At 63.5% G+C, this 113,003-nt stretch carries 99 protein-coding genes, 2 tRNA genes and 1 pseudogene (1 of these 102 cut by a window edge); 45 read left to right on the forward strand and 57 right to left on the reverse strand.

Translation table 11 applies throughout. The features are described 5' to 3' along the window. Positions 1-815, reverse strand: the 5' portion of a protein-coding gene (argS, locus tag ACFQ2F_RS10440) for an arginine--tRNA ligase (RefSeq protein ID WP_379089578.1). The gene continues 943 nt to the left of window position 1, outside the view; 815 of the gene's 1,758 nt are visible here — the first part of the coding sequence; its start codon is at positions 813-815; its stop codon lies off the left edge, out of view. Positions 816-848: 33 nt separating this feature from the next. Beyond that, the gene (locus ACFQ2F_RS10445; protein WP_379090677.1) at positions 849-2,051 is read right to left on the reverse strand and encodes a deoxyguanosinetriphosphate triphosphohydrolase; all 1,203 of its coding nucleotides are present in this window, start codon (positions 2,049-2,051) and stop codon (positions 849-851) included. Positions 2,052-2,206: 155 nt separating this feature from the next. Between ACFQ2F_RS10445 and erpA the strand changes: the two genes are divergently transcribed. Both erpA and xth read left to right on the forward strand, forming a co-directional pair. Further along, positions 2,207-2,539 (forward strand): iron-sulfur cluster insertion protein ErpA, encoded by a 333-nt coding sequence (gene erpA, locus ACFQ2F_RS10450; protein ID WP_379089581.1) that lies wholly within the window; start codon positions 2,207-2,209, stop codon positions 2,537-2,539. A 254-nt stretch (positions 2,540-2,793) separates the two neighbouring features. Then, complete coding sequence (gene xth / locus ACFQ2F_RS10455; RefSeq protein ID WP_379089584.1) at positions 2,794-3,576, forward strand: exodeoxyribonuclease III; 783 nt, start codon at positions 2,794-2,796, stop codon at positions 3,574-3,576. A 28-nt stretch (positions 3,577-3,604) separates the two neighbouring features. Here the strand turns inward: xth and ACFQ2F_RS10460 are convergent, their stop codons facing one another. The 6 genes from ACFQ2F_RS10460 to ACFQ2F_RS10485 form a co-directional block, all read right to left on the reverse strand. Next, complete coding sequence (locus ACFQ2F_RS10460; protein WP_379089586.1) at positions 3,605-4,777, reverse strand: tetratricopeptide repeat protein; 1,173 nt, start codon at positions 4,775-4,777, stop codon at positions 3,605-3,607. Beyond that, the gene (gene ilvD, locus ACFQ2F_RS10465; RefSeq protein WP_379089588.1) at positions 4,770-6,494 is read right to left on the reverse strand and encodes a dihydroxy-acid dehydratase; all 1,725 of its coding nucleotides are present in this window, start codon (positions 6,492-6,494) and stop codon (positions 4,770-4,772) included. The genes ACFQ2F_RS10460 and ilvD overlap by 8 nt, the downstream gene beginning before the upstream one ends. Positions 6,495-6,799: 305 nt before the next feature. Beyond that, a complete protein-coding gene (locus ACFQ2F_RS10470) occupies positions 6,800-9,529 on the reverse strand; it encodes a valine--tRNA ligase (RefSeq protein ID WP_379090679.1) in 2,730 nt (909 codons plus the stop codon). Between the two features lie 230 nt (positions 9,530-9,759). Continuing rightward, the gene (locus tag ACFQ2F_RS10475; RefSeq protein WP_379089590.1) at positions 9,760-10,791 is read right to left on the reverse strand and encodes a DUF2497 domain-containing protein; all 1,032 of its coding nucleotides are present in this window, start codon (positions 10,789-10,791) and stop codon (positions 9,760-9,762) included. A 145-nt stretch (positions 10,792-10,936) separates the two neighbouring features. After that, complete coding sequence (locus ACFQ2F_RS10480) at positions 10,937-12,397, reverse strand: TolC family outer membrane protein (protein ID WP_379089593.1); 1,461 nt, start codon at positions 12,395-12,397, stop codon at positions 10,937-10,939. Between the two features lie 165 nt (positions 12,398-12,562). Next, positions 12,563-13,240 (reverse strand): protein-L-isoaspartate O-methyltransferase family protein, encoded by a 678-nt coding sequence (locus ACFQ2F_RS10485; protein WP_379089595.1) that lies wholly within the window; start codon positions 13,238-13,240, stop codon positions 12,563-12,565. 184 nt (positions 13,241-13,424) lie between these two features. On the opposite strand from ACFQ2F_RS10485, the gene ACFQ2F_RS10490 reads away from it, so the two are divergent. Together ACFQ2F_RS10490 and ACFQ2F_RS10495 are read left to right on the forward strand one after the other, a co-directional pair. Then, positions 13,425-13,498: transfer RNA gene (locus ACFQ2F_RS10490), tRNA-Cys, on the forward strand. A gap of 323 nt (positions 13,499-13,821) precedes the next feature. After that, the gene (locus ACFQ2F_RS10495) at positions 13,822-14,514 is read left to right on the forward strand and encodes a sulfotransferase family 2 domain-containing protein (RefSeq protein ID WP_379089597.1); all 693 of its coding nucleotides are present in this window, start codon (positions 13,822-13,824) and stop codon (positions 14,512-14,514) included. A 168-nt stretch (positions 14,515-14,682) separates the two neighbouring features. Here the strand turns inward: ACFQ2F_RS10495 and ACFQ2F_RS10500 are convergent. Then, positions 14,683-14,904 (reverse strand): annotated as a pseudogene (locus tag ACFQ2F_RS10500) (hypothetical protein); the annotation flags it as partial. Between the two features lie 209 nt (positions 14,905-15,113). Between ACFQ2F_RS10500 and ACFQ2F_RS10505 the strand changes: the two are divergent. Continuing rightward, a tRNA-Asn gene (locus ACFQ2F_RS10505) sits at positions 15,114-15,189 on the forward strand. Between the two features lie 44 nt (positions 15,190-15,233). On the opposite strand, the gene msrB is transcribed toward ACFQ2F_RS10505, so the two are convergent. Then, complete coding sequence (gene msrB, locus ACFQ2F_RS10510) at positions 15,234-15,722, reverse strand: peptide-methionine (R)-S-oxide reductase MsrB (protein WP_379089600.1); 489 nt, start codon at positions 15,720-15,722, stop codon at positions 15,234-15,236. A 192-nt stretch (positions 15,723-15,914) separates the two neighbouring features. On the opposite strand from msrB, the gene ACFQ2F_RS10515 reads away from it, so the two are divergent. Continuing rightward, the gene (locus ACFQ2F_RS10515) at positions 15,915-16,841 is read left to right on the forward strand and encodes a lipid kinase (protein ID WP_379089602.1); all 927 of its coding nucleotides are present in this window, start codon (positions 15,915-15,917) and stop codon (positions 16,839-16,841) included. Positions 16,842-16,901: 60 nt separating this feature from the next. Here ACFQ2F_RS10515 and ACFQ2F_RS10520 read toward each other — a convergent pair whose 3' ends face one another. Both ACFQ2F_RS10520 and ACFQ2F_RS10525 read right to left on the reverse strand, forming a co-directional pair. Beyond that, the gene (locus ACFQ2F_RS10520) at positions 16,902-17,306 is read right to left on the reverse strand and encodes a DUF3597 domain-containing protein (RefSeq protein WP_379089604.1); all 405 of its coding nucleotides are present in this window, start codon (positions 17,304-17,306) and stop codon (positions 16,902-16,904) included. 184 nt (positions 17,307-17,490) lie between these two features. Then, on the reverse strand, positions 17,491-18,858 hold the full coding sequence (locus ACFQ2F_RS10525) for an HWE histidine kinase domain-containing protein (RefSeq protein ID WP_379089606.1): 1,368 nt from the start codon (positions 18,856-18,858) through the stop codon (positions 17,491-17,493). Between the two features lie 623 nt (positions 18,859-19,481). On the opposite strand from ACFQ2F_RS10525, the gene ACFQ2F_RS10530 reads away from it, so the two are divergent. Together ACFQ2F_RS10530 and ACFQ2F_RS10535 are read left to right on the forward strand one after the other, a co-directional pair. Next, positions 19,482-19,679 carry a CsbD family protein gene (locus ACFQ2F_RS10530; protein WP_379089608.1) on the forward strand — a complete coding sequence of 66 codons (198 nt, stop codon included), beginning with the start codon at positions 19,482-19,484 and terminating at the stop codon, positions 19,677-19,679. Positions 19,680-19,870: 191 nt separating this feature from the next. After that, positions 19,871-20,026: a DUF3309 family protein gene (locus ACFQ2F_RS10535; protein ID WP_069094004.1), complete on the forward strand. Its 156-nt coding sequence runs from the start codon at positions 19,871-19,873 to the stop codon at positions 20,024-20,026. Positions 20,027-20,151: 125 nt separating this feature from the next. Here ACFQ2F_RS10535 and ACFQ2F_RS10540 read toward each other — a convergent pair whose 3' ends face one another. After that, positions 20,152-20,961, reverse strand: coding sequence for a response regulator (locus ACFQ2F_RS10540; RefSeq protein WP_379089613.1), 810 nt, complete (start codon positions 20,959-20,961; stop codon positions 20,152-20,154). 306 nt (positions 20,962-21,267) lie between these two features. On the opposite strand from ACFQ2F_RS10540, the gene ACFQ2F_RS10545 reads away from it, so the two are divergent. Continuing rightward, a complete protein-coding gene (locus ACFQ2F_RS10545; RefSeq protein ID WP_379089615.1) occupies positions 21,268-21,495 on the forward strand; it encodes a NepR family anti-sigma factor in 228 nt (75 codons plus the stop codon). A 44-nt stretch (positions 21,496-21,539) separates the two neighbouring features. Next, on the forward strand, positions 21,540-22,046 hold the full coding sequence (locus ACFQ2F_RS10550) for a sigma-70 family RNA polymerase sigma factor (protein WP_379090681.1): 507 nt from the start codon (positions 21,540-21,542) through the stop codon (positions 22,044-22,046). Positions 22,047-22,154: 108 nt separating this feature from the next. Here the strand turns inward: ACFQ2F_RS10550 and ACFQ2F_RS10555 are convergent, their stop codons facing one another. Then, a complete protein-coding gene (locus tag ACFQ2F_RS10555; RefSeq protein WP_379089617.1) occupies positions 22,155-22,316 on the reverse strand; it encodes a DUF1328 domain-containing protein in 162 nt (53 codons plus the stop codon). Between the two features lie 118 nt (positions 22,317-22,434). On the opposite strand from ACFQ2F_RS10555, the gene ACFQ2F_RS10560 reads away from it, so the two are divergent. The 3 genes from ACFQ2F_RS10560 (at position 22,435) to ACFQ2F_RS10570 (ending at position 23,633) form a co-directional block, all read left to right on the forward strand. Then, positions 22,435-22,683: a hypothetical protein gene (locus tag ACFQ2F_RS10560; RefSeq protein WP_379089619.1), complete on the forward strand. Its 249-nt coding sequence runs from the start codon at positions 22,435-22,437 to the stop codon at positions 22,681-22,683. 191 nt (positions 22,684-22,874) lie between these two features. Beyond that, positions 22,875-23,042: a hypothetical protein gene (locus tag ACFQ2F_RS10565; protein ID WP_379089621.1), complete on the forward strand. Its 168-nt coding sequence runs from the start codon at positions 22,875-22,877 to the stop codon at positions 23,040-23,042. Between the two features lie 78 nt (positions 23,043-23,120). Then, positions 23,121-23,633 carry a hypothetical protein gene (locus ACFQ2F_RS10570; protein WP_379089623.1) on the forward strand — a complete coding sequence of 171 codons (513 nt, stop codon included), beginning with the start codon at positions 23,121-23,123 and terminating at the stop codon, positions 23,631-23,633. 3 nt (positions 23,634-23,636) lie between these two features. On the opposite strand, the gene pabB is transcribed toward ACFQ2F_RS10570, so the two are convergent. The 6 genes from pabB to ACFQ2F_RS10600 form a co-directional block, all read right to left on the reverse strand. Further along, the gene (pabB, locus tag ACFQ2F_RS10575; protein WP_379089625.1) at positions 23,637-25,481 is read right to left on the reverse strand and encodes an aminodeoxychorismate synthase component I; all 1,845 of its coding nucleotides are present in this window, start codon (positions 25,479-25,481) and stop codon (positions 23,637-23,639) included. 106 nt (positions 25,482-25,587) lie between these two features. Then, positions 25,588-26,391 carry a formylmethanofuran dehydrogenase subunit C gene (locus ACFQ2F_RS10580; protein ID WP_379089627.1) on the reverse strand — a complete coding sequence of 268 codons (804 nt, stop codon included), beginning with the start codon at positions 26,389-26,391 and terminating at the stop codon, positions 25,588-25,590. Then, positions 26,388-27,296 carry a formylmethanofuran--tetrahydromethanopterin N-formyltransferase gene (fhcD, locus tag ACFQ2F_RS10585; protein ID WP_379089629.1) on the reverse strand — a complete coding sequence of 303 codons (909 nt, stop codon included), beginning with the start codon at positions 27,294-27,296 and terminating at the stop codon, positions 26,388-26,390. Before fhcD ends, ACFQ2F_RS10580 begins: the two co-directional genes overlap by 4 nt. Next, complete coding sequence (locus tag ACFQ2F_RS10590; RefSeq protein WP_379089631.1) at positions 27,293-28,930, reverse strand: formylmethanofuran dehydrogenase subunit A; 1,638 nt, start codon at positions 28,928-28,930, stop codon at positions 27,293-27,295. The genes fhcD and ACFQ2F_RS10590 overlap by 4 nt, the downstream gene beginning before the upstream one ends. Further along, positions 28,930-30,033 (reverse strand): hypothetical protein, encoded by a 1,104-nt coding sequence (locus ACFQ2F_RS10595; RefSeq protein ID WP_379089633.1) that lies wholly within the window; start codon positions 30,031-30,033, stop codon positions 28,930-28,932. Before ACFQ2F_RS10595 ends, ACFQ2F_RS10590 begins: the two co-directional genes overlap by 1 nt. 120 nt (positions 30,034-30,153) lie before the next feature. Beyond that, on the reverse strand, positions 30,154-30,534 hold the full coding sequence (locus tag ACFQ2F_RS10600) for a 4a-hydroxytetrahydrobiopterin dehydratase (RefSeq protein WP_379089634.1): 381 nt from the start codon (positions 30,532-30,534) through the stop codon (positions 30,154-30,156). Between the two features lie 123 nt (positions 30,535-30,657). Between ACFQ2F_RS10600 and ACFQ2F_RS10605 the strand changes: the two genes are divergently transcribed. From ACFQ2F_RS10605 to fae, 8 genes are all read left to right on the forward strand, one after another. Further along, positions 30,658-31,041 (forward strand): nuclear transport factor 2 family protein, encoded by a 384-nt coding sequence (locus ACFQ2F_RS10605; protein WP_379089637.1) that lies wholly within the window; start codon positions 30,658-30,660, stop codon positions 31,039-31,041. A 126-nt stretch (positions 31,042-31,167) separates the two neighbouring features. Beyond that, a complete protein-coding gene (locus ACFQ2F_RS10610; RefSeq protein ID WP_379089638.1) occupies positions 31,168-32,097 on the forward strand; it encodes a GHMP family kinase ATP-binding protein in 930 nt (309 codons plus the stop codon). Positions 32,098-32,230: 133 nt separating this feature from the next. Further along, positions 32,231-33,127, forward strand: coding sequence for an NAD(P)-dependent methylenetetrahydromethanopterin dehydrogenase (locus ACFQ2F_RS10615; RefSeq protein WP_379089640.1), 897 nt, complete (start codon positions 32,231-32,233; stop codon positions 33,125-33,127). Continuing rightward, a complete protein-coding gene (locus ACFQ2F_RS10620) occupies positions 33,105-34,250 on the forward strand; it encodes an ATP-grasp domain-containing protein (protein ID WP_379089642.1) in 1,146 nt (381 codons plus the stop codon). Before ACFQ2F_RS10615 ends, ACFQ2F_RS10620 begins: the two co-directional genes overlap by 23 nt. Continuing rightward, positions 34,247-35,227 carry a methenyltetrahydromethanopterin cyclohydrolase gene (mch, locus tag ACFQ2F_RS10625; RefSeq protein ID WP_379089644.1) on the forward strand — a complete coding sequence of 327 codons (981 nt, stop codon included), beginning with the start codon at positions 34,247-34,249 and terminating at the stop codon, positions 35,225-35,227. Before ACFQ2F_RS10620 ends, mch begins: the two co-directional genes overlap by 4 nt. A gap of 15 nt (positions 35,228-35,242) precedes the next feature. Further along, positions 35,243-36,223, forward strand: coding sequence for a RimK family alpha-L-glutamate ligase (locus ACFQ2F_RS10630; protein ID WP_379089645.1), 981 nt, complete (start codon positions 35,243-35,245; stop codon positions 36,221-36,223). Beyond that, positions 36,220-37,080, forward strand: coding sequence for a triphosphoribosyl-dephospho-CoA synthase (locus tag ACFQ2F_RS10635; RefSeq protein ID WP_379089647.1), 861 nt, complete (start codon positions 36,220-36,222; stop codon positions 37,078-37,080). Before ACFQ2F_RS10630 ends, ACFQ2F_RS10635 begins: the two co-directional genes overlap by 4 nt. Before the next feature lie 192 nt (positions 37,081-37,272). Further along, positions 37,273-37,782, forward strand: coding sequence for a formaldehyde-activating enzyme (gene fae / locus ACFQ2F_RS10640; protein WP_379089648.1), 510 nt, complete (start codon positions 37,273-37,275; stop codon positions 37,780-37,782). A 158-nt stretch (positions 37,783-37,940) separates the two neighbouring features. On the opposite strand, the gene ACFQ2F_RS10645 is transcribed toward fae, so the two are convergent. Then, entirely contained in the window at positions 37,941-38,627 is a 687-nt protein-coding gene (locus tag ACFQ2F_RS10645) for a HisA/HisF-related TIM barrel protein (protein WP_379089650.1), read from the reverse strand. A 91-nt stretch (positions 38,628-38,718) separates the two neighbouring features. Here ACFQ2F_RS10645 and ACFQ2F_RS10650 point away from each other — a divergent pair, with 91 nt between their 5' ends. Both ACFQ2F_RS10650 and ACFQ2F_RS10655 read left to right on the forward strand, forming a co-directional pair. After that, complete coding sequence (locus ACFQ2F_RS10650; RefSeq protein WP_379089652.1) at positions 38,719-39,783, forward strand: hydantoinase/oxoprolinase family protein; 1,065 nt, start codon at positions 38,719-38,721, stop codon at positions 39,781-39,783. A 23-nt stretch (positions 39,784-39,806) separates the two neighbouring features. Next, positions 39,807-40,163: a hypothetical protein gene (locus ACFQ2F_RS10655; protein WP_379089654.1), complete on the forward strand. Its 357-nt coding sequence runs from the start codon at positions 39,807-39,809 to the stop codon at positions 40,161-40,163. A gap of 305 nt (positions 40,164-40,468) precedes the next feature. Here the strand turns inward: ACFQ2F_RS10655 and ACFQ2F_RS10660 are convergent, their stop codons facing one another. The 7 genes from ACFQ2F_RS10660 to ACFQ2F_RS10690 all read right to left on the reverse strand — a co-directional run bounded on the left by ACFQ2F_RS10660 (position 40,469) and on the right by ACFQ2F_RS10690 (position 47,831). Then, a complete protein-coding gene (locus ACFQ2F_RS10660) occupies positions 40,469-41,038 on the reverse strand; it encodes a DUF447 domain-containing protein (RefSeq protein WP_379089656.1) in 570 nt (189 codons plus the stop codon). 14 nt (positions 41,039-41,052) lie between these two features. Continuing rightward, on the reverse strand, positions 41,053-42,609 hold the full coding sequence (locus tag ACFQ2F_RS10665) for a DUF6513 domain-containing protein (RefSeq protein ID WP_379089658.1): 1,557 nt from the start codon (positions 42,607-42,609) through the stop codon (positions 41,053-41,055). Positions 42,610-42,661: 52 nt separating this feature from the next. Next, the gene (locus ACFQ2F_RS10670; protein WP_379089660.1) at positions 42,662-43,333 is read right to left on the reverse strand and encodes an amino acid kinase family protein; all 672 of its coding nucleotides are present in this window, start codon (positions 43,331-43,333) and stop codon (positions 42,662-42,664) included. Then, positions 43,330-43,752, reverse strand: a complete 423-nt coding sequence (locus ACFQ2F_RS10675) for a dihydroneopterin aldolase (RefSeq protein WP_379089662.1) — start codon at positions 43,750-43,752, stop codon at positions 43,330-43,332. The genes ACFQ2F_RS10670 and ACFQ2F_RS10675 overlap by 4 nt, the downstream gene beginning before the upstream one ends. A gap of 56 nt (positions 43,753-43,808) precedes the next feature. Then, positions 43,809-44,558 (reverse strand): (5-formylfuran-3-yl)methyl phosphate synthase, encoded by a 750-nt coding sequence (locus tag ACFQ2F_RS10680; RefSeq protein WP_379089663.1) that lies wholly within the window; start codon positions 44,556-44,558, stop codon positions 43,809-43,811. Between the two features lie 14 nt (positions 44,559-44,572). Further along, positions 44,573-46,258, reverse strand: coding sequence for a tetratricopeptide repeat protein (locus ACFQ2F_RS10685; protein WP_379089665.1), 1,686 nt, complete (start codon positions 46,256-46,258; stop codon positions 44,573-44,575). A gap of 64 nt (positions 46,259-46,322) precedes the next feature. Further along, positions 46,323-47,831 (reverse strand): NAD(P)H-hydrate dehydratase, encoded by a 1,509-nt coding sequence (locus ACFQ2F_RS10690; protein WP_379089667.1) that lies wholly within the window; start codon positions 47,829-47,831, stop codon positions 46,323-46,325. 234 nt (positions 47,832-48,065) lie between these two features. Here ACFQ2F_RS10690 and ACFQ2F_RS10695 point away from each other — a divergent pair, with 234 nt between their 5' ends. Then, positions 48,066-48,404, forward strand: a complete 339-nt coding sequence (locus ACFQ2F_RS10695) for a P-II family nitrogen regulator (protein WP_069094026.1) — start codon at positions 48,066-48,068, stop codon at positions 48,402-48,404. 137 nt (positions 48,405-48,541) lie between these two features. After that, positions 48,542-49,951 carry a type I glutamate--ammonia ligase gene (gene glnA, locus ACFQ2F_RS10700; RefSeq protein ID WP_379089669.1) on the forward strand — a complete coding sequence of 470 codons (1,410 nt, stop codon included), beginning with the start codon at positions 48,542-48,544 and terminating at the stop codon, positions 49,949-49,951. 180 nt (positions 49,952-50,131) lie between these two features. Here glnA and ACFQ2F_RS10705 read toward each other — a convergent pair whose 3' ends face one another. Further along, on the reverse strand, positions 50,132-50,428 hold the full coding sequence (locus tag ACFQ2F_RS10705; RefSeq protein WP_379089671.1) for a hypothetical protein: 297 nt from the start codon (positions 50,426-50,428) through the stop codon (positions 50,132-50,134). 260 nt (positions 50,429-50,688) lie between these two features. After that, complete coding sequence (locus ACFQ2F_RS10710) at positions 50,689-51,243, reverse strand: thioredoxin family protein (protein WP_379089673.1); 555 nt, start codon at positions 51,241-51,243, stop codon at positions 50,689-50,691. Between the two features lie 91 nt (positions 51,244-51,334). Between ACFQ2F_RS10710 and ACFQ2F_RS10715 the strand changes: the two genes are divergently transcribed. The 3 genes from ACFQ2F_RS10715 to ACFQ2F_RS10725 all read left to right on the forward strand — a co-directional run bounded on the left by ACFQ2F_RS10715 (position 51,335) and on the right by ACFQ2F_RS10725 (position 57,402). Continuing rightward, positions 51,335-53,350, forward strand: a complete 2,016-nt coding sequence (locus ACFQ2F_RS10715) for a PhoX family protein (protein WP_379089675.1) — start codon at positions 51,335-51,337, stop codon at positions 53,348-53,350. 160 nt (positions 53,351-53,510) lie between these two features. Continuing rightward, positions 53,511-55,592: a DNA topoisomerase IV subunit B gene (parE, locus tag ACFQ2F_RS10720; protein WP_379089677.1), complete on the forward strand. Its 2,082-nt coding sequence runs from the start codon at positions 53,511-53,513 to the stop codon at positions 55,590-55,592. A 256-nt stretch (positions 55,593-55,848) separates the two neighbouring features. Further along, positions 55,849-57,402: a DEAD/DEAH box helicase gene (locus ACFQ2F_RS10725; protein WP_379089679.1), complete on the forward strand. Its 1,554-nt coding sequence runs from the start codon at positions 55,849-55,851 to the stop codon at positions 57,400-57,402. A 218-nt stretch (positions 57,403-57,620) separates the two neighbouring features. Here ACFQ2F_RS10725 and ACFQ2F_RS10730 read toward each other — a convergent pair whose 3' ends face one another. The 7 genes from ACFQ2F_RS10730 to ACFQ2F_RS10760 form a co-directional block, all read right to left on the reverse strand. Then, entirely contained in the window at positions 57,621-57,995 is a 375-nt protein-coding gene (locus tag ACFQ2F_RS10730; RefSeq protein ID WP_379089680.1) for a HesB/IscA family protein, read from the reverse strand. A gap of 75 nt (positions 57,996-58,070) precedes the next feature. Next, on the reverse strand, positions 58,071-58,559 hold the full coding sequence (locus ACFQ2F_RS10735) for an SUF system Fe-S cluster assembly protein (protein WP_379089682.1): 489 nt from the start codon (positions 58,557-58,559) through the stop codon (positions 58,071-58,073). 41 nt (positions 58,560-58,600) lie between these two features. Continuing rightward, positions 58,601-59,869, reverse strand: a complete 1,269-nt coding sequence (locus ACFQ2F_RS10740; protein WP_379089685.1) for a cysteine desulfurase — start codon at positions 59,867-59,869, stop codon at positions 58,601-58,603. Between the two features lie 10 nt (positions 59,870-59,879). After that, the gene (sufD, locus tag ACFQ2F_RS10745; RefSeq protein WP_379089690.1) at positions 59,880-61,277 is read right to left on the reverse strand and encodes a Fe-S cluster assembly protein SufD; all 1,398 of its coding nucleotides are present in this window, start codon (positions 61,275-61,277) and stop codon (positions 59,880-59,882) included. 36 nt (positions 61,278-61,313) lie between these two features. Continuing rightward, positions 61,314-62,063 carry a Fe-S cluster assembly ATPase SufC gene (gene sufC / locus ACFQ2F_RS10750; RefSeq protein WP_379089692.1) on the reverse strand — a complete coding sequence of 250 codons (750 nt, stop codon included), beginning with the start codon at positions 62,061-62,063 and terminating at the stop codon, positions 61,314-61,316. Between the two features lie 126 nt (positions 62,064-62,189). After that, entirely contained in the window at positions 62,190-63,680 is a 1,491-nt protein-coding gene (sufB, locus tag ACFQ2F_RS10755; RefSeq protein WP_379089694.1) for a Fe-S cluster assembly protein SufB, read from the reverse strand. Between the two features lie 78 nt (positions 63,681-63,758). Beyond that, positions 63,759-64,901 (reverse strand): cysteine desulfurase family protein, encoded by a 1,143-nt coding sequence (locus ACFQ2F_RS10760; RefSeq protein ID WP_379089696.1) that lies wholly within the window; start codon positions 64,899-64,901, stop codon positions 63,759-63,761. Between the two features lie 306 nt (positions 64,902-65,207). On the opposite strand from ACFQ2F_RS10760, the gene ACFQ2F_RS10765 reads away from it, so the two are divergent. Further along, complete coding sequence (locus ACFQ2F_RS10765; RefSeq protein ID WP_379089698.1) at positions 65,208-65,870, forward strand: alpha/beta hydrolase; 663 nt, start codon at positions 65,208-65,210, stop codon at positions 65,868-65,870. Between the two features lie 23 nt (positions 65,871-65,893). On the opposite strand, the gene ACFQ2F_RS10770 is transcribed toward ACFQ2F_RS10765, so the two are convergent. Next, positions 65,894-67,033: an anhydro-N-acetylmuramic acid kinase gene (locus ACFQ2F_RS10770; RefSeq protein WP_379089699.1), complete on the reverse strand. Its 1,140-nt coding sequence runs from the start codon at positions 67,031-67,033 to the stop codon at positions 65,894-65,896. 157 nt (positions 67,034-67,190) lie between these two features. Between ACFQ2F_RS10770 and tyrS the strand changes: the two genes are divergently transcribed. Next, complete coding sequence (gene tyrS, locus ACFQ2F_RS10775) at positions 67,191-68,444, forward strand: tyrosine--tRNA ligase (protein ID WP_379089701.1); 1,254 nt, start codon at positions 67,191-67,193, stop codon at positions 68,442-68,444. A gap of 13 nt (positions 68,445-68,457) precedes the next feature. Here the strand turns inward: tyrS and ACFQ2F_RS10780 are convergent, their stop codons facing one another. Continuing rightward, positions 68,458-72,009, reverse strand: a complete 3,552-nt coding sequence (locus tag ACFQ2F_RS10780) for a YhdP family protein (RefSeq protein WP_379089702.1) — start codon at positions 72,007-72,009, stop codon at positions 68,458-68,460. Between the two features lie 479 nt (positions 72,010-72,488). Between ACFQ2F_RS10780 and ACFQ2F_RS10785 the strand changes: the two genes are divergently transcribed. Beyond that, positions 72,489-73,163: a bactofilin family protein gene (locus ACFQ2F_RS10785; RefSeq protein WP_379089704.1), complete on the forward strand. Its 675-nt coding sequence runs from the start codon at positions 72,489-72,491 to the stop codon at positions 73,161-73,163. Positions 73,164-73,261: 98 nt separating this feature from the next. On the opposite strand, the gene prfB is transcribed toward ACFQ2F_RS10785, so the two are convergent. From prfB to ACFQ2F_RS10800, 3 genes are all read right to left on the reverse strand, one after another. Beyond that, a protein-coding gene (gene prfB, locus ACFQ2F_RS10790; RefSeq protein ID WP_379089706.1) for a peptide chain release factor 2 occupies positions 73,262-74,378 on the reverse strand; the annotation gives its coding sequence in 2 pieces (ribosomal slippage) (positions 73,262-74,308 and positions 74,310-74,378; 1,116 coding nt in all). Between the two features lie 129 nt (positions 74,379-74,507). Continuing rightward, complete coding sequence (locus tag ACFQ2F_RS10795) at positions 74,508-77,018, reverse strand: penicillin-binding protein 1A (RefSeq protein WP_379089708.1); 2,511 nt, start codon at positions 77,016-77,018, stop codon at positions 74,508-74,510. A 281-nt stretch (positions 77,019-77,299) separates the two neighbouring features. Then, positions 77,300-78,550, reverse strand: coding sequence for an N-acetylmuramoyl-L-alanine amidase (locus ACFQ2F_RS10800; RefSeq protein ID WP_379089710.1), 1,251 nt, complete (start codon positions 78,548-78,550; stop codon positions 77,300-77,302). A 627-nt stretch (positions 78,551-79,177) separates the two neighbouring features. Here ACFQ2F_RS10800 and ACFQ2F_RS10805 point away from each other — a divergent pair. Further along, positions 79,178-82,078 carry an Rne/Rng family ribonuclease gene (locus tag ACFQ2F_RS10805; protein ID WP_379089712.1) on the forward strand — a complete coding sequence of 967 codons (2,901 nt, stop codon included), beginning with the start codon at positions 79,178-79,180 and terminating at the stop codon, positions 82,076-82,078. A gap of 82 nt (positions 82,079-82,160) precedes the next feature. Here ACFQ2F_RS10805 and ACFQ2F_RS10810 read toward each other — a convergent pair whose 3' ends face one another. Further along, on the reverse strand, positions 82,161-83,279 hold the full coding sequence (locus tag ACFQ2F_RS10810) for an aminotransferase class I/II-fold pyridoxal phosphate-dependent enzyme (protein WP_379090684.1): 1,119 nt from the start codon (positions 83,277-83,279) through the stop codon (positions 82,161-82,163). 261 nt (positions 83,280-83,540) lie between these two features. Between ACFQ2F_RS10810 and ACFQ2F_RS10815 the strand changes: the two genes are divergently transcribed. The 6 genes from ACFQ2F_RS10815 to aat all read left to right on the forward strand — a co-directional run bounded on the left by ACFQ2F_RS10815 (position 83,541) and on the right by aat (position 89,063). Further along, a complete protein-coding gene (locus tag ACFQ2F_RS10815; RefSeq protein ID WP_379089714.1) occupies positions 83,541-84,968 on the forward strand; it encodes a M48 family metalloprotease in 1,428 nt (475 codons plus the stop codon). Positions 84,969-84,997: 29 nt separating this feature from the next. Continuing rightward, a complete protein-coding gene (locus ACFQ2F_RS10820) occupies positions 84,998-85,834 on the forward strand; it encodes a DsbA family protein (protein WP_379089715.1) in 837 nt (278 codons plus the stop codon). Between the two features lie 217 nt (positions 85,835-86,051). Next, positions 86,052-86,504, forward strand: coding sequence for a type II 3-dehydroquinate dehydratase (aroQ, locus tag ACFQ2F_RS10825; RefSeq protein WP_379090686.1), 453 nt, complete (start codon positions 86,052-86,054; stop codon positions 86,502-86,504). Next, positions 86,504-86,992, forward strand: coding sequence for an acetyl-CoA carboxylase biotin carboxyl carrier protein (accB, locus tag ACFQ2F_RS10830; protein ID WP_379089716.1), 489 nt, complete (start codon positions 86,504-86,506; stop codon positions 86,990-86,992). The genes aroQ and accB overlap by 1 nt, the downstream gene beginning before the upstream one ends. Positions 86,993-87,001: 9 nt before the next feature. After that, a complete protein-coding gene (gene accC / locus ACFQ2F_RS10835) occupies positions 87,002-88,345 on the forward strand; it encodes an acetyl-CoA carboxylase biotin carboxylase subunit (protein ID WP_379089718.1) in 1,344 nt (447 codons plus the stop codon). 22 nt (positions 88,346-88,367) lie between these two features. Further along, the gene (gene aat, locus ACFQ2F_RS10840) at positions 88,368-89,063 is read left to right on the forward strand and encodes a leucyl/phenylalanyl-tRNA--protein transferase (protein ID WP_379089720.1); all 696 of its coding nucleotides are present in this window, start codon (positions 88,368-88,370) and stop codon (positions 89,061-89,063) included. Here aat and ACFQ2F_RS10845 read toward each other — a convergent pair. Both ACFQ2F_RS10845 and ACFQ2F_RS10850 read right to left on the reverse strand, forming a co-directional pair. Next, entirely contained in the window at positions 88,973-89,416 is a 444-nt protein-coding gene (locus tag ACFQ2F_RS10845; protein ID WP_379089722.1) for a DUF2155 domain-containing protein, read from the reverse strand. The two genes, aat and ACFQ2F_RS10845, sit on opposite strands and share 91 nt — an antisense overlap. 115 nt (positions 89,417-89,531) lie before the next feature. Then, complete coding sequence (locus tag ACFQ2F_RS10850; protein WP_379089724.1) at positions 89,532-89,915, reverse strand: NADH:ubiquinone oxidoreductase subunit NDUFA12; 384 nt, start codon at positions 89,913-89,915, stop codon at positions 89,532-89,534. Positions 89,916-90,226: 311 nt separating this feature from the next. Between ACFQ2F_RS10850 and ACFQ2F_RS10855 the strand changes: the two genes are divergently transcribed. Beyond that, on the forward strand, positions 90,227-93,934 hold the full coding sequence (locus tag ACFQ2F_RS10855; protein WP_379089728.1) for a vitamin B12-dependent ribonucleotide reductase: 3,708 nt from the start codon (positions 90,227-90,229) through the stop codon (positions 93,932-93,934). Here ACFQ2F_RS10855 and ACFQ2F_RS10860 read toward each other — a convergent pair. After that, a complete protein-coding gene (locus ACFQ2F_RS10860; protein ID WP_379089730.1) occupies positions 93,894-94,703 on the reverse strand; it encodes a hypothetical protein in 810 nt (269 codons plus the stop codon). The genes ACFQ2F_RS10855 and ACFQ2F_RS10860 overlap by 41 nt on opposite strands. A gap of 237 nt (positions 94,704-94,940) precedes the next feature. On the opposite strand from ACFQ2F_RS10860, the gene ACFQ2F_RS10865 reads away from it, so the two are divergent. Beyond that, positions 94,941-95,381, forward strand: a complete 441-nt coding sequence (locus ACFQ2F_RS10865) for a BLUF domain-containing protein (protein WP_379089732.1) — start codon at positions 94,941-94,943, stop codon at positions 95,379-95,381. A 9-nt stretch (positions 95,382-95,390) separates the two neighbouring features. Here ACFQ2F_RS10865 and ACFQ2F_RS10870 read toward each other — a convergent pair whose 3' ends face one another. Further along, positions 95,391-96,167, reverse strand: coding sequence for a competence/damage-inducible protein A (locus ACFQ2F_RS10870; RefSeq protein ID WP_379089735.1), 777 nt, complete (start codon positions 96,165-96,167; stop codon positions 95,391-95,393). A 93-nt stretch (positions 96,168-96,260) separates the two neighbouring features. Between ACFQ2F_RS10870 and sfsA the strand changes: the two genes are divergently transcribed. The 3 genes from sfsA (at position 96,261) to radC (ending at position 98,640) form a co-directional block, all read left to right on the forward strand. After that, positions 96,261-97,034 (forward strand): DNA/RNA nuclease SfsA, encoded by a 774-nt coding sequence (sfsA, locus tag ACFQ2F_RS10875; protein ID WP_379089737.1) that lies wholly within the window; start codon positions 96,261-96,263, stop codon positions 97,032-97,034. An 81-nt stretch (positions 97,035-97,115) separates the two neighbouring features. Then, positions 97,116-97,934, forward strand: coding sequence for a type I methionyl aminopeptidase (map, locus tag ACFQ2F_RS10880; protein WP_379089739.1), 819 nt, complete (start codon positions 97,116-97,118; stop codon positions 97,932-97,934). Between the two features lie 10 nt (positions 97,935-97,944). Next, on the forward strand, positions 97,945-98,640 hold the full coding sequence (radC, locus tag ACFQ2F_RS10885) for a RadC family protein (RefSeq protein WP_379089741.1): 696 nt from the start codon (positions 97,945-97,947) through the stop codon (positions 98,638-98,640). A gap of 69 nt (positions 98,641-98,709) precedes the next feature. Here radC and ACFQ2F_RS10890 read toward each other — a convergent pair whose 3' ends face one another. The 6 genes from ACFQ2F_RS10890 to ACFQ2F_RS10915 all read right to left on the reverse strand — a co-directional run bounded on the left by ACFQ2F_RS10890 (position 98,710) and on the right by ACFQ2F_RS10915 (position 102,865). Then, positions 98,710-99,459, reverse strand: coding sequence for an SDR family NAD(P)-dependent oxidoreductase (locus ACFQ2F_RS10890; protein ID WP_379089743.1), 750 nt, complete (start codon positions 99,457-99,459; stop codon positions 98,710-98,712). Positions 99,460-99,587: 128 nt separating this feature from the next. Further along, positions 99,588-99,884 (reverse strand): ArsR/SmtB family transcription factor, encoded by a 297-nt coding sequence (locus tag ACFQ2F_RS10895; RefSeq protein ID WP_379089746.1) that lies wholly within the window; start codon positions 99,882-99,884, stop codon positions 99,588-99,590. A gap of 93 nt (positions 99,885-99,977) precedes the next feature. Further along, complete coding sequence (locus tag ACFQ2F_RS10900; protein ID WP_379089748.1) at positions 99,978-100,487, reverse strand: hypothetical protein; 510 nt, start codon at positions 100,485-100,487, stop codon at positions 99,978-99,980. A gap of 128 nt (positions 100,488-100,615) precedes the next feature. Then, positions 100,616-101,254, reverse strand: a complete 639-nt coding sequence (locus tag ACFQ2F_RS10905) for a DsbA family protein (RefSeq protein ID WP_379089750.1) — start codon at positions 101,252-101,254, stop codon at positions 100,616-100,618. Between the two features lie 34 nt (positions 101,255-101,288). After that, positions 101,289-102,527 carry a beta-ketoacyl-[acyl-carrier-protein] synthase family protein gene (locus ACFQ2F_RS10910; protein WP_379089752.1) on the reverse strand — a complete coding sequence of 413 codons (1,239 nt, stop codon included), beginning with the start codon at positions 102,525-102,527 and terminating at the stop codon, positions 101,289-101,291. 68 nt (positions 102,528-102,595) lie between these two features. Further along, positions 102,596-102,865: an acyl carrier protein gene (locus tag ACFQ2F_RS10915; protein ID WP_379089754.1), complete on the reverse strand. Its 270-nt coding sequence runs from the start codon at positions 102,863-102,865 to the stop codon at positions 102,596-102,598. Between the two features lie 516 nt (positions 102,866-103,381). Between ACFQ2F_RS10915 and ACFQ2F_RS10920 the strand changes: the two genes are divergently transcribed. Continuing rightward, the gene (locus ACFQ2F_RS10920) at positions 103,382-105,022 is read left to right on the forward strand and encodes a long-chain-fatty-acid--CoA ligase (protein ID WP_379089756.1); all 1,641 of its coding nucleotides are present in this window, start codon (positions 103,382-103,384) and stop codon (positions 105,020-105,022) included. Between the two features lie 31 nt (positions 105,023-105,053). Here the strand turns inward: ACFQ2F_RS10920 and ACFQ2F_RS10925 are convergent, their stop codons facing one another. From ACFQ2F_RS10925 to ACFQ2F_RS10940, 4 genes are all read right to left on the reverse strand, one after another. Beyond that, positions 105,054-106,220: a DUF2147 domain-containing protein gene (locus ACFQ2F_RS10925; protein WP_379089758.1), complete on the reverse strand. Its 1,167-nt coding sequence runs from the start codon at positions 106,218-106,220 to the stop codon at positions 105,054-105,056. A gap of 133 nt (positions 106,221-106,353) precedes the next feature. Then, positions 106,354-107,781 (reverse strand): acetyl-CoA C-acetyltransferase, encoded by a 1,428-nt coding sequence (locus ACFQ2F_RS10930; RefSeq protein WP_379089760.1) that lies wholly within the window; start codon positions 107,779-107,781, stop codon positions 106,354-106,356. Positions 107,782-107,791: 10 nt separating this feature from the next. Continuing rightward, positions 107,792-109,798 carry a 3-hydroxyacyl-CoA dehydrogenase NAD-binding domain-containing protein gene (locus ACFQ2F_RS10935; protein WP_379089762.1) on the reverse strand — a complete coding sequence of 669 codons (2,007 nt, stop codon included), beginning with the start codon at positions 109,796-109,798 and terminating at the stop codon, positions 107,792-107,794. Positions 109,799-109,800: 2 nt separating this feature from the next. Then, on the reverse strand, positions 109,801-112,308 hold the full coding sequence (locus tag ACFQ2F_RS10940; RefSeq protein ID WP_379089764.1) for an acyl-CoA dehydrogenase: 2,508 nt from the start codon (positions 112,306-112,308) through the stop codon (positions 109,801-109,803). Positions 112,309-112,682: 374 nt separating this feature from the next. On the opposite strand from ACFQ2F_RS10940, the gene ACFQ2F_RS10945 reads away from it, so the two are divergent. Further along, the gene (locus ACFQ2F_RS10945; protein ID WP_379089766.1) at positions 112,683-112,925 is read left to right on the forward strand and encodes a CDGSH iron-sulfur domain-containing protein; all 243 of its coding nucleotides are present in this window, start codon (positions 112,683-112,685) and stop codon (positions 112,923-112,925) included. Positions 112,926-113,003 lie beyond the last annotated feature (78 nt).

Consider the following 113,003-nt stretch of genomic DNA (forward strand, 5'->3'; position numbering starts at 1 on the left):
AGGTTCTCACCTTCGAGCATGGAGCGCTCGGAGAAAAACACGTCGTGGCTGATACCTAGCTGGGCGAGATCATCCTTGATGAGAGCCAGCATGGCGTCGACGGCTTCGAGCTTGACCGTCGGAAGCCAGTCCGATTCGTCGGCTTTCAACAGCTTATCCCCATATTTCGCCGCCAGAGCAGCGCCGAGGGGCTTGAGATAGTCGCCCGGATACAGGCCTTCAGGGATTTCGCCGATGTCTTCGCCGAGCGCCTCGCGGTAGCGCAGGTAAGCGGACCGGCCGAGCACGTCGATCTGGGCGCCCGCGTCGTTGACGTAGTATTCGCACGTCACGTCGTGGCCGGTGAACGAAAGCAGGTTGGCGAGCGCATCGCCGAACACCGCGCCCCGGCAATGGCCAACATGCATGGGGCCGGTCGGGTTGGCGGAGACGTACTCAACGTTGACCATCTGGCCGGCGCCTGTGTCGCTCGCTCCGAACGCCTCCCCTTCCTTCAGGACGGCGCGCACCACGCGCGGCCAGAAGCTCTGCTTCAGGGTGAGGTTGAGGAAGCCTGGTCCGGCGATCTCGACGCTCTCCACATCCTCATGGGCTTCGATCAACGGCAGAAGCTTCTCGGCCAGATCCCGCGGCTTCGCCTTGGCGGGCTTCGCCAGCACCATGGCGGCATTGGTGGCGAGGTCGCCATGACCCGCCTCGCGGGGCGGCTCCATGGTGATAGCGCCAAGCTTGGCGTCGGCGGGCACAATGCCGTTGTCCTGAAGCTTGGCGACGGCGTTCAGGACCGCGTCGTGAAAGGGAGCAAAGACATCCATGGTCGAAAATCCGAAAAGTGAAGCGGCGCGCCCCTAGCGCAAGTCTGGGGTCACGTCAAACAGCCGGGCATGCTCGGCGAGCGCATAGCGGTCGGTCATGCCGGCGATGAAATCGCAGATATGGCGGGCATAGGCGGGCGAGCCGCGATCCGGCGCCTGGTCGCTCCAGTTGGGCGGCAAGGCGCTGGCGTCGTCGTTATAGCGCTGGAAGAGATCGGCGACCACCTGCTCGGCTCGTCGCATGATCGCCATGACGCGGTCGTGGCGATAGACGCGCTCGGTGAGGAAATGCCGAAGCGTATCGAGCTCGGCGGTCATCTCTTCTGAGAAGGCAGCGGTCGGACGGCCGGCGAAGCGGATGGCGTCGGCATCTTTCGGTACCAGCGCTTCGAGCCGCTTGCAGGTCTCGATGCGCGCATCGTTGATCATCCGGGTGATCAGTCTGCGGTTCAGCTCGTTCAGGAGCCGCGGGGTCTCGAGGCCCGGATAGCGCCATTGCAGCTCATCGAGGATCACGCCGACCAGGGGCACCTCCCCCAGCTCCTCGAATGCGAAGCAGCCGAAGCGGTAGCCGTCATCCACGTCGTGATTGTTGTAGGCGATGTCGTCGGCAAGGCTGGCGAGTTGGGATTCCAGATAGGCGTAGGTGCCGAGCTCCAGATCATGCTTGGCGTTGTAATTGAGGACCGGTGCGGGCACCTCGTCCTCTTCCGCCTCCGGCCCCTCCAGCGGACCGTTATGCTTCACCAGCCCTTCGAGGGTCTCCCAGGTGAGGTTCAGCCCGTCGAAGCCGGCATACTTCTGCTCAAGCTCGGTGACGACGCGCAGGCTCTGCGCGTTGTGATCGAAGCCCCCCGCCCCTTGCATGGCCCGGTCGAGCGCCCGCTCTCCGGCATGGCCGAAGGGCGAATGGCCGAGGTCGTGGGCCAGCGCGACCGCCTCCGTCAAATCCTCATCCAGGGCGAGGCTGCGGGCCATGGAGCGGGCGATCTGGGCCACCTCCAAGCTGTGGGTCAGCCTTGTGCGGTAGTGATCGCCCTCGTGATAGATGAAGACCTGGGTCTTGTGGGTGAGCCGCCGGAAGGCTGTCGCATGGACGATCCGGTCCCGGTCTCGCTGAAACGGCGAGCGCGTCGCGCTTTTCGGCTCCGGCTCGTAGCGCCCGCGACTTTTCGCCGGATCTACAGCGAAGGCTGCGCGACCAAAAGCCTGGGTCACAGCGCCCGGATCTTGGATTTTCAGGTGGTCAGTCAGCGTCTCGAACGGCCCGTCAGCGATTGACAAGCCGGGCCGTACCCCTATCTCTCTGGTATGGTATTGAGGCGACAGGCTTTCAGCCTTTCGCACGACTGCACTTGAACTCTCTCAATCGCGGACAGACCTACCTTAGGATGACTGAAGCGTCCATCACCATAAGCGACAGCGCCGTTCAGCGGATCAACGAGATCCTGAAGGCGGAATCCCAAGACACCGTGCTCCGGGTCACCGTCGAGGGCGGCGGCTGCTCGGGCTTCCAGTACCGGTTCGACCTCGTGAAGGAACGCGAGGACGACGATATCGATATCGGGCGCGACGGCGCGCGGGTGATCATCGATCCCATGTCGGTGCCCTTCGTGGAGGGGAGCGAGATCGACTTCGTGGACGATCTGATCGGCGCCCATTTCAAGGTCAACAATCCCAACGCCACCGCGTCCTGCGGCTGCGGCACCAGCTTCTCGCTTTAGACGCTGGCTGCGGTGCAGCCCGGCTCGACGCATTCTGCCGTCATCCCTGCGCAAGCAGGGATCCAGTAACCCCTGTCTTCCACGATATTGAGCGCCGGGGTTACTGGATTGCCCGGTCAAGCCGGGCAATGACAAGTGAGAGTAAGGCGAAGCCGATTCCGGCCATCCACGTCTTGCCTGACGTCCAGAAAATCGTGGATGCCCGGCACAAGGCCGGGCCATGACGTCCTGCTTAATGGTAGGACAATCGTCCCATGAAAATCGCGACCTGGAACATCAACGGCATCAAGGCCCGGATCGACACGCTGCTGACCTGGCTGAAGGACGCCTCCCCCGACATCGCCTGCCTGCAGGAGATCAAATGCGTGGACGAGGCCTTCCCTTCCGAGCTGTTCGAGGAGCTCGGCTATAACGTCGCCGTGCATGGCCAGAAGGGCTTCAACGGCGTCGCCCTGCTCTCAAAGCTTCCCTTCGACGAGGCGACGCCCCGGCTTGCCGGCGACGATGAGGACGAGCAGGCCCGCTATCTGGAGGCCGTCGTCTCGGTGCCCTCTGGCGTGGTGCGGATCGCCAATCTCTATCTGCCCAACGGCAATCCGGCGGACGGGCCGAAATACGATTACAAGCTCGCCTGGATGGACCGGCTGAAGGCGCGCGCGGCGGAGCTCCTCACCTATGAGGAGCCGATGGTCATGGCGGGCGACTACAATGTCATCCCCATGCCCGACGACGTCTACAATCCGGCGGCCTGGGTGGACGATGCGCTGTTCAAACCGGAGACACGCGCGCGCTTTCGCAGCCTGCTCAATCTCGGCCTGACGGACGCTTTCCGCGCCTGCCACGACGAGGCGCATCAATATACGTTCTGGGATTATCAGGCCGGCGCCTGGCAGAAGAACCGCGGTTTGCGGATCGATCATCTGCTGCTGTCGCCCCAGGCCGCAGACCTATTGCGGTCCTGCGAGATCGATACCGCGCCCCGCGGCTGGGAGAAGCCGTCGGATCACGTGCCGATCTGGATCGAGCTTTCGGTCTAAAGGTTCGGTTCGCTTGGAGCGGCTTGCCCTATTGGAGGCCGGCCCCGACGCTACCGCTGAAGCCCATGGAAACGCCCATGGCGTTCGCTCCGCCGGTCATGTCCGACGGCATGACGGGCGCTGCCGCTTCGGCAGAAACCGGCATGCTGTTCTCATCGGCTTCCGCATTCAGCCCCTGGAGGCTGATGATCGGCTCGCCGATCCCTTCGGGCGCGACAATGGCATCGCCGGAAATCGTCTGAGCAGACAGGGCGGGATCCTCTTCGAGGTCCGAGCCGCCGCCTACGCCGCCCAGGATGAAGCCTCCGATGCGCGATCCGATTGAGCGATCCTCGGCCATCTCTTCGTGCTGCTCGTGCGCGGGCACGATGGCGACCCGGGGGCCACCCCAGCGCGGGGTCGTCGCTTCGACCGCCTGGCGTGTCTCGTCGTCGATATCGCTGAAGGCCTCAGCGTAGAGATCCTTGATCCACTCCGGCTCGGTGCCGGAGGTGACGGCGTTGTGGTGCGCGAGCGCGATCAGGGCCAGGCCGCGCACATAGCGGCTGCTCCCCTTCTCGCTCCGCCACAGCATCTCGCCCAGCATTGCCTGGGATTCAGGATGCTGCTTGCGGGCCGCCATGGCGAGCCAGTTGGCGCCGAGGCGCAGATTGCGCTTCACGCCGTTGCCGGCGAGGTAAAGCTGAGCGAGCTCGTACTGGGCTTCGGCATCGCCGAAATAGCTGGCCGCATGACCGAACAGATCGGCGGCGCGCTTCGGATTGGCCTGCAGCCCGATCTGCGGAATGCCTGCGAGCTGATAGCGGCCGAGGGCCACGAAGGCGTCGGCGACGTATTTCGCCACCGGGCTCCGAGGCCGGATCTCGGCATAGGTGTCGGCGATCTGCCGGTAATAGGTGAAGGCCTGGGCATCGTCCTTCGGCACGGGACCGCCCTTGGCGTAAAGCTCGGCCAGGCGAAGCTGCGCGCCCAGCACGCCGCGATCGGCGGCGAAGCGAAGCGCCGGCAGGCCCTTTTCGATGGCGCCCGACTGAACGGCGGACACGCCTTCGCGATAGGCGGCGGTGGCAGAGGAAAACACGCCGGCCGCCACGGCATCGGCCGTGTTGCTCCGCTGGGCGGGAGTCTCCGCCGGCGCCGGGTTCAGCCAGAAGGCAAGGACGCCGGCCGCGGCTGTGACCAGAGCCACTCGGCTAGACATCTGCATAGCAGTTCACTTCCGCTTTGCCGCCGGGATGGGTCACCGCGCCGTCACGGGCGGGCCCCACCTGCTCGGCATATTTCCAGATCGCACCGGACCCGAATTTGGGCGCCGGCTCTTTCCAGTCCTTCTTGCGTTCTTCGAGTTCGGCCTCGGAGAGCTCGTGGTCGAGAATCCCCTTCTCCGCGTCGAGAGTGATCATGTCGCCATCGCGGATCAGGGCGATGGGGCCACAGACCGCCGCTTCTGGGCCGACATGGCCCACGCAGAAGCCACGGGTGGCACCGGAGAAGCGTCCGTCGGTGATCAGCGCGACCTTGTCGCCCATGCCCTGGCCGTAGAGCGCTGCCGTGGTGGCGAGCATCTCGCGCATGCCGGGGCCGCCCTTGGGGCCTTCGTAGCGGATGACGAGAACTTCGCCCTCTTTGTATTCCTTCTTGCTGACGGCCGCGAAGGCGTCCTCCTCGCAGTCGAAGCAGCGGGCGGGGCCGCGGAATTTCTGATTGGCCAGGCCGGCGACCTTCACGATGCCGCCTTCGGGCGCGAGGCTGCCGCGCAGCTCGACAACGCCACCGGTCTTGGAGATCGGCTTGTTGGCCGGGTAGACGACGTCCTGATCCGGATTCCACTCAACGCGGGCCATGTTCTCGTCGATGGTGCGGCCGGTGACGGTCAGGCAGTCGCCATGCATGAAGCCGTGCTCCAGCAGGGTCTTCATGACGAGCGGGATGCCGCCAGCCTCGAACAGATCCTTGGCGACGTAGCGGCCGCCCGGCTTCAGATCGGCGATGTAAGGCGTCTTGCGGAAGATCTCGGCGACGTCGAACAGGTCGAACTCGATGCCGCATTCATTGGCGATGGCCGGCAGATGCAGCGCCGCGTTGGTAGAGCCGCCGGAGGCCGCAACGACCGCCGCAGCGTTCTCAAGCGCCTTGCGGGTCACGATGTCCCGGGGGCGGATATTCATGGCGATGAGATCCATCACCTTGGCGCCAGCCGTGTGGCAGAAGCTGTCGCGCATGGCGTAAGGCGCAGGCGCGCCGGCCGAGTACGGCAGCGCCAGACCGATGGCCTCGGAGACCATGGCCATGGTGTTGGCGGTGAACTGGGCGCCGCAGGCGCCGGCGGACGGACATGCGACCTCTTCCAGCGCCTGCAGATCCTCGTCGGACATGTTGCCGACGGAGTGCTGACCGACCGCCTCGAAGACGTCCTGAACCGTGACGGGTTTGCCCTTGAAGGTGCCGGGCAGGATCGAGCCGCCATAGATGAAGATGGACGGCACGTTGAGGCGGACCATGGCCATCATCATGCCGGGCAGAGACTTGTCGCAGCCGGCCATGCCGACCAGCGCGTCATAGCAATGGCCGCGCATGGTGAGCTCAACAGAATCGGCGATCACCTCGCGGGACGGCAGCGAGGATTTCATGCCCTGGTGGCCCATGGCGATGCCGTCGGTGACGGTGATGGTGCAGAATTCGCGCGGGGTCCCTTGGGCGGACGAGACGCCCTGCTTCACGGCCTGAGCCTGGCGCATCAGCGAGATGTTGCACGGGGCGGCTTCGTTCCAGCAGGTCGCCACGCCCACGAAGGGCTGATGGATCTGCTTACCCGACAGACCCATGGCGTAATAATAGGAACGATGCGGAGCCCGGCTGGGCCCCTCCGTCACATGCCGGCTCGGCAGGCGCGACTTATCGAAGGTTTTAGCGTCCATTCCTCGGCGTCCGATGGGAGCGTCCCCAATGATCCCGAAAAGATGGCGGCAGAAGGGCCTGCCATCATTTTCCCCAACCTCACTCAACTGGCCTCAAGACCCGGTTTTTGAACCGGGCGAGCCGCCTTCCAGGCACCCCAATACACCTGGTACGGCTTCTTTCCTGTTAAGGTCAGCGGGTATCAATGTTTTATGGCGCAAAGGAGGCGTAAATGCCTCACTTTGTTGCGCATTTGGCACAGTCTAACAAGATTCCGGCAAGTGCTCGGAAAGGCGCCAAACAGGTGCCTAAAGCGCGGTCGGGCCTAAAGGACGGTCTGGAGCCGGTCGAGGGCCTGATTCAGGCGGGCAACGGTGGCTTCCGCATCGGATTTCCGCTCGCGCTGCTCCTCGACCACGTGCTCCGGGGCACGGGAGACGAACTTCTCGTTGGCGAGCTTGGCGTCGAGCTGGCCGATTTCCTTGGAGACCTTCTCGATCTCCTTCTTGAGCCGGGCCGATTCCGCCTCGACATCGATGACGCCAGCAAGCGGCAGGGCGAGAATCGCCTCGTCCAGCACGATCTGGAGCGCGCCCTTGGGCGCCTCGCCGGTCTCGATGCTCTCAAGGCGGGCCAGCCGCTTCAAGGTCTCGTCGTGCCGGGCGAGCCGGGCTTCCGATTCGGCGCCTGCACCGGAGACGATGAGCGGCACGCGGGCGCCCGCCGGGACATTCATCTCGGCGCGAACGGAGCGGACTTCCGTGACAAAGCGGATGACCCAGTCGATTTCCGCATCGGCGTCAGCATTCTCGAGCCCCTCATGCTTCGGCCAGGGGCTCAGCATGAGGACCTGCTCCCTGCCCTCGGCGTCTGCCGCCATCTTGGCCCAGAGCTCTTCGGTGACGAAGGGCATGAAGGGGTGCAGCAGCTTCAGGGCGCGGTCGAGCACGAAGCCGGCCATGGCGCGGGTCTCGCGCTTGGCATCCTCGTCGTCGCCCATGAGGACCGGCTTGATCAGTTCCAGATACCAATCGCAGAAGATGTGCCACAGGAAGTGGTAGATGGCGCCGGCGGCGTCGTTGAAGCGGAAATTCTCCAGCGACTCGGTGACCTTGGCCGCGGCGCGTTCACTCTCTCCCGCAATCCAGCGATTGACGGTGAGCTCGGCACTCTTCGGATCGAAGCCTTCGACGGGCGCGCATTCGTTCATTTGGGCGAAGCGCGCGGCGTTCCAAAGCTTGGTGGCGAAGTTCCGATAGCCCTCGACCCGGGCGGTGGAGAGTTTGATGTCCCGGCCCTGGGCCTCCATGGCCGCGAGTGTGAACCGCAACGCGTCTGCGCCATATTGCTCAATCAAATCAAGGGGATCGATGACATTCCCCTTGGATTTCGACATCTTCTGGCCCTTCTCGTCGCGGACCAGGGCGTGGATGTAGACCCGGTGGAACGGGACCTCCTCCATGAAGTGGAGGCCCAGCATCATCATGCGGGCGATCCAGAAGAAGATGATGTCGAAGCCGGTGACCAGGACGGACGTCGGGTAGTAGCGCTTCAGCGCATCGGTCTCGTCTGGCCAGCCCAGGGTCGAGAACGGCCAGAGCCCGGAGGAGAACCACGTGTCGAGGACGTCTTCGTCCTGGGACACCGCGGTCGCCTCGCCATAATGGGCTTTCGCCTTCTCTTTCGCTTCCGCCTCGTCGGTGGCGACGAAGACCGTGCCGTCGGGTCCGTACCAGGCAGGGATCTGATGGCCCCACCAGAGCTGGCGGGAGATGCACCAGGGCTGGATGTTCTCCATCCAGTGGAAATAGGTGTTCTCCCAGTTCTTCGGGGTGAATCCGGTCTGGCCGTTGCGGACGGCCGCGATGGCAGGTTTCGCTAGCGTCTTGGCGTCGACATACCACTGGTCGGTCAGGAAGGGCTCGATGACGACGCCGGAGCGGTCGCCGTGGGGAACGGCGTGTCGGTTGTCTTCGATGTCCGCCAAGAGTCCCCGCTCGTCCATCATGGCGACGACGGCTTTCCGCGCTGCGAAGCGGTCCTGGCCGTGCAATTCCTGAGTCGTCTGAATCAGTTCCGGACTCTCGCTGACATCGCGGGTGAAGTCCTCGTTGCCCTCAAGAACCATGTTTCCCTCGACATCGAGGATGCTGATCATGGGCAGATCGTGACGCTTGCCGACCTCAAAGTCGTTGAAGTCGTGGGCGGGGGTGATCTTCACCGCGCCGGAGCCCTTCTCGGGATCAGAATACTCGTCCGCGACGATGGGAATGCGGCGGCCGACCAGAGGCAGGATGACGTTCTTGCCGATCAGATCGGTGTAGCGCTCGTCCTCCGGGTGAACGGCGACGGCCGTGTCGCCCAGCATGGTCTCAGGCCGGGTCGTGGCGACGACGATGTAGGTGGACGGGTCCTCGGCATCGAACGTGACGCCTTCCAGCGGATAGCGGAAATGCCAGAGATGGCCGTTGATCTCGACCTGCTCGACCTCGAGATCGGAGATGGCGGTGAGGAGCTTGGGATCCCAATTGACCAGGCGCTTGTCCTTGTAGATCAGCCCGGCCTCGTACAGCTCGACGAAGACCTTGCGAACGGCCTCCGACAGGCCGTCATCCATGGTGAAACGCTCGCGGGTCCAGTCGCAGGAGCAGCCGAGGCGCTTCAGCTGGGACAGGATCTTGCCGCCGGACTCTTCCTTCCATTGCCAGACGCGCTCGACGAACTTCTCGCGTCCCAGGCTGCGGCGGTCCGGCTCCTGATGCTCCATGAGCTGGCGCTCGACGACCATCTGGGTGGCGATGCCCGCATGGTCCATGCCGGGCTGCCAGAGCACGTCCTTGCCCCGCATGCGCTCGAACCTGACCAGGATGTCCTGAAGCGTGTTGTTCAGGGCGTGGCCCATATGGAGAGAGCCAGTGACGTTGGGCGGTGGAATGACGATGGAATAGGCTTGGCCGCCATCGCTCCCAGCTCCGGCCGAGAAGGCGTCCGCCTCTTCCCAGGCACGGAAGATCGCCTCTTCGAGGGAAGCGGGCTGGTAGGTCTTGTCGAGCATGGCGCCGGAAACTCTCGTGTCAGTCGCCGGCGCCATCGGCCGCCAGCTGGTTCGCTTTCAAATTGGGAGGTCTGAATAGAGCGGAAGGGAGCGCAAGCACAAGGGGGGCGACAAAATGGGCTGCGGCACTGCAGATGCAGTGTCACCCAGACGCACAAGCGTGCTGGCTGCTTTAGGTGTGCCTGGCTGGAGGGCGCGTTAGCGGGCCGGGCCTCGCGCCCGGCCGATCGCTAGTTTCGGTGCGGCTCAGCTTCGGGCTTGGCTTCCGCCTGTAGCTCCTCGTGGAGCGCTTCCTGAAGCAGCCGGTCCATATTCTGGTCGAGCCACTCGCGAAGCATCGGCCGAAGCATGGCCTTCACCGTCTCTTCCAGAGGACCGCCGGCGGCGACATAGCCGAAATCGGCCGTATCGCGATGCTGGCCGGCGCCGTTGCGGCGCTCCGCGGCATGGGCGCCAAGGAAGGCGGCGGCGTTCTCGGCGATGGTCTCGTCATCCTCAGGATCGACGTAGACTTCCTCGGACTCCAGATCGGTGTCGTCATCCTCGGCAGCCGCTTCCTGAAGGGCCGACTCAAGAGACGGCTCATGTGAAGCTTCTTCCGCCGGGAACGGCGTCTCGCTCGGGCCAGTGGCTTCTTCGGGCTGCTCCGGTACGGCGGCTTGCGGCGCGTCCGTCTGCGGCTCTTCGACTGGCGCCTCTTGGCCCTTCTCTTGGTCGGCGCGGGCCTGATCGCCCTTCAGGGCGGCGATGGCGGCTTCGAGCGCGGATGTCTCGCGCACTATGGCCTCGCCGGTGTCGGCCGGCTCTTCCTCTTCCTGGAAGGGGAAGCTCACATCTTCCGCCAGCTCAAGAGGCTCGTCTTCCGCCGCCGGCTCTTCGGCAGCAGGCTGTTCGGGAGACGGAAACTCCTGTGCAGCAGATTCTTGGGGCTGTTCGGGCTCGCTGGCGCTCAGATCGCCAAGCTCGAGGATCTCGTCCTCTTCGGCGGAAGCGCCCTCTTCCGGCTCCATCATGATGGTGAGCTCTTCGACGGGCTCGTCAGCGGAATCGGCATCGGCGGCGGGTGTACTTTCCGGCGCAGCCTCAGCCGTCTGATCTTCCGCCATCCCAGGCTGGGCCTGCGCGGCAGGAGCGTTGTCCTGATCCGCCTCGGCAGCCATCGCGTCCGGGGCGTCGTTGTTCTCTTCTTCGGAGATAATGCGCCGGATGGACGCCAGAATCTCCTCCATGGTGGGTTCTGGAGCCCGGTCGGTACTGCTCATAACTCAAACCTCTTGCCGCAATTCAAAACTCGCCTCGCCCACAAGCGAGACTGCTCTACCCCCAAGCGTGCGGAGCTTAACATAGGCTTAACGTACAAGTCTCGGATTGGTTGGCAGACCCTTGGCTCCGCCTATGGTTAACGGCCTATTCGTCAGGCAGAGGCGGCGACGGAGGCCGCAGGCCGAACCACTTGTTCTTCACCGTATCATAGTGCTCGAAGGGGTCGTAATAGGGCACGTTAAGGGCGAGAGTTTGAGCATCCATGCGCCCGACAGCGGCATAGAGCGAATACTCGGCCACCACGCGGTCGCGAATGGCCGTCACCAGGTTGATCTGGGATTCCAGATATTCGAGCTGGGCATTCAAAACATCGAGGGTCGTGCGCTGACCGACCTGGGCCTCCTCGCGCACGCCGGCGAGCGCGATTCTGTTGGCGCGGACGGCGGATTCGGCGGAGCGGATCGTGGCGCTCGTCGACTGGAGCACGCCCCAGGACGAGATCACATCGGCATGGACGGCGAGCCGCGCCTCCTCGACCAGCTTCTTCAGCCGGTGATTGTCTTCCTTAGCCTGACGGATGCGGGCCGCAACGCCGCCGCCCTGATAGAGCGGAACGGTGACCCGGCCGGTGACCGTGGTCGCCTCCTGCTCGTCCAGCTGGGACGAGGTGTCGTAATCCTTCTGATAGCCCGCCTCCAGGCTGACCTGGGGCAGAAGCTCGCCGGTGATCTGGTTGACCACGTAGAGGGAGGCCTCTTCCAGATAGACGGCGTTTAGGATCTGCGGATTTTCGCCGTCCCCCAGGGTCTTGGCCTGGCTCAGGGTGCGCGGCAGCAGATGCATGATCGAGGTCGGCTTGGCGAGGCTGCGCGGCGGATGGCCGATGATCTGCTCGTATGTGGCGCGGCTCGACTTCAGATTGGCCTGGGCAACGCTCAGGGTGGAGAGCGCGTCGGCCCGGCGGGCCTCGGCCTGGGCCACGTCGGTGCGGGTCACCTCGCCGACATCGAACCGGTCGCGGGTCTGCTTCAGCTGCTCCGTGAGCACGTTGACGTTGTTCTCGCGCAGGCGGATGACCGCCTCGTCGCGCACCACATCGACATAGGCGATCGTGGCCTGGAGCAGCACCTGCTGCTCGGCATAGCGCAAGGCTTCGCGCGCCGCCTGAATGCCGGACTTGGCCTGGCGGATGGCGTTGACGTTCTGGAAGCCGGCGAAAATGGTCTGGCTGAGGGTCACGCCCATGCTGAAGGGCCGCGTCACCCCGTCTGTGGAAAACGTGGTGAAGTCGACGCCCGTCCCCGTGCCGTCGGAAATGCCCGTCCCGACGCCGGTCGGCCCGTTGCTGTTCTGATTGATGTAGCTCTTGGACGCGTTGCCGAGGATCTGGGGCCGCAGGTTCGATTTCGCGATCGGCAAATTCTCGTCGGACGAGCGCAAGGCCGCGCGCTCGGCGTTCAGCGTCGGATTGACGAGATAAGCGTTGGCCAGCGCCTGCTGTAGGGACTCGGCATAGGCCGGCCCACTCGTCAGCAGCGCACCGCCTAGCGCGACCGCCAGCGGCCCAGCCTGCCTAAGAGCAGCGTAGGCTTTAGAAATACGCAAACCAATTCCCTGCATATGAGACGGCCCCTTGCCTCATGCCGTGTCCCAATATAGGGGAGCGCGGCGCAATTAGACATACTCTGACTCGTTCAGAAGTCCAAATTTCCGAAAAACATCAGCACCCTGTGTGAAGGGAGCAACAGCGATGCATGTATGGGTTGAACTCTAGAAGTCGAACACGGCTTCGCGTGCGAATCCCGGCAGCGGCTTGGCGCCGGCGGAGAATTGCGGCAGCGCCGCCAGCTCTCCATCGGTCTTCACAAAGAGGAAGACCGTCCCCTGCACACCATTCGACACGACCCCGACTATTCGTCCCCCTTCTTTCACCTGCTCTTCCAAGGCAGTTGGAATGGACGGTACGCTACCATCCAGAAGTATCAGGTCATAGGGGCCCTCTGACGCAGCACCATCGGTGAGCGGCCCGTGCACAACTCGCGCATTGGTTACGTCTAATGCCTTGAGATTGCTCGTCGCCTGGGCGGCGAGCGCATCGTCCGATTCCAGGCCGACGACCTCGCCTGCGAGCGCCGAAACCACGGCAACCGAATAACCGCTGACGCAGCCGACGACCAGCACGCGCTCGGTCTCGTCAGGCTCGGATGTTTGGATCATGCGCGCCAGCACCATAGGCGGCACCAGATAGCGCGGCATCTCGTCGGATCCGGAATCGACGGGCACGGCCCCATCCATATAGGCCAACGCCTGGCTGGCCTTGCCAACGAAGCGCTCCCTGGGGAGGCTCTCCATGGCGGCGATCAACCGGCGGTCGTTCACGCCGGAGGGCCTAAGCTGGGATTCCACCATCGTCTCGCGGGCCGCCTCGAAATCGATCCCCCGAGACATCGCGGAGCCTGCGGGCTCCTTCGCATGATTGATTCGATTTTCTTGCGGCATGGGACGGACTTTAGCGGCGGGCTTACGATTTGGCGATGATTTTGCGCTAGGGAAGCGAAGGCTTGTTGACGCAATCAAACGCGACACTTAGTAACGCCGTGCAGGGCGATCCCATCGCTCTTTCCATATCTGAGGCCACGTGGCGGAGTGGTGACGCAACGGACTGCAAATCCGTGTACCCCGGTTCGATTCCGGGCGTGGCCTCCATTTCCTTTTCAAGGGGTTAGCACCTTTCAGAGTGTGCCGAGCGGGTCCGTGTCTTACGCCCCGTTTTAGAGGTAACGTTCCCCCTTCCCCACCTTTTCGAGTTTGGCCATGGCGGCAATCGCCAGCTCGTCAGCGCGCGCCGGATAGCGATTAGAGTCCCCTCCGACGAATGCGGCCCGCAGTAGACAAAGCGTAAGCCCGGCGAGAAAGGCTCGCCTCACTAGCAGTCTCGATTGTATGGATATGGGCGCGAGCGCTCCCTATGGTGTCCCAATCACCATGAGCGCTCCGCTGGGGGTTAATTCGCGATTGCTGAGGGCGTTATGCAGAAAAGCTTCTTCCTGCACATTCCAAAATGTGCCGGCATGTCCGTGTGGACCACGCTTTGGGACATCCATGGATTTAACAACGTCTTCCAGATCGGCACGCACCAGCAATTCGACGAGTTCAAGACCATGCCGATGGCCCGCAAGGACGCGCTCGGTGCGTTTGGCGGTCATGGGTTTCTGAACGAGATCCTGCAATACACAGGTGACATCTCCGACCGGTACAAGTTCACCACCTTCCGCGATCCCGTCGACCGGGTGGTGTCGGAATACCACTTCACCAGATCCTGCGAGAAGCATTTCCGCTACGACGAAATCCAGACCATGGATATTGTCGAATTTGCTGAGTTGCCGGACCTCCGGAACCTGCAGACCCGCCTCTTAACTGGGGCGGAAGACCCTGATGCCGCAATCGAGATGCTAGGTTTCTTTGACGACTGGTGTCTGATGGAGAACCTGGACCAGCTTCTCGCAAGGCTTCGTAGGAAAATCGATGGCTCGGAAGCCGACACACCTCATGCCAACAAGGCAAAGCGTCCCGCTCTGCTCGACAGCAATGTCAGGGAGAAGATTGCCGCCGCCAATGAGGCGGATATTGCGTTTTTCGAAAAGCTGAAGCGCTGCCGTCCTAAAAGCCAAAGGCGGCGCCTCTGGTTCGGAAGTCTTCTATCCCCTACCCGCTTCTTATAGCCAGGTGCAGCAAGCCTGAGCCGGTTCGATTCCGGGCGTGGCCTCCATTTCCCGATCCCAGAAAATCTAGCGCGTTTCCGCCGGCTCTTTCTTGAGGCGCGCCGAGCCCGTGCCCGCACTTTTCGTGGCACCATCAGCGGCGTTCGCCTTGCGTGCCGCCTTCTCCTCCTTCCGGCGATGCCACCAGACGACGAGCTGGCGCCGCCAGCGTCGGACCATGGGAATGTCGACGGAAAGAACAAGCAGGCCTAAGGGAATCATCCAGAAGCCGAGGATCGGCAGGAATCCCAGAATTCCGCAGATCACGAGCAGAACGCCGATGGTTATGCGCAGGATGCGCGATCCCGGCAGATGGATGTGACGCTCTCCGAACCGAACTTTTTTGGCCATTGGCGGGTTTTCGCGCTCCGGGCTAAACGTTGAAAATCGCAGGCGACAAGCGCAGGTAAGCGGCGTGATGCCTGCTTTCAATTGCCCAGGCAGAATGGCCGAAGCGGTTTCTTCGTTCCGGAAATGCGTAAAAGCCTTTAAAGGCCAATCCGGTTTTGCTATGACGCCCCACGCGCGTCGCGCCGATGACGGTTTGCGACGCGCCCTGCTCCCCGGTAGCTCAGTTGGTAGAGCAAGCGGCTGTTAACCGCTGGGTCGCTGGTTCGAGTCCGGCCCGGGGAGCCAATTTTCTCTCAGAACAATCGAATTCGGATCGGCGCGAGCGCGCCTTACGCCGCCTCGAAGGTGAGCGCTACGCCGTTGATGCAGTAGCGCAAGCCCGTGGGCTTCGGCCCGTCGTTGAAGACGTGGCCCAGATGGCCACCGCAGCGGCTGCAATGGACTTCCTGACGGACCATGCCCAGGGAGGTGTCCCGGGCCTGCTCGACCTTGCCTTCGATGGGCGCCCAGAAGCTCGGCCAGCCGGTGCCGCTTTCGAACTTGGTTTTCGATGAGAACAGCGGCTGATTGCAGCCGGCACAGTGGAAGGTGCCCGCGCGCTTCTCCTTGTTCAGGGGGCTGGTGAAGGGACGCTCGGTCCCCTCCTCACGCAGGATGTAATACTGCGCAGGCGTCAGCCGCTCTTTCCATTCGGCCGGTGTGTAGGTCACCTCGAACTTTCCGGCCTTTGCGGCAGTTTCCTGTGGGGCCAGCACGCGGAGCCCCGCCAGGCCAGCGATCGAAAGGACTCCGATTCCGAGTTGTCGTCTGTTGATCATCGGCCTTTCCTTTTCCGGCATCGTCTGTAGAAACGCGACACGCTTCTTTGAGGGTAAGATGGGGATGGAACTCGGGGCGCTTCAAATCAACTTCAGCGCACAGGCGTTCACGACAAGGTTATGCGTGCGCCGACCTGGTCTTGCTCCCGTTCCCGGCCACACGCGGCCTCAGCCCCACCGGACTGGAATTTCATGCGCCTGCTCATTCTGATCAATCCCAACGCCAACCGCGGTGAAGAGGCGATGCCTCATCTCAAGGACCGGTTCGGCGGAGAGCCGGACGCGAGGCTTATCGAGGCCGAGAGTCCCGAGGACATGCTGGAATCGCTGAAGACCTACGGGCCCGAGGCGGACCGCATCATAATCGGCGGCGGCGACGGGACGATCTCCGCGGCCCTCCCCACCCTGATGGAGCTGAAGAAGCCCTTAGGCATCCTGCCCTTGGGCACGGCCAACGATTTCGTGCGGACCTTGAGCATTCCCGAGGATCCGGCCCAGGCGGCGGAAATCGCGCTGGGTGAGCGCACTCATCACATCGATGTTGGGATGGTGAACGGCAATCCCTTCCTCAACGTGGCAAGCGTCGGCGTTGCCACGAAGGTGAGCGAGCTGCAGACGAAGGATCTGAAGCGGCACTTGCGGGTGCTGAGCTATGCGGTGAGCTTCCGGGAGGCGATCCGCGATGCGAAACCCTTTTATGTCTCCATCGAGGTGGACGAGAAATCCTATTGGAGCGGCATGGTCCATCAGGTGAGCGTCGCCAACGGCCGCTTCCACGGCGGCGGCCTCGTGGTCTCGGAAGACGCAGCGATCGACGACGGGAAGCTGAATTTCTATGTGGTGCGGCCCGGCACTTTTCTGGAGCTTGTGGCCTGCGTTGCGAGCCTGAGGTTCGGCCTTGGGGGCGAGTTGGAAGCCTTGAAGCGGCAGGCTGCCAAGACCGTGCGTCTGAAGACGACCCGGCCCAAACATATAAACGTGGATGGTGATGTTCGCAGCGAGACGCCGGCCGAATTTTCAGTCGTCCGAAAAGCTCTCGAAGTGGCGATCCCCAAGGAGCTTCCGGCCAATCAGCGCGGTCTTGTCGATGCAGATGCGGACCGTCAAAGTGACGACTAGGCCAGCGCTTTCTGCGAAGCACTGGCCCCTATTCTGGAACTTCCCGCAGAACGCGGTTCGCTACGACTTGAGGCTGTCGGGCACCTTGCCGCCGCTCTCGGCGAGCTTCGACATGACTTCCTTATGCAGCCAGATGTTCATCTCGGCAGAGCCGTCCAGAGCGCCGGTGTAACCGAGCTCTTCGGCAAGCTCCTTGCGCGCGCTGAGGCTGCTGTCGAGATCAAGCAGCTTCATCAGATCGACGATAGACTGCTTCCAGTTGTAATCGCCGGGCCGGTTCGCATCGATCTTGGCAATGATGGTCTCCACCTCTTCGACAGTGATGGGCTCCGCTGCGGCTGCCTCGCCAGGCGCTGCCGTCGGCGCCTTGCCCTCTTCCGCCTGAGCTTCGGCTGACTTGGCTTCCTCAGCCTTGGCTTCGCTGCTGCCGAATATCGAATCGACGATCTTCCCAAATATGCTCATCGGTTTGTCCCTCTCTGGGTTTGGATTTGATGGGGGCGCGTATGGCTGCAACGGCCAACACACCACACGGGCAACTCACAAATATGTACTCTAGAACAATACGCTGGCCCTCAGCCTTTTGGCACAAAGCCCGGCACCACTACTCAAGGCGCCCTCGGCCTGACGCGCGATGCCGGCTGGTAGCTTAGTCGGGGATCAGCTGGCTCGGCGGGATATCGATCTTGCAGCGCACCCCGTCCGGATCGAAGGTGAGATCCACCGCCCCGGTCAGGGCCTTGCCCACGACATTCTCGATCATGATCCGGCCGAAGCCGACGCAATCGGGACGCGGCACTTGTGGGCCGCCTCGCTCCTCCCAGACCAACCTCACGCCGTGGCCGTCCTGCTGGCCCCAGTGGACGTTGACATGGCCCTTCTCGGTGGAGAGCGCGCCGTATTTCTGGGCGTTCATGAAGAGCTCATGGAGGGCCAGCCCGACATTCTGCACCGCATCGGGCTTCAGCATGACGTCCTCGCCCTCGACCTCGATCTGATCTTCGCGCGGCCTCAGATGGGTGTAGAGCTGTGTCTTCACTAGGTTCTTCAGGGACGCGCCGCGCCAATCGTCGGCCACGAGAAGATCGTGGGCGGTCCCGATTGCCACAAGACGCGCATTGAAGTTCTCCAGGAACTCGTCGACGGAACAGGTCCGCGCCGCAGTCTGACGGGCGATGGCGTTGATGACCGCCAGCAGGTTTTTCGACCGATGGGTCAGCTCGCGCAGCAGAAGACGGAGCTGCATCTCCTGGGCCCGGCGCTGGCTGATATCGACCACGACGGAAATGGTGCCGGTGGGCTTCTCCTCCTTATCGAGCATGGGCTCGATGAGGATATAGAGGGCTCGCTGGCGCCCCCCCGCCTCGTAGCTCGTCTCCAGCTCCTGAGGCTCCTTGGTGGCCATCGCCTTCTTCTTGGCCGCGATGATGGGTTCGGCAACGCTGGGCGGCAGCACCTCTTCGTCGCGCCGGCCGAGCAGGTTCTTCGAAGACAGGCCGGGCGGCGGGTTGTGCACCCAGGTGAAGCGCATATCCGCGTCCTGGGTGAACACTCCGATGGGCGAATTGCGCAGAGCGATCTCGAACCGCTGCTTGAGGCGCTCCAGCTCGTGCTGGTGGGCGGCGACACGAACCTCAAGCTCCGATTCCGCGTCGGTAAGCGCCTGACGGGTTTGGGAATGGGCGGCGATCTCCGCTTCGAGCTTCCGATCGAAGCCGCCGCGCAGCCTCGGCAGCAACCGCCAGACGAGAACGAGCGCCACGAGGCTGATAATCCCGGCCACGATATTCAGCACCGCGGTGATGCCCGTGACCGGGGACCAGAAACCGATAACGTCGGCAAGATGGGCAAACCCGGCAACGCCCAGGCCGACGCCGAGCAGCAGGAGCATGGTCGGCGCGATGCCCTGTCTGCTCTCGGATTGGGAATAGAGCACGAGCAGAAGGGCCGCCAAACCGAGCAGCGAAAACGCCAGCAAACCTTCGCCGGCCGCTTGGAGATAGGAAAGCTCGGTCATAGCGCCAGAAGCACCAGTCCCGGATTTGGTTGCGGTCGAACCATCGTCGGATCCGAAAAGATTAGCAGCGACCCATGACTCCATCTCGTCCTCGAAACCTGTGACGCCAGGCCGAGCGAGATCGGCTCCCTGGACAAGCGTCTTACAGGCGGCTTACGGGATGTCACCCTGGCTCGCCCGAAATTTGACTTGGGCACTTTTACGGCCCGCGAGAGGGCAACAGGAAGTGCGTCTTCGAATAACACTCTGAAAGGCAATTCGTTCTCGCATCGAGGGCGGAATTTTCCGTTGCAGCTTTTCGGTCTTCCTCCAAAAAACAAAATTTTGCATGTCCGGGAACCCCCTTGAGGGCGCGACGTTTATTCGCCAATCGGATGTCGCACCCCCCGCAACTCGCCCCTCCAGCGGCACCGAGATTTAAAGAACGCCCGCTGCCCTCCCCCGGCGCGGGCGTTTGCTTTTGGTGCTCTGGACGCACGCGGGGCGCGCATCTGCTGTGACGCTCTAAAGAAAAATCACGCTTGCCAAACGGACGGCCGCCGGATTCAGGAACCGCCTTGTGCACGCGAACGTTGTTGGTGTCGGAAACGACGTAACGAAACAACAAGCCTTAGGAGGCCGAAATGAATTGGGACCAGATCGAAGGCAATTGGAAGCAGTTCAAGGGGCAAGCCCAGCAGCAGTGGGGCAAGCTCACCAACGACGATCTCGACCAGGTGGAAGGCCAGCGCGAACAACTCGTCGGCCGCATCCAGGAGCGCTACGGCGTTGCCAAGGAAGAAGCCGAACGCGAAGTCGACAACTGGATCGAGCAGGCCTAGCCAGGCCTGGAGATAGCTTCACGTCGCCGCCTCTAGCGGCGGCGTGAACTTTTGTTGCGGGGGACGATTTGGTTTTTCCACTTGCGTCGGATTGGTTCGCCCCGCGTCATTGTCGAAGAGTCGTTTACGGGAGCAGCGCCCGCACCGCTGCGGATGGGGCGCCCCTCGACGGGCGCGCATAAGGAGACATCATGCTGGGCACCATTCTCATCATCATTTTAATTCTGATTTTGCTGGGCGCCGTCCCGGCGTGGCCCTATAGCCGCTCGTGGGGTTACGGCCCGTCGGGCGTGGTCGGGCTGATCCTGGTCATTCTGATCATTCTCGTGTTGCTCGGCCGGGTCTAGGCTCGAGGTTTCACGAGACGACACAGAAAAGGGCGGTCCCGCGGGGCCGCCCTTTTTCTTGTTCGACGATTTTAATCGATGATGTTCCAGCAAGTGGCCGGCGCTTTCGAGGCGTCTCGTCCGTCCTACGCCTCGGCGTCGGAGCGGTCGCGCAGATGAGCGCGGCGCTCGAAGAACAGCGCCTGGCTGATGATCGCCTTCACCGTATCGGGCTGATAGGGCTTGGTGATCAAGAAGGCCGGCTCGGGCCGATCACCCGTCAGCAGCCGGTCCGGATAGGCGGTGATGAAGATCACCGGCACCTCGAAACCACCGAGAATCTCGTTCACGGCATCGAGCCCTGAGCTGCCGTCGGCGAGCTGGATATCGGCCAGCACGAGGCCCGGCTTCTGAGCATTCACCGCGTCGACCGCCTCGCTATGGGTGCGCGCGACGCCGGTCACGTGGTGACCCAGACCGTCGACGATACCTTCCAGATCCATGGCGATCATGGGCTCGTCTTCGATGATGAGAACGTCGGTCGCCACCTGCTTGGCGATCTCGCGGCCCGCCTCGTCCACCAGCTTGCGCACCTCGTCCTCATCGATGGACAGGATGGTGGCCGCTTCGGCGGGCGTGAAGTTCTCCACCGAGCAGAGCAGGAAGGCCTGCCGCGGGAGCGGCGTGATGGATTCCAGCTTGCGATCGATGGTGGACGCCAGGTCGGTCGAGATGTCGGGCTTGCGATTGACGTCGAGAGAATTCCAAAGCCCGACGAAGGTCTGATAAAGCGCGACGCGAGGCTCGATATCGGAATTGAAGACCGACGGGTCCTCGACGAGCACCTCCAGCGTCGCCGCAACGTAGGCGTCACCGGCCTGCTGAGTGCCGGCGAGCGCGCGGGCGAACCGGCGCAAATACGGAAGATGTGGCGCAATCGCTTTCGAAATCGACATGTAAATTCCGTCTCTGGAAAATTGGCAGGGCCTTGCCCAAAGGCCCTCATGACATTGACCCCAATGGCATGGGCAGGCGGGAAATGGCAACTCAAAAAGGTTGCCCGGGCTATTCAACACATTTGTTTCTTTTTAGGTTCCATAACGGAACCGACAGAGTTTCTAGGCGTTTCTGGCGCTTGAGAGACCGTTGCGTAATGGGACCTGTATCCGCTGTCGGACGCGGTATTGCGGATTGAAGGATGGCTTGTGACTGAAAAAGAAAAGCGCGAGGCTCGCAGCGAGCCCTCGGAAGAGAAGGGAAGGATGGACCTATCAACAGGGAATTCGTCGGACGGCACCATGGATGATGCGCCGTCTAGCGTTGCGGGCGGCAAAACGCCGAAGGAGGATCAGAGCGGCTTGTCGTCCGACCTTCAGGCGCATATTGGCCGGCAGCTCCGCGCAAGCTTCGACGAAGTGGCACGCGAGCCCATCCCGGATCGGTTTCTGCAGCTTCTGAAAGACCTTGAGGAAAGCGGGTCTAAGAAGTGAACCAAAAGGTTTCGGCGAGTTTGAAAGAAGCCCTGGTGGGCGAGATGAGCAACCTGCGCGCCTTTGCCGTGTCGTTATGCGGCGACAAGGAACGCGCGGACGACCTTGTTCAGGAGACTCTCTATAAGGCTTGGAATCACCTGGATTCCTTCCGGGAAGGGACGAACCTCAAGGCGTGGCTCTTCACCATCCTGCGCAACACCTATTTCTCGGAGCGCCGTAAGCGCCGCCGCGAGGTGGAGGATGCCGACGGCAGCTATGCCGCCAAGCTCTCCACGCATCCGGAGCAGCACGGCCATATGGATCTGCAGGATTTCCGCGAGGCCCTGGCCGAGCTGCCCGACGATCAGCGCGAGGCGTTGATCCTGGTGGGCGCTGCAGGCTTTTCCTACGAGGAAGCGGCGGAGATCTCCGATTGCGCCATTGGCACGATAAAGAGCCGGGTGAACCGCGCGCGCAACCGCCTGGGCGAAACCCTCGGTGCGAGCGGCGAAGAGTTCGATCAGGGACTGGCCTCGGCGCTTGCCTCTGCGGGGCCGACCGGCACCTAGACGCTGTCCCTATCCCGGTCAGCCTCTCGCGACGTGAACGGCACAAAAAAGCGGGCGTCCCCGTATGGAGACGCCCGCTTTTTTAATCGCTTCAATGTGATCCTGAGGCTAGCGCCGAATGATATTCGCCACGATGGTCAGCGCGAACAGGATCAGGGCAACGACGAAAATCAGCTTGGCAATTCCAACCGCCGTGCCGGCCAGCCCGCCGAAGCCGAGAGCCGCCGCAATCAAGGCGATAATCAAGAATGTAAGAGCCCAACCCAGCATTATAATCTCCTTTGATCGATCAATTTGATCCAGGCCTGGGCAACGCATTCATAGAGACAAAGGTTCACTTTGAGATGCAATTGTTCTGCATCGTGCGCGATTGAAGAGGAGGATTTTGATGGCAAAACTTTCTGCAGCAGAACTTGACGAGGCAAAGCTCGATCCGGCCGCCGTCTTCGAGCAACCCAAGGACGTCCTGGCCGCGGAGGAGCTCTCCAAGGAGGACAAGCGGGCGATTCTGCAGCGGTGGGAGATGGACGCCGACGCCCTGCTCCGGGCGGGTGATGAAGGAATGAGCGAGGATGCCGCCAGCGGCGCGCTCGTCCAGGATGTGCGCACAGCACTCGATACTATTGATTCTCAATAATCTTTCCTAGATCACCCTCTCATCCTTTTCAGGATTTCGCTCCATCGATCGGAACGCAAGCGCGTCTGCGACGTTTTGTTCACGGACCGGGGGCTGGGAATGCGAGCGCGATGCCGCATGCCTAATTCGCCTCTTCAGGTCTTGAGAATTGAACGAACCAAACTCGATTGATTGCGAAAGAGAGTCTGTTAATGGCACATGATCACACGAAGGACGAAATGCAGCCGAAGGAGGCCCGCCAAGGGACGCGCCCGAGCGGAATGGTCTGGGTGCTGCTGATTTCGACCGTGGTCGCCGCGGTCGCGATGTATCTTATTCTCGCGGTGGGCTGGACCGGTCCCATTCCGTGGACCAGCTAGCGGTTCGCTGAGATTGCAGGCCGCAAGCGAGGGAGGCGGCTTATCGTGAGACGATTTCGCTATGGGACGATGAGGAGCGTGGCTGTTGTGGCCGCGCTCTCTCTGTCTGTGATGTTCCTGTCTGTGATGTTCGGAGCATCCGGCCTTTCGGCCGCTCCCGGGGAGCGGATCGAAGACGGCGCCAAAGCGACCGCGGAAGCCCTCGATCCGGACGCCCGGCCCCGTTCCAGCGAGCCGGAGACACACTCCCCTTCCAGCTTCGAAAGCTTCGCGGAAGAGACCCTGCGCCGTCTCAACGAAAGCGTTTCACGGCTGCAGAGCGAGACGGAGGACGCCGCGCAGGCCTTCGGAGAGTCCATGACGGACTCCGCGGCGAGGATGGACGACGCCTGGGCGGACACGTTTGAGAAGTTCGAGTCGCTGCAGGGCGAGGTTCGCAAGACTTATAAGAGCCTGGAACGGCGCACGAGCCGGGCGATTGCCCAGTTCCAGCAATGGCTGGCCGGCGATCAGACCCGGCCACGGAGCCCTGCCCCGCGGCCAATCACACCGGAATCCATCGAAGGTGATGGAGAAGCGATCGCCGTATGAGCCTCAGCGGCTCTCCGCGGCAGCACCGACAGGCTTTGCGCCCTCGCCTTCCCCCTCAGCGCCCACGGGCTCCGCACGGATAAGTCCGCGGACGGAATTTCCCAGATAGACGCGATCGGCGCGCTCCAGATCCTCCAGGGTCAGGATGGCCTCGCTCGCCTCGACCCTCGGCAGATCGATCATCTCTTCCCGCAAGGTGCCGGGCAGCAGCCCGCAGGCAACCGCCGGCGTGTAGAGCCGCCCGTCCTTCTCCAGGAAGAGATTGGTACGGGTGCCTTCGGTGAGCTCGCCCTTGCTGTTGAGGAAGATGACCTCGTCGCAGCCCGTCGCCTCTTTCGCCGCCGCCATGGCCTCTTCGTAGAACTCCCGGCGCGTGGTCTTGTGGAAGAAGAAGGGATCCTTCTCATCCACCCGCCGGTCGGACACGGCGAAGGTCCAGACCGTGTTGCGGTCAGGCAGCGTGATCTCCTTGGCGGAGACGCTGATCGCACCGTCCTCGCCGAGCAGAAGCCGGACCATATAGGTCCCGCCCTGGAGGCTGCGGGTCTCGGCGGCGAGCGCCGCCTTCACTGCTTCGCGGTCGTACGGATAGCCGAAATGATGGGCGGAGGCCTTGAGCCGGTTCAGATGGCGCTCCAGCAGATAGAAGCCGCCGTCGGGCTCCCAGCGGATGGTCTCGATCAGATCGAAATTCTGGGCCGGTCTTGTGAGGAACTCGCCTTTCAGGAGGCATTCCTCATATTCCGCCTCGCCCTTGCTGTCGGCCACGACCCCGCTGCCGATACCCATCTCGCCTTTGCCATTGCTCAGCATCAGGGTGCGGATGGCGACGTTGAACTCCGCACCGCCATTGGGCGCGATGGTGCCGACGGAGCCGGTGTAGACGCCGCGCGGCAGATCCTCCAGTTCGCGAATGATCTCCATGGCGCGGACCTTCGGGGCGCCGGTGACGGAGCCTGAAGGGAACAGCGCCTTCAGCATCTCCCGCAGGCCCATGTCGCTGCGCATCTCCGCCCGGATGCCGGATGTCATCTGATGCACGGTCCGGTAGGTCTCCACGGTGAAGAGATCCGTCACCTCCACGGAGCCGATCTTGGCGAGACGGCCGAGATCGTTGCGCAGAAGATCGACGATCATGAGGTTCTCCGCCCGCTGCTTCTCGTCGACCGCGAGCCAGGTCTTCAGGCGCGAATCCTCCCGGGGCGTGCGGCCCCTCGGTGCGGTGCCCTTCATGGGCCGGGTGGAGAGCACGCTCCCCTCCCGCTTGAAGAAAAGCTCCGGCGAGAGCGACAGGCAGTGGAAGTCTTCCGCGCCGATCAGCCCGCCATAGGAGACCCGCTGCTTGCGGCGGAGCGCCTGATAGAGCGCGACGGGGTCGCCGCCGTAGCGGAAGAAATATTTCAGGGTCAGGTTGATCTGATAGACGTCGCCGGCGGCGATGTAGTCCTTCACCTTGGCGAAGGCGTCGAGATAATCCTTCTTGGAGCGGGAGAGCTCCAGATCCGTGACGTCGGGATCGCCCTCCCCGCCGGTGCGGGCGAGCCAGTTCTTGGTCTCCCGGTCGTCGAAGCGTTTCGGCGCGCGATAAAGGCCGATCCAGAAGAGCGGCTGATCGCGATTTTCGGGCATGAGATCGGCGAGCTTGGGCTCGAGGCAATAGCCGAGCTCATAGGCGAAGAAGCCGGCCGCGTAGAGGCCACGCTTCAGCCCCTGCTCTATGGCGATGAGCTTTTCCTCGACCTGGGACGGGTCGCGACAGATCACGACCTCCAGCGGCTCCTCGAAGAGGAGCGAGACGCCGCCAGGCCTCAAACTGTCATCCAGCAATACGAACGGAGAATCGGTCATGAACCGAAGCGGCTCCCTGTGATCCCAACCGGCGCTTGTCGTGCGCGCTCGTCAGGCAGACGGTCCGTGGCACGATCCGGCGCTAAGAGGCCAGACTAGCGCAAGGCTATCGGAGGATCAGCATCTCTCCCTTGCCCTTCGACGCCATGTCGCCAATGAGCCGCTGGGCCCGCCGGGGCAGACGGAGCTTCACGTCGTGCTCCTTCAGATGGCGCTCGAGCAGCTTCAGATAGGTAAACTCGATCACGCCGCAATCGGAGTATGTGGGCAGGATCTCCTTCGGCTCCTTCTTAAAGATCAAGGTGCCGCGCTTGTTGCCGTAGCCTGCGAAGCGCCCGACCTTGCCGAGGAAGACGATGGTGCCGGCCACGACGCGTGCACCAGCATAATCGCCGGCATCGCCGCAGACCGTGATGATGCCGCGGCGCATGCGCTCCGCCAGCATGGGACCGGCATCGCCGCGGATAATCAGGCGGCCGCCGCGCATGCCGTGCACCTCGCCGACCAGCACGCCGCCGGCGCGCTCGCCTACATTGCCGCCGATATCGATGGTGCCGCCGGACATGGCCGCGCCCGCATAAGGGCCGGCATTCCCCTTCAGCAACAGGGCGCCGCCTCTAAGCGATGCGCCTAGATAGGCTCCGGCATTGCCATCGACCATCACCTGGCCTTCGGAGAAGCGCGCGCCGATATGGTCGCAACGATGATCGGTGCCGACGAACCGGATGTTGGACGTCTCGTCGCCGGAGACCTTGAACAGATCGCCGACGCAGAGCTTGGTCCGGGTCGTGCCGATATGCAGCGCCTCGATATCCTTGGACTTCATTCCGGCCAGACGATCGGGCGTCAGGCAGGACAGATTGACCCGCTGATCGGGCGACTGCTTCATTTTGAAGGTGAGAGCGCTCAACCGACTATCTCCTTCAAGTGGAAATGATGGGGGCCGAGATTACCGCCGTAATTGCCAGCGGCGATCGCGACGATGCCGTCCTTGGAGCCGCCATCGAGCACGGCGTCCATGCCGGCCTTCATGGCGTCGGAGATGGCTTCAGGGGTCAGCCCGTCGATCACGATCTCCATGACCGCCTCGACATCGAGCGGAAGGTCGGTCTTCACCGCGCCCTTCAGGGTCGGGCAGTAAGCGTCGTTGGTGGAGGCGATCTGCCCCTTGTACTGAGAGCCGACCTTCGAGCCGGAGCGCACGATGCCGCCCGGGAACGGCGTGATGACGCCCTCCATCTGGCTCATGGCCTTCACGGCGCGGGTGCAGGCTTTCAGCACGCCTTCATGGGATTTGCCGAGCACCAGGAAGTTGCCGCCGCCGACGGCATCCTTGGTGAAGCCGGTCTTCTCCTCGCAGACGAACTCGCCGTCCATGACGGGGATGCGCCAGAAGCGGCGCCCCTCGATAACCTTGGACATCTGCCAGCCGTCGCCGAAGAAGCGCAGCGAGGAGCCGAGCTTCAGGGACGGCTTGCCGGGAATGCCGGCATAGCAGGCCGTGCCCGGACAGGTCAGCACGCATTGACCGACGCGGTTGCGGAGCTGCTTCTGCAGCTTGTCCTTGTCCATGGTGAAGAGCAGCACGGAAACGCCGGGACGGCCGTCATAGGTCTCGTCCTTGGAGAGCTTCCGCTCAATACCGGCCTCGGCGCCGCAGGCGATGACCGAGGTGGCGAAGCCGGTCATGGTGCGGGCGGCGATCTCCGCCCACTCCGCCGTCGGCGCCGTGATGACGACCCGCGTGCCGACCATGGGGAAGGCTTCCGCGAAGGTATCGACAATGGTGACGCCCTTGCGCTTGATATCCGTCATGAGGTCGTCTCCGGCAGCTTCGCGAAGCGGCCTTCGCGTCCTGCAATCCCCTCAGGCACGTCGAAGACCTCTGGGTTGATGCCGTAATTGTCGCCGTAGAACTTGTTCACCCGGCGCTTGATGTTGGTGTCGAACTCCGGGGTGGCGTGGAACGCCCTGCCCCAGGTGATGTCGGTGATCTGACCGTCGCGCACGACGAGCTTGCCGTCCTTGAAGACCAAGCTGGCACGGTCGAACATGGCGACCTTGTCCTTCTTCTCCGAATAGACCGCGACGTCGCCCACGGCGCCTGCGCCCAGATGGCCGCGGTCGAACAGGCCCAGCAGCTTGGCGGGCGCGGCCCGGGTCATCACGGCGAACTCCGACAAGGTGATCTCCCGGTCGATCTCGGCGAGGTTGGTCACCTCGCGTACGGCTTCCGGCAGCTTGTCGAGCCAGCGGGTCCGTTCGTCCTTGTCCATGAGTAGGCCGAAGATCTCCGGATAGCGGGTGAACAGCGCGCCGTTTGGATGATCGGTGGAGAACAGCACTTGCCACGGGTTCTTGGCGAGGAGGAAGATCTCCAGGCCGATGGCCCATTGCACGGCGTTCACGAAGCTCTTGGACTTGTATTTGTAGGGCACGACGCCGGTGCCATTGCCCTCGCCCTGATAGAGCGCCCATTTGCCGGGGCTGGCGGCCTTGCGGCCGTCGAACTGGCGCAGCACGTCGCCGGAGATGGTGACGGTCTGGCCGAACAGCACCTGGCCCACATCGACGGTGACGTTCGGGTGGGCATTCAGCGCTTCCACCAGGCGCGGCGCGCCGGAGGACAGGCCCTTCTCGCCTTCCGTGCCGTAGCCGTAGAACTGAATATGGGCGAAATGGATCGGCACGCCTTCGGCCGCCTCCATGGTGGCGATGGCGGTGTCGATATTGCCGGCGATGCCGAGATTGTTGCAGTGGACATGGGCCGGATGGGGCACGCCGAGATTGTGCACCGCATGCTGCATGGACTGCACGATCTGGCGCGACGTGGCGCCGTAATACGGCACCTCGTCATCCAGGTTGAAGGTCCGTGCATTGAACTTGAAGGCTTCGGCACCGCCCGCGTTGATGACCTTGAGCCCTAAGCACTTCGTATGGTCCAGGGTCCAGGCGACATAGTCCTGGATCTCGCTCTCCGACGCATTCTTCTTCAGCTGCTGAAGCGCGAAGTCGTCATTTCCGAGAATCGCCAGACCGCCGACGTCGAGGATCGGGATCTGGGACAGCTCCAGATGGGTCTGGATGGCGTGGGTCGGCTGTACGGCCGGCTCGATGGCCGTGGTGTAGCCCATCTGGGCATAGCGGAGGCCGGTCGCATACGCGCCCCAGGACGACGGTGTCGGCGGGATGTGCACGCCGCCATCGGCCGCCAGCAGCGGCAGTTCCGGCATCAGCTGGCGGGCCAGCGTGACGTTGGAGCCGGCGATATGGGAATGAACGTCCACGCCGCCGGCCATGACGATCTTACCGGAGACGTCATAGGTCTCGTCGGGCTCGCGGCCTTGGGCGTCAGCGACGATGCGGCCGTCCTCGATATAGAGATCGCCAACCGCATCGCGGTTGTTCGCGGGGTCGACGACGCGGCCGCCTTTCAGGCAAAGCAGCATTATGCGGCCTCCGTGGTCTTGAGACGGTCGGACAATGCGGCAAGCACGCTTGCGACGCTCGGGAGGCCCGAGCCTGCGCCTGTTGCCTTCACCATGCCGATACCGGAAATTTCAGGCAGATAGAGCGCCGCGCCGTGGTCGACACCGGGCGTGGCCACCTCGATCACGATATCGGCGTCCTTCGGCTTCACGGTGCCGGGCGTGGCCAAGGCGATGGTCGGCACGCCCGTGGGCGCCGATTCCTTGCCCTTCCCGAACGCATCGATCCAAACCAGCGCATCGGCCTCCAGGTCCGCAATCATACGGCAGGCATCGAACTGCCAGGCATCGTGGACCGGATCGCCATGAGCGAAGCTGGTGCGCACCGGCAGACCGCAGGTCCATACCGAGCAGAGATTGACGCCGTCGCCATTGCCGGGGACCGGAACTGTGTAGAGGCCGGAGCGGGTCTTGTCGCAAAGCCTACGGATCATATCCAGGATGACGTGGAGCACCGGCTCGTCCAGTTCGTCCGGCGAATAGACGAAGACGGAGAACGCCGCTTCGCGCAGGTGCCCGGCGAGCTCCAAGAGAGCCTGGGGCAGCGCCTTCTTGGGATCGCCGAAGGGATGCTCGTGGACCGCGGCCGCAAGCATGCCGACGGCGGTCGTCAGATCGACTTTCCGGATATCGATGGATTTGGTCTCCACCGTGTCGGGCAGCGCCATCGGCTTGGCACCGGTGGTGACCAGACGGCGCGGCTCTGCGCCGGGGCGCGGCAGGCTCTGCTTGGCCGGGAAGATCTTCTCCAGAAGGTCTGGATCGGTTTCCAGAGGCTTCTTGCCCAGTACGACAACGAGATCGGACCGGTTGCGCAACTCGCCGAGGCTGACGGGATTGGAGCCCGCTTCGCGCATCAGGCGATTGGCCCGGGCCATGCCGTCGCCACCCGCGTGATCGATCACCCCGCCGATTTCCTCGGCGAGGGTAAGCGCGGCTTCGGCGCCCGCGATATCGGTCATCAGACCTGCAATCAAAGGAAGGTTGGCTCGGTCCAGGAGCTCCGCTGCGCTCGCAAGCGCTTGCGACTCCTCGACCTCATTGCCGTTCAAATAGACCGCCATAGCGGCGCACCTTTATTCAGAAGCGAAGACCGGCGCAAGCATTCGAATGCGCGCAGGGCCGGCGGGGTTGAAGGACGCATGGGCGGCATCGTTGCGCGCCCAAGCGATTAGCGTGGCAGGTTACGATTTCGGCTTATCGTATTTGATATAGGCAAAGCGCTGATCGTCGGGCGTGCCCTCCAGGGCCCCATCCTCTACGCCGGGCTGCCAGTGAACCACCTCCTCGATCTTCTTCGCCAGTTCGAAATCCTTATCGGTGATTCCCTTGGCGGCGTGATTCTTCAGCCGAACCTCGACCCAGGCATAGGATGCCGTGATATCAGGATGATGAAACGCGGCCTCGGCGAGATGGCCGATGGTGTTGATTACCATCAAGGTGCTTTTCCAGCTGGCGGTCTTGTATTTGCGGCGAATCCAGCCGTCTTCCAGATACCAGTGCGGGAGCTCCTTGAGCCGTTCTTCGCATTCCTTTTCGTCGTATACGCGTTCCGAATTAGCCATGACACCTGTCTTTGAAATATGTCGCTCGAGTACCTCGCGGTGGGAAAAACTCCACCCTCTTGCTTGACGCCAGCATACCGAGGGGCTTCATGCGCAGCAATGAAAGCTTCCCGGGAATGCGCCATGCATGAGCTTGAACGCAACAAGAAGGTGGTGGTTTCGTTTTACAACCTTATGTTCAATCAATGCCGGCCGCGCGAAGCGATCGAGCTTTATGCCGGTGCCGACTACCGACAGCACAATCCAGGCGTCGAGGACGGCAAGGCGGGCTTCATCGCCTATTTCGAGGAGATGGCGCGCCGCTATCCCGGGAAGCGGGTAAACATCAAGCGTGTGATCGCCGAGGGCGATCACGTCGTTCTGCATTGCCATCAGGAATGGCCCGGCGATCACGACTGGGCCGGGATCGACATCTTCCGGTTGGATAAGGATGGCAAGATCGTTGAGCATTGGGACGTCCTGCAGATCGTGCCCGATACATCCGCCCACTCGAACGGAATGTTCTGAGTACATTCTTCTGGGCGCATGGCTTTGCGTTGGCTCTGAGAAAGATCTCGATTGACGAAATTTGATCGCATACCCGCCTCCGCCCCCGGAGGCCCCGGCGGAGCGTCCTGGCCGCAAAGCGTGTCGGTGACGACGCGGGCCCGCCTGCATTTCGGATTCTTCGATCCGAGCGGCCAAGGGGCGCAGCCTTTCGGGAGCTTCGGGCTGGGGCTCGACCGGCCGGTGACCGCGCTCACGCTTTCCCGCGCCGACGCGCTGACCGTTAGCGGACCGGAAAGCGAACGTGCAGGCAGCTATCTCACCAAGCTTGCGGAGATGGCCGGCCGGGACGGCAACTACTCGCTTGATATCGCTTCGGCGATTCCCTCGCATTCAGGTCTCGGCTCGGGCACTCAGCTCGCTTTGGCCGTCGGGGCAGCGTTTGCCCGCATTGAGGGGCTCGCCCTCTCTCCGCGGGAGATCGCAAGCACCCTGGACCGGGGGCGCCGGTCGGGAATCGGCATCGGCACGTTCGCCCGCGGCGGTGCTGTGATCGACGAGGGGCCGCGCGGCGGCGATCTTCCGGTGGTGCTGGCGCGGGCCGACTTCCCCGAAGAGTGGCGCGTGCTTCTGATCTTCGATCCGGACTGCAAGGGGCTGCACGGTTCAGGCGAGCTGGAAGCCTTCGCCACGGCGCCCGCCTTTCCGGATGCCGAATCGGCCCGGCTTAAGCAGCGCTCGCTTCATTCGGCGCTGCCTGCCCTGACCGAGGGGTATTTCGATCGGTTCTGCGAAATCATCGGCCATCTGCAATCGGTCATGGGGCTCTATTTCGCCCCATATCAGGGTGGCCCCCTGGTGAGCGAAAACGTCAGCGCAGCGGTTCATTGGCTGCGCGGCGAAGGTTATCGCGGGGTGGGCCAGAGCTCGTGGGGTCCCACGGGGTTTGCCATCCTGCCGAGCGAGCAAGAATCCGACCGGCTGCTGGCCGACGCAGCGAAGCGGGACGAATTCTCTGGGCTTCGATTCGAGCTGGCCCGGGGCTGCAACGAGGGCGCCCTGATCGAGTGCCGGTGACGGGGAGCGGCTGGCCCCGGCCATCGCCGCGATCCTTCTAGGACTTGTGCCGCCTTCAACCGTTTGCCAGATATGCTGTGACCGGTTGAGACGTTCGCTATTCGATTACGAAATTTTTGGGAGATGAAGGTCCATGGCGCATCGCCACATTCTGCACATGCTCACCCCGCTCAAATATATGAGCCCCTTCGACGTCAACATGGCGGTGGATGCAGGGTTCGACGTGGTGATCCCTTATACAAACGTCACCGAGAGCGACGTGAACGGGCTGGTGCAGGACGCGATCTTCTCCCGCGGACCGGAAGGCGTGAAGCAGACCGGCATCTTCATCGGCGGCAAGCGCGCCATCGAAGCCCTGAACATGATGGATAAGGCGAAGGAGGCCATGGTGCCGCCCTTCGAGATCTCCGTCTTCGCCGATCCGGCAGGCTCCTTCACCACCGCCGCGGCCATGGTCGCCTGCGCCAACAAGGCGCTGGAGGACAAGTTCGACACCGGGCTGAAGGACAAGCGTATCGCCATCTATGGCGGCACGGGTGTGGTGGGCTTCGCGTCCGCCGTGATCGCAGGGCTGCATGGTGCGACCCCGGTTCTCGTCGGCTATGACGGGCCGGAGCGGGTGCGCCGCCTGGCGGAAGAGTCCAACGAGCGCTTCGACGCCAATCTGCAATATGCCGACGGCAGCACCGAATCCCAGAAGACCGACATTCTGAAAGAGTGCGACATGACGTTCTCCGCCGGTCCGGCCGGGCGTCAGCTTCTCACCACCAACCAGCTGAAAGAGGCCGACAAGCTTCTCGTGGCGGCGGATGTGAACGCCGTTCCGCCGGCCGGCATCGAGGGTGTCGGCATCAAGGATAACGGCGAGCCCATCGACGGACTGAAGACGGTCGGCATCGGCGCGCTCGCCATCGGCGACGTGAAGTACAAGACCGAGGCCGGGCTGTTCAAAAAGATGCTGGAATCCGACAAGCCGCTCTATCTCGATTTCCGCGACGCCTACGACCTTGCCAAGACCATCGCACCGTAGCGGTGCGTCCGTCCTGATCGCGGCGGTCTCGGCCCGAAGCCTGGCCGCCGCCGCGTCACGGGCGGGGCTTACGCCGCTCACGGTCGATTTCTTCGCCGATCGCGACACACAAAAGATTGCGGCCAAGAGCCTGACCTTCGACGGGCCGATGAAGGCAGGGATCGCGCAGGACGATCTTCTCGACAAGCTGGTCCGTCTCGCCGACGCCGCCCCCTCCCCGCCGATAGGCTTTCTCTATGGCTCGGGCTTCGAGACGAACCCAGACATGCTGGAGGCGATCGCTCGGCGCTGGCCTGTGCTTGGGAACGCCGCGGAGACCGTTGCCACGGTGAAGGATCCCGCGCGCTTTTTCGAAACGCTCGATGCGCTCGACATCCCCCATCCGAAGACGCAAATGACGAGGCCGTCCTCTCCCGAGGGCTGGCTGGCGAAGCGGATCGGCGGCGCCGGCGGGAGCCATGTGGGGCCCGCAACGGCAGCCCATTCCGACGGCGTCTACTATCAGCGTCAGGTGGAGGGCGTGCCCGCCTCCCTGCTCTTCGTCGCCAACGGACGCGAGATCACGCCGCTTGGGTTTAGCGCCCAATGGTCCGCGCCGGGCGACCGGTCTCCCTGGCGCTATGGCGGCGCGGTGCGGCCGGCCGATCTTCCCGAGGCTGTCGAAGGACGGATGATGGAAGCGGTTGCATCGCTCGTCGCGGCGTTCGGAGTGGTGGGGCTCGGCAGCGCCGATTTTCTCGTCGCGAGCGACACCGCCCGGCTCCTGGAGATCAATCCGCGGCCAGGAGCGACCCTCGATATCTTCGACGATGCGGACAGTCCGCTGATTTCATTTCACCTTGACGCGGTGACGAGGCGAAAGCTACCCAGCCTGCGAGGGATGAGCGATGCGGCCGCCAGCGCGGTCGTTTTTGCGACGCGCGGGGTAACTGTTCCGGCGGCATTTGCATGGCCGGAATGGGCTTCCGATATACCGAAACCGGGCGAGCATATCGCAAAGGACGGGCCCATCTGCACGGTGGTGGCCCGGGAGAGGACGAAGGACCAGGCACGGCAGCTCGCCGAGACGCGGGTCCGGGACATCATGGCTGCGCTGAGCGGCGTACAGGAGGGTTTTAAGTGAGCGACAAGATCGAGGCGCCGAGCGTCAACAAGACTGTGAAGCCGATCGTGGAGAAGATGATCGCCGAAGCGGATCAGCTTCGCATCAAGGTCTCGAAAGGCGCGTCCGGCGAGACGCTGATCGATTGCGGCGACAAGGCCCCGGGCGGGCTGGAAGCCGGACGCCGCATGGCGGAGGTCTGCCTCGGCGGGCTCGGCACGGTCACCTTCGATGTCGCCGACACGGCAAGCCCCTGGGCGTTCAATGTCACCGTCCACACCAGTCAGCCTGTGATCGCTTGCCTCGGCTCCCAGTACGCGGGCTGGAGCCTTTCGGCCAAGAAGGACGACGGCAAGACCTATTACGTGCTTGGCTCCGGGCCGGGCCGCGCGCTCGGCTCGTCGGAGCCGCTCTTCGAGGAGCTGGGCTATCGCGACAAGGCCGATGAGGCCTTCTTCGTGCTCGAAGCGGACGAGGCGCCGCCTGCTCCGCTCGTGAAAGAGGTCGCCGAGGCCTGCAAGGTGAAGCCGGAGAACCTCACCTTTATTTATGCGCCCACCACCAGCCTTGCCGGCATGGTGCAGATCATCGGGCGCAGCCTGGAGGTCGCGCTGCACAAGGCCCATGAGCTGCATTTCCCGCTTGAGAATATCGTCGACGGCATCGCCTCGGCACCGCTTGCGCCGCCTGCCCCCGACTTCGTTCAGGCCATGGGACGCACCAACGACGCCATCATCTATGGCGGCCGCGTGCAGCTCTATGTGAACGGCGACGAAGCGGCGGCCAAGGAGCTCGCCGAGAAGCTACCGAGCTCGGCCTCCAAGGATTACGGCCAGCCGTTTGCCGAGATCTTCTCCGCCGTGAAGGGCGACTTCTACGCCATCGACAAGATGCTGTTCAGCCCGGCCCAGGCCATGGTGAGCGCGCTGGAGAGCGGCAAGAGCTTCCAAGGCGGCGAGATCGACGAGACGCTTCTGAACCGCTGCTTCTCCAAATAGCGTAAGACCGCATAGATGGCAGACATCACGCCTCTCGCCTCCAACTCAGGCGACCGCACCCAGCCGCGGCCGCGCCGGGACGCACCGATCCTCCTGTTCGGAGACGGCAAGGACTGGCACGGCAAGAGCCTGGGCCGCGCCTTCGAGGCGCGGGGCATTGCGCCCATCACCGTGCCTTTGGGCGCGTGTGGCTTCGACACGACGAAGCCTCACGGACTCGCGATTCCGGGCCTCGGAGATGAGCTGCCCGCAGCTGCCTTCGTGCGCTTCGTGCCCGGGGGCAGCTTCGAGCAGGTCACCATGTATCTCGGCGTGCTCCATGCCTTGCGGGATTCGGGCGTGCTGGTCTGGAACGATGCGCGTACCATCGAGGCCTGCGTCGACAAATCGACCACCAGCTTCCGCCTGGCGAAGGCGGGCCTGCGGACGCCGCGCAGCTGGACAACGGTGCATCGCGACGAGGCGGTCGACATCGTGAAGCGTCTCCAGGCCGAAGGTCTCAAGGCGGTGCAAAAGCCTCTCTTCGGCGCGCAAGGGAACGGGCTAGTGCTCGTCGAAACGCCGGACGATCTGGCGCCCGACGAGGAGGTGAACGGGACCTATTACCTGCAGGAGTTCGTGCCCCCTGCCCTGGACGATCAGTATCAGGACTGGCGCATCTTCGTCTGCCGCGGCCAGGTGGTCGCCGCGATGCTGCGCCACGGGCTGAGCTGGATCACCAATATCAAGCAGGGTGCGCGCGCCAAGGCGGCGATCCCGTCGCAAGATCTGAGCGATATGGCACTTAATGCTGCGGCGTGCGTTGGTGCCGATTACGCCGGCGTCGACGTGATCCAATCGCGGGACGGCGGCTTCCTTGTTTTGGAGGTGAACAGCATGCCGGCCTGGAACGGTCTTCAGAAGGTCACCAAGTTCGGCATTACCGAACAGGTGGTGGACGCTTTCCTCGATGCCGCCTTTGCCCATGGCCAGGCGGCGGAACGAGATAAGGCATGAGCGAAGGGCTTTCCGACGACGCCATCGCCAAGACGTATATCGAATCCTGTTTGGCGGAGCTGGACGCGCTGAAGCCCGGCAACGTCCACCGCTATGCCGACGATCCGCGTCACGTGGTTTCGGATTTCGAGAAGAGTGCGGAAGTCTCCGCCCCGTTCGTGGCCGATTCCGAACTCGGGGTCGGCGAACGCATCAAACGTGCGGCTGAAGCGACGGCGGATGCCTGCGGCACCAATACGAATCTCGGGATCATCCTGTTGACGGCGCCGCTCGCGGCCGCTGCTCAGCGGAGTTCAAAGAAGGATCTTCAGCACCGGGTGGCGAAGATTCTGATGAAGCTAGACCGGTCCGATGCGCAGGCTGCCTATGCCGGCATCCGAGCGGCGAATGCTGGCGGGCTCGGCGAGGTTCCCGAACACGATGTCGCCGAGGAAGCCTCGACCTCGCTGCTAGAAGCGATGTCCGCTGCGCAAAGCCGCGACCGAATTGCCTGGAACTACACCCATGATTTCGCTGACATTTTTGAAATCGGCCTGCCCGCTTTGGTGGACGCGATGGAGCGGTGGAGTGATCCGAACTGGGCTCTTGCCGCAGTGTATATGACGTTCCTCGCCGCTGAGCCCGATAGCCTGATCGCGCGCAAGCACGGAATGGAAAAGGCGAGCGAGGTACGCGAGGAAGCGGCCGAGCTGACAGAAAAATTTTTGGCTTCCTCGGAGCCCGAAAAATTCACCTCTGAGATGCTCTGTTCCGACCGGTCACTCAAAAAACGTGGCCTGAATCCGGGCACTACAGCCGACCTCACGGTTGCGACATTATTCGCCGACCGGCTGCAACGGCTCGAATCCGCTCAATAAAAGGCCTTATTCTGCGGATAATCGACTTGCTCCTGACATCGACGCCTGCTTATGTTGCCCCGGCAACTCCGCACAGGAGTTGTGAACGAAGAGCGTTTGAGGCATAGCGCTCTCTTCGGTCGGTCCGGGCGCTACGACAGCGGCGGCGTCGATCTCTTTTTGGATTCCTTAGAATTAGGGAGGGCTTTTTTCATGGCCAAGATTACGAATGTACGCGTCGGCGAGTCGCTCGTGGGCGATGGCAACGAAGTTGCTCATATCGACCTTCTCATGGGCCCGCGCGGCTCCGCTGTTGAGACGGCTTTCTGCAACGCGCTGACCAACAACAAGGACGGCTTCACCACGCTTCTGGCGGTTGTCGCTCCGAACCTGCTCTGCAAGCCGAACACCATGCTGTTCAACAAGGTCACCATCAAGGACGCCCGTCAGGCAACCCAGATGTTCGGCCCGGCTCAGTATGGCGTCGCCAAGGCTGTTGCGGACTGCGTCGCCGAGGGCATCATCCCGGCTGACGAGGCTGACGATCTCTACATCTGCGTCGGCGTCTTCATCCATTGGGAAGCCAAGGACGACAAGAAGATCCAGGACTACAACTACGAAGCCACCAAGCAGTCCATCGAGCGCGCCGTCAAGGGCGAGCCCACGGCTGCCGAGGTTACCGCTCAGAAGGACACCGCTTCTCACCCGTTTGCGGCTGGCTGAAAAGGCGAGCCCCCCGGTCGGGGCGAATCCGGCGATTCACCGGGCCCGATACGGCGGTGGTTACAGAAGCTGGGTTTTTGAGTTAACGGCACGGCGCCTTAGGGCGCCGTGTTAGAGGCTGATAATCGCCGCCTTCTCCGGAAGGCGGCGATTTCTTTTTATGGAAGCGCCCCGCTGTGAAGCGCCGTGGCGACCAGCGCGCCGCTGGCCCCTGCGTCGGCCGCCGCGTTCAAGTCTTCGATCCCCCGAATGCCGCCGGCGGCATAGAGCGCCGTCGCGGGCTGCGCCTGTTCCTCAATCTCTTTCAACCGCGCAAGGTCCGGACCTGCGCCGGAGCCCACGGCGCCGAGCGTCATGACAATGATGCGCTTCGGCCAGAGCTTCGGATCGGCGAGCATCAGCTCCGGTCCGCGAAAGCCTTCATTGTCGAAATCGAGGGAGAGCACCAGCCCTTCGCCGACGGCTGCGCACATGCTAGCCCATTGGGAAAGCTGGGAGAGGGATTCGGAACCGATCACCGGGGTCAGCCCGGCCTTCAGACAAAGCCGCACGGGCTCGGCCTCTGCGAAGCCGGCATCCACCCAGATCTCCGTTTCCGGCAGCGCTTTCCTGATCTCGCGGCAGAGGGAGGCGTGATCGCCCCGCCCTTGGATGGCATCGAGATCGGCGATATAGAGCGCGCTGGCCGCGGCCCGGGCGACGAGAACCTTGGCAAGGGCCACGGGATCGTCCGCGGACCCGAGGGGGCTCTCGATGGGCTTATAGGTTTCGCGCGCCCCGGCCTTGCCGTGGACCACCTGCCCGTCCAGCAGGTCGAGAACGGGAATGACACCGAATTCCTTCATCGCTCACGGATAGCGGTTGCCGTGCCGCTTGAACAGCGGCGCTCTATCGCGGAAGAGAAGGTCAAAAGCAGAATACCATGAGCAAACTATCGTGAGCACTGTGATCGGCTGGGATCTCGGCGGCGCCAATCTGAAGCTAGCCGTCGTGGACAACGGAACGCTGACAAAGGCGGTCCAGATCCCCTGCCCCATTCTTCCCGATCGCGCGAAATTCGACCAGGCGGTCGAGTCGGCGCTTCATGCGGTGCCGCAAGCGGCAAGGCCGGACCTTCATGCCGTGACCATGACGGGCGAGCTTTCCGACGTGTTCGAGAGTCGCACCGAGGGGGTCGCCTATCTGATCGCTCTGATGGAGCGGGCGGCGGGCGCCACGCCGCTTCTGATCTGGGCCGGCACGCGCGGGCTGCTTGCGCCCCAGGATGCGAAGGCCGTAACTCGGGCGATTGCGTCGGCCAACTGGCTCGCTACGGCGGCGCTGGCCGCGCAGCGGGAGCCGGAAGGCCTGCTGGTCGATATCGGCACGACGACCACGGATCTGATTCCGTTCCGGGACGGGTCGCTTCTCATTCGCGGCACGACCGATGCCGAGCGGCTTAGGGAAGGCGAGCTGATCTATTCGGGCGTCGTGCGGACCCCCGTCATGGCGCTTGCGCAGAAGGCGCCGTTCCAGGGCCGCATGCAGGGCGTCGCGGCGGAGAAGTTCGCAACGCTTGCCGATGTCTACCGGCTGACCGGCGACCTCCCCGGCGATGCCGATCCCTACCCCACCGCCGACGGGCGGGTCAAAAGCGTTGAGGCGAGCGCCGCCAGGCTGGCGCGCATGCTCGGGCGCGATGCCGACGATGCGCCCATGGCCGATTGGATTGCCGTTGCGAAATGGTTCGCCGACCGCCATTGGCAGCAGATCGCGCAAGAGGCCGAAGCTCTCATCGGCCGGGACGGGCTTTCTCCGGATGCTCTCGTGGTCGGTGCCGGCTGCGGGCGGTTTCTGGCGGCAGCGCTCGCCAACGCGCTTCGACGCCCCTATCGGGATTTCGGCGCACTTATCGGGGCGCCCGAGGCCTTGCGCAGCGCCGCGGCGGTCTGTGCGCCTGCGGTTTCGGTGGCTTTTCTGGCTGCAACCGATTCGAACGGCTCCGCGTTGTCCTCCCGGTAGGAAACAGCCTTTTGGAGCCTGAAATGCGTAATTGTTTTGTAGCTTTCGCCCTGATGCTCGGCGCTGGCGCGCTCATGACGGGCACGCCGGCTCACGCCACCCCCGGTCAGGCCGCGACCGTCAGCTCGTCAGCCTCTGCTCAAACCACTGTCCAGCCGGTCGATTATCTCGACCGTGCCGAGCGGCGTCTCCGCCGGAACGGCTATACGGTGATTCCGCCGGCCCCGCCGGCTGCCGCGCCTGTGATCGTCGGTGAAGGTCCGGTTGCCGTCGTGCCGCCCGGCGCGCCGGTCGTGCCCGTGCAGCCGACCACGTGCGGCGAGTATCACTATTGGAACGGCGTGGCTTGCGTGGATAAACGCTACGAAGAAGCGCCGTAGAGACCGCGCATCTTATGGAGGGGCCGATGCCCAGAGTCATTCCTATTGGGCTGTCGCTTGCCGCAGTTCTCTTGTTCGGAAGCGCTCCGGCTGCGGCGGGCCCCTCCCTTGCGACCGCCGGCATGGCACGCGCAGCCGAGCCGACCCTCGAGCCGGTCAAGCACATGCGGCCGCCGCCGCGGACCTTCTTCCGCATTCCGGGAAAACATCACCGCAAGAACCGTGCGACGAACAGATGTCCGGAGAACGCCGTCTGGAACGGTGAGGTGTGCGTGCGCTTGAAGCGACGATAAGGCTACGGCGCCCTACTCCGCGGCGTCGGCGTAGAACGCGTCGATCTTGGCCATCAGCAGGTCCCAGGCCTCTTTCTCGCGGGGGCCGGCGGTCTTCTCGATGGCGATGGTGAGATACGCGATCTCCTGCTCGATCTTCTCGCGCGGCAGCATCTTCAGGCGGCTGCTCAGGATGGCCGCTTCAAGCACGGCGCTCTTGGCCCGGTTCATGCCGCCGAAGGGCGCGTGATTGACGGTCTTCACGATGCGGCAGGAAAAGCGCGGGCGAAGCTCGTCATCCTCGATGCTCTCCACCGCGAGCTCCGCATGGGCCAGGGTCTCGACGAGCCGCGCACCGGGGATCTCGTCGGCCGGCACGGTCGGCCAATCCTTCCGTCCCGTCAGGCAGCCGGCAAAGATCAGCACATCGTCAGTGAAGTTAGCGACCGCGAATGGGTTCTCGCGGAGGTTCTCAAGCGTCGTTGACGGATGGAACGGCGCGATGATCCAGTTGTCGCCGTCCTCGATCAGACCGAGCGGCGCGATATGGACCTTACCGTCACGGTTCGCAGTGGTGACGATGCATTCGCGGATCATCGGCATGGCGCGCTCAGGCCCTAAGAGGCCGTCTCCTTGGTGTTCTTGTTCGTCTTCTTCAGAGGCTTTTCCTTGCCCGGCTCCTCTTTCGCAGGCTGCTTACCGGGCTCCTCCTCGGCGGGCGGCGTCTCACCCGGCTCCTTCTTCTCCGGTGGCGTCTCGCCGCCGCTGGCCTTCGGCTTCTTTTTGCCCTGCTTTTTGGTGACCAACGTATGGCCCGCTTCTTTCAGCTGGGTCTCGTCCTCATCGTCCTTGGGCGCGGCGACGCCCCAGTCGAGAGGCTCGTCCTGGGCGTAGCGCTTGCCGAGCTGCCAGGCGATCTGGGCCTTGGTCAGCTCCGCGGCGAGATAGAAGGCGTGCCCGCCATCTTCCTCCACGCCGAGCTTCGGGAACAATTCGAAGGCATCCTGAGCGACGTGGTGCATATCGCGGTTGAAGATGTGAATGCCGTCCTCCGCCGTATAGATGCGGAAGTTCTTGTCCTTGATCTCCCCTGCTAGCTCGGCCAGCTCCTCCGGCGTCTGGGTGAAGGGCCGCCGGTCGTGCAGGCTGAGGAGACCGGAATCGTAATCCTTCGGCAGATCGTGCTCGCCCCGGGAGGCATGCATGATGCGGCGGGCCAGATCGTGCTCCTCCACCGTGCGCCTTGTATGTGGGCTCACATGGACGACGAGGACGTTGCGGATGTGCAGCTCCGAGCAGATGCCCAACAGCATGGCCGTGACGCCGCCGGAATCGGCGTCCGTCAGCTCGGTGAGATTGCCCGTGCCCATAAGGATTTCGGCCTTCGGGTATTGGCGCCGAACTTCCGCATAGCGCTCAAGCGACGTCATGAAGCCGAAATTGATCGGGTCGAGCACCGGGTCCGCCATATAGGGCAGCCCCTTCTTCTCCATGGCCTCCATGGCACGATAGAGGGACTGAAGATCCCCATGCTCCTTGGGGATCAGCACCGGGACGGACGAGACCTCGTCGGCGATATGGAGCGTCTCCTCGTTGAGGCTGAGGAGGAAGTCGGCGCCCGCCTTGCCGCCGCGCAGCAGCTCTTCCGGATTCGCGGAATCGACGCTCACTTTGTAGCGCTCCCCATGAAGCGCCCTGATCGACTCCTCCAGATGAGGGAACGGCGTGTCGGGCAGACAGCCCAGATCGATCACGTCGGCGCCCGCCTCATTCAACTCGGCCGCGCGCATCAGAAGCGTCTCGATGGAGAGTGCGGAGGCGTCGACGATCTCGGCGAAGATGTTGATGTCGTATTTGCTGAGATCAGCGTCGCGCTTGGCTTTGCCGAAATAGGTCGGCAAGTCCTTCAGCTCGTCCGGCCCGCGCACGAAGGGCACGCCGAAGCGTTCGGCGAGCTGATCGAGATCGGCGCGGCAGCGGCCAGGCACCATCACCTGATCGGCCTCGACAGGCTCGGGCAGCCGCCGGGCGATGATCTCCTCGGTCATCAGGGCGGCGACCTTCACGCCGATATCGACGACCTCGTAGTCGAACTCGGGCTGCATGCCCTCGAGCACGGCCTCGAGCCGCGGCTTGGCGATATGTCCAGTCAGAAAGAGAATAGCTTCAGTCACCAGTTCGGGGTTTGCGAACAGCGCACCGTATCATCCGGCGCCTGTCTTTGCGTCAATCGATGGCCGCGCCGCATGGGTCCCCCGAGGCGAGCGCCGCGGCGAAATCCTGCTCGTCCCCCTTCCCCAGAAGGAAGGTGGGAACGCCGGAGGCGGCCAGCATCTCGGGAAACGCTTCGTCGACGATTCCCTCCGAGGCGAGCGCCGCGGCACCGGTCACATTTTGGCGCCGTTCGATGGACTTCACGATATAGCAGCGCCTGGCCGCAAGACGGCCCGAGAGCCAGAGCGCCAGGCTATCCGACGTGATGGTCCAGGAGGGTGCGATCTCCGGCCGGTTGGCCACATGGGAGAACGGCGCCCAGACCGCCACGCGGTTCTGGTCCAGGCTTTCCAGCAGTGCCGCCTCGCTGTCGCCGACGGTGAAGTCGGCCCGCAGGCCCGCGACGGCCCAGGCAAGTTGATCCATGGCAAGCAACGCCATGCGGTGAGCGGCCGGATCGCCGAAGCCAAGCGCGAATTGAGTGGCGCGGACTTCGTCGGCAAGCGCACCGCCGCCCGGCACCACGACGATGGGGCACGGTGCGCCAGCGATGGCATTGAGCCAAGCTTCCAGGTTGCCGGAACGAACCACGCTGCCGCCGAGCTTTACGATGATGGGGCGCAGATGCTCAGGAATGTGGGCCGGCTGGCCCGGGGCAGACGTCTGGAGCGCCTGTCCGCTCATGCGCTCCGCTTCCGCACGATCTCCGTGCCGACGGCGCCCGGGTCCTTGTCGAGCTTCTCCACCTTCACCCGCACGGTCTGGGCGCGCGGGTGCTTCAGCACCCGGCGGGCGATTTCCTCGGCCATGGTCTCGGTGAGGTTGATATGGCCGCTGCCGACCACGTCCTTCACCGCATTGATGATGACGTCGTAGTCGAAGGTGTGGGCGATATCGTCCTGGAGCGGCTGATCGCTCGCATCGATCTCCACATCCACCGAAACGCGCACACGCTGGGTGACGCCCTTCTCGTTGGAATAGACGCCGATCTCGCTGTCGAGGACGTAGTCGTGCACGAAGATGCGGTCGAGCGGCAGCTCACCGGCCTCGCTCTTCGGCTCGGGAGGGATCGATCCTATACGCTGTGCGGTCTGTTCCGGCACGTCACTCGCTCTCTCTTCTCATTCGAATTCGATTTGTCAGGCGCGCAATGCGCTGCCTACCATATCGGGCTTGCGCCATCAGCCGACAATGCGGGGTTAACGCGCGAGGACGCCAGAGGCTCCTCCAAGGGCTCCTTGGGGATCAGCCCACGGATCTCCCGCACCGCCTCTTCGCTTAAGGCGCCGCCGCGCAGGCTCGCCTCGCAGAGCGCACCGCGGAAGCCCAGAAGATCGGGGCCGAGCGATAGCAGCTCGTCCACATGCTCCTTCCGGAGAGATCCGGCCAGCCCGACCCGCAAGCCATGCCTGCGGCCTTGGACGATGAAAGCCGCCAGCCGCTCCCGGTCCATATGGCTTAGGAGATGGCCGGAGCCCTTGTGGCGCGTATCGAGCATCACGCCGGCAGCGCCCATGTCGGCGGCCAGGCCGACGACATCGCAGTCAGGCAGATCGTCGGCGAAGAGCACAAGGATCAGCTTCGCGCCTTTCAGCGCGGGATGGAGCGCACGGAGACAAGCTTCGGTCGTTTCGCCAGCAAACACGCCGAACTTCACGTAGTCGACGCCCGCTTCCGCCGTCCTCGCGATGGCCGGCTCCAGGACGTCCGGGTCCATGGGGAGATCGCCAACGGTGGCGCTCACCTCGGCCCGCCCTGCGATCCGGCGCACGGTCTCGACCAGCACACCATAGGGCACGGCCCCGAGCGCACCGCGATCGGGTTCCTTCAAATCGATGATGTCGGCGCCGGCCCGAAGCGCGATCTCCGCTTCCTCCGGTCCCCGCACGCTGGCTAAGAACTGGGTCATCTCATCTGGACCTATCAGCGGAACAGAAAATCGAACAGCCCGCCGCCACCGCGGCGCTGCTGGCGCGGGCGGTCGGGTTGATAGGTTGTCGTGGTTTGGGGCGGTGGCTTCGGCTTACGGAGCTGGATCCGGTTGGTGTTGCCTTCCGGATCGGTGACCGCCACCGCATAGCGGCTCCACTCCCAATCGGCGCTGTTGGAGCCCCAGCTATAGGGCTCCACGGCGAGCACCTTCTTGCCCCATAGATCGACGATGGCGACATAGACGAGATCGGAGTCGCTTTCTCCGCTCAGATCGCCTGCGTGATAGCGCAGCAGACCTATGCCGTTCTTGGCATCGTCGAGCTCGGTCCATTCGAGGATCTTCGGCTTGCCGGAGCCGAACATCTCCAACTGGGCGCGGATTGCCGGATGTTTCGGATTGAGGGCCACGAAGCGGCTGGGCTCGGGCTCCTTCACGATCCAGCCCGACACCGGCGGGCCGAGCGGCGCGCCCTCGGCCGGCGGCACGTCCACATCCAGCGCCACGAGAGCCTCGCGGGCCTCCTCCTGGAACGGATCCTTCTTCAGTGCCGTGCGATAGGCGTCGATAGCATCGCTCTCGCGCTCCAAGGCGCGATAGACGTCGCCACGGACGCGGGAGGCGTAGGCACCCGCATCCTCCATGGAGGCCGCTTGGAGGGCATCGCTCAGCGCCTCTCCCGGCTTGTCGTCCTTCAGCTTGGTCTCGGCGCGGAGCGCATAGGCCTCGCTGCTCGGCTCTTGCTCGATCACATAGGTGACGTCAGCCATCGCATCGTCGTAGCGGCCGATCTCGGCGAAGAGCTTGCCGCGCTGCAGATAGGCTTCCAGCCCGTCGGGCTTCAGCTCGATCAGGCGGTCGAGATCCTTCCGCGCCGGCGCGTATTGGCGCGCGCCGAGATAGGCCTTGCCGCGAAGCAGCAGGAGCTCGAGATCGTCCGGGTTGCCGAGCAGCGCCTGGGTGAAGTCCGAAGCCGCATTGTCGTAGGAATCGATCGCCAGATACGCCTTGCCGCGGTTCGCGTAGCAGGCGCGGCAGCTGGCGTCCGCCTCCACGGCCTTTGTCAGGTCGCGGATGGCGGCGTGGTAGCGCTTCAAGGCCGCATGGCTCTTGCCCCGCCCGTTCAGGGGCACGGCACTGGTGGACATGAGTTGCACCGCCTTGCGGTAGTCCTGGAAGGCGGCGTCGTATTCATTGAGCGCGACATGGGCGTTGCCGCGATTGTTGAACGCCACGCCGTAATTGGGCGAGAGCGCGATGGCGCGGTCGAAATCCTTCACCGCCTCCTCGGCGTGGCCGAGTTGGAGCAGCGCATTGCCCCGGTTGTTGTAGACGCTGGCGTTCTCCGGGGAGAGCGTGATGGATTCGTTGAAATCCTCGATCGCCGCCTTGGCGTCGCCCAGGCGCCATTTGGCGATGCCCCGATCGCTATAGATGCTCGCCTTCACGAAGTCGGAGATTTCCGGCTCGTCGAGCGCCCTGTTCAAGGAGACGATGGCCTTGTCGTACTGGCCGCGCATCAGGGCCGCCGCGCCCTCGCGGGCACGCAGCAGAGTCACGTCCTCCTTGGCCAGCACGACGCCGGGCAGAGCCAGCAGAAGCGCCGCCAGGCAGGCGGACAGGCAGGCCGTATGTGTCACGAAACGCAGCATCGATTTCCGGTTGGGCCGCTCCTCCAATCCCTTCTCCTTTATCCTCCAGGAAAGGATGTCAAGAAAGGGTCGCTCGCCGCTTCTCGCCTCCTTACAGGGAGAGCAACTCCCGAAACACGTCCGGCAACATTTCCGGCACGTCCTCGGAGATCAGGCCGGGGCCGAAAGCACGGGCCGCGGCTCCATGGAGCCAGACGGCGGCGGACACCGCTTCGAAGGCCGGCATGGCCTCGTCCAGCATTTCCTGAGCCATCAGCCCGCCGATCATGCCGGCCAGCACATCGCCCGTGCCCGCCGTCGCCAGCCAGGGCGAGGCGTCGGCATTGATGCTGGCCCGGCCGTCCGGCGCGGCCACCACGGTGTCGGAGCCTTTCAGGGCGATGACGGCGCCCGAGGCCTTCGCCGCTTCGCGAGCCGCGTCGAGCTTGGAGGCCGGGTCGCCGCCCTCCTTCGGGCTCAGATCGGGAAAGAGCCGCGCGAACTCGCCCATATGGGGCGTGAAGACGGTCGGCGCCTGCCGCGCCTTCACAGCCTTGAACAGCTTCTCCGGCGCGTCGGCAAAGGAGGTGAGCCCATCGGCATCGACCACAACGGCGGCCGGGCTTTCCAGAGCCGCCTGCACCATTTTGCAGGCCGCTTTGCCGACGCCCAGGCCGGGGCCGAGAACCACGGCATTCTTGCGAGTATCGGAGAGGAGTTCGGCGAGGTCCTTCGCCCCGTCCACGGAACGCACCATGATGGCGGTGAGCTGGCTCGCATTGATGGAAAGCGCGTCTTCCGGGGATGCGACGGTCACCAGCCCTGCCCCCACCCGCAAGGCGCCCCTCGCGGCAAGGCGTGCGGCGCCTGTGGCATCGGCAGGACCTGAAACGATCACCGCATGGCCGCGGCTATATTTATGGCCGCCGGGTTCGGGCCAGGGAAAATCGCCGAGCCACAGGGACGGCTCGTTGGCGTAGGCCCGCGGGGCGATGTCCTCCAGGGTCGACTCCAGAATGCCGATATCGGCCAGGGTGATCTCACCGCAATAGAGCCGGCCCGGCAGCAGGAGATGGCCAGGCTTCAGGCGGAAGAAGGTGACCGTGGCTTCCGCCTCGACCGCCACGCCGCGCACCGCGCCCGTGGTCCCGTCGATACCCGTGGGCACGTCGACGGCGATGGCCGGAATGTCGCTATCGTTCAGAGCCTCCACCAGGGTTGCGATATCGCCCTCTATGGGGCGCGCTAGCCCTGCCCCGAAGATCGCGTCGATCACCACATCGGCATCGTCCAGCAGGGCTTCGCTCAGAGGTTCGACCTTGCCCTGCCAGCGCTTGGCATGGGCGGCAGCATCCGCGGGGAGCTTCTCCAGAGATCCGAGCAGGCCGAGGCGGACCCGGTAGCCTTTCTGCTGCAGGGCATGGGCTGCCACGAACCCGTCGCCCCCATTGTTACCCGGGCCGCAGAGAACGCTGACAGATTCGGCTTGCGGGAAGCGTCGGAAGACCTCGTCGGCGACGGCATCGCCTGCATTCTGCATGAGGTCGTAGCCGGGCACGCCGCGCTCGGCCGTAAGCCGATCCGCTTCGGACATTTCCTTCGCTGTGAGAAGCTCCAGCACAGGCTGCTACCTTTGTTGATTAGTTGTTAGGCAATCTGCTTATACGTTGCGCAGTAACGGGTGCAGATTAAGCGAAAAATTTGTGCGCTTTTCTCTATTGCCTTGTTATATATGGGATATTCCGTCGCACTATATTTGGCACAGGGCATGCTACATGCTGTCCCTTAACAATGCCAAAGGCGGACGCCCGTTGCCAACCGCCACCCACCACCCAGCGGGGAGATGCCGTCATACATGAAAAAAGTCGAAGCTATCATCAAACCGTTCAAGTTGGATGAAGTGAAAGAAGCGCTGCAGGAGATTGGCCTGCAGGGCATCACGGTCACCGAAGCCAAAGGTTTCGGACGTCAGAAAGGCCATACGGAGCTCTATCGGGGCGCCGAATATGTGGTCGATTTCCTCCCGAAGGTAAAACTCGAGCTCGTCATCGACGACGATATGATCGACAAAGCCATCGAAGCTATCAGCCGGTCGGCCAAGACCGGACGGATTGGTGATGGCAAGATCTTCGTGTCCGCCGTAGAAGAGGCGGTGCGCATCCGTACCGGCGAGACTGGGCCGGAAGCCATCTAGCGGGCCTTGTGGCCTTCTAGGGAGTCGACAGCCTGAGGAGGGGCGCCGTACGTCGCCCTATCATCAATTCATCACGTTAGCCGACAAGGCTGTGCCTTGGAGGCGACTATCCTTTTTCGAACTGACAGGGGAGTACAATGGCAGACGCTTCGAGCTTAGTGAGAAAGATCAAGGACGAAGACATCAAATATGTCGATGTCCGCTTCACCGATCCCCGGGGCAAGATGCAGCACGTCACGATGGACGCGGGGCTCATGGACGAGGAGGCCTTCGCCGAAGGCGTCATGTTCGACGGCTCCTCCATCGCCGGGTGGAAGACCATCGACCAGTCCGACATGAAGCTGATGCCCGACTGCGATACGGCGATCCTCGATCCCTTCTTCGCCCAGAGCACGCTTTCCGTGGTCTGCAACGTGCTTGAGCCCACGACCGACGAGCCTTACGAGCGCGATCCGCGCGGCGTGGCCGTCAAGGCGCAGGAATATCTGAAGCAGACGGGCGTTGGCGATCTCGCCGTGTTCGGCCCGGAGCCGGAGTTCTTCGTCTTCGACGACGTGCGTTTCAAGGTCGACCCGTATAACTGCATGTTCAAGCTCGACTCCACCGAGCTTCCGTCCAACATGGACACCGAATACGAGATGGGGAACATGGGTCACCGGCCGCGCACCAAGGGCGGCTATTTCCCGGTTCCGCCGATCGATTCCGGTCAGGACCTGCGCAGCGAGATCCTGAGCGTGATGGCTGAGATGGGCGTGCCCGTCGAGAAGCACCACCACGAGGTGGCCGCCGCCCAGCACGAGCTCGGTATCAAGTTCGGTCCGCTGGTGAAGACGGCCGACAACATCCAGATCTACAAATACGCCGTTCACAACGTCACCCAGGCCTACGGCAAGACGGCGACCTTCATGCCGAAGCCTGTCTTCGGCGACAACGGCTCGGGCATGCATGTGCACCAGTCGATCTGGAAGGACGGCAACCCGGTCTTCGCCGGCGATAAATACGCCGACCTGTCGGACAACGCGCTCTACTATATCGGTGGCATCCTGAAGCATGCCCGCACGCTGAACGCCTTCACCAACCCCAGCACCAACTCCTACAAGCGTCTGGTGCCGGGCTACGAGGCGCCGGTGCTGCTGGCCTACTCCTCGCGCAACCGTTCGGCCTCTTGCCGTATTCCGTTCGGCTCGAGCCCGAAATCGAAGCGCGTCGAGGTCCGTTTCCCCGATCCGATGGCGAACCCGTATCTGGCCTTCTCCGCCATGCTGATGGCCGGCCTGGACGGCATCGAGAACAAGATCGATCCGGGCGAAGCGATGGACAAGAACCTCTACGACCTGCCGCCGGAAGAGCTGGCCGACATCCCGACCGTCGCCGGTTCGCTGGCCGAGGCCTGCGAGGCTCTCGATTCCGACCGCGAGTTCCTCAAGAAGGGCAACGTCTTCACCGAGGACATGATCGACGGCTATCTGGAGCTGAAGATGGAGGAGATCGACGCGCTGCGTCTGGTGCCCCATCCGGTCGAGTTCGACCTGTATTACAGCTGGTAGTCCCGCCTCCGCCTCACGGCGGATAGGCTGAAAGACGAAGGGGGCGGCTCTTGCGCAGAGAGCCGCCCCCTTTTTGTTGCCCGGCCTGCCCTTTTCAGCCTGCGGTCCCCGTATTCTCCGCAAGCCTTGATGAACAGTGCTGACCGAGCTCCCCCAAAACTAGAATTCGCGCGCCCTGCCCTAGAGCCAGTAGAAGACCAGGAGCACGAAGGCGCCGAGACCAAGTGTGGTCAGCCAGGCGCGATTGTCCTCATACCAATCGGCGATCATGGCCGGCACGCTGTAAACCATCGAACCGATGAGGGAGAAGGTGAGCGGCACCGCGATGACGGCCAGCAGCCATAGGCCGTAGGCCGGCGCGGCAGCGCCTGCGGTCTGTTGCTGCGTCACCAGAGCCCTGCTCGTCTCCGCCCAGGCGGCGAATACCGCGTAGAGCGACAGGATGAGCAGCGCCATGGATACAAGGACGCGAAACATCGCCGCTTCAATTCCCCTCAATTCGACGAAAATGCTAGGCGATCGTCGTTAACGAAGGGGAAAGTTTCAGGCTTAGCAGCGGGTTACGGGGTGGCCCGTTTTGGGGCGAGCCGCTTAACAAGAGCCCGAACTCCTCCCCTTCGAGACGCAGGCTTACGCCTGCCCTCAGGGTGAGGAGTTCTCCTCAGCACAAGCCCCTCATGGTGAGGGTGCCGCGCTTGCGCTGCGTGTCTCGAACCATGAGGCCAATGTCGCCGCGGCTAAGCCGCCTTCCACTTGATGGAGCAGCCCATGGAGGGCGTCTGAGCCTTCGGCCCCTCGCCCGTCTCGGCCACCTGCTTCATGGCCTCGAAGAGTTCGCGCTTGGCGTCCGGCGGGGCCGCCTCTTTGCGGCTTTCGTCCAGGCGCCCGCGATATTGCAGGCCGAGATCGGCATCGAAGCCGAAGAAGTCGGGCGTGCAGACGGCGTCGTAGCGCTTCGCGACCTCCTGAGTCTCATCGTGGAGATAGGGGAAGGTGAAGCCGTGCTCTTCTGCGAACAGTTTCATGTTGTCGAAGGAATCGTCCGGGTGGCTTTCCGCGTCGTTTGAGCAGATGGCGACGGCGCCTATGCCGTAAGCTTTCAGGTCGTTCACGTCGCGCACGATGCGGTCGATCACCGATTTCACGTAAGGGCAGTGATTGCAGATGAACATCACCAGGGTGCCGTTCTCTCCCCTGACGTCGTCGAGACTATAGGTCTTGCCGTCGGTCGCGGGCAGCGAGAAATCGGGTGCCTTCCAACCAAAATCGCAAATCGGCGTCTGTTCCGCCATCTGACCTCCTTGAGCCCTGTTCCGGGTTTAAAAATCTGCCATGGAGCGCTTCTACAGTCCGGCGCTTTTCGAACATCGTGAGGGTTCAGATATGGCCGGCGAAGATCGCCACCGCAACCGCTCGGAAGCCTTCGAGGCGCAGGACGACATTCCGCGCAGCCCGGAGACGGGCCAGACCCTGGGCGACGTGGTGGCGCGGCGCTACAGCCGCCGGGATGTGATGCGCGGCAGTCTGGGCGTTGCGGCCGCGACGGCCCTGTTCGGCCATAAGGCGCTCACCTCGGCCATGGCGAACCCTGCCCCTGCGCCCAGCCGGTTCGACTTCGAAGAGGTCGCGGCGGGTATCGACGAGAATGCCCATGTCGCAGATGGCTACCGAAAGCAGATCCTGCTCCGATGGGGCGATCCGATCTTCGTCGATGCGCCGGATTTCGACCCCCATGCCCAGACCCCGGAGGCCCAGCTCAAGCAGTTCGGCTACAACAACGACTATATCGGCTTCTTTCCGCTGAACGAGGACGGGACCCGCGCGCTGCTCTGCGTGAACCACGAATACACCAACGAAGAGGTGATGTTTCCGGACCTGCCGCGTCAGGACAAGGATGCCTTCTTCAAGGACATGACGAAGCGGCTGACCGAGATCGAGATGGCCGCTCATGGGGTCACCATCGTGGAGATCGAGAAGAGCGGCGAAGATTGGGTGCCGAAGCTCGACAGTGCCTATAACCGGCGCATCTCGCCGCTTGTCACGGAGATGCGCGTCGACGGGCCGGCCGCCGGCCATGATCGGCTCAAGACGACAGCCGATCCGAAGGCTAAGACGATCCTCGGGACCCTGAACAACTGCGCCGGCGGGGTGACGCCCTGGGGCACGTATCTCACGGCTGAAGAGAACTTCCACGGCTATTTCTGGACCGACGACCTGGATTCCGACGGTGAGCCGCGGGAGGGTATCGGCGGCGACCAGGTGAAGAGCTACAAGCGCTACGACGTCCCTGCCCGCTGGTATAGCTGGGGCAAGTTCCACGACCGCTTCAATGTCGATCGCGAACCGAACGAGCCCAACCGCTTCGGCTGGATCTGCGAGATCGATCCCTTCGACGCGGCCTCCACGCCGGTGAAGCACACGGCCCTCGGCCGCTACCGCCATGAGGGTGCGGAATGCATCCTGAACAAGGACGGCCGCGCGGTCGTCTATTCCGGCGACGACGGCAAGTTCGACTATGTCTATCGCTTCGTCTCGGCCGGGACATACGACCGGCACGACCGCGCCGCGAACATGCGGCTCCTGTCGGAGGGCACGCTGTCGGTGGCCCGGTTTGATGCGGATGGCACACTCCGGTGGCTGCCCCTGGTGCATGGTGAGAACGGGCTGACGGAAGAGAACGGCTTCGCCTCCCAGGCCGATGTGGTGATCGATGCACGGCTCGCCGCCGACACGCTCGGCGCCACGCGCATGGACCGGCCAGAGGACATTCAGCCCAACGAGGTGAACGGCCGCGTCTATCTGATGCTGACCAATAACGACAAGCGCGGTGCCGGCGAGACCGATGCCGCCAATCCCCGGCCCGAAAACCTGTTCGGTCATATCGTGGAGATGGTGCCGCCGGACGGCGACCACGCCGCCGACACCTACGATTGGAGCCTGCTAGTCAAATGCGGCAATCCCCATGTCGCCGAGGTCGGCGCGCTGTGGGGGCCGGAGACGAGCGAATCCGGCTGGTTCGCCTCCCCCGACAATGCCGCGGTCGATGCGGACGGGCGGCTGTGGGTCGCCACAGACCAGGGCGAGAACTGGAAGGCGACTGGCAAGGCGGACGGTCTCTACGGGCTTGAAATCGAGGGTCCTGGCCGGCGCACCGCGAGGCTGTTCTTCCGTTGCCCCGTGGGCGCGGAGCTTTGCGGCCCCTGCTTCACGCCGGATCAGCAGACCGCCTTCGTCGCCGTGCAGCACCCGGGGACGGATGCCACGGAGGATTACGCACCGTTTGGACGGGCCTCGACCTTCGAGGATCCGGCGACCCGCTGGCCCGACTTCGAAGACGGCATGCCGCCGCGCCCCTCCGTTGTCGCCATCACCAAAAAGGGCGGCGGGAAGATCGGCTGACCCGCATCAGCCCATTGGGCCAAAAGCCCCGCCCCCTTGAAAAAGCCGCAACCGCGTGTCAGCAAAATAGACCTGCTGCGCCGGTGCGATTCTGTTTTGTCGAATTGTCTCCTTAACGCCCGGCCCGGCTTCCTGACACTCCTAGAGACCTGACCCATAGATGGCCTCATCGCGCGATCTTTTTGCCAAGCTGGACGATTCCGACGACACGCCTGAAAGCGCGACGCCCTCGCCTGCCAAATCCAAGGCAAAGGCGAAGCCTGTGAAGGCCGCCGACAAGGCGCCGCGCGGGACTTCGGCGGAAGACGCCTATAGCGCGGCCGATATCGAGGTCCTCGAAGGGCTTGAGCCCGTTCGCCGTCGGCCGGGTATGTATATCGGCGGCACGGACGAAGGCGCGCTGCACCATCTCTTCGCCGAGGTGCTCGACAACTCCATGGACGAGGCGGTCGCCGGACACGCCACCAAGATCGACGTCGCGCTCACGGAAGACGGCTTCTTGAGCGTTTCCGATAACGGCCGCGGCATCCCGGTCGATGCGCACCCGAAGTTCAAGGACAAGTCTGCCCTCGAGGTCATCATGACCACGCTGCACGCGGGCGGTAAGTTCAACGCCAAGACCTACGAGACCAGCGGCGGCCTGCACGGCGTCGGCATCTCCGTGGTGAATGCACTGTCCGAGATCCTGGAGGTCGAGGTCGCGCGGAACCAGAAGCTTTACCGCCAGATCTATGAGCGTGGTTTTCCGCAAGGACCGCTCGCCCAGGTCGGCGAGATCAAGAACCGGCGTGGCACGAGGGTGCGCTTCAAGCCGGATGAGCAGATCTTCGGCAAGAACGCCCATTTCAAGCCGGGGCGCCTGTTCCGCATGGCCCGCTCCAAGGCCTATCTCTTCGGCGGCGTCCGCATCGAATGGTCATGCGACCCTGCCCTGCTGGAGGGCGACACCACCCCGCCGGAGAAGGAGACCTTCCACTTCCCCGGCGGCCTGAAGGACTTCTTGGAAAGCCGCATCGAGGGCGAGGAGCGCGTGACAAACGAGCTCTTCACCGGCCGGGTCGAGAAGGTCAAAGGCCACGGAACGGTGGAATGGGCGATCGGCTGGATCGCCGGCTCTGACGGCTTCCTGCAATCCTACTGCAACACCGTGCCGACCCCCGAAGGCGGCACTCATGAGACGGGCTTGCGGGGAGCGCTCCTGAAGGGCCTGCGGGCTTTCGGCGAGATGGCGGGCCACAAGAAGATGGGGCAGATCACTGCCGACGACATTCTGGGCAGCGCCGGCGCCATGCTTTCGGTCTTCATTCGCGAGCCGGAATTCCAGGGCCAGACCAAGGAGAAGCTCTCCAGCCAGGAGGCGACTCGCGTCGTGGAAGGCACGGTGCGCGATGCGTTCGACCACTGGTTGACCGGCAATCCGGCCCAGGCCAACCGCCTGATGGATTGGGTGGTCGACCGGGCGGAAGAGCGCCTGCGCCGCCGCAAAGAGAAAGAGATCAACCGCCAGAGCGCCACGCGGAAGCTGCGCCTGCCCGGCAAGCTCGCCGACTGCTCGTCGCGCTCCAAGGAAGGCACAGAGATCTTCATCGTGGAGGGCGATTCCGCCGGCGGCTCCGCCAAGCAGGCGCGGGACCGGGCGACGCAAGCCGTGCTGCCTCTTCGCGGTAAGATCCTGAATGTGGCCAATGCCAGCTCGGCCAAGATGGCGGAGAACCAGCTGCTTTCAGACCTGATCCAAGCGCTGGGCTGTGGCACGGGCACGCGCTTCCGGGTTCAGGATTTGCGCTACGACCGCGTGATCGTGATGACGGACGCAGACGTCGACGGGGCCCATATCGCCTCGCTGCTCATCACCTTCTTCTACCGGGAGATGCGCGGGCTGATCGAAACCGGACACCTCTATCTCGCGGTGCCGCCGCTCTACCGCATCAGTCAGGGCGGCAAAACGCTCTATGCCCGCGACGACTTCCACAAGGAGCAGCTGCTGGAGACCGAGTTCACGGCTAAGGGCAAGATCGATGTCGGCCGCTTCAAGGGGTTGGGCGAGATGCTGCCCAGGCAGCTGAAGGAGACCACCATGGATCCGAAGCGGCGCCTCCTGCTTCGGGTCGAGCTCGACGACGACGAGCGGGTCGTGGTGAGCGATACGGTGGAGCGCCTGATGGGAAATAAGGCGGAGGCGCGGTTCCAGTTCATCCAAGAACGGGCCGAGTTCGCGACCGCCGAAGATCTCGATATCTAGGGCAGATCAGCGCGATCGAGCCGGTTATTCGACGATTGGCTTTGGACGAGACACGATTGCCACTTGCGTGGCGAGGTCTTGCCAATTATCTCAGACATTAACGAATTTCATTTTGCGCCTCCCATTTCTCGTTTGATTTTGGTAGGAACCGCAGAATGTTGCACCAAGACATGCACCTTAAAAAGCAGGGCGTGCATCTTAAAAAGAAAGTAGACCCCGTGTGGCGGAAAACGCTGCGCGGCATCTTTGCTAGCATATGAGCTTTGCAGACCTTGGCCTAAGCCCGAAAGTTCTGTCAGCGGTCCAGGCCGCTGGCTACGAGAACGCGACTCCGATTCAGGCGCAAGCCATCCCCTACGCCATGATGGGCCGGGATGTGCTGGGCATCGCCCAAACGGGCACCGGCAAGACCGCCTCCTTCGTGCTCCCCATGCTGACCAAGCTGGAGCAAGGACGGGCGCGTGCGCGGATGCCCCGCTCCCTGATCCTGGAGCCGACCCGCGAATTGGCCGCGCAAGTGGCCGACGAGATCGAGGTGCTCGGCAAGCAGCATAAGCTGACCGTGGCGCTTCTGATCGGCGGCGTTTCCTACGACGAGCAGGACAAGAAGCTGGACCGCGGCGCGGATATCGTGATCGCGACGCCGGGCCGCCTACTGGATCATTTCCAGCGCGGCAAGCTGCTGCTGAACGGTATTCAGGTGCTGGTGGTCGACGAGGCCGACCGGATGCTCGATATGGGCTTCATCCCCGATATCGAGAAGATCTGTAAGCGCCTGCCCTTTACCCGCCAGACCCTGTTCTTCTCGGCCACCATGCCGGCGGAAATCCAGCGGCTGGTGAACAACTTCCTGCATCAGCCGGCCCGGGTCGAGGTGGCCCAGCGGTCGTCCGCCGCCACCACCATCAAGCAGCGCCTGGCGAAGGCGCCGGTGGAGGCCAAGGGCAAGCGCGAGGTGCTCCGGGAGCTGATGCGCGCGGAGAACGTCAAGAACGCCATCATCTTCTGCAATCGCAAGAAGGATGTCGGCGTCGTGCTGCGTTCCCTTCAGCGCCACGGCTTCAATGCCGGCGGTCTGCATGGCGATATGGACCAGCGGGCGCGTAGCGCGACCCTCGAAGGCTTCCGCGACGGCTCGATCACGTTCCTGGCGGCCAGCGACGTCGCCGCCCGCGGGCTCGACATTCCCGATGTGAGCCACGTCTTCAATTACGACGTGCCGGTTCACCCGGAAGACTATGTGCACCGCATCGGCCGTACCGGCCGCGCTGGCAAGGAAGGCTTTGCCGCCACCCTGGTCACGCCGAAAGAGATCAAGGCCATCAAGGCCATCGAGAAGATGATGGACCAGGAGATCCCCTGGCTCGACGGGGAAGGCCTGAAGACCGACGCGGTCGAAGAGGCGCAGTCCGACGAGGACAAGGGCGGACGGCGGCGCGGCGGCCGCGGTGGACGCTCGCGGGGCGGCGCAAAGAAGTCTGCCGGCGGTGAAAAGCCGGCCGAGGCGAACGCGGAACCCGCGAAGTCCGAGGCGAAGCCCGAGGATGCGAAGCCGGAGAGCAAGGCCGCAGACGAGCAGCCCAAGGGCAAAGCCGCAACGCCCGCGGACAAGGACGACAAGCCGAAGAAGGGCAAGGGCGCCAAGCCGTCCAGATCGGCGAAGTCCGACAAGGGCTCAAGGGACGATAAGAGCTCTCGGGATGATAAGAGTTCTCGGGGCGACAAGAAGAAGGGCGGCGACAAGGAGAAGGTCCGCGGCATGGGCGACCACGTCCCGGCCTTCATGATGCGCTCCGTCCGGCCCGACTAGGGCGCCTCTCCCCTTAGACTTCTCCCACCTAGCTGATGTCATCGCTGGGCTTGACCTGGCAGCCACAACTTCCGTCGTCATGCCCGGACTTGATCCGGGCATCCACGCCGTTTCATTCGTCTTGCTCATAGGATGAGTGGGAACGCCATCATGCGCTGCACGGCAACAGCATTGATTGCCGGGTCAAGCCCGGCAATGACGCTCGTAGATGGGAGACTCTAAGACGCGCGGTGGGTGGGCTCGAAGCCCCGACGCGCCGCCTCGGCGGCCGGCGTCAGCTCGACGGATTCGCCGCAGCCGCAAGCGCTCGTCTGGTTCGGATTGTTGAACACGAAGCCGGAGGTCAGCCGGTCGGTGCGGTAGTCCATCTCCGTGCCGAGCAGGAAGAGTACGGCCTTCGGGTCGATCAGAAGCTTCACGCCCTTATCCTCGACCACCTCATCCATGGGATCGGCGTTTTCCGCGTATTCCATGGTGTATTCCATGCCCGCGCAGCCGCCATTCTTCACGCCGATGCGCAAACCGGCGATGGGCTTCTCGGACCGGGACATCAGCGTGCGGACACGCTCAGCAGCGGCCTCGGAGAGGGTCATAACTTTTGGTCGGGGTCTCATGCTCATGTGGTCCAGATAAGATGTAAGGGGGCGCTCTTTCAAGCCTTGCGCGGCTTAGAACATATTGAGCGCGACCTTCGCCTCTTCGCTCATCATGCTCATATCCCAGGGCGGATCGAACACCAGGTTCACATTGACCTGGCCCACGCCGGGGACGGATGCGATGGCATTCTCCACCCAGATCGGCATTTCGCCGGCCACCGGGCAGCCTGGCGCCGTCAGGGTCATCTCCGCCTCGACATTGCGGTTCTCGTCGATATCGACACGATAGATGAGGCCCAGCTCGTAGATATCGACCGGGATTTCGGGATCGTAGACGGTCTTCAGCGCCGCCACGAGATCCTGGGTCATGCGCTCGACCTCCGAAGGATCGAGATCCGCATGGGCATGGGTAATGCCCTCCTCGACCGCCTCGGCGCTATCGCTCTCGGCAGCTTCGGATGCGGCAGGCGCCGCGGCTTGCGTGCCACTCTCGGCAGCCTCCTCGATCTCGGCCTGCTTATTCTCGTCGTCCATGGTGCTGCTCGTGGTGGTGTCAGTCATGGTTATGATCCTCGGGCGAACGGACTAGGCAAACATCTGCATTATGCAAACATCTCGTGGGCCTTCTTGAGACCCAAGACCAGCGCGTCCACCTCTTCCAAGCTATTATACATGGCGAATGAGGCACGGCATGTCGAGGTTACACCCAGCCGCGCCAGAAGCGGCTCGGCGCAATGGGTGCCTGCCCGGACCGCGACGCCATAGCGGTCCAGAATGGTCGAGACGTCGTGGGCGTGGGCCCCGTCCATCTCAAACGAGATGATGCCGCCGCGATTCTTAGCGTTGCCGAAGACACGCAGCCAGTTCAGCCCGGCAAGCTGCTCCAGGGCGTATTCGGTCATCTTGGCTTCGTGCTCGGCGATTTTCTCGCGGCCGACGCCTTCCACGTAATCGATAGCTGCCGCCAGCCCTATGGCTTGCGCGATGGGGGGCGTGCCCGCTTCGAAGCGATGCGGCGGTGTGGCGTAGGTAATCTCATCTTCTTTGACGTAGCCGATCATCTCACCGCCGCCCTTGAAGGGCCGCATCTTCTCAAGCAGCTCTTTCTTGCCGTAGAGCACGCCGATTCCGGTCGGCCCGTAGAGCTTATGGCCGGTGAAAGTGTAGAAGTCGACGTCGAGCTCCTGCACGTCCACCGGCAGGTGAACGGCGGCTTGCGCCCCATCCAGCAGCACCGGGATGCCCTTCGCATGGGCGATCTCGATGGCCTCCTTCACCGGGACCACGGTGCCCAGCACGTTGGACATATGAGTCAGCGCGACCATCTTTGTGCGGGGGGTGAGGAGCTTCTCGAACTCGTCGAGCAAGAACTCGCCATCCTCAGAGATGGGCGCCCATTTCAGCACCGCCCCCTGGCGCTCACGCAGGAAATGCCACGGCACGATATTGGAGTGGTGCTCCATGACGGAGAGGACGATCTCATCCCCCTCCCCGATCTCCGCGCCGTAGGAATTGGCGACCAGATTGATGGCGTCGGTCGCGTTGGCCGTGAAGATGATCTCTTCCTCGGCCTTGGCATTGAGGAAGCGCTGAACGGTCTGGCGCGCCTCTTCGTAGTTGGCGGTGGCCAAGTTGCTCAGATAATGCAGGCCGCGATGGACGTTGGCGTATTCGGCGCCATAGGCGCGCTGCACCGCCTCCAGAACCTGCGTCGGCTTCTGAGCCGAGGCGCCGTTGTCGAAATAGACCAGCGGCTTGCCGTGGACCTGCGTCTGCAGGATCGGAAAGTCGGCGCGGATCTTGTCGATATCGAAGGCAGGAGCCCTCGCGACCGCGACGTCGTCTCCGGCCTTGTTCGCCACCTTGTCCATAAATGAACCTCTAATCGAGTTTCACGCCCAGCCAGTCGGCCGTGACACCGGTCAGCGCATCGCGCAGCGGTTCGTGATCGATCTGCTCCAGGGCCTCACCGACAAACGCCTGCACCAGCAGGGCGCGAGCCTGGGGCTCCGGAATGCCGCGGGCCTCCAGATAGAACAGCAGATCGTCGTCGATCTGGCCCGAGGTTGCGCCGTGGCCGCAGACCACGTCGTCGGCAAAGATCTCAAGCTCCGGCTTGGTGTCGAACTCCGCGCCCTCGGAGAGCAGCAGGGCCTGGCCCATCTGCTTGCCGTCGGTCTTCTGGGCGTCGCGGGCAACGATCACCTTGGCCTGGAAGACGCCGCGAGACTCATCGTCCAGCACCGCCTTGTAGAGCTCCCGGCTCGTGCAGTGAGGCACCAGATGCTCGACCACCATGGTGGTGTCGGAATGCTGGCGGTCCTTCAGCATCGAGGCGGCGCTGAAATTCATCACCGCGCCCTCGCCTTCGAAAAACACGCGCACGTCGTTGCGGGCGAGATCGCCGCCATTGGTGTACTGAAACCCGTCGTAGCGGACGTTCTCGTGCAAGGTCAGCAGCCAGTTGGAGAGGTGGAAGGCCTCGTCCTCCTCGCGCTGGATCTTGGTGTGCTCGATATGGCTGTCGGCGCCGGCGACGAGCTGGGTCAGCGCATTGCGCTGGAGGCCACGGCCGCCGAGACCCGCATAGCTCTCGATCAGGTTCAGGCTCGCGCCCTTGCCGGTGATCACAATCAGCCGGGTCACGGAGCCGACCGGCTCGCCGGAGCCATCCAGATGGATGACATGAACCGGCTTATCGAGGGAGATGCCGTCGCCCAGGCGCAGCACTGCGCCGCCCGACATAAGCGCCATGTTCAAGGCGATGATGGGATCGGGACCTGCCCCGCTGCGGCCCGTAGGCCGGGCGGCCTCGAAGCCTGAGCGCTGCTCGCCGGTCTCGGCCAGGAGCGGCTCAAGATCATCGGGGAGATGCTCCAGTGTCTCGGCGAGGGAGCGCAGCTCGGCGCCCGCCTTCTTCAGAGCCTGAACGTCGGACAGCTCTGAGCGGAACTCGCCTTCGGCGATGACGACCCGATAGGCATCCATGTTCGCGATCCTGGGCCCGAGCGCTTTTTCGATCTCCGACTGTTCGATGGGGCCACCGCTCGGCCGCACCATGGGGAAGGCTTCGCCCAGGCGGTTGCGCAGGTCGGTGTATTTCCACGCCTCGATACGCCGATGCGGCAGACCGAGAGAGCCGTAGCGCTCGATTGCCTTGGCCCGCAGCTTGGCGACCTTCTCATTTTGTGCGCCCGGCAGCGCTTCCTGCAGCGCTGCGAAGCTGTCGAGCATTCCCTGCTCGACCTCGGAGCGAAACTGTTGAACCGGCAGATCCATTACAAATTCCCTGTTGGCGGATGATCGCGGCTGCGCTTACGCGGCCTTGCCGCCGAACTCCGCATAACCCGTCTCTTCAAGCTCGAGGGCCAGGTCGGCGTCGCCGGAGCGGACGACCTTGCCGTCGGCCATGACATGGACGCGGTCCGGAACGATGTGGTTCAGGAGCCGCTGATAATGGGTGATGACGAGCATGGAGCGTTCCGGCGAGCGGAGCGCGTTCACGCCGTCGGCCACAATGCGCAGGGCATCGATGTCGAGGCCGGAATCCGTCTCGTCCAGCACGCAGAGGCTGGGCTCGAGCAGCGCCATCTGAAGGATCTCGTTGCGCTTCTTTTCGCCGCCGGAGAAACCGACATTGAGGGGGCGCTTGAGCATCTCAGGATTGATCTGAAGCTCGTTGGCCTTTTCGCGCACCACCTTGATGAATTCCGGCGTGGAGTACTCCTCTTTCCCGCGCGCCTTGCGGACGGCATTCACCGCGGTGCGCAGGAAGGTCATGGTGGCCACGCCAGGGATCTCCATGGGGTACTGGAATGCCAGGAAAACGCCGGAGGCGGCCCGCTCGTCGGGATCCATCTCCAGGATCTCCTCGCCGTTCCACTTAACCGAGCCTTCGGTGACCTCGTAGTTCTCGTTCCCCGCCAGCACATAGGCGAGCGTGGACTTGCCCGACCCGTTCGGGCCCATGATGGCGTGCACCTCGCCCGTGGGGATCGTCAGGTCGAGGCCCTTGAGGATTTCCTTCTCCTCGATCCGGGCGTGCAGGTTCTTGATCTCAAGCATTCGTTCGTTCCCTGTTGCTCGTCGTGGCCGGGCTTTGTCGCGGCCATCCACATGTGGCCTCGCGTCATGCGGCCAGTGGATGCCCGGCACAAGGCCGGGCATGACGTATAAACGTATCGCTTCGTCTTAGCCGACCGACCCTTCGAGGCTGATGCCGATCAGCTTCTGGGTCTCGGCCATGAACTCCATGGGCAGATGCTGCAGCACGTCGCGGACGAAACCGTTGACGATGAGCGCGATCGCCTCCTCCTCCGACAGGCCGCGCTGCATGCAATAGAACAGCTGGTCGTCGGAAATCTTCGAGGTGGTCGCCTCGTGCTCGAACACGGCCGTGGAATTCTTGGCCTCCAGATACGGCACCGTATGGGCGCCCGACTTGTCGCCGATCAGCAGCGAGTCGCAAGCGGTGAAGTTCCGCGCGTTCGCCGCCCGGCGGTGGGCCGAAACAAGACCGCGATAGGTGTTGTTCGAATGGCCCGCCGAGATGCCCTTGGAGATGATCCGGCTGGAGGTATTCTTGCCCAGATGGATCATCTTGGTCCCGGAATCGATCTGCTGATAGCCGTTGGAGATGGCCACCGAATAGAACTCGCCGCGGGAGCCGTCGCCGCGCAGGATGCAGCTCGGGTATTTCCAGGTGATCGCCGACCCGGTCTCGACCTGGGTCCAGGAGATCTTGGAGTTCTTGCCCCGGCAATCGCCGCGCTTGGTGACGAAGTTGAAGACACCGCCCTCGCCTTCGGAATTGCCCGGGTACCAGTTCTGGACGGTGGAGTATTTGATCTCCGCATCGTCCAGGGCGACGAGCTCGACAACGGCCGCATGGAGCTGGTTCTCGTCGCGCATGGGCGCCGTACAGCCTTCCAGATAGCTCACATAGGCGCCCTTGTCGGCGATGATGAGGGTCCGCTCGAACTGGCCGGTCTGCTTCTCGTTGATGCGGAAATACGTCGACAGCTCCATGGGGCAGCGCACGCCCTCCGGGATGTAGACGAAGCTGCCGTCGGAGAAGACCGCCGAGTTCAGGGTGGCGTAGAAGTTGTCCGACGTCGGCACGACCGAGCCGAGATACTTCTTCACCAGCTCCGGATGGTTCTTCACCGCTTCGGAGATGGAGCAGAAGATGACGCCAGCCTTCTCCAGCTCCTTCTGGAAGGTGGTGATGACGGAAACGGAGTCGAACACCGCATCCACAGCCACGCCGGGGCGCGACGTTCCCAACTCCGCGCCTTCGACGCCGGCCAGCACCTTCTGCTCGGACAGCGGGATGCCCAGCTTCTCGTAGGTGGCAAGCAGCTCCGGATCGACCTCGTCCAGGCTCTTCGGCTTATCCATGCTCTTCGGCGCGGAATAGTAATAGAGCTCCTGGAAGTCGATCTTGGGGTAATGGACGTTGGCCCATTCCGGCTCGCTCATGGTGAGCCAGCGGCGATAGGCTTCCAGACGCCAGTCGAGCAGCCACTGGGGCTCGCCCTTCTTCGCCGAGATGAAGCGGACGGTGTCCTCCGACAGACCTTTCGGCGCCTTGATGGATTCGATGTCGGTCGAGAACCCGTATTTGTATTTGTCGACGTCGATCTCGCGAACGCGTTCGACTGTCTCTTCAACTGCTGGCATGTCTGTTCCTCGAACTTGTCTCGATCGAACTAGCCTCTATCGGCCTCTTTGGTTCTTTGTCCGCTTCTCTTCTAACGCTCAGGCCGCGGCTTCCGCCGGAGCCTGCTGCCGCTTCACCAGCGCGGTCCACGCGCTCAGGAAACGTTCCACATCGCTCTCTTCCGTATCCCAGCCGAGGCTCACGCGGATCGCGCCTTCGGCGAGCTGTGGCTTCACGCCCATGGCCTCCAGCACGTGAGACCGCTCCACCTTGCCGGAGGAGCAGGCGCTCCCGGATGAGACGGCAACGCCACCGAGATCCAACCCGATGACCAGGGTCTCCGCTTTGGTGCCCGGCACGGCGAAGCACAGCGTGTTGGGCAGCCGCTCCACCTCGGATCCGAAAACCACCGCTTCGGGCACGGCCGCCAGGGCCTCTTCCTCGAGCCGGGCCTTTAGGCGGCGGACCGTATCGTCCAACAGCGCCTCGGCGGCCAATTCCGCGGCCACGCCGAAGCCGACGATTGCCGCGACATTCTCGGTGCCGGCACGCCGGCGGGTCTCTTGAGCGCCACCGGTGATCATGGGCTCGATCTTGATCCCTTCGCGAAGGATCAGAGCGCCGATGCCCTTGGGTCCGCCGATCTTATGAGCCGAAAGGCTCATCATGTCGGCACCGAGCTCAGCGAAATCCAGCTTGATCTTGCCTGCGGCCTGAACCGCATCGGTATGCAGCAAGCCGCCCGCCTCGTGGACGACACGTGCGGCTTCCGCCACCGGCTGCAGAACACCCGTCTCGTTGTTCGCGGTCATGACCGAAAACAGCGGCGGTGCCTCCTCTTCCAGATGGGCCTCGGAAGCGAGCTTCGCAAGCGCCTCAAGGTCGAGAACGCCCATCTCTGTGACCGGGAGAATGGCAGGCTCATCGCCGCCGCAGCTCAGCACAGAAGGATGTTCGATAGCGCTCACGAAAGCGGCGGGGTTTTCCCCGCGCCGGCGCAGGCTCATGGCGAGCGCATTGGCCTCGCTGCCACCGGAGGTGAACACCACCTGGTTCGGCTCCACGCCCACCAGATCGGCCACCTGGGCGCGGGCCTTCTCGACTGCGGCGCGGGCTTCGCGACCTTCGCTATGAATAGAAGAGGGATTACCGCAAAGATCGAGGGATTCGACCATCGCGTCGCGGACCGCAGGCCGAAGGGGCGCGGTGGCGTTATAATCGAGATAGGAGCGTCTTTTCATGCTCTCCTCGACCGCGAGCGGCCATTCCTGAAGCTAATGTCGCGCGTTTGCGCTTCGGTTAGCGCTTGCGCCGGACCCCGCGTCCTATGCTATGAAGCGCGGCCCGTGGATCGAAATTCTGCACCTGCCGATCCCGGTCAGCCGGCGCGATTTGGAACAGTTCTAAAATCTATGCTCGTAATAGATTTCCTGACCGGCTGAGTCAAGTTTACGGAGCCCGAAATGGCGGCGGTGAAGCCCCCATTCGGCCGATCGGAAAACGGGTCCGCCTGTCTTTCCTAACACCAGCTATGAGGTCGATGTTTCATGCCCGAGGTGAATATCAGCGGACCGGCCGGTCGCATCGAGGCCCGCTATCACCACGAGAAGACGCCGAACGCGCCGATTGCGCTGATTCTGCATCCTCACCCGCAATTTGGCGGCACGATGAACAATCAGGTGGTCTACCACCTGTACTACGCCTTCCAGCGGCGCGGGTTCTCGGTGCTGCGGTTCAATTTCCGGGGTGTGGGACGGTCCGAGGGCCTGTTCGACAACGGGCCCGGCGAGCTGGCGGATGCCGCCACGGCGCTCGACTGGCTGCAGACCTATAATCCGGACGCCTCGACCTGCTGGATCTCCGGCGTTTCCTTCGGCGCCTGGATCGCCATGCAGCTTCTGATGCGCCGGCCCGAGATCGAGGGCTTCATCTCCGTCGCCCCGCCGGCCAATCTCTACGACTTCACCTTCCTCGCCCCCTGCCCGTCCTCGGGCCTGATGATCAACGGAGCGAACGACCGGGTGGTGCCGACGGATTCGGTCCGCACCCTGGTTGAGAAGCTGAAGACCCAGAAGGGCATCGTGATCGATCATGCGGTGGTGGAAGAGGCGAACCACTTCTTCGAAGGCCGCATGGATGCGCTGATGGAATCCGTCGACGAGTATCTCGACAAGCGCCTGGGCGAAGCGCCGGAAGCCAAGAAGGCGTAATGCCGTCTGCCCTGGGCGGGGCTCTAGCCGCGCGGCGCTCTGGCCAGCCGTCCGCCGGTGAGGGGCCGCTGCACGCCTGTCGTCAACGGGAAGGTCAGGGGCAACTTGCGCAGCGCACGGACGGCCAGAAAGCCGAAGGCCTCCGCCTCGAAATGCTCCGCCGACCAGCCCATCTCATCGGCCGAGATGACCGGCTCGCGGACGGCTTCCGCAATGGCCTGAACGATGGCGGGGTTCTTCGCCCCGCCCCCGGCCAGCACCCAGCGGCGCGGGCGCTTGGGCAGGAATTCAGCACAGGCCGCGATCTCCCGGGCCGTGAGCGCGGTTAGGGTCGCCGCACCATCCTCCAGGCTCAACTCGCGCTCCTTCAGCCCCGGAAGGTCGTAGCGATCCAGGGATTTCGGCGGTTTCCGCCGATAAAACGGGTGGCTGGCGAGGCGCTTCAGGACGGCCTTGTCCACCTTGCCGCGGAGAGCTGCTTCGCCGTTCCGGTCGAAGGCCAGCCCCGCCTCCTGCTGCATCCACTCATCCAGCATGCAGTTTCCCGGTCCGATATCGAAAGCGATGACGGTGCCGTCGGCATCGATCCAGGTGATATTGGCGATACCGCCGATATTGACCACGGCGAGGGGCTTTTCGAAGCCGATCTCGTCGGAGACGGCCCGATGATAGACGGGCACCAGCGGTGCCCCCTGCCCGCCGGCGGCGACATCGGCGGAGCGGAAATCGTGCACCACATCGATGCGGGCGAGCTGGGCGAGCAGCGGCCCGTTGCCGAGCTGGCGGGTGATGCGCCGGGACGCGTCATGAAACACGGTCTGGCCATGGAAACCGATGAGATTGATGTCCTTGCGGGACAGTCCGAAGGCATCGAGGAAATCGCTGATGGCCTTGGCGTGGAGCTCTGTGACCTCCCGTTCGACGGCCTCCAGCAGGGCCATGTCCTCGGGATCGACCGCGTGGCTTTTGACATGAGGTCCCCAGATGCGCCAGGCGGCCTTGCTCGCTTCGCGCACCCGATCGCGCGCATCGAGGGGATAAGGATAGCTTAGGCCCCGCCCCCGATCCGTCAGCCGCTCGCCGTCTGTGGAGAGCAGCGCAACATCGATTCCGTCCATGGAGGTGCCGCTCATAAGGCCTAGCACCGTCACCGCATCATGCATGGTTCCATTCCGTGCAATTTCTCAACAAAGCTGGTAGAGGCAGCTGGCCAATTCCTTGGCAGCTTGTCATTGGCCCCTTCGCGGCCCGTTGCCGGCGCCGCCTCCCACTAACGTATATGGCCCGATGTCCCGGGCTTTACTGTAAGATATTCATGCTATGAGCGACTTTCGATCCGACTTTCTAAAGGCGCTTGAGGCGCGCGGCTATATCCATCAGTGCACAGATCCGTCTGCCCTGGACGATCTGGCGGCGGACGGCCGGATCATCGCCTATATCGGCTTCGACTGCACCGCGCCCAGCCTCCACGTAGGCCATCTGCTCGGCATCATGATGCTGCGCAAGCTGCAGCAGGCCGGTCACAAGCCCATCGTGCTCATCGGCGGCGGCACGTCCAAGGTCGGCGACCCTTCGGGCCGGGACGAATCCCGCAAGATGCTGACCGAAGACGACATCGAGGCCAACAAGGCGAGCCTGAAGGAGGTCTTCAAATCCTTCCTCACCTTCGGCGATGGCTCCACCGACGCCATGATGATCGACAACGACGAGTGGCTCTCCAAGCTGCATTACGTGCAGTTCCTGCGCGATTACGGTCGGCATTTCAGCGTGAACCGCATGCTGAGCTTCGAATCCGTGAAGCAGCGGCTCGATCGCGAGCAACCCTTAAGCTTCATCGAATTCAACTACATGGTGCTGCAGGCTTACGATTTCGTCGAGCTCTACAAGCGCTATGGCTGCCAGCTCCAGATGGGCGGCTCCGATCAGTGGGGAAACATCGTCAACGGCATCGAGCTCGCCCGGCGCACCGAGGGCGTAGAGCTTTATGGGCTGACCACGAACCTGCTGACGACGGCGTCGGGCGCCAAGATGGGCAAGACGGCCAAGGGCGCAGTCTGGCTCAATCCGGACCTGCTCAGCCCCTACGATTACTGGCAGTTCTGGCGGAATACGGAAGACGGCGACGTTGGCCGTTTCCTGCGACTCTTCACAGAGCTCTCTCTCGACGAGATCGCCAAGCTGGAGGCGCTGGAAGGCGCATCACTGAACGACGCCAAGAAGATCCTTGCGACGGAGGCCACCGCCCTGCTCCATGGCCGAAAAGCCGCGGATGATGCGGCGGAGACGGCGCTGAAGACCTTCGAGCAAGGCACTTCCGGGGAAAGCCTGCCGCGGTTCCCCGTGGCACCGGATGCCCTCGACGAGGGCTATGGCGTTCTGACCGCCTTTGTGGACGCAGGGCTCGTGGCTTCGACCAGCGAGGCGCGACGCCAGATCAAGGGCGGCGGGCTGAAGATCAACGATGCCGCGGTCGACGATCCCAAGCGTCTGATCACCCGGGACGATCTCAATGCCGAGGGCGAGATCAAGCTCTCCTTCGGCAAGAAGCGTCACGCGCTCCTGACCCCCCAATAAGGCTGTTCGCGGCTTAGCGCTGGGCGCCTGCGCCCGGCGGCTGGCCCTGGAACTCGAAGATCTGCCGGAAGATGCCCGGCGCCACCACCGACATGGGGTTCACCAGCACGGCGGGGTCGGAGAGATTGCCCTTGATGGCGAAGGTGATGCCGACGATCCCCTCGCCCTGGCGGCCGACCAGCAGATTGCCCAGCAGCGGGATCTGGCCGAGCGCGGAGTTCAGGCCGTAGAGCGGCACATAGGTGCCGCCGAGATCCACCGTGTCCTGGCTGAAGTTCACCCGGCCGCGCATGGTCGCGCCGAGCGTCGGGCCGTTCATATAGGCGTCGTGGAGCATGAACTGGCCGTTGCCGACGGTGAACGGTGCGCGGAGCTTGTTGAAGGTGATGCGATCACGGCGGTTGCGGCGCTTGCTCTGGCCGAAAGCGGCCGCCGATTGCTGATCGCTCAGCACGTCCTCCACGACCCGGTCGCTGACCACCTGGAAATTCTGCGCCCAGAGCTGACCGCTCTTGCTGTCGCCCGCGCCGGCATCCATGTCGACGATCAGCGTGGCGCTGCCGCCCTGGACCTGCCGGTAGAAGCCGACGAGGCGGAAGGCGTCGCCCGCATTGGCGGTCTCGGCCCGCAGGACGCGTTTTCCGTCCTCACGCTTGAGATTGACCTTAAGGGAGTCCTTGCCGTTTAGAAGTCCTTCGGCATCAAGGGCGGTGAGATTGTCCCCGCGCTTGCTCATGGTGATGCGCGCCTGCTTGAGCGTGGTGCCGTAATAGCCGACGATATTGTCGATCTGGACATCCATGTTGATATCCATGGCATCGCCAGTCGTTCCCGAGGCGTTGTCGGCAAGCTGACCGGCCGAAAACAGCGAGCGGAACGCCTGCTTTCCGTCATAGGAGGGCCCGCGGGCCTTCACCCTCAGCACGCCGTCCTCGCCCATCTCCCCGCCGACCTCGAGATGGGTCAGGGCGTTGAAGGAGAAGTCGCTGAAATGGAAGGATTGCAGGCCGAGATCGCTATTCAGGGCAAGCCAGCCATCGATATTGATGTCCTTGTCGCCACGCATCTGGATGTCGTTCAGCACGGTGGCGCCGCCCTGCCCTTCGTCGATATCGAAGGTGATGGTCGCGCGCTGGCCTGACGGCTTGTTCCAGCCCATGCCGGCGATCACGAGCTGGGTGTTGGTCAGGTCGGCCTCGACGGAAAGCTTGGGCTTTTCGGATTTCGGATCGGTGACGGAGACGGTGACCGGCAGAAGGCCCGTCACCAACTGGTTCACGCCGAGCCCAAGCTTGTCGCGGGCGGCCGCATCCAGCACGGCGCTGATCCGGACCGGGGGCTGGCTCTCCTCAGGCACGCCGAAGAGCCGCTCGACCCGCACCTGGGCGGGGATCTCCTTCACGACGAGGTCGCCCTCCAGGACGAGAGCCGTCTCGGTGACGTTGACGTCGTAGGTGCCGCCCTGGATGTCGAGATCGCCCACCACATTGGCGGCGACCACATCGGTGAGCTTGGCCTGGCCGTTGAAGCTGATCTCCTCGGGCTCCAGATCCTTCTTCAGCGGAATGGTGACGGCGAAGTCGCCCCGCACCCGGCCGCCGAAGCTGGTCGGATCCTTGCCCATGTCCTGCATGAAGTTGAGGGGCTCGTTGTCGAGCAGCTGCAGAACTGCGGCGAGCCCTCCGTCGCCGGAAAAGGTGACCACGCCGGTATCGGTCTTGGGCCTGAGATCGGCGACCTCGTAGCGCCCGTCGCTCAACTCGATGCGCTCGCCGGAATCCAGGGTGATGGTGCCTTGCGGGATATCGGCATAAAAGCTGGCCCCGCGGAGATGCAGCCCGACCTCAGGGACGGTGACCGGCGGCATGCCGTCGAAATAGGTGACCTGAAGGTTCTCAAGCTGCATGTCGAACAGGACCGGCTGGGAATATTTCGCGCCGTGCTCGATCACCTGCTCGACCTCGCCCGGGCCGATATTGATGTCGAAGGTGCCGCCCAGCACCTGACCACCACTGACATTCTCACCCGACCATTCCCGCGCGCCCGCGGCCACGAATTTCGGCCAGAACTGCTGGAACACCTCAGCCGGCATGGAGCTGACCTGCCCCTTGATCACCATGGCCGGGGTGGTGCCTTCTGCGTTCTCCATCCTGCCTGAGATTTGAACCTGGGCGTCGCCTTCGCGGAGCAGCAGACGGTCGACCGTCACCACCTTGGCGGCGGGCCCGACCCACCCTTTAGCGCTCAGCTCGTCGGCAGCGATGGGCGGGACGCCGAACTCATCGGCCGCCAGGAACGCCTCGTCGGCCTTCAGATGATAATCCCAGCGGGAGACCTTGCCGTCCTCGTTCTTGACGGCATCGAAGGCGCCGCTGATGGCGATCTTGCTGCGGCCCCACCGAACGGTGGATTTCTCGACCACCACCCGGTCCTGGCCTTCGGGATAGGCGAGATGAAACTCGCCGGAGTCGATCCAGGTCGGATACTCCTCCTCCCAAGGCACGGTGATGTCGCCGGGCTTCAGATAGAGCCCGGCCTCCCAGCTCACGACCTGGCCCTTCTCGGAAAGCCGGATATCGGCGTTGGCGGTCACGGGGATGTTGAGCCCCTGAAGCGCCGGCCGGTCGGGGAACTTGTCGGCCATGGAGGACGGCACGAAATCCTCGACCTTCACGTTGACCGCAAGCTGGTTCCGCTTGGGGTCCTGCACGGTGCTGAACTCGAGCCGCCAGTCGCCCCTGTCGGACTGCATGGTGGCCTCGCCGACCAGCCGGCTGCGCCATTTCTCGTGCTTCAAATCGACGGAGAAATCCGGCACCTGCCAGAACGTCTGCTTACCGTCATGGCTGAGCAGCACCAGGGCATCCTCCACGCCGAAGCGGGTCAGGTAAGAGTTGGAGCCCTTGCGGGCCTGCTCGAAGACTTCGCTGACGGTCTCGGTGACATTGAGCTTTTGGCCGGCCGCCCTGTTGGCCCGTTCGACGAGGTCCTCATTTGGGAGGAGCTCGCCGAAGGGAGAGGCTTGGGAGGCCCCCTTGGCGTCTTTCGACATGGACAGGGCGTCGACTTCCGCGGCTTCGGAGAAGCTCAAGGAGAGCCCCTGATCGTCGGAATAGAAGAGCAGCAGACGGGCGCCGATGAAGTCGACGCTACCCGGCGCGATACGGCCGGAGAGCAGCGCGCTGCCGCTCAGGCCGATAGCGGCGAACGGCGCCTGAGCCAACACGGCCCCCTGGGCATCGACGAGCCGGATGTTCTTCAGACGAAAGGCGATCCCGGGACCGTCGGGTGAGCGCTGGAGGATCGCGTCGCCGATCTCGACATGCATGTCCTGAAGCTCGCCGTTGATGGCGTCCTCCACTGCGGGCACCAAGCTCGGGATGGTGATCGGGCCCTGGGCCAAACGTCCATAGCCGGCGAGGATGATGACGAAGCCAATGACGAGAATGCCGGCGAAGATCTCGCGGGTAAGCCGGGCGCCGTGGGAGGAGAGCTTGCGCAGCTCGCTCTGCACCGGCGGAGGCAAGCGATTGGCCAGAGCTCGGCCCTGGGCCGGGAGCTTCATAAGAGCCCGGCCCCTTCCTGACCATCTCACCAGTGCAGTTGAAGTCGGCTTGTCCATGCAGTTGAGATTGGTTGGCGCCCTCACCCCGAGCGGACTTCGTGCCGCCTTCGACCATTCGTGCAGCGTCTTCGCAACTAAGCTTGGCAACTCAGCGACGCCCGACTCTAACTTAGCCCGACTATCGGTCTGATTTCATGGCCAGATTTTACGGTATCCCCGAAAGAGTCGAATGAGCGCGGCGCAGCGGGATCTTTTTTCGAGCCTTTCCCGGATTCGCTGCATAAGACGGCCCAAAATCGGCCAAAGGAAGGCGGTTTTGGCAGAGTCTACCAGGACAATGGCTGCGTCGAAAATTTCGATTCTCCCTTTAGAAACTCCGGGACAATCAAGGCCTGGGGCTCTATGGTTCCGAGCAGCAACAAGCCGCTAGACAAGCCGTTTAGCGCGCCCTGACAGTATTCGCTTCGGAGGGACGGGAGATGTTTACGAAAAAGCCAGAGCGAGACACGGCAGGAGACAGCAGCAAGTCATTGGGCCAGCGGTTGGGCGGCGAGTCGCGGGCGTTCGGCGATCGGCCCGGCCCATCGACCAAGCCGGCGGCATCGAGCCCGGCGCCCACCGCATCGAGCGCCCCGTCCTATGGCGGCAAGTCCGTGCCTTCGATCATCGGCGAGGATCTCAGCATCGTCGGCAATGTGACCTCGAAGGGCGAGATCCAGGTGGACGGCGAGATCCAGGGCGACGTTCATTGCGTCTCCCTGCTGCTCGGCGAGAAATCGCGGGTCACAGGCGGCGTGGTCGCAGACGACGTGGTGGTGCGGGGCAGCGTGAGCGGCTCCATCAGCGGCATGCGCGTGACGCTCCAGGCCCAGTCCCATGTGGAAGGCGACATCTACCATCAGAGCCTTTCCATCGAGCAAGGCGCCTATTTCGAAGGGAAGTCCCGCCGGGTGGAAGACCCGGTCAAGGAAGCGCGCCAGTCCCGCGAGACCAGCAAGCCCGCATCTGAGCCGGAGAAGAAGGCCTCGAGCGGATTTGGGTCGGCGTTCGGCGCCAACACGACGTCTTCGGACTCCAAGCCGGCCGACTCCGACGACGATGCGCTGACGCTTTCCGACGACGCTTCGGACGAGAAGGCCAAAGCTGCCGAGTAAGGCTGCCGAATAGCGCCTGCGTTCTCTATTACCGGAATCGAAAAGGGGACCCGTCGGGGTCCCCTTTTTTATTGCGTTTCCGCGGACCGAAGCCGCGATTAGGCGTCTTCTTCGACCTCTGCAAGCTTGCCGGCGAGCGCCGCCTCGATGAAGGGATCGATCGCCCCATCCAGCACGGCGCTGGGATTGGTGCTTTCCACGCCGGTGCGCAGATCCTTCACCAGCTGATAGGGCTGGAGTACGTAGGAGCGGATCTGGTGGCCCCAGCCGATATCCGACTTGGTCTCGGCCGCCGATTGCGCCTCTTCTTCCCGACGCTGAAGCTCCGCCTCGTAGAGGCGCGCCCGGAGCATGGACCAGGCGGTGGCGCGGTTCTTGTGCTGGGAGCGCTCGTTCTGGCACTGGACGACGATGCCGGTCGGGATATGGGTCAGGCGCACCGCGCTGTCGGTGGTGTTGACGTGCTGGCCACCCGCCCCGCTCGCCCGGTAGGTGTCCACCCGGACATCCTTATCCTCGATCTCGATCTCGATGGAGTCGTCGATCATGGGATAGACGGAGACGGAGGCGAAGCTGGTGTGGCGGCGCGCGGCGGAATCGAAGGGCGAGATGCGCACCAGCCGGTGCACGCCGGACTCCGTCTTCAGCCAGCCGTAGGCGTTGTTGCCCTTGACCAGCAGGGTGGCGGATTTGATGCCCGCCTCTTCGCCGTCGGTCTCGCCGATCACCTCGACCTTGTAGCCGCGATCCTCCGCCCAGCGCAGATACATCCGCTCCAGCATCTGGGCCCAGTCCTGGCTTTCGGTCCCGCCGGCGCCGGCATGGATCTCGACATAGGTGTCGTTGCTGTCGGCCTCGCCGGAGAGCAAGGCCTCGACTTCCTGGCGCTGGGCTTCCTTCAGCAGGGACTGCAGCCCGCGGGTCGCCTCGGTGACGACATCCTCGTCCCCCTCCTCCTCGCCGAGAGTGGCCAGGGCAATATTGTCCTCAAGCTCCTGCTCCAGGCGCGCATAGGAGGACAGCGCACTTTCCAGATGCTGACGCTCGCGCATCAGACCTTGGGCGTGCTGGGGATCGTCCCAGAACTTGGGGTCCTCGGCTTGCGCGTCGAGATCGCTCAGACGCTTTTTCGCTGCCTCCGGGTCAAAGATGCCTCCGAAGCAGGGAGAGGGATTCCTTGATGTCGTCGACGATGGCTTCGATTTCAGCCCGCATGGTCGATCCTCACGGTTTTTCTTGTCGAAATTGCTGAAGAGATAAGGGCGGCGTGCCCTGCCCCGCAAGAGGCGCAAACGCGCATCCGCAAAGCGGGAAAGCCGCCCGAAAGACGTTGAACCTCAGACGCTAATAGAGACCGCCCGGAATGATGGAGCGCCAGCCGCGGTTATCCTCCTGGCGACGCTGTCGCGGCCGCGGCTGGGGTTGTGGCTGGGGCTGCGGCTGATATTGGCCGTAGCCGTCCTGGCCCTGCTGGCCGCCGTAGTCGTTGTAGCCGCTCGAGGCGACGGCACCGACAGGCTCCTGCCCCGGCTTGAAGGCTTCCATGATCGCCGCGCCGTCACCGCCGCTGGCCGGCTGGCCGGTCTTGAGGTTGACGCGCACCAGCTTAACGCCGGGCGGCGCGCGGAACGGCACCGGCGGCTCGTCCTCAAGTGCACCCTTCATGAAGTCGAGGAAGACCGGACCGGCGACCCGGCCACCAGTCTCGCCGCGGCCCATGGGCTTCGGATTGTCGAAGCCGATATAGACGCCCGCCACGAGGTTCGGGGTGAAGCCGATGAACCAGGCATCCTTCTCGTCGTTGGTGGTGCCGGTCTTGCCGCCGACGGGACGGCCGAGCGCCGCGATACGACGGCCCGTGCCCCGCTGCACAACGCCTTCCAGGATGGAGGTCATCTGATAGGCGGTGATGGGATCGAGGATCTGCTTGCGGTTCTCCACCAGCTCCGGCTCGGCCTGGCCGCGCCAGCCCTTGGCATCGCAGCCCGTGCAATCGCGATCGTCGTGACGCCAGACCGTGCGGCCATAGCGGTCCTGCACGCGATCGATCAGCGTCGGCGTGATCTGCACCCCCCCATTGGCGATCATGGAATAGGCACCGACCATGCGCATCAGGGTGGTCTCGCCGGCGCCCAGCGACATGGACAGCACAGGCATGAGATTGTCGTAGGCGCCGAAGCGGCGGGCGTATTCAGAGATGATCGGCATGCCGAGATCACGCGCCAGGCGCACGGTCATCAGGTTACGGGAATGCTCGATGCCATAGCGCAGGGTCGACGGGCCTGCATGGGAGCCGGCCTCGTAGTTCTTCGGCCGCCAGGGCGGCATGCCCCGCCCCTGATCGATGGAGATCGGGCCGTCATAGATGATGCTGGCCGGGGTGTAGCCGTTGTCCAGCGCCGTGGAATAGATGAGCGGCTTGAAGGACGAGCCCGGCTGACGGCGAGCCTGGACGGCACGGTCGAACTCGCTCTGGGCGAAGCTGAAGCCGCCGACCAGGGCCAGAACGCGACCGGTGAACGGATCCATGGCCACGATGGCGCCACCGACTTTCGGGACCTGCATGAGCGACCACTGGCCCGCCACATCCTCTTCGGACTGCTTCTCGCCCGGCTCCTTCGGCGCAACGTAGATCACGTCGCCCGGCTTCAGCACGGCGTCGACGGTCTTCGGCGTGCCGCCCATGCCGCGCTCCAGAACGGGGCGCGCCCATTTCACTTCCGAATAGGCGATCTCGCCCTTCTCGCGATCGGGTTTGACCTTGCCGTAATCGTCGAAGCCGGGACGGAGTCCGATGGTGGCAGTCTTGGCGCCACTCTCAAGCACCACGGCGACGCGCCACGGCTCGATATCGGACCAGACGTCCATCTCGGCGAGCTTCTGTCCCCAATCGCCTTCGATGGAGATCTGCTCCTTGGGCCCCCGCCAGCCATGCCGCTGATCGTAGGCCACGAGCCCGTCGACAAGCGCCTTGCGGGCGATGCGCTGCAGGCGCGGATCAAGGGTGGTGCGGACCGAAAGACCGCCGCCGTAGAGCTTGTCCTCGCCGAACTTGTCGAGAACCTCGCGGCGGACCTCTTCGGCGAAATATTCAGAGGCGAAGATGCGCGGACCGGTCGGCCGGCGGGTCACGCCCAGGGGCTGAGCCTTGGCCTGCTCGCCCTCTTCAGGGGTCGCGTAGCCATTCTCCACAATCCGGTCGATCACCCAGTTGCGCCGCGCGATGGCGCGATCGGGATGGCGGAAGGGATCGTAGTTGCTCGGCGCCTTCGGCAGGGTCGCCAGGTAGGCGGCATCGGCGAGGGTCAGCTCGTTGAGGGATTTGTCCCAATAGCTAAGAGCGGCGGCCGCGACACCGTAGGAGCCCACGCCGAGATAGATCTCGTTGAGATAGAGCTCGAGGATCTGGTCCTTGGTGAAGGCGCGCTCGATGCGGATGGCGAGGATCGCCTCCTTCAGCTTGCGCTGGATCGTGACGTCGTTGGTGAGCAGGAAGTTCTTGGCCACCTGCTGGGTGATGGTCGAGGCGCCGACCATGCGCCGGCCGGACTGGATGTTGTTCAGGTTGGTCACCACCGCGCGGATGATGCCCTGAATGTCCAGGCCGCCATGCTGATAGAAATTCTTATCCTCCGCCGAGATGAAGGCTTGGATGACCTTGTCCGGAACGGCGGCGATGGGAACGTAGATACGGCGCTGACGGGAATATTCGGCGATCAGGCGGCCGTCATTGGCGTGCAGGCGCGTCATCACCGGCGGTTCGTACTTCGCCAGGACCTCGTAATCCGGAAGTTCCTTGGACACGTTCCACAGCAGGAAGGCGGCAACGCCCGCGCCTGCCACAAAGAGAATCATGCCCGCGGCAAAAAGAAAGCCGAGGAAACGCAGCACGAAACTGCCACGCTTGCGGCCACGCCCGTTTTCCGGCGGCCTAATTGGAGCTGTGATGTCCATGAACCCGTCTCGTGTTCCGCCTTTTTGCGGCGTCTTCGGACCCTATTCAAGATTATGGCAACAACAAGCTGATGTCCTGCCGAAATGCAAGGCGGACCAGTGTTTTTGCCTGTGACACGGCCGGGAAGCGCGGTTTGGCGTGATTATGGGCCGGACGCCGCCGGCGCGCCCGCGAGCGGGTCCTAGAACGGCGTGCGCGCGATTCGCCGCTCGAAATAGCTCTCCACGGCCTGTGCGACCGCCTGAGCGGTCTTCTTACGCCAGTCTTCGGAGAGAAGCAGCTTCTCGTCCTGCTCGTCGCTGAGATAGCCGAGCTCCAAGAGAACGGAGGGCACATCCGGCGATTTCAGCACCATGAAGCCGGCGGATTTCGGCTTGCGGCTGTGGAGCTTCACCCGGCCTTCCAAGGTCGACAGAATCGAGCTGGCGAACACCACGGAGCGATTCTGGGTCTCGCGCTGGGCGAGATCAATCAGGATATTGGCCAGGATCTCGTCGGGCTCCTGGGGCAGCTCGTAGCCGCCCACGGCGTCGGCAAGGTTTTCTTTCGCGGCAAGCGCGCGGGCTTCGGCGTCGGAGGCGGTCTCCGACAGCGTGAAGATCGTCGCCCCCCTCGCCTCTCCCTTATGGGGGAAGAAATCGGCGTGGATGGAAAGGAAGAGGCTCGCGCCCTTCTCATGGGCGAAGGCCACCCGGTCGCGCAAGGTGAGGAAGCGGTCGCCTTCACGAGTCAGCTCGACCTGGAACTTCTCCGTCTTCTCCAGCCGCGCCTTCAAAAGCTCGGTGAAGGCCAGCACCACGTCCTTCTCCTCGGTGCCCTTCTTGCTGACGGCGCCGGAATCGATGCCGCCATGGCCGGGATCGAGCACGATGATGGGCTTGGCGTTCGCGGGACGCTCCTTGGGTGCAGGAAGCGGCCTGACAGGGGGCGGCGCCGTCTCGGCGGCTGCCGCTTCGGTGCTCTTGAGGAAAGTCTTGCGGTCGGTCGGCACGAGATCGATCACCAGCCGCGCCGGCTGGCCGTCCCGCGCATCGAGCACGAAGGTCTTATCGACAAGGAAGGGGCTGGCGACATCGATGACGATGCGCGACTTGCCCGGCGCGAAGAGGCCGTAGCGATAGCCCTTGATGAGCCCCTTTGGCTTTTCGCCGATGCCCGGCGGCATCTGGAACTGCACATCGGCCAGATCGACGATCACCCGGTACGGGTTATCGAGAGAGAAGACGTGGACATCCACCTTCTCCGAAAGATCGGCGATGAAACGGGTGCGCTGCTGATCGCCGGCAAGCCGTGCGTCGTTGGCCACGGTGGGCGCAGCCTGGGCGATGGACGCATTTAAGACCCCGACACCCAGGGTCCAGGTCAAGGCGAGCAAGAGGCAAAGGACGGGCGTAAGCCGTCCCCAGAGGTCTCTCGATCGGATGAGTCGCATGGTCAAAGCTCGCGAAACGCGCGTTCAAAAATTCGAACCAACCTGGACTAGAGACCTTTCTGCACAGCCCTTGAGCGCTGCGCCGAAAGCTCCAATCCATTGCGAACTTGCCAAAAATCCGGAAAGGGATAGTTAAGACTACGCTGCCGCTGATTAAGGTCGCTTTGGCACGCCACTTGCCAAATCTCTGTGCAGCATCCTAAATATGACTGTTCGACTCGTTCGAACCGCCGAAGGCCTGGCGCCGCGAATACGCGCGGAGCGGCCTTGTAAGTCACTCATTTTCGAGCGTCCTGCACGATGTAACCGCGGACGCCGAGCAGGCGGCGGGTGAGAGACGACCGCCTCGACACATCATCTCTGGCCGGGAAAGTTACGGCCTTTCGGAGATCGTGATGCAGATCGGATGCACAGATCGAAGCCTCGGATGGGACGCAAGTCCCGCCCAGCACGGTCCGGTGCGCGCTACTCTTTTGAGCGCCACCGCCGGCCCGGCGCTTCGCCATGCGCTCTCGCGTCGCGACATCTCATTATCTTCAGAACAACAGCTCGCGCGGGCCTTCGGGTCATATCTATCGCGGCAGCTCAATCTGCCCTTCCCGTCCCGCGTGGCGGAGAATCAACAACATGCCAAGCAAAATGCTCATCGACGCGGCCCACCCGGAAGAAACCCGGGTCGTCGTCGTCAAGGGAAACCGCGTAGAGGAATTTGATTACGAGTCTGCCAACCGAAAACAGCTTCGCGGAAATATCTATCTGGCCAAGGTGACGCGGGTCGAACCCTCGTTGCAGGCCGCCTTCGTTGACTACGGCGGAAACCGCCACGGCTTTCTCGCCTTCAACGAAATTCATCCCGACTATTATCAAATCCCGGTCGCCGACCGGCAGGCTCTTCTCGAAGAGGAAGCCGAGGAGCAAAGCCGCGTCTCCGCTCAGGAAGCGGCCGAGGACGATGCGGCTGCGGGCAAGCGCAAGCCGCGCCGCCGCCGGGGCAAGAAGGACGAGAACCAGGTCCAGGCGGACTCCGATCAGGACGATGACGAGAATTTCTCGGCGGACGATGCGGACAACGATGACGAGAATGACGAGGAGAACGGCCCCGACGTCATGCTCGCCAAGAAGGACCTGACCCACGAAGTTTCCGAAGAGGCGCCGCCACCGGAATCGTCCGACGAGAGCGACGACGAGGACGACGACTCTGACGAGGACGATCAGTCGGACGACGACACCTCTGATGAGGACACGTCTGACGAAGACACTTCGGATGAAGACTCTTCGGACGATGTCGAAGCCTCTGGCGATGACGACAACGACGATGAGTCCGAGAGCGGCAACCGTCGCCGCCGGGGACGTGGTCGCGGCCGGGGCCGTGGACGCAGTTCCGCCAAGGGTGCCAAGGAGAGCAAGGACGGGAACGGCAACGGCGAGAGCGTCGAATCCGTCGGCTCCGAAGACGCGATGGAAGAGGTGCCGGAGCGCGCCCGCCGCCGTCGCCGCTCCTACAAGATCCAGGAGGTCATCCGCCGCCGCCAGATCATTCTGGTGCAGGTGGTCAAGGAAGAGCGCGGCAACAAAGGCGCAGCACTGACGACCTATCTTTCGCTTGCCGGCCGTTACACGGTCCTGATGCCGAACACGGCGCGGGGCGGCGGCATCTCCCGCAAGATCACCCAGGCCCCCGACCGCAAGCGTCTGCGCGAGATCGCCGACGAGCTGGAAGTGCCGGAAGGCATGGGGCTTATCATCCGCACCGCGGGCGCCCAGCGTACCAAGGCGGAAGTGAAGCGCGATTACGACTATCTCCTGCGCCTCTGGGAGACGGTGCGCGATCTCACTCTGGAATCCACCGCGCCGACCCTCGTCTACGAGGAAGGCAGCCTGATCAAGCGCTCGATCCGCGATCTCTACAACAAGGATATCGACGAGGTTCTGGTCGCCGGCGAGGACGGCTACCGGGATGCCAAGGACTTCATGCGCATGCTCATGCCGAGCCATGCGAAGAACGTGAAGCTCTACAAGGAACCCGACCCACTCTTCATTAAATACAAGGTTGAGCGGCAGCTCGCGGCGATGTTCAGCCCGCAGGTCACCCTGAAATCTGGCGGCTATATCGTCATCAACCAGACCGAAGCGCTGGTCGCCATCGACGTGAACTCGGGCAAGGCGACACGCGAGCACAATATCGAGGACACCGCGCTCCAGACCAATCTGGAAGCGGCGGAGGAGATCTCGCGGCAGCTTCGCCTGCGCGACCTTGCCGGCCTCATCGTCATCGACTTCATCGACATGGATGAGCGGCGCAACAACCGTCACGTCGAAAAGCGGCTCAAGGACTCACTTCGCAACGATCGAGCCCGCATTCAGGTGGGCCGGATCAGCGCGTTCGGTCTTCTGGAGATGTCCCGGCAGCGTCTGCGCACGGGCATGCTGGAGGGCAGCACGAGCCCCTGCCCCGTCTGCCAGGGCACCGGCGCGGTCCGGTCCATCGAATCCGTGTCGCTGGATGTGCTTCGCACCATCGAGGACAAGCTGATCACCGAAGGCGTGATGCCGCTCGCCGCCACCACGGCTCCGGACGTGGCGCTCTACATCCTCAATCAAAAGCGTGCGCATCTGAAGGATATCGAGCACCGCTACGACGTGCCGATCATGGTGACCGCGGGTGAAACCCTGCACGGCGCCAATTTCACCATCGAGCGCATGGCCGATACGGAGATGTCGGTCGGCGACGCTGCGGTGGTGCAGATGGATTGGGCGCATCACCAGCCGGGCACTTCAGAAGAAGACGAGTCCTCGGGCGACGGCCGCAACAAGCGATCCCGCCGGCGTCGGCGCAAGCGTCGCGGTGGCAGCGATCAGGAGGCATCGGATCGAGACGACCGGTTTTCCGATCGCCAGGATTCGAGAGACACAAACGATCAGTCTGACGATGAGGACGACGACGCGGTCGCGGCGCGCTCCGACGACGGCTCGGAAGATGGCGACGGCCAGCCGAAGAAGCCGCGCCGCCGGGGACGCCGGGGCGGACGTCGTGGCCGTGGCCGGGGCCGTGGCGGCGAGCGATCGGCCTCGGAGCAGGACTCCGAAGATGCCGAGAGCAATCCGTCTCAGGACGATGCCGACGCAGAGGCAATGTCCGAAGCCAAGTCGGAGTCGAAGCCCGAAGCCAAGTCTTCCGGCGACGACGGCTCCGAGGAGGAGAGCAAGCCGGCCCGCAAACCTCGTGGCAGAAAGAAGCGGGACGAGGCGCCTCAGGCCGCGTCATCCGATGAGAAGAGCTCGGACGAGACACCGTCCGCCGAGACTCCTTCGGAGCCGCAGCCGGAGATGGCCGCTCAGGACAACGGAAGCCAGTCCAACGGAAATGGCTTCGAACAGCAGGAGCCAGTGGCAGCGTCTGACGAAGACGAGGATGAGGCGAGCGACCGCAGGTCCTTCTTCGCAAAGCGGTCCCAGGCCAGCACTGAGGTCGTGCTGGAGGAAGAGGGCGAGGATCGCCCGCGCCGCCGAGGCTGGTGGCAGCGCTAGGATCGTCTGAAGACGAGACAATCTCGAGAGGCCCCTTCGGGGGCCTCTTTTGTTTTGGGGATTCGAAGGCGTCCCGAGCCGGCTAGCGGCCCTGGCCCGACTCGCGCCAGGCTTTCAGGCGGCGGCTCGCCTCGCGCATCTCATCGAGCGATCCCGCGTAGGAGAATCGCACGAAGCGGTGGCCCTGCTCCGGATCGAAATCGAGACCGGGCGTGGCGGCGACACCGGTGCGGTCCAGCATGGCCTGGCACAGAGCGCGGCTGTCGTCGGCCATCTCGCTGGTATCCGCGTAGAGATAGAAGGCGCCATCGGCGGGCAGGATGTCCTTGAAGCCCGCCTTCGGAAGCTCCTCCAAGAGCAGCGCGCGATTGGCGGCATAGACGGCCTTCGTCTCGTCCAGCTCCTCGATTCCATCGAAAGCACCGAGTGCGGCGTGCTGGGCGATGGCCGAGGTGGAGATATAGAGATTCTGGGCCAGCCGCTCGATGGGCCGCACGAGATCCTCCGGCACCACCAGCCAGCCGATGCGCCAGCCGGTCATGGAAAAATACTTCGAGAAGCTGTTCACGACGATGGCCTCCCCGCTCGCGGCCAGCGCCGTCTCGGCCGGGCGGTCGTATTCGAGGCCATGATAGATCTCGTCGGAGACCAGCCACAGGCGTTCCCGCGCGCAAGCCTTCGCGATCTCGCCGATCCGGCGGTCCACGGCCATGGTGCCTGTGGGATTGTTGGGGCTTGCCACGAGAAGCCCTTTCGCGCCTTCCCGCTTCAGCTCCTCGACATGGCGGGCATGGGGCATCCAGCGGTCGTCGATGCCCGGCGCGATCAGCCTCGCCTCGGCGCCGAGCGCTTTGAGGATATGGCGGTAGCAGGGATAGCCGGGGTTTGGCAGGCCGAAGCTATCGCCTGCTTCCAGAATGGCCAGGAAAGCGAGGATGAAGCCGGCCGAGGAGCCCGCGGTCACCACGACGCGCTCCGGCGGCACGCTCACCCCATAGCGCTCGCCATAGAAGGCGGCGATCCGCTCCCGCAAGGCCGGGATGCCCAGAGCGTCCGTGTAGCCGAGCTTGTCGGAGCGAAGCGCCGCTTCGGCCGCGGCAAGTGCCGCTTTCGGCGCAGGCGTCGCGGGCTGGCCCACCTCCATGTGGATGATGTCGTCGCCACGGGCGACCCGCGCATTGGCCTCACGCATCACATCCATCACGATGAAGGGATCGATGCGGCTTCGGGCCGAGGCCGGTTGCGGTCCCGTCACGCTGTCGCCCCATTCGGGGCGATCATCTGTCGGTGAGGTGGGCGATCGCATCAAAGCTGTCTTTCCAACGTTTCCGCCAAAGTTTTCCGCCCGGAACATTCGTTCAATTCCGGGTGATGTACGACGGAAGTGGATTGGCCGGAAGGCTATCCCTGTGCGATACCCGTCTTTGGCTATTGATCGCAAACGCTTAGCATATTCCGGACAATGACTGCGCCGGTTCGAACCACCAAGATGAGCTTCTCCAGATGGGCTAAGACCGCAGCAACGGGATTGCTGGCCGCTACGCTCGTCTTCTCGTCGGCGGTGACCAATGCTGCGTCCGCGGCCGGGCTGATCCGCGATGCGGAGACCGAGACGCTGATCCGCGACTACGCCAAGCCGATCCTCAACGCCGCCGGCCTCGGCTCCCAAGGCATTGAGATCCATCTCGTCAACGACCGGGCGTTCAACGCCTTCGTCGTCGACGGCCACAACATGTTCATCCATGCCGGCACCATCATGATGGCCGATACGCCCAACCAGGTGATCGGGGTTATCGCCCATGAGAGCGGTCATATCACCGGCGGGCATCTGGCCCGGCTGCGCAGCCAGATGGCGAAGGCCAAGTCCACGGCCCTGATGCTGCAGCTTCTGGGGCTTGCGGCCATGGCCGCCGGCGCTGTGGCGGGCGAAGGCAATATCGGACAGGCGGGCGCCGGCATCGCCTTCGGCGGCACCGAAGCGATGATGCGCTCGGTACTGGCCTATCGCCAGGATGAGGAATCCTCCGCCGACCAGGCGGCAGTCACCTTCCTCAACGCCACCCAGCAATCGGGCAAGGGCATGCTGCAATCCTTCGAGTACTTGAACCGCAAGCTGCTCGGGGTGGAAGGCATCAACCCCTTCATGCAAAGCCACCCCCTGCCCGCTCAGCGCCTGTCGCAGCTTCGGGGCCTGGTCACGTCCAGCCCCTACTACGACAAGAAGGACCCACAGGAGCTCCAGTTCCGGCACGATCTGGTGCGGGCAAAGCTCGTCGGGTTCATCGAGAAGCCCGAGGTGGTCTTCAACAAATATCCCAAATCGGACCGGAGCTTCCCGTCCTATTACGCGCGGGCTATCGCGACCTATCGGGACAAGGGCGTGGATGCGGCCATGCCGCTGCTCGATGCGCTGGTGCAGGCTCAGCCGGACTGGCCCTATTTCCACGAGATCCGTGGCCAGTTCCTGTTCGAAAGCGGCCGGGCATCGCAAGCCATTCCCGATCTAGAGAAGGCCGTGGAGCTGGCGCCGGAGGAGCCTCTGATCCGGGTGATGCTGGCCCAGGCGCTGCTCAGCGCGTCCGGCCCGCGCAATGTGGACGAGGCGGTCAAGCATCTGAAATTTGCGCTGGCCCGGGAGCGCAGCTCCTCGACCGGTTACCGGCAGCTCGCCATTGCCTACGGGCGCAAGGCGGAGATGGTGCCGGCCCAGGCACGCAGGGATTTCCTGGCCCGCGCCGACCTTGCCTCCGCGGAGGCCTATTTCTATGAAGGGCAGCTCGACCTCGCCAAGATGCAGGCGAAGCGGGCCAAGACGGCCTTCATCGAAGGTACCCCCAACTGGATCCAGGCCGACGATATCCTGGCCTTCCAGCCCCCCAAAACCAACTAAGACGCCAATCGTCTTTTAGGAGAACATAGATGACCGCAAGAACAGGCCTCCTCGCCGCCCTGGTGGCAGCGATCGTGTCCGCCGCGGTGACGGCGGCCGGGCTCCTGATCTTCGCCCCGGGCGGCTCCGTCGAGTATGCCGACAGCCCCGAGGCTGGCCAGGTGTCCGGGCTCGACATGAGCGACGAAGGCACCCGTACCCAGGTGATCGCCGTCGTGCGCGACTATCTGGTGAACAATCCGGAGATCCTGGTCGACATGTCCCAGGAGCTGGACGAGCGCCAGCAGCAAGCCCAGGCCGAGCAGCAGAAGCAGGGCATCGGGGAAAACGCGGACGAGATCTTCCGCTCCGACTACTCCTATGTGGGCGGCAATCCGGACGGCGACGTCACGGTGGTCGAGTTCTTCGATTACAATTGCGGCTTCTGCAAGCGCGCCCTGCCCGACGTCGTCAAGCTGACGGAAGAGGACGACACGGTGCGCGTCGTCTTCAAGGAGCTGCCGATCTTCGGCGAGGATTCCGAAGACGCCGCCCGGGCCGCGCTCGCCGCCAAGGAACAGGGCAAGTATTTCGAGATGCACCAACGCCTCTACAACGATCCCGGCAAGGCGAATAAGGGCAAGGCGCTGGCCATCGCCAAAGACATGGGCCTCGATGTCGAGAAGCTCAAAGAGGACATGGAAAGCGACAAGGTCGACGCGGCGCTTGAGGAGAACATGAAGATCGCTCAGGCGATCGGCCTTCAGGGCACGCCGCTCTATCTGGTCGGCGACGAGATGATCGCCGGTGCGCCGGACGATCTGTTCGAGCAGCTAGAGGCGAATGTCGCCAAGATCCGCGAGAACGGGTGCACGACGACCTGCTGATTGCATCGGCTTAACGACTCTTTGCACAGTTCGCGGTCTTTTTGGGGGCGCCAGGCGGAAACGGTCTGGCGCCTCTCGCTTTGCGGCCTTACAAGAAATTTGCTAAAGAGCCGCGGCCTATTCTGCCCGGCGGCACCGCTTGGGCAGGTTTTGAGCTGCCCGAATGGCGGCGGTCTTTCTCGCGTTACTGTTTCAATTGCCAGGTGTTTGCCCGCCCATGGTCAAGCCGATCTTCATACTCAACGGCCCAAACCTCAATCTGCTGGGCAAGCGCGAGCCGGAGATCTACGGCCATGAGACCTTGGACGATCTCAAGGCCGTGTGCGAGGCGAAGGCGAAGACCTTCGGGCTCGGCGTCGATTTTCGCCAGAGCAATCACGAAGGCGATCTGATCACCTGGATCCAGGAGGCGCGCGAAAACGCCAGCGGGCTTATTGTCAACGCGGGCGCCCTCACGCATACATCTGTGGGGTTGCTCGACGCGCTGCTCGCGGTGCCGGTGCCGAGCTTGGAAGTGCATCTTTCCAATGTCTTTGCCCGGGAGCCGTTTCGGCAGCACTCATATATCTCCAAAGGGGTGGAGGGCGTCATCTGCGGACTTGGGCCGAAAGGCTATGAGCTCGCGATCGAGGCTCTCGCCGCAATGATCGGTGAAGGCGGGAAGAAGTAATGGCGGACGAAAAAAAAACGCCCGAGTCAAAGAAGACGGGAGCCTTCGATAAGGCCTTTATCCAGGAACTCGCGGAGCTTCTGACGGAAACCGAGCTCACCGAGATCGAAATCGAGCACGAGGGGCATCGCATCCGTGTCGCCCGCAATCAGACCATCATCGCCGGCGGCTACGCGCCTCCGGCCGGCGGCGGCGAAGCGTCGGCAAAATCCGATAAGTCGTCCAAGTCGGAGAGCGCCGGGCCGCACCCGGGCACTGTGACCTCTCCCATGGTCGGCACTGCCTATCGGGCGCCGGAGCCCGGCGCGCCGCCCTTCGTGGAGGTGGGCACCCGGGTCACGGCCGGTCAGACCATCTTGATCATCGAGGCCATGAAGACGATGAACCATATCCCGGCCCCTCACGCGGGGACGGTCATCGCCATTCTCGTGGAGGACGGCCACCCGGTCGAATATGGCGAGCCGATCATCGTCATCGAATCCAATTAGCGGGTCCCGATGTTCGACAAGATTCTGATCGCAAACCGGGGCGAGATCGCCCTCCGTATCGAGCGGGCGTGCAAGGAGCTTGGCATCTCCACCGTGGCGGTGCACTCCACCGCGGATGCCGACGCCATGCATGTGAAGCTGGCCGATGAGAGCGTGTGCATCGGCGGCCCCTCGGCCAAGGACAGCTACCTCAACATTCCGCATATCGTATCGGCCTGCGAGATCACCAACGCGGATGCGGTGCATCCTGGCTACGGGTTCCTCGCCGAGAACGCCCGGTTCGCCGAGATTCTGGAAGAGCACGAGATCAACTTCATCGGCCCGTCGGCTGAGCATATCTCGCTCATGGGAAACAAGATCGCCGCGAAGGAGACCGCGCTGAAGCTCGGCATCCCGGTGGTCCCGGGCTCCGACGGTCCCGTTTCCGACTATGACGAGGCGCGCCGGCTGGCCAAGGACATCGGCTATCCGGTGCTGATCAAGGCGGCTTCGGGCGGCGGCGGCCGCGGCATGAAGGTCGCCATGTTCGAAAGCGAGCTGGAGCTGGCGTTGGCCACGGCGCGGACCGAGGCCCAGGCGAGCTTCGGAGACGCGACGGTCTATATCGAGAAATATCTCGCCAAGCCGCGCCATATCGAGGTGCAGGTGCTGGGCGACGGCAAGGGCAACGCGATCCATCTGGGCGAGCGCGACTGCTCGTTGCAGCGCCGCCATCAGAAAGTCTGGGAAGAGGCTCTCTCCCCTGCCCTTAACGAAGAGCAGCGCCAGGAGATCGGCGAGACGGTCGCCGCGGCCATGCGCAAGCTGAAATACAAGGGCGTGGGCACGGTCGAGTTTCTCTACGAGAACGGCGAGTTCTATTTCATCGAGATGAACACCCGGCTTCAGGTGGAGCACACGATCACCGAGATGATCACGGGGATCGATCTGGTGATCGAGCAGATCCGGGTCGCCGCTGGCGCGCCGCTGACGATTTCCCAGGACGACATCAAATTCAACGGCCACGCCATCGAGTGCCGAATCAATGCGGAGAATGCGCGGACCTTCCGCCCCTCTCCCGGTACCATCACCCATTTCCACCCGCCGGGCGGACTTGGGGTGCGCGTCGATTCAGGCGCCTATGCCGGCTATACGATCCCCCCCTATTACGACAGCATGATCGGCAAGCTGATTGTGCATGCCCGCAATCGCAACGAATGCCTGATGCGTCTGAAGCGGGCGCTGGGCGAGTTCGTTGTCGACGGGATCGACACGACGATACCTCTCTTTAACGCGCTTCTCGCAGAACCCGCCATCGCCGATGGAATGTATGATATTCATTGGCTAGAGGATTACCTCGCACAAGATTCGTAATCCTCGAGGTGGTGGAGAGGCGATGGCCACGCTCGACGACATTATGATCGAGATCACGCCGCAGGTCCTTTTGAAGGCCTATGCGTGCGGGATCTTTCCCATGGCGGAGAGCGCCAGAGACAACGCCCTCTACTGGATCGAGCCCGAGCATCGCGGGATCCTGCCTCTCGACAACGTACATGTGCCCCGCAGCCTGGCGCGGGCGATCCGCCGGGGCGATTTCGAGATCAAGGTCGACAACGATTTCGAAGCGGTGATCGAAGGCTGCGCCGCGCCCAGGCCCGGCCGCCGCAGCACCTGGATCAACCAGCGCATCCGCACCCTCTATGCCGATCTGTTCGATCTCGGCCATTGCCACACCATCGAGGTCTGGCGGGACGGCAAGCTGATCGGCGGGCTCTACGGAGTGCATCTCGGCCGCGCCTTCTTCGGCGAGAGCATGTTCAGCCTGGAGCGGGACGCCAGCAAGATCGCTCTGGTCTATCTGGTGGCGCGGCTGAAATACGGCGGCTTCACCCTGCTCGACACCCAGTTCGTGACCGACCATCTGGCGCGCTTCGGCACCGTGGAGGTCGACCGCGAGGATTTTCAGAGATTGCTGGAAGATGCGCTGTCCGACGGCGAGGGTCAGTTTTCCTCGTTGTCGAGCGACATGTCGCCTTCAGGCATCTTGCAGTTGGTCAGCCAGACATCGAACACCGGGTGCTCCACGGCGTGAAGACCGGGGCTTTCGGCGAACATCCAGCCGGTGAAGATACGGCTGGTCTCGCCGGAGAGCTTGGTCTCGTCCACCTCGACGAAGGCGGTCGTCTTGGGCTGCTCGGTCGGCGGGCGCGTATGGCAGACCCGCGGCGTCACTCTTAGAGCCCCGAATTTCACCGTCTCGTTGATGGGGATCTCCAGATGTGAGATCCGGCCCGTCACCTTATCGAGGGCGGCGAACACTGCGATCTTGTTCTCGATCACGTCGGCTTTCGCGCCCACAGCCGACGCCAGCAGCAGCGCTAAGGCTGACAGCGCGAGGACGGCCCTGCGGCCCGACATTCCGACGATTCGCGTGAGGTGGCTCATGAAGAGGCAGTTATACGGACGGGAGCGTTTCCGTCCACTTCCCTGACAAGTTCCGCTCCGAATGATCGATGAAAGTGACGAGGCCGTGGCGCGCGGCTGTTCATTCAGGCTGCCATTATTCTGGTTGCCATGGTTCGTAGGCGCGGGTCGGCGGCCCCTCCTCGCCCACGGGCCGCAATGTGCTGCCGGGCGGGCGGTAAGCGGCCGGAGTGCCGGTGAGATTTGCCTGAGGCGGCATCTGCCAGGCCCGCGGCTCGTAGTTCTCTTCCGTGGGCGGCACGTCGACGGTGTGGTGCAGCCAGCCATGCCAGGCCGGCGTCACGCTGCTCGCATCGGCCACCTTGTCGTAGATCACCCAGCGGCGGGCGCCGGTCTTGTCCTCGTAATAGGTGTTGCCGAAGCTGTCGGTGCCCACCTTGTTGCCGAAGCGCCAGGTAAAGAGCCGTGTGCCGATCGTATTGCCGGTCCACCAGGCAAATAGCTCTTCGAAAAGTGCCATAGGTCGCGCTGTCTCTTTGAGAGGTGATTTGTTCACACGGACTATGGCGGCAAAGGCGAAATGCGTCCAGTGCCAGGCTGTCTCGGCCCCTGCCCGGAAACGCCCGGAAAACGCGCCCCGGGACTCGCGGCCGGGGGTCAGAATCACCATATAGTTGTGACCGGATGCAGTACCCAATGCTGCCGCTCATCCACAGTTGTTGTGGATTGTTAACTGTCCCATACTACATCTAGGGTTCCGCTTGCTACGGAGCCCGAATCGACTCAGCGTGGGCGGCTCGACTGATCGCACATACATCCGGGGGAGAAGAGATGCGGATCGACAGACATTTTACGCAAGGAGGCCAATCGCCTTACGACGCCATCCAGTTCAGGGATAGCGCGAGCGAGATCCGCAATCCGGACGGCTCTCTGGTCTTCTCGCTGGAGAAGTTCGGCGTGCCGGCTCATTGGAGCCAGGTGGCGGCCGATATCCTCGCCCAGAAGTATTTCCGCAAAGCGGGCGTCGCTGCGCGTCTGAAGAAGGTCGAGGAGAACGACGTTCCGTCCTGGCTGTGGCGGTCGGTCCCGGACGAGGATGCGCTTAGCGCCCTTCCCGAGGACGAGCGCTATGGCTCCGAGACGGATGCGCGCCAGGTCTTCGACCGGCTCGCCGGCACCTGGACCTATTGGGGCTGGAAGGGCGGCTATTTCTCTTCCGAGGAGGACGCGCAGGCCTTCTTCGACGAGCACCGCTATATGCTCGCCATGCAGATGGGCGCGCCGAACAGCCCGCAGTGGTTCAACACCGGGCTGCACTGGGCCTATGGCATCGACGGTCCGGCGCAGGGTCACTTCTATGTCGATTTCCGCACCGGCGAGCTGAAGGAATCCGAATCCGCTTACGAACATCCCCAGCCCCATGCCTGCTTCATCCAGTCGGTGAACGACGATCTGGTGAATGACAGCGGCATCATGGATCTGTGGGTGCGCGAGGCGCGCCTGTTCAAATACGGCTCCGGCACCGGCTCCAACTTCTCGGCGCTGCGCGGCGAGAACGAGCCGCTCTCCGGCGGCGGCAAGTCCTCCGGCCTGATGAGCTTCCTCAAGATCGGCGACCGCGCCGCGGGCGCCATCAAGTCCGGCGGCACGACGCGGCGCGCGGCCAAGATGGTGGTAGTCGATATCGACCATCCGGACGTCGAGGACTTCATCAAGTGGAAGGTCACCGAGGAGCAGAAGGTGGCCGCGCTGGTGACCGGCTCCAAGGTTTTGTCTGAGCGCCTCAACGCGATCCTGAAATCTTGCGTGAATTGCGAGGGCGACGACAATCAGTGCTTCGACCCGAAGCACAATCCCGCCCTGAAGCGCGAGGTGAAGGCCGCGCGCAAGCTGAAGGTGCCGGACAACTATATCCGCCGGGTTATCGAGTTCGCCCGCCAGGGCTACACCTCGATCGAATTCCAGACCTACGACACGGACTGGGATTCGGAAGCCTATCGGACGGTCTCCGGCCAGAACTCGAACAACTCGGTGCGCGTGACCGACGACTTCCTCAATGCGGTCGAGGCCGACGGCGACTGGGATCTTATCCGCCGCAAGGACGGCGGCGTCGCCAAGACGGTGAAGGCGAAGGAGCTATGGGAAGAGGTCGGCGAAGCGGCCTGGTCCTGCGCCGATCCCGGCATCCAGTTCCACTCGACCATCAACGACTGGCACACCTGCCCCGCCGCAGGCGACATCCGCGCGTCCAATCCGTGCTCGGAATACATGTTCCTGGACGACACGGCCTGCAATCTCGCCTCGCTGAATCTGATGATGTTCCGGAAGAAGGACGGCAGCTTCGACATCGAGGCCTACCGTCACGCCATTCGGCTCTGGACGGTGGTGCTGGAGATCGCCGTGACCATGGCGCAGTTCCCGTCGCGCCAGATCGCGCAGCTCTCCTACGAGTACCGCACGCTGGGTCTCGGCTACGCCAATATCGGCGGGTTGCTGATGGCCTCGGGCGTTCCTTACGACTCCCAGGAAGGCCGCGCCCTTTGCGGTGCGCTGACCGCCATCATGACCGGCACGGCTTATGCGACGAGCGCGGAGATGGCCAAGGAGCTCGGAGCCTTCCCCGGCTATGGCGACAATCGCGACGCCATGCTGCGGGTGATGCGCAATCACGCCCGGGCAGCTCGTGGCGATTACGACGGCTACGAAGCGCTCGCCACGCGGCCCGTGCCGCTGGATCACACCAGCTGCCCGCAGCCTGCCCTGATGGAAGAGGCGGTCCGCGCCTGGGAAGCCGCGGTGGCGCTCGGCGAGGCCCACGGCTATCGCAATGCACAGGCCACGGTGATCGCGCCGACCGGCACGATCGGCCTGGTTATGGATTGCGACACCACCGGCATCGAGCCCGACTTCGCGCTGGTGAAGTTCAAGAAGCTCGCCGGCGGCGGCTACTTCAAGATCATCAACCGGATGGTGCCGGAGGCTTTGCGGGTGCTCGGCTACGAAGAGGCTGATCGCAAGGAGATCATCGACTACGTGGTGGGCTACGGCACGCTGAAGGGTGCGCCGCACATCAATCACGAGACACTGGCCGCTAAGGGCTTCACAAACGACAAGCTGGAGATCGTCGAGAAGGCGGTCGGCACGGCCTTCGACATCAAGTTCGTCTTCAACAAGTGGACGCTGGGCGAAGAGTTCTGCACCGAGACCCTCGGGCTCGAGGCGGAGCGCCTGAACGCGCCCGATTTCGATCTGCTCGCCGAGATCGGCTTCTCGCGCAGGGAGATCGAGGCGGCGAACGAGTATGTCTGCGGGGCGATGACGCTTGAGGGCGCGCCTGGCCTCCAGGACGAGCACCTGCCGGTGTTCGACTGCGCCACGCCGTGCGGCCGCAAGGGCAAGCGCTACCTATCGGCGGAGAGCCATATCCGCATGATGGCGGCGGCCCAGCCCTTCATCTCCGGCGCGATCTCCAAGACCATCAACATGCCGAACGATGCGACGGTGGCGGACTGCAAGGAGGCCTACATGCTCTCCTGGCGGCTGGCGCTGAAGGCCAACGCGCTCTACCGCGACGGCTCAAAGCTGTCTCAGCCGCTGAACGCGCAGCTCCTCGCCGACGACGAGGACGAGCAGGAAGAGGCGATCCAGGAGATGGCCTCCGATCAGCCGGGCGCGCAGCGGGCGAACGTCGTCGCCGAGCGGGTCGTGGAGCGCATCATCGAACGCGCGCGGGTTCAAGCCGAGCGCGAGCGCCTGCCCCACCGCCGCAAGGGCTACACGCAGAAAGCCGTGGTCGGCGGTCATAAGGTCTACTTAAGAACTGGCGAGTACACCGATGGACGTTTGGGTGAGATCTTTATCGACATGCACAAGGAAGGCGCCGCCTTCCGCTCACTCATGAACAACTTCGCGATCGCGGTATCGGTTGGCTTGCAGTATGGCGTGCCGTTGGAAGAGTTTGTCGATGCTTTTACCTTCACGCGCTTTGAGCCGGCGGGTCTGGTTCGCGGTAATGAAGCGATCAAGAATGCCACTTCGATTCTTGATTACTTGTTCAGAGAGCTTGCGGTCTCTTATCTGGGTCGCTACGAGTTGGCGCATGTCGATCCCACAGAGATCGGCAGCACGACGCTGGGTTCGAGCGACGAGGACGGCGACGCGCAGACGACAGAAGCTCTCGTCTCACCAGGCTTCACACGCGGACGTCTCAGCGAGTTCCGGCGTGGGGGCCGACTCCAGGCAAAAGGGCAACAGGCCCATGCACTCAGGAGCGACACTGAAGAAGAGGCCAACGCCCAGGTCACTGGCGCTGCAGCCTCGCCCGCATCCGAGACATCACCATCGACGCCGGACTCCGACTACGTGGCGCGAGCTGTCGAAGCTCTCGCCGAGCAGCGGGGCGAGACGGACCTTATCGCCGAAGCGCGCGTTAAGGGCTATGAAGGTGAAGCGTGTTCTGAATGCGGGAACTTCACACTCGTCCGCAATGGCACCTGTCTCAAATGCGATACTTGTGGCGGAACGAGTGGCTGTTCGTAGAACCAGTCAGAGACCTCGATAGGAGGGCCCACTCGATGGCCATACAGAAGACCACCAAGAAGAAGCCGGCGGCTAAATCGCCGGCTTCCAAGACGTCTGCAAAGGCCACCACGGCCAAGAAGACCACGACCCGGGCCGCTGCGGCGACGAAGCCTGCGACCCGCAGCAGCGCGGCACGGAAGCCGGCCGCGAAGAAGACCACCACAACGCGCAGCAGCACTGCGGCCAAGAAGCCCGCCGCCGCCAAGAAGCCGGCCGCGCGGAAGACAGCCGCAAAGAGCACCACCACGGCGCGGAAGACGGCTGCTGCAAAAAAGCCCGCAGCGAAGAAAACGACAACGGCCCGGAAGACCACGGCCGCGAAGAAGCCCGCCGCCCGGAAGACGGCGGCCAAGAGCACGACAACGGCGCGCAAGACGACTGCTGCAAAGAAGCCCGCAGCGAAGAAGCCTGCGAGCCGCTCCACTGCCGCCAAGAAGCCGGCAGCCCGCAAGACGGCGACCGCCCGGAAGCCTGCCGCGGCCAAGAAGACGACAACCGCGCGCAAGACGTCTACCGCCAACAAGACCACGGCAGCGAAGAAGCCTGCCGCACGGAAGACTGCTGCCAAAAGCACGACCACGTCGCGCAGAACGTCTACGGCACGCAAGCCGGCTGCGAGCTCTTCAGCCCGCAAGCCCGTGACGGCCAAGAAGACCACGGCGAAGAAGCCGGCGGCCAAGAAGCCCACCACGCGCACGGCCGCCGCCAAGAAGTCGACGCCGCGCAAGACCGGCGCCGCGAAGACGCCGGCAGCCCGGAAGACGACCGCAAAGAAATAGCGGTCGGCGAAAACCTGAGATCGAAGACGGCGCGATGGGCTTGGCTCATGGCGCCGTTTTCTTTGGAGCCGTTATCATTGCGTGTCGCGTTCTTTAAGGGCGATCTTCAGACTTCCTAAGCGTTCTTCGCCTAAACCTATGCGCGTTCCGGACCCTCGCAACAACCCTTCGATCTGGATACGCCGATGCTCTACAGGCTCGCCTATTTCAGCCACGCCCGTCTCTCCGACAGCGATACGAATCCGCAAGACCAATTGCGGCAGATCCTGCTGACCGCCCGCCGCAACAATGCCGAGCGGCACATCACGGGCGCGCTGCTGTCAACGGATCGTTATTTCGCGCAAGTCCTGGAGGGCGAGGAGGATCGTGTGAAGGCGCTGTACCAGCAGATCTGCCGGGACCCGCGCCATGAGCGTTTGACGATCCTCTCCGCAGGAGAGATCGCCGAACGACAATTCGGCCGCTGGTCCATGCGGCATCTTACGGGCGATGCCTCGGCGAGAGATGCTATCTCGCAGCTTGCGATGCACCTGCCCCAAACTTCCGATGGCCAGGCGGCACGGTCGCTCCTTGCCACAATGGCAGACATGGTCACGAGCCCTCCCCTGAGCGAGACGCATGTCTGATTGGAGGGGCTAGGACGTTTCCTCGTCCTCGTCGTTGTGAGGCATGTCTTCACGGATCAGCAGCGCGAAGAGCTCCGAGACCGCTGCTTCGATCAGCGGCCCATCGGCGCTGCGGAGCACCACATAGGTGCCGACGCCGGTCTCCTCGAAAAACGGATAGCTGCCGATCTGCACCTTCGGATGCTGCGCCTGGAGCGTGGCCAGGCCTCCGGCGACATGTCCCTCGGGGGCATCGACCCGAATGGTGCGGGTGGAGACCGGTCGGCCCTTTTCCAGCCGCGGCAGCACGTCTTCCATCATAACCTGCATGATGCGCGGAATGCCGGCCATGACGATGACGTTCTCCAGCATGTAGCCCGGCGCCCCGGAGATCGGGTTGGCAACCAGCTCGGCGCCTTCCGGGATGCGCGCCATGCGGCGGCGGCCGGGACTCACGGGCTCGCCGGGATAGCGCTCCTCGAAGACACGCATGGCGCGGGGGTCCTCCGCGACCGGCACGTCGAAGGCCCGGCCGATGGCGTCGGTGGTGACGTCGTCATGGGTCGGCCCGATACCGCCGGTGGTGAACACGTAGCGGAAGCGCCGGCGCATGGCGTTCACGGCTTCGACGATCTCGTCTTCGATATCGGGCACCACCCGGACCTCGCGGAGCGCAATGCCCGCCTGATCCAACGCCTTGGCGATATGGACGATGTTCGCATCCTGGGTGCGGCCGGAGAGGATCTCCTCGCCAATCACCAGGAGCGCGGCTGTGACAATGTCTGATCCGGTGTCGGACTCTGCCATGGTCGGAAGCTCATCCCCTGCTCGTGTTCTGCTGCGCCCGATCTTGCGTACTCGATCTTGCGGCTCTCGGGCGTTCCCGCCTAGGGTCTGGGCATGCTGCACGCCTACCCTTCCGACTTGATACCGGGAACGCTCATCCGCCGCTATAAGCGCTTCCTGGCCGATATTAAACTCCAGACCGGCGAAACCGTGACCGCCCATTGCTGCAATCCCGGCGCGATGCTGGGGCTGAAAGCGGAAGGCGCGAAGGTCTGGGTCTCCCGGTCCGACAATCCGAAGCGGAAGCTGCGCTATTCCTGGGAGCTGATCGAGGTGGATCTGGGCGAAGGCCCTGCCCTGGTCGGTATCAACACCGCTCTGCCCAACACGCTGGCCGCGGCGGCGCTCGCCCAACGGGCGATGCCGGAGCTTGCCGGTTACGCCGAGATCAGGCGCGAGGTGCGCTACGGCACCAATAGCCGGGTCGACTTTCTCCTGAGCGACGATGACGGCGCAACCTGCCACGTGGAGGTGAAGAACGTTCATCTGATGCGCGAGCCCGGCCTGGCGGAGTTTCCGGATTCGGTGACGGCGCGCGGCGCGAAGCATCTCAATGAGCTCGCCAAGGTCGCCGAGGGCGGCGGGCGGGCCGTGATGCTCTATCTGATCCAGCGGAGCGATGCGCAGCAGTTCGACATCGCCGCGGATATCGACCCGGCCTATGCGGCGGGTCTGGAGGCAGCCCAGGAGGCGGGGGTGGAGGTTCTGGCGTATGCCTGCGCCCCGAGCCTGCAGGGCTTCGAAGGCGTCGCACCTATCGCTTACGAGGGCTGCCGAAACACCTCCGCGACGCCCGCACCCGTTGCGCCAGCGGCAGTTTCACCTTAAGTCAGCTAAGGTCCTTCTCACGCAAGCAGAGACCATCTTATTCGAACAACGCGGCGCCTAAGGAGCGCTCCGGGAAACGGCATGACCAATCTGGATTTTGCAGCGGCGCGTGACGCCAGTATCGAGCTTCACGGCCCGGAGGCCTTTGAGGGCATGCGGCGCGCGGGCAAGCTCGTGGCGGAGTGTCTCGATCTACTCGTCGACGAGGTAAAGCCCGGCGTGACGACGGAAGCGCTGGACGAGATCGTCTATGCGTTTGCGGAGTCCCACGGCGCGATTCCCGCGACGCTGAACTATCGAGGCTATACGAAGTCGAGCTGCATCTCCCTCAACCATGTCGTCTGTCACGGCATCCCCGGCGCGCGCGCCCTGAAGGACGGCGACGTTCTGAATATCGACGTCACGCTGATCGTTGACGGCTGGCACGGCGATTCCAGCCGCATGTACGCGGCGGGTCCGGTAAGCCGGGCGGCGCAGCGCCTGATCGAGGTCACCCATGAATCTCTCATGCGCGGCGTGGCGGCGGTAAAGCCCGGTGCCACCACCGGAGATATCGGCCATGCCATCCAGTCTTACGCTGAAAGCGAGCGCTGCAGCGTGGTGCGCGATTTCTGCGGCCATGGGCTGGGGCGCGTCTTCCACGACCGGCCGAACATCCTGCATTACGGCCAGCCGGGCGAAGGCTTGGCGCTGCAGCCGGGCATGCTGTTCACCATCGAGCCGATGATCAATCTCGGCAAACCGCATGTGAAGATCCTCTCCGACGGATGGACGGCGGTCACACGCGACCGCTCGCTCTCGGCGCAGTTCGAGCATACGGTGGGGGTGACGGACACGGGCTGCGAGATCTTCACCGAATCCCCGAAGGGGCTCTTCAAGCCGCCCGTACACACCAGCTGATGGGCGCCAGATGGGCTTCGAGGAAGACGCCGGCAAGCCGCACTATCTCGGCCATCGTCAACGGCTGAGACAGCGCTTCCGCGAGGCCGGGCCGGACGCCCTCCCCGATTACGAGCTTCTGGAGATGATCCTGTTTCGCGCCAAGGCGCGCCAGGACACCAAGCCGCTCGCCAAGGCGCTGCTCACGCGCTTCGGCAGCTTTGCTGAGGTGATCAACGCGCCGGAGGAGCTGCTGCGGGAGATCCCCGGCCTCGGCGACGCGGCTGTCACGGAGATCAAGCTGGTGCGGGCGGCGGCGCTGCGGGTGATGCGCGCCGAGGTGCTGAACAAGCCTGTCCTGAATTCATGGTCGCAGCTATTGGATTATTGCCGCGCCGCCATGGGGTTTGAGGCGAAGGAGCAGTTCCGCATCCTGTTTCTCGACAAGCGCAACCAGGTGATCGCCGACGAAGTGCAGCAGACGGGCACCGTGGACCATACGCCTGTCTATGTGCGCGAGGTGGTGAAGCGGGCGCTGGAGCTTTCAGCCACGGCCATGGTGCTGGTGCATAATCACCCGTCCGGCGATCCGACGCCCTCGCGGGCCGATATCGAGATGACCAAGCAGATCGACCAGGCGGCGAAGAATCTCGGCATCCTGGTGCACGACCACATCATCGTGGGCCGCCAGGGACATGCGAGCTTCAAGGGGCTGGGGCTGATCTAGGGCGTGCCCTATAGCCGGACGAGAAAGGCGGCACAGCACGCAGGCCAGGCCGCCCTTCCCTACCACAGGCTAGAAGTAACCGCCGCCGGCCTCGACGACCTCGCCGGTCAGCCAGCCCGATGCGGGCGATGCGAAGAAGGCCACGACAGATGCGATGTCTTCCGGCTGTCCCATCCGTCCGAGCAGCGTGTGGGAAACGATTTCTTTTTCGAAGTCGCTACCGATCACGCCCGCGGTATGAGTGCCTTCCGTCTCGACGCCACCCGGGTTGACGGAATTCACCCGGATCTTCTTCGCCGCAAGCTCTTTGGCCAAGCCGACCGTGATGGTATCCACGGCGCCCTTGGTGGCCGAATAGACGATCGCCCCGGGCGGCACCCACTCGCTCGCAATCGAGCCGATATTGACGATGCTGCCGCCTTCGGAACTGAAGTGCTTTACCGCCTCCTGCGTTACCAGGAGAAGCCCCAGCACATTCACGTCGAAGATTTTCCGATAGTGCTCCTCGGTGATCTCATCCAGACCGGCGAAGCTGTAGATGCCGGCATTGTTGACGAGGATATCTATGGGACCGAATGCGTCCACAGTGGTGCCGATCAGTCGCTCGACATCGGCTTTGCTAGCCACATTGGCCTGCACCGCAAGGGCCTTGCCACCGGAACCTGTGATGCTCTCGACAACACGGTCGGCGCCAGCCTTGTCGGAGGCGTAGTTCACCACCACCGCGGCACCGCCGGCCGCCAGCTCTCTTGCGATACCGGCGCCGATCCCCTTCGAGGCGCCCGTCACCACGGCCACCTTGTTGTTCAGTACGCTCATGTCAGTCTCTCCCATTTCGATATTTCGATGACTATCGAAACGTAGATGGGAGACCGGCACGCGGATACAAGCCCGCGTCACGCTACGTGGCGAAAAAGATGTGTCGGAGATTTGGGGACGCTATCGCGCTAGATTTCCGCGAGGCGGGCTAGATAGGCCTCCAGCACGTCACGCTGCAGGGTGAGCGTGGCGTAGCGGCCCTCGCGGCCGATCTCGATCAGCCCTGCCGTCTCCAGCTCCTTCATGTGGTGAGAGAGCGTGGCGGCGCTGATCTCCTGGCACTGATGGAGCTTGCTGCACAGGAGAGGCCCCTCATGGCCGCTGATCTCACGCAGGATCTGGACCCGCCGCGGTTCGGCGAGCGCGCGTCCGATGCGCTCGAAATCGCGCTCCGAGAGCGCTTTGGATGTGCTGGAAGCCGTCATCTCTCACATCATATATGACGTTCGGCCTCGGCGCTGGCAAGAGACCATAGGAGTGATGACGAGAGAGGTCAGTGGTCCCGAGGGTGTGTGGCGTCACTGGCAGCGATAGCCGGGGCGGAAGACGTTCTCCATGCGCTCCACGGCCGGATCGTAGAGGACGCGGTCGGCCTTCGGATATGCGATGGCGAAGATGCTGACGATCCTGTTGCCGCAGGAGAACATCACCTTCTCATAGTAGATCAGATCGTCCTTGTAGCCGCTCACAACGAACCAGGACTTGCCTCTCGGCTCGTAGGTGAGGTTCTGCTCGCCGCCGGCATTTTCGATCATCCAGCGCTTCAGGCTGGCCGGTGTCGCCCCCGCCTCCTTGTCCCAGGCGCCATACATGAGCTTGGCGCGCCCATCGTCGGAGACGAAATAGTTGAAGGCCGGACGGTCGTCGCCCTCGATTGGGATAAAGATGGCCTGCGGAACGGCGTAGCGGTAGCCTGTGACGGCGTCGCGCCTGTTCGACCAGTCGTAAGGCGCTGCAAAGGCGCTCCCCGTCAGAAGGCCTGCGAAGGCCGCTACGAGGATGCCGAGGATTGCATTGCGAGCTGTCATTGCGCCTGCCTCTCCGCTGAGGGGAGCAGGCTCGCGTCAGCCCCTCCCGTTTTCGTGCTTGCAGGAGCTAACGAGGGGCGCAGGAAGGCTGTTCCCGCAAAAATGGTGGGGAGAGAGCCGTTCGCAGGTCAGCAGGCCGCTGCGCAGCCCTCTGCGCGGACCTCGTCGACAGCCGCGGCGAGATCGCCGTAGAGGTCGTCGCTTTCCAGGACACGCCGGTCGCCTACGAGCATGAAGGGCACGCCCGGAACGTCGAGCGCATCGGCGACGAGGAAGTTCTTGGCGAGGGTCGCGCTGACCTCATCGCCGTTCGCATCCGCCTTCAGCTTGTCCATATCGAGACCGACATCCTCGGCAATGCGCAGGGCCCGGTTCTGGGTGATCCGCCCCCTCGCCTCGAACAGCGCCTTATGGAGCGGCCAGTATTGGCCTTGGGCATCGGCGGCAAGCGCGATCCTGGCGGCGATTTCCGAGTCGCGGCCCAGAATCGGAAGCTGCTTCACGATCAGCCGAACGCCATCCTTCTCCGCGACGAGACGGTCGATGGCGGGCTCGGCCCGTCGGCAATCGGGACAGTTGAAGTCGGTGAAGAGGACGACGGGCACGTCGCCATCGCCGACGATTGGATCCTCGCCGCGATAGATCTCATCCGCGTGCTCGGAAACCGCCTCTTGCAGGCGCCCACCGCTGCCGCCAGCCGCAAATGCGACGATGCCCGCGCATCCAAGCAGCACAGACAGCAGCAGAATGGCGGGCAGCTTTCGCACGGGGGTCTCCCCCTATGAAATCGGGTTGAGGCCTTTAGGCCGGCGGCGGGCCGAAGACGAGCACCGCGTTGAGGCCACCAAACGCGAACGAGTTCGACATGGCGTAGCTGACCTCGCGCTCCTTGCCTTGGAGCGGCGTGTAATCGAGATCGCACTCCGGGTCCGGATCGGTCAAACCGGCGGTCGGCGGCACGTAGTTCTCTTCGATGGCCTTGATCGCCGCCACAGCCTCGATACCGCCGCCGGCGCCTAGGCAATGGCCATGCATGGACTTGGTGGAGGAGATCGAAACGTTGTTGGCGGCGTTGCCGAACACCCGCTTGATGGCGCGGGTCTCGTTGAGGTCATTGACCGCGGTCGCCGTGCCGTGGGCGTTGATGTAGTCGATATCGCTGGGCGACAGCTCGCTGTCGGTCAGCGCCATCTCCATGGCGGCGGACGCACCGTCGATGGACGGGTTGACCATGTCGGCCGCATCGGCCGTGCTGCCGTAGCCCATAAGCTCGGCGAGGATCGGCGCACCGCGCTCCTTGGCGTGCTCGTACTCTTCGAGCATCAGGATGCCGGCGCCTTCGGCCAGCACAGTGCCGTTGCGATTCTTCGAGAACGGGAACAGCCCGTCGGGGCTCAGCACGCGCATGGCCTGCCAGGCCCGGGTCGCACCCCAGTTCAGGGAGGCCTCGGCGGCGCCGCCGATGCCGAAATCGACCAGGCCTTCGCGGATCATCCGATACACGTTGCCGATCGAATGGCTCGCGGTGGAGCATGCGCTCACCAGGCCATAGGTCGGGCCCTTGATGCCGTATTCGATGGAGACGTGTGCAGACGCCGAGCTGCCAATGGCCTTCAGCAGGGTCAGCGGATGGGTCGCACGCTTATTCTCCTGGAACAGCATCTTGTAGGAGAACTCGAGCGTCGTCAGACCGCCCACGCCGGAGCCGATCACGCAAGCGGAGCGATAGGCTTCCTTGTCGGCGATCGGCGTCTCGATCTTGGACATCTCGACCGCCTCGGCCGCAGCGCAGCCGGCATACTGGGAGTACTTGTCGGCCAGCATGAGAGGCCGGCTCTTCAGGTGCACCTTGGGATCGAAGTCCGGCACTTCGCCGGCAATGGTGATGTAGAGATCCTGGGTGTCGAAACTCTCCACCTCGCGAATCCCAACCTTGCCGGCCTTGAGGCCAGACCAAAATTTTTCGACCCCTGTACCCAAAGGGGTGACGACGCCGTGACCAGTGATCACAACGCGTCTGCGACCGTTTGTTTTTGTCATGTAGTGCTAAGCCGTTACTCCAGCCCCATTCAACGCCCGAGTTCGGCCCCGGGCTGCAGAAAAGCTGGCTAAGCCGCTGCGCCCGAAGACTTCGTCTCGGCAATGATGTTATTCACGCGATCGACAACAGATCCGACCGTCGCGAACGCCTCGACCTCTTCGTTCGCATTATACGGGATTTCAATACCGAAGGTATCTTCAATATCGAACACGATGACCGCCAGATCGAGGGACTCGATCTCCAGCTCGCTGAGCGGGGTCTCAAGAGTCACCTCCTTGGAGGGATCCTTCATGTTCTTGCGCAAAATCTCGATGATTTTGTCAGCCACATCGTCCATAATTACTCTCCCTGCCCCGTGAACCGGGGTCCGATCGAATGGGTCCCTGAGCTAAATCATAGCTAATGCAAGGGCAAGTCGGCGTTTGGAATAGACTTAAAATCTCTTCCAGTCTACCGGCTCAAGTGCAATCGCTCCTCAGCTGCGGGTTCTCATCCCCAACAAAATTGGCGTTTTTACGCCTAACCACGCCACGGTTTCAGCATAATTGTGAACCGCTCGGCGATGGCCCCCGTCCGACACCCTGGTCTAAATATATTAAAACTCTAGACCGGCCCCAACAAGAGCCCCCGCAATCGTCATCACATGTGTTGCAATGGCCGTTGCGGAAAAGCATCCTAAGCGAAAAGTCTTAAAGAAAGAGCCAAGACGCTTATGGGGAGAAACGCCAGGAACGGCACTCCGAGCCGTCCGCCCTTACCGCAAGGGGGGCGGGATGACAAGGGACGTCCTGACGCACCATGCGCCGTCGGGCGGCCTTGGCTCAAGTCCTATCCGGCCGGAATCGACTGGGAAATGGCGCTTACGCCCGGACTTTTGACCGACATGTTCGATGCGGCGGCGGAGCGTCACAGCGATCAGCCTTGCACCTATTTTATGGGCAAGCGGCTCAGCTACTCCGAAATTGCCGGTCTCGCCGACCGGGCCGCCAAGGGACTGCAGGCCATGGGCGTGCAGAAAGGCAGCCGAGTCGGGCTGCTGCTTCCCAATACGCCGACCTTCATCGTCTACTATTTCGCCGTGCTGAAGGCCGGCGGCACGGTGGTCAACTTCAACCCGCTCTACAGCGTGGAGGAGATCGAGTTCCAGATCCGCGACAGCGGCACGGAAATCATGATCACCCTCGATCTCAGCCTTACGTTCCAGAAGGTAGAGGCGGCTCTTGAGAATGGCGTCCTCGATCGGGCGGTCGTCGCCTCGTTCACCAGCCTGCTGCCGAAGCTCAAATCGGCGGTGCTGCGATTCAGCCCCGGCTCACGACTCGCCAAGGTCGCGACCTCGCCGGCCCGCGACAAGATCTTCCTGGAAAAGACGCTGCTTCAGAATGACGGCGACTACGAGCCCCCGTCGCTTAAGCCCTCCGATATCGCCGTGCTGCAATATACCGGCGGCACGACGGGCACGCCGAAGGGCGCGGTGCTGACCCACGGCAATCTCACGGTCAATATTCAGCAGGTGAAGGCTTGGTGGCTCGAATCGGAACGGGGCTCCAACCGGATCATCGGCGTGCTTCCGTTCTTTCACGTCTTCGCCATGACCACGGTGATGAATTTCGGCGTGCATGAGGGGATGGAGATGATCCTGGTGCCCCGATTCGAGCTGATCGGCACCCTGAAGCTCATCGACAAGCTCAAGCCCAGCATGATGCCCGGCGTGCCGACCCTGTTCGGCGCCATGATGCGCTTCCACAGCATCGAGAAGTTCGACCTGACATCGCTGCAGTTCTGCATCTCCGGCGGCGCCGCGCTGCCCTTGGAGACGAAGAAGGGATTCGAGGCCATCGCCGGATGCAATCTGGTCGAAGGCTATGGCTTGAGCGAGACCTCGCCCGTGGCCACCTGCAACCCAATGGACCGGGCGCCGCGAGAGGGCTCCATCGGCCTCCCCCTGCCCGGAACGGATATCTCCATCCGGTCCCTGGACGATCCCGCCCAGGAGATGCCCCTCGGCGAGCGTGGGGAGATCTGTATCGCCGGGCCCCAGGTGATGCCCGAATACTGGAACAAGGCGGAGGAGAGTGCTGAGGCCTTTGTGGGCCGCTTCTTCCGCACCGGCGATGTCGGCTACATAGACGAGGAAGGCTACATCTTCATCGTCGACCGGTTGAAGGACATGATCACCTGCTCCGGCTTCAACGTCTATCCGCGCCGGATCGAGGATGCGTTCTACAGCCACCCGGCGGTCGAGGAGGTGACGGTAATCGGAATCCCCGACACCTATCGGGGCGAGGCGCCGAAGGCGTTCGTGAAGCTGAAGGAGGGCGAGACGGCCGACAAGGCGGCGCTCATCGCGTTCCTGCGCGAGAAGCTCTCCAAGATCGAGCTCCCGACGGAGATCGAATTCAGAGACGAGCTGCCGAAGACGATGATCGGCAAGCTATCCAAGAAAGAGCTGGTGGAAGAAGAGCGGAAACGCGCCCGCCGCGACGCGTCTTAAGCGTCGCGGCGGGCGCTGCGATTAGATCCGCTTAGCGGTAGGCCTGATAGACCGCGCCTTGCGTCTGGGTCGCCTGGGTGGAAGCTTCCTGGCCACCAAGCCAGGGCAGCTCACGGCGCAGCTTGCGAAGACGGCGACGCTCGCGCCAGGACAGATGGTCCTGATTGGCCAGAGCATCCGCTTCCGCATAGGCGTCGATTTCCGGCGGCCGCTGGTTCGGCATTGGCACCGACTCGCCCGGCTGGATCGCGCCCATGCCCGTCGTGTCGGCAGTCGCCGCGTCGGACATGGTTGCGGCCGAAGCCGTCTGAGCAGGCTGGCTCGATGCCGTCTGCTGACGGGTCGCGATGGAACCGGTCGATTCGCTCGTCGCCTTCACCTGGATGGGACGGGACGTTGCGTCCGGGCTCATCAGGTACATCTTCGACGGGCTGGCCGTGCCAAGCTCAGGAGCCGCATCAGGGCTCGCGGTGGTCAGCACGAAGCCGTAACCGGCCGTCGCGTCGCGGTGCGCCGGCGGCAGAGTCGGGTTGAGCGCATTGCTCTTGACCTCAGCCGTCTTGGCCTCGGGCTCTGCAGAGCGGGAGGAAGACGTCAGACCGGACGGCATACCGCCGAGGCTCGCCTGCATACGGCGGGGCTCCGGCTTCTCGGCTTCGGGCTCTTCAGCCTCAGCCACAACCTGTTCCGGCTCTGCAGGCTCTTCGGTCTCTTCCTTGACCTCGATCTGCTTCGGCTCTTCCGGCTCCGGATTAAACTGAGTCCGCGTCCAGTTCTTCTGGCCGCAGAGGAACATGGCCATGCAGCCCTTCAGAATAATCTGGTTGGAACTCGCGAGGGTGAGCGTGGCCTTGTAGGTGCCGCCATCCTCGGGATTGTAGATCTGTCCCTTCCAGGTGTTGGCGCTCGCAGGCGTCAGTCCCTGGAAGATCGGCAGGCCGATGATGGTCCGGCCGCGCAGAGATGGGTTCTCGTTCCGGGCGTCGTGCAGAGGCTGGCCCTGATCGTTATAGGGGTCGCGCAGCCACACGATCTTGCTGCAAAGCTGATTGCGCCCGCATTGGCTAATCTGGAGCTTGGCGGCGCCGTCTTCCTTGAGCCAGTACCCGACGGGTGAGGCAGCCATGGCCTCCCCTGCCAGCCCAAGCCAGCCGAGCGCGAGAAGTCCCAGGGTGGTCGCTACATATCGATGCTGCATAAGCACCTCCTCGAATTGGGCGCGGCAAGCGTGCATATATGCCAGCCCCACAACACAGTACCCCCTGTTTTACTAATGCCCGGTTTCCGGGTCTTACCAATTCGTAAACTGTTTTTGTTCCCTGCGGTAGCTATCATGAAGCGGACCCTGCCGTGGTGTCTACCCCTTGGGCGGATTCATGAGCCTTATTCGACTCAGACGCTTCCGCTCCGGGCATCACCGGTTCCGCTTCCTTTTCGGGCTGCGATGCTTGAAGCGAGCGATCTGCAGATATCCCCTCCACGATCGCCGCAACCCCCATACCGCCTGCGGTGCAGACGGAAATCAATCCGCGCTGGCCGCCGCCCTGATTCAGCAGCTTGGCCAAGACGGGTAAAATACGCCCGCCAGTTGCGGCGAAAGGATGACCAAAGGCGATACTGGAGCCTTTTATATTAAGTTTTCTGCGGTCGACGGCCCCCAAAGCCGCCTCCCGGCCGAGACGCTCCCGGCAATATTCTTCCGATTCCCAGGCTGCCAGCGTGGCGAGCACCTGAGCGGCGAATGCCTCATGAATCTCATAATAATCAAAGTCTTGCAGGGCCAATCCTGTTCCAGCCAGCAATTCGCTCACCGCAACGGTCGGCGCCATCAGGAGGCCTTCGCCGGCCACGAAATCGATCGCGGACGTGCGGCTTGTGGAAAGATAGGCCAGCACGGGCAGATTGTGCTTCGACGCCCATTCCTCTGAGGCAAGCAGCACGGAAGAAGCCCCATCGGTGAGCGGCGTGGCGTTCGCCGCGGTGATGGTGCCGTGCTCCTTGTCGAAGACCGGCTTCAGCTCGGCGATCTTCTCCAGGGAGATATCCTCGCGGATATTGTTGTCCCGGAAGACACCGGCGCAGGGCACGACGAGATCGTCCATGAAGCCTTCGTCGTAGGCGGCGGCCGCCTTCTTATGGCTCTCATAGGCCAAAAGATCCTGATCTTCGCGGGTGATTCCCCAGCGTTTGGCCATCAGCTCGGCATGCTCGCCCATGGTCAGCCCGGTGCGCGGCTCGGCCGTATTCGGCGGCTGCGGGGCGATCTCGGCGGGGCTGAAGCCCTTGAAGGCGCCGAGCTTTGCGCCGAGCGACCTGGCCCTTGAGAGGCCGATCAGGCGCTGAGCGAACTTCCGATGAAAAACGATGGGCGCATCGCTGGTCGTGTCGGAGCCGATGGCAATGCCCGACTCGATCTGGCCCGTGGCGATCTTGGCCGCGAGCCCCATGGCCGCCTGGAGGCTGGTGCCGCAGGCCTGCATCATGGTGACGGCGGGCGTGGTGGGCGACAGGGCGCTGCCGATCACCGCCTCGCGGGCGAGGTTCCAATCCTTGGCATGGGTGACAACTGCGCCGCCGACCACCTCGCCGACATGAAGGCCGTGGAGCGCATAGCGGTCGACCAGCCCATCCAGGGCCGCCCCCAGCATGTCGAGATTGGTGAGATCCGCGTAAGCCGTATGGGAACGGCAGAAGGGAATCCGGCTGCCGCCGACAATGGCGACTTTGCGCAAGCCTAGCTGCGTATTGGTCTGGTCCATGATCGCCCCCCTACGCCGCGACGGCGCTGTCTTGCGCGTTCTGTGTTTCGCGATAGTGAAGCGGCCCGCCGCGGAAAGGCGCGAAGCCGGTGCCGAAGATCACGCCCGCATCGACGAGATCGCCGCTCTCGACCACATGATCGTCGCGGGCGCGCTCGGCCTCGTCGAGCAGTGGCTTGATGAGCTCAGCAGCAAGACGGTCCAACTCCTCAGGCTCGTATTCGGCCTCTTCCCGGAGCGGCTTGCCGTCCTTCCAGACATAGAAGCCTTCGCCAGTCTTCTTGCCGAGCTTGCCCTCCTTCACCAGGCGCGAAAGCGTGTTCTCGCCTTCCGGTGCGAGACCGAGGGTCTTGCCGACATGGTCGCAGATATCGAGGCCGACCATGTCCATGAGTTCAAGCGGCCCCATGGGCATGCCGAACTTCTCGGCCGCCTGGTCGATCTTCTCCCGCGGCTGGCCGCTTTCGAACTGGGCCACGGATTCCATCATGTAGGGCGCGAGCACCCGGTTCACGAGGAAGCCCGGGACGCTGCGCACGATGAGCGGCATCTTGTTGATGGCGGTGACGAAGAGGCAGGCCTTGCGCACCTCGTCTTCCCGGCTCTGCTCGCCACGCACCACCTCGACCAGGGGAAGCTGGGGCACGGGATTGAAGAAGTGCAGGCCGATCAGCCGGCCGGGATCCTTCAGGCCTTCGGCGATGTCCTCAAGCTTGAGGGACGAGGTGTTGGTGGCCAGCACCGCGCCGGGCTTGAGCTTCTCCTCGATATCCTTGAAGAGGCTCTGCTTCACATCGAGCTTCTCGACGATGGCCTCGATGACGACGTCGGCGCGGGGCAGATGCTTGCCGTGGGGATCGGCGACGAGGCGGGCCTTGGCGGCATCCTGATCGCGCTTGCTGCGCAGGCGCTTCTTGAACAGCTTCTGGCCGCGGGCGAGGCCCTTCTCGAGCTGCTCCTCGCTCAGATCCTGCAAACTCGCCTGCATGCCGGAGACCACGCACCAGGCGGCGATATCCGCTCCCATGGTGCCGGCGCCGATGACATGCACCCGAAGCGGGCGGAAGGCATCCATCCCCTTCTCCTGCTTGGGCGCTTCCGCCTTCAGCATCTCGGAGAGCTTGAAGACGCGGCGGAGATTGCGGGAGGTGTCGCTCACCATGAGCGGGGCGAAGGCTTCCGTCTCCTCGCTCTTCATCTCCTTCAGGTCGCCGCCATACTGCTCGAAGAGATCGATGAGGCGGAACGGCGCGGGATAATGATCCTCGCGCACCTTGGCTTTGGTCTTCTTGCGCATCTGGCCGGCGAGATAGCCGCGGATGGGTGACATCTGCATCATGCGCTGCAGCCAGCCGGCGCCCTTGGAATGACGCTTCTTGAGCACCGCCTTGCGGGCCGCCCAGCGCAGCCCGTGATGGGTCGGGACGAGCTGGTCAACCAGGCCGATGGCCCGGGCCGCGGTGGGCCGGTAGAACTTGGCCGTCAGCATGGCCGTCATGGCGTTGAGCGGGCCCGCCTGACGGATGGAGCGGATCGTGCCGTTGAGGCCGGGGAAGATGCCGAGCTTCACCTCGGGGAATCCGAGTCGCGTCCCTTCCTCCCGGTCGGCGATGCGCCAATCGCAGGCGAGCACCAGCTCCAGCCCGCCGCCGAGACAATAGCCATGGATGGCGGCAACCACCGGCACGCGCAGCTTCTCGATGCGGTCGAGCAGCTCAAGCGGCGGCGAGAGCACCTCCTTCACTTTCTCTTCGGTGTCGAACTCCTCGAACTCGCGGATATCGGCGCCGGCGATAAAGTTGTCCTTGCCGCTCATGAGCACGAGGCCCTTCACGGCGCCGTCCCTGGCCAGCTCTTCCGTCTTGGCGACGATGGCGTCCAGCTCCTCAAGGGGCCGGCGGCCGAGCGAGTTCACGCTCTCGCCTTCACGGTCGAAGATGGCCCAGGCGATGTTTTCGACATCGATGGAGAAGCGCCAGTCCTTTAGGTCCGGCAGCGGGGTCTTGTCGTGGATCATGCTCACTCGGCAGCGTATTGGTGGGTCGCGTTATGCGGATCGTCACCGGCGCGTGCGGCCGGCGAGAGGTCGGATGCTTCGAAATGGTCGACGGCGATGGCCTGGGCGACCAACTCCTCGGTCTCCCGCAGGCGCTGGGCCTCCTCAGGCGTGACGATGCCCTTGGCTTCCGCATCGCCGATCCAGTCGGTCTCGAAATTGCGGACAATCTCGCCCTTGCGGATCGCAGCTTCCAGGCGGCGCTCGGCGCCCTCGTTGGCGACGACGGACAGGAAGGCCTTCTCCAGAAGCCCCGTCGGATAGGCCGGATCGTCGGTCAAGAAGATCTCAGAGGTGATGCGGTCGCGCAGGCGGCCCGGCTGAAGCACGGCGCGGACGATGCCCTTGGCATCGGCATCGCTTGGCCCTCTACGGCGGATGCCGAAGGGGAAGACGAGTTGGCGCAGCACGGGGCCGGCGACAGGCACGGGGAAGTCTGAGAGGGCCGCATCGAGGGCAGCGTCGAAACGCTGAAGCGAGGCGGTCGCGGCGTATTCGAAGAGCGCCAGGTCGTCCGGCTGATAGCCGTCCTCCTCATAGCGCTTGATGAGGCAGGAGAGCATGTAGAGCTCGGTCAGCGCATCGGCGAGACGCCCCGACGTGCGCTGATGCTTCTTCAGCCCGCCCCCCAGCAGCGCCGCAGCCATATCCGCGACAAGGGCGAAGGAGCGCGTGCCGCGGGCGAGCTGGCGGTACCAGCGCTTGGTGAGGCCCGCGTCGGGCGGCGAATCCGCGAACACCCCGAAGGTCAGATTGTGGAAGGCCGCACCGAAGACGTTGCTCAGCATGAAGGAGATATGGCCGTTGAAGGCGGTCTCGAAGCGGCGGAAGCCGGCTTCCCGATCGTCGTCCTGCACCGCCTCGATCTCGGTCAGGAGATAGGGGTGGGCGCGGATCGACCCTTGTGCGAACACGATCAGGGTGCGGGTCAGGATATTGGCGCCCTCCACCGTGATGCCGATGGGCATCATCTGATATGCGCTCTGGAGATAGTTGGACGGCCCATCGCAGATGCCCCTGCCGCCGTGGATGTCCATGGCCGCTTGAAGCGCTTCGCGCATGCGCTCGGTGGAGGCGTATTTCAGGAGCGCAGAGATCACCGCGGGCTTCTGGCCTTGGGAGACCATCGCTGCGGTCACGCCGCGCGCGGCTTCCAGGGTGTAGGCCGCCTCGGTGAGCTCGGCCAGGGGCTCCTCGATCCCTTCCATGTAACCGATGGGCAGGCCGAACTGGCGGCGCACCCGCGCATAGGCGGTCGTGTGGCGGAGCATCGACTTGGCGGCGGCGGCGCTCACAGCCGGCAGCGAGATGGAGCGCCCCGCGGCGAGACAGCTCATAAGCATGGGCCAGCCACGGCCGGCGCCCTCGGCTCCGCCGATCACCCAATCGATGGGGATGAAGACGTCCTTACCGCTCGTGGGACCGTTCGGAAAGGCGCAGCCGGTCGGCGCATGGCGGCGGCCGATCTCGACGCCCTCGTGGTCGGTCGGGATGAGGCCGAGCGTGATGCCGACATCCTCACCCTTGCCCAGCAGGTTCTCAGGGTCTTCCAGGCGGAAGGCGAGACCCAGCAGCGTCGCCTTGGGTGCCAGGGTGATGTAGCGCTTGTTCCAGGTGACCCGGATGCCCAGGGTCTGGCGGCCTTCATGCTCGCCCATGGTGACGACGCCAACATCGCGCATGGCGGCGGCGTCGGAGCCGGAGAACGGGCCGGTGAGCGCGAAGCACGGCAGCTCTTCGCCATGAGCCAGACGCGGCAGGAAGTAGGATTTCTGCTCGTCGGTGCCGAAGTTCTCCACCAGCTCGCCGGGACCCAGCGAATTCGGGACCATGACGATGACGCTGGCATCGGCGCTGCGGGACGCGATCTTGCCGATTACGAGAGACTGGGCCTGAGCTGAGAAGCCGAGACCGCCATGTTCTTTTGAGATGAGCATGCCGAAGAAGCCCTGCTCGGCGATGAAGCGCCAGATGTCTTCCGGCAAGTCGCAAAGCTCGCGGCGGATCTGCCAATCGTCGATGCGGCGGCACAGCTCTTCCGTCGGCCCGTCGAGGAAGGCGCGCTCTTCGTCCGTCAGCTCGACGCCGGGCAGATCGCGAAGGCCGTCCCAATCGGGGGTGCCGGAGAACAGCTCCGCATCCCAGCCGGTGGTACCGGCCTCAAGCGCCTCGCGCTCGGTGTCGGAGATCTTGGGCAGCGCGCTGCGCAGCGCCTTATAGGCGGGCTGGGTAATCAGCGAGCGGCGGACCGGATCGAAGGTCAGGGCGAAGAGGAAGGCGGCGAAGGCCCAGCCAACCCAGGCCCACCAGGGAAAGACCGGCGGGTGGAGGCTCCCCTCGGCCAGCCCCAGCTGCAGCGCCAGGGTGTAGCCGGCGACGGCGGCGGCCCAGGCGATGAGGGACGCGCGATACATCGCGAGCGCGAAGAGGCCAGCAAGGCCGATAAAGAACATGAGCAAGCCGGGCAGCATCAGATCCTCTCAAGAAGACGTGTCAAATTCCGCACCACCCTGCCCGGAAGAGAGCATACACAGTGACACGGCTTGACGACAAATCTCCTCTTTTCTTGCTAACCCGGGGTTTCGACGAAGGTTCGGGTGCCGGGATGGGCGCCTCATCCGGCAAATGCCGGCGTGTGGGCGCGTCATGGTTAAGTTTTGCTTGAAAACTCATAAGGACCGATTAACGCGCGTCCCATTTCGGTGCCGCTCTGTGAGCGCTTCGATTCCTATCTCTTTCCTAGCCCCGGCTGCCGTGCCGCACCGTGCTTTCCTTGTATCGGCTCTGTGGATTGGCTAGCGTTTTTGGAGCCTCTGGGAAACGAATAGGCGCACACGGGAGAGATATGGAAGATCCAGAACGCCCTCAGCTCAGCCCCTATCAGGTCGAGCTGGAAGAGGGAAAACGCTATGCTTGGTGCCGCTGCGGACGGAGCGAAAAGCAGCCCTTCTGCGACGGTAAACACGCCGGCACGGGCATCGAGCCCCTGCTGTTCACCGCAGAGCGCACGGAGACGGCGCTGCTTTGCGGCTGCAAGGATACGGGCGACCCGCCCTACTGCGACGGCTCCCATCTGATGATCTTCTGATTGGGCGGGAACGTGCCCGAAGTAGAGAGGCGGAGAGTTTTCTCTGCCTCTTGCCTTCCGGCGCGTAATCCGTTCTGC

It is taken from the genome of Methyloligella solikamskensis (assembly GCF_042676065.1).
Lineage (GTDB): Bacteria > Pseudomonadota > Alphaproteobacteria > Rhizobiales > Methyloligellaceae > Methyloligella > Methyloligella solikamskensis.

Excerpts from the sequence above, each read along its gene's own strand:
- ACFQ2F_RS10815 (WP_379089714.1), top strand. The coding sequence starts at position 83,541 with ATGACTGCGCCGGTTCGAACCACCAAGATGAGCTTCTCCAGATGGGCT.
- xth (WP_379089584.1), top strand. The coding sequence starts at position 2,794 with ATGAAAATCGCGACCTGGAACATCAACGGCATCAAGGCCCGGATCGAC.
- ACFQ2F_RS10560 (WP_379089619.1), top strand. The coding sequence starts at position 22,435 with ATGGCAAAACTTTCTGCAGCAGAACTTGACGAGGCAAAGCTCGATCCG.
- aat (WP_379089720.1), top strand. The coding sequence starts at position 88,368 with ATGGCCACGCTCGACGACATTATGATCGAGATCACGCCGCAGGTCCTT.
- ACFQ2F_RS10615 (WP_379089640.1), top strand. The coding sequence starts at position 32,231 with ATGGCGCATCGCCACATTCTGCACATGCTCACCCCGCTCAAATATATG.
- msrB (WP_379089600.1), bottom strand. The coding sequence starts at position 15,722 with ATGATCAACAGACGACAACTCGGAATCGGAGTCCTTTCGATCGCTGGC.
- map (WP_379089739.1), top strand. The coding sequence starts at position 97,116 with ATGACCAATCTGGATTTTGCAGCGGCGCGTGACGCCAGTATCGAGCTT.
- radC (WP_379089741.1), top strand. The coding sequence starts at position 97,945 with ATGGGCTTCGAGGAAGACGCCGGCAAGCCGCACTATCTCGGCCATCGT.
- ACFQ2F_RS10850 (WP_379089724.1), bottom strand. The coding sequence starts at position 89,915 with ATGGCACTTTTCGAAGAGCTATTTGCCTGGTGGACCGGCAATACGATC.
- ACFQ2F_RS10520 (WP_379089604.1), bottom strand. The coding sequence starts at position 17,306 with ATGAGCATATTTGGGAAGATCGTCGATTCGATATTCGGCAGCAGCGAA.
- ACFQ2F_RS10635 (WP_379089647.1), top strand. The coding sequence starts at position 36,220 with ATGAGCGAAGGGCTTTCCGACGACGCCATCGCCAAGACGTATATCGAA.
- ACFQ2F_RS10595 (WP_379089633.1), bottom strand. The coding sequence starts at position 30,033 with ATGGCGGTCTATTTGAACGGCAATGAGGTCGAGGAGTCGCAAGCGCTT.
- ACFQ2F_RS10600 (WP_379089634.1), bottom strand. The coding sequence starts at position 30,534 with ATGGCTAATTCGGAACGCGTATACGACGAAAAGGAATGCGAAGAACGG.
- ACFQ2F_RS10540 (WP_379089613.1), bottom strand. The coding sequence starts at position 20,961 with ATGTCGATTTCGAAAGCGATTGCGCCACATCTTCCGTATTTGCGCCGG.
- ACFQ2F_RS10730 (WP_379089680.1), bottom strand. The coding sequence starts at position 57,995 with ATGACCCTCTCCGAGGCCGCTGCTGAGCGTGTCCGCACGCTGATGTCC.
- ACFQ2F_RS10925 (WP_379089758.1), bottom strand. The coding sequence starts at position 106,220 with ATGCAGCATCGATATGTAGCGACCACCCTGGGACTTCTCGCGCTCGGC.
- ACFQ2F_RS10655 (WP_379089654.1), top strand. The coding sequence starts at position 39,807 with ATGCGTAATTGTTTTGTAGCTTTCGCCCTGATGCTCGGCGCTGGCGCG.
- ACFQ2F_RS10485 (WP_379089595.1), bottom strand. The coding sequence starts at position 13,240 with ATGTCTCGGGGGATCGATTTCGAGGCGGCCCGCGAGACGATGGTGGAA.
- ACFQ2F_RS10910 (WP_379089752.1), bottom strand. The coding sequence starts at position 102,527 with ATGACAAAAACAAACGGTCGCAGACGCGTTGTGATCACTGGTCACGGC.
- ACFQ2F_RS10545 (WP_379089615.1), top strand. The coding sequence starts at position 21,268 with ATGGACCTATCAACAGGGAATTCGTCGGACGGCACCATGGATGATGCG.
- ACFQ2F_RS10740 (WP_379089685.1), bottom strand. The coding sequence starts at position 59,869 with ATGGACAAGGTGGCGAACAAGGCCGGAGACGACGTCGCGGTCGCGAGG.
- ACFQ2F_RS10810 (WP_379090684.1), bottom strand. The coding sequence starts at position 83,279 with ATGGATGTGATGCGTGAGGCCAATGCGCGGGTCGCCCGTGGCGACGAC.
- ACFQ2F_RS10670 (WP_379089660.1), bottom strand. The coding sequence starts at position 43,333 with ATGAGCGGACAGGCGCTCCAGACGTCTGCCCCGGGCCAGCCGGCCCAC.
- fae (WP_379089648.1), top strand. The coding sequence starts at position 37,273 with ATGGCCAAGATTACGAATGTACGCGTCGGCGAGTCGCTCGTGGGCGAT.
- ACFQ2F_RS10805 (WP_379089712.1), top strand. The coding sequence starts at position 79,178 with ATGCCAAGCAAAATGCTCATCGACGCGGCCCACCCGGAAGAAACCCGG.
- ACFQ2F_RS10550 (WP_379090681.1), top strand. The coding sequence starts at position 21,540 with ATGAGCAACCTGCGCGCCTTTGCCGTGTCGTTATGCGGCGACAAGGAA.
- ACFQ2F_RS10460 (WP_379089586.1), bottom strand. The coding sequence starts at position 4,777 with ATGTCTAGCCGAGTGGCTCTGGTCACAGCCGCGGCCGGCGTCCTTGCC.
- ACFQ2F_RS10920 (WP_379089756.1), top strand. The coding sequence starts at position 103,382 with ATGGCGCTTACGCCCGGACTTTTGACCGACATGTTCGATGCGGCGGCG.
- accC (WP_379089718.1), top strand. The coding sequence starts at position 87,002 with ATGTTCGACAAGATTCTGATCGCAAACCGGGGCGAGATCGCCCTCCGT.
- sufC (WP_379089692.1), bottom strand. The coding sequence starts at position 62,063 with ATGCTTGAGATCAAGAACCTGCACGCCCGGATCGAGGAGAAGGAAATC.
- ACFQ2F_RS10770 (WP_379089699.1), bottom strand. The coding sequence starts at position 67,033 with ATGCATGATGCGGTGACGGTGCTAGGCCTTATGAGCGGCACCTCCATG.
- ACFQ2F_RS10695 (WP_069094026.1), top strand. The coding sequence starts at position 48,066 with ATGAAAAAAGTCGAAGCTATCATCAAACCGTTCAAGTTGGATGAAGTG.
- ACFQ2F_RS10495 (WP_379089597.1), top strand. The coding sequence starts at position 13,822 with ATGCAGAAAAGCTTCTTCCTGCACATTCCAAAATGTGCCGGCATGTCC.
- ACFQ2F_RS10590 (WP_379089631.1), bottom strand. The coding sequence starts at position 28,930 with ATGCTGCTTTGCCTGAAAGGCGGCCGCGTCGTCGACCCCGCGAACAAC.
- ACFQ2F_RS10870 (WP_379089735.1), bottom strand. The coding sequence starts at position 96,167 with ATGGCAGAGTCCGACACCGGATCAGACATTGTCACAGCCGCGCTCCTG.
- ACFQ2F_RS10795 (WP_379089708.1), bottom strand. The coding sequence starts at position 77,018 with ATGATTCTCTTTGTGGCAGGCGCGGGCGTTGCCGCCTTCCTGCTGTGG.
- sufB (WP_379089694.1), bottom strand. The coding sequence starts at position 63,680 with ATGCCAGCAGTTGAAGAGACAGTCGAACGCGTTCGCGAGATCGACGTC.
- ACFQ2F_RS10565 (WP_379089621.1), top strand. The coding sequence starts at position 22,875 with ATGGCACATGATCACACGAAGGACGAAATGCAGCCGAAGGAGGCCCGC.
- ACFQ2F_RS10915 (WP_379089754.1), bottom strand. The coding sequence starts at position 102,865 with ATGGACGATGTGGCTGACAAAATCATCGAGATTTTGCGCAAGAACATG.
- ACFQ2F_RS10800 (WP_379089710.1), bottom strand. The coding sequence starts at position 78,550 with ATGCGACTCATCCGATCGAGAGACCTCTGGGGACGGCTTACGCCCGTC.
- tyrS (WP_379089701.1), top strand. The coding sequence starts at position 67,191 with ATGAGCGACTTTCGATCCGACTTTCTAAAGGCGCTTGAGGCGCGCGGC.
- ACFQ2F_RS10760 (WP_379089696.1), bottom strand. The coding sequence starts at position 64,901 with ATGAAAAGACGCTCCTATCTCGATTATAACGCCACCGCGCCCCTTCGG.
- ACFQ2F_RS10645 (WP_379089650.1), bottom strand. The coding sequence starts at position 38,627 with ATGAAGGAATTCGGTGTCATTCCCGTTCTCGACCTGCTGGACGGGCAG.
- ACFQ2F_RS10820 (WP_379089715.1), top strand. The coding sequence starts at position 84,998 with ATGACCGCAAGAACAGGCCTCCTCGCCGCCCTGGTGGCAGCGATCGTG.
- ACFQ2F_RS10895 (WP_379089746.1), bottom strand. The coding sequence starts at position 99,884 with ATGACGGCTTCCAGCACATCCAAAGCGCTCTCGGAGCGCGATTTCGAG.
- ACFQ2F_RS10515 (WP_379089602.1), top strand. The coding sequence starts at position 15,915 with ATGCGCCTGCTCATTCTGATCAATCCCAACGCCAACCGCGGTGAAGAG.
- accB (WP_379089716.1), top strand. The coding sequence starts at position 86,504 with ATGGCGGACGAAAAAAAAACGCCCGAGTCAAAGAAGACGGGAGCCTTC.
- ACFQ2F_RS10930 (WP_379089760.1), bottom strand. The coding sequence starts at position 107,781 with ATGGACCAGACCAATACGCAGCTAGGCTTGCGCAAAGTCGCCATTGTC.
- ACFQ2F_RS10900 (WP_379089748.1), bottom strand. The coding sequence starts at position 100,487 with ATGACAGCTCGCAATGCAATCCTCGGCATCCTCGTAGCGGCCTTCGCA.
- ACFQ2F_RS10735 (WP_379089682.1), bottom strand. The coding sequence starts at position 58,559 with ATGACTGACACCACCACGAGCAGCACCATGGACGACGAGAATAAGCAG.
- ACFQ2F_RS10890 (WP_379089743.1), bottom strand. The coding sequence starts at position 99,459 with ATGAGCGTACTGAACAACAAGGTGGCCGTGGTGACGGGCGCCTCGAAG.
- ACFQ2F_RS10660 (WP_379089656.1), bottom strand. The coding sequence starts at position 41,038 with ATGCCGATGATCCGCGAATGCATCGTCACCACTGCGAACCGTGACGGT.
- ACFQ2F_RS10765 (WP_379089698.1), top strand. The coding sequence starts at position 65,208 with ATGCCCGAGGTGAATATCAGCGGACCGGCCGGTCGCATCGAGGCCCGC.
- ACFQ2F_RS10525 (WP_379089606.1), bottom strand. The coding sequence starts at position 18,858 with ATGACCGAGCTTTCCTATCTCCAAGCGGCCGGCGAAGGTTTGCTGGCG.
- ACFQ2F_RS10530 (WP_379089608.1), top strand. The coding sequence starts at position 19,482 with ATGAATTGGGACCAGATCGAAGGCAATTGGAAGCAGTTCAAGGGGCAA.
- erpA (WP_379089581.1), top strand. The coding sequence starts at position 2,207 with ATGACTGAAGCGTCCATCACCATAAGCGACAGCGCCGTTCAGCGGATC.
- sufD (WP_379089690.1), bottom strand. The coding sequence starts at position 61,277 with ATGGATCTGCCGGTTCAACAGTTTCGCTCCGAGGTCGAGCAGGGAATG.
- ACFQ2F_RS10475 (WP_379089590.1), bottom strand. The coding sequence starts at position 10,791 with ATGAGCAGTACCGACCGGGCTCCAGAACCCACCATGGAGGAGATTCTG.
- ACFQ2F_RS10785 (WP_379089704.1), top strand. The coding sequence starts at position 72,489 with ATGTTTACGAAAAAGCCAGAGCGAGACACGGCAGGAGACAGCAGCAAG.
- ACFQ2F_RS10935 (WP_379089762.1), bottom strand. The coding sequence starts at position 109,798 with ATGATCCACGACAAGACCCCGCTGCCGGACCTAAAGGACTGGCGCTTC.
- ACFQ2F_RS10940 (WP_379089764.1), bottom strand. The coding sequence starts at position 112,308 with ATGCTGCCCGGCTTGCTCATGTTCTTTATCGGCCTTGCTGGCCTCTTC.
- ACFQ2F_RS10535 (WP_069094004.1), top strand. The coding sequence starts at position 19,871 with ATGCTGGGCACCATTCTCATCATCATTTTAATTCTGATTTTGCTGGGC.
- ACFQ2F_RS10865 (WP_379089732.1), top strand. The coding sequence starts at position 94,941 with ATGCTCTACAGGCTCGCCTATTTCAGCCACGCCCGTCTCTCCGACAGC.
- ACFQ2F_RS10705 (WP_379089671.1), bottom strand. The coding sequence starts at position 50,428 with ATGTTTCGCGTCCTTGTATCCATGGCGCTGCTCATCCTGTCGCTCTAC.
- parE (WP_379089677.1), top strand. The coding sequence starts at position 53,511 with ATGGCCTCATCGCGCGATCTTTTTGCCAAGCTGGACGATTCCGACGAC.
- ACFQ2F_RS10845 (WP_379089722.1), bottom strand. The coding sequence starts at position 89,416 with ATGAGCCACCTCACGCGAATCGTCGGAATGTCGGGCCGCAGGGCCGTC.
- ACFQ2F_RS10630 (WP_379089645.1), top strand. The coding sequence starts at position 35,243 with ATGGCAGACATCACGCCTCTCGCCTCCAACTCAGGCGACCGCACCCAG.
- ACFQ2F_RS10710 (WP_379089673.1), bottom strand. The coding sequence starts at position 51,243 with ATGGCGGAACAGACGCCGATTTGCGATTTTGGTTGGAAGGCACCCGAT.
- aroQ (WP_379090686.1), top strand. The coding sequence starts at position 86,052 with ATGGTCAAGCCGATCTTCATACTCAACGGCCCAAACCTCAATCTGCTG.
- ilvD (WP_379089588.1), bottom strand. The coding sequence starts at position 6,494 with ATGGACGCTAAAACCTTCGATAAGTCGCGCCTGCCGAGCCGGCATGTG.
- sfsA (WP_379089737.1), top strand. The coding sequence starts at position 96,261 with ATGCTGCACGCCTACCCTTCCGACTTGATACCGGGAACGCTCATCCGC.
- ACFQ2F_RS10470 (WP_379090679.1), bottom strand. The coding sequence starts at position 9,529 with ATGCTCGACAAGACCTACCAGCCCGCTTCCCTCGAAGAGGCGATCTTC.
- ACFQ2F_RS10855 (WP_379089728.1), top strand. The coding sequence starts at position 90,227 with ATGCGGATCGACAGACATTTTACGCAAGGAGGCCAATCGCCTTACGAC.
- ACFQ2F_RS10605 (WP_379089637.1), top strand. The coding sequence starts at position 30,658 with ATGCATGAGCTTGAACGCAACAAGAAGGTGGTGGTTTCGTTTTACAAC.
- ACFQ2F_RS10715 (WP_379089675.1), top strand. The coding sequence starts at position 51,335 with ATGGCCGGCGAAGATCGCCACCGCAACCGCTCGGAAGCCTTCGAGGCG.
- ACFQ2F_RS10725 (WP_379089679.1), top strand. The coding sequence starts at position 55,849 with ATGAGCTTTGCAGACCTTGGCCTAAGCCCGAAAGTTCTGTCAGCGGTC.
- ACFQ2F_RS10780 (WP_379089702.1), bottom strand. The coding sequence starts at position 72,009 with ATGAAGCTCCCGGCCCAGGGCCGAGCTCTGGCCAATCGCTTGCCTCCG.
- fhcD (WP_379089629.1), bottom strand. The coding sequence starts at position 27,296 with ATGACGGATATCAAGCGCAAGGGCGTCACCATTGTCGATACCTTCGCG.
- ACFQ2F_RS10555 (WP_379089617.1), bottom strand. The coding sequence starts at position 22,316 with ATGCTGGGTTGGGCTCTTACATTCTTGATTATCGCCTTGATTGCGGCG.
- ACFQ2F_RS10945 (WP_379089766.1), top strand. The coding sequence starts at position 112,683 with ATGGAAGATCCAGAACGCCCTCAGCTCAGCCCCTATCAGGTCGAGCTG.
- glnA (WP_379089669.1), top strand. The coding sequence starts at position 48,542 with ATGGCAGACGCTTCGAGCTTAGTGAGAAAGATCAAGGACGAAGACATC.
- pabB (WP_379089625.1), bottom strand. The coding sequence starts at position 25,481 with ATGACCGATTCTCCGTTCGTATTGCTGGATGACAGTTTGAGGCCTGGC.
- ACFQ2F_RS10680 (WP_379089663.1), bottom strand. The coding sequence starts at position 44,558 with ATGACCCAGTTCTTAGCCAGCGTGCGGGGACCGGAGGAAGCGGAGATC.